The organism is Photobacterium lutimaris (assembly GCF_003025555.1).
Lineage (GTDB): Bacteria > Pseudomonadota > Gammaproteobacteria > Enterobacterales > Vibrionaceae > Photobacterium > Photobacterium lutimaris.
Window position 1 is genome coordinate 113510 of the sequence record NZ_PYMH01000007.1, and the last position, 110982, is coordinate 224491.

The following is a 110982-nucleotide window of genomic DNA, read 5'->3' on the forward strand; positions in this document are numbered from 1 at the left end:
TAGCCGTTGGCTTTCGGGATCGCGATATAGTCTTTCATGCGGCTCGGGCGGGGCTTATACAGGTTATGGACCTGCCCCAGTACGCGATAGCAGGTATCCAGATCTTTGATCAGTACGCGGAAGGCGTAGATGTCCATGATCGAGTGGAAGCGCTGCTCCTTGTTCTTCATCTTATTGTAGATGGAGTACAGGTTCTTTTCGCGGCCTTGCACCGTGCCATCAATCCCCGCGTCTTTGAGGCGACCTTCAATTTCGGCGTGGATCTTATTAATCATTTCTTTGCGGTTACCCCGTGCGGCAGCCACCACTTCCTTCAAAACACGGTAGCGGTTCGGATACAGGGCTTCGAAACCCAGTTCTTCCAGTTCGGTTTTGATGTTGTGGATACCCAGGCGGTGCGCCAGCGGAGAGAATATCTCCAGCGTTTCGCGGGCAATTCGGCGGCGTTTGTCCGGACGCAGGGCACCCAAGGTGCGCATATTGTGCGTACGGTCGGCCAGCTTGATGAGGATAACGCGAATATCATGGGCCATGGCCATGATCATCTTGCGGAAGTTCTCGGCTTGCGCTTCTTTGCGGTCGCGGAACTTCAGCTTGTCCAGCTTGGAGACGCCATCAACCAACTCGGCCACGGTAGAGCCAAAGCGACTGTCGAGATCGTCTTTGGTGACCTCGGTATCTTCGATGACATCGTGGAGGAGGGCTGCCATCAAAGTTTCGTAGTCGAGGCGCATTTCGGCCAAGATACGAGCAACAGCAATGGGATGGATGATGTAAGGTTCGCCACTGGAGCGGGTCTGCCCTTCATGGGCATCACGCGCAACTAAATACGCCTGCCTGAGCGCCTCTATTTGAGACTCAGGCAGGTATTCGATTGCGACTTCTTTCAGGCTATCAAAAAGATACAATTCGCCCGGTTCCCTGAATTAACGGTTGTCGCCGGCAATAGCGCTAACAGCTGCTAGCTCTGCCGCTTCTTGCTCTTGAAGTTCCTGACGCTCGCGAGCATCAAGGATATCTTTAGTGATTAGGCCTTCTTCGATTTCACGAAGTGCGATCACTGTGTACTTGTCGTTTTCTTCAGGTACCAGTGGATCCTTACCGCCAGTTTGCATCTGACGAGCGCGGCGTGAAGCAATTTGGATCAGATCGAAACGGTTGCCAATTTTATCAACAGCGTCTTGAACGGTTACGCGTGCCATGGAGGACTCCAGTGGTTATATAAGTAAAGAGGGAAAATTGTACAAAAATACTTACTGTTCTGCCAGTAGCGCATTCAGCATGCTGCTATATTTAGCAGCTTGTTTGTCTTGCTTCAATCGTTCAGCGCGGATGATGGCTTTAAAATCCAATAAAGCAGCATCGAAATCATCATTAACGATCACGTAATCGTATTCGTTGTAATGAGAGATTTCAGCGCGGGCTTCTTGCATGCGACGGGCAATAACAGTTTCGCTGTCTTGACCACGTGCATTCAGGCGACGCTCCAGCTCTTCTTTTGATGGCGGCAGAATAAACAGACTTTTCGCTTGTGGCATTTGCTTGCGAATTTGACGCGCACCTTGCCAGTCGATGTCAAGGAATACGTCGATCCCTTTGTTTAGCTGCTCTTCAATCCAAAGGCGAGAGGTGCCATAGAAGTTACCGAAGACTTCAGCGTGCTCTAAAAATGCACTTTTTTCTGTGAGTTCAGTAAATTCTTCTACGCTGACAAAATTGTAATGAACACCGTGCTGCTCACCCGGACGCATACCGCGCGTGGTGTGAGAGACGGATACTTTCATGTCATAGGTCGGGTTTGTTTCAAGAAGGGCGTTAATCAAACTTGATTTACCAGCACCGCTTGGGGCCGACACGATGTATAGAGTACCTTTGCTCATTGCCTATTTTCACTCAGTGATAGAAGGGCGCGCAGATTATCATGAACCGCGTGCAAAAGAAATTAGCTGGCTGCTTGAAAATTCAACTTTTTGTCTACGATCAGAGAGCCAATAAATTAAGCCTAGTTGAATTTAGTGTTGCCGAGATAGCCTTATTTCAGGTTATCTTGACCTTAATGGTGAAATATAATGTGACCCATGCCATTACTTTACTTGTTTTTTTCTGGTCGAGTAAAGCCGCCATAGAGATCGAGCCGACGGTGGCGCAAGTTTGTGACCGACCCCTCGGTATTGAGGTACTTGAGCTTATCGAGCTCGACATCGGCAAAGATGATCATCTCTGTGTTGGCGCTGGCCTCGGTAATGGTGGCGTCGTGGGGGAAATAGATGTCCGAGGGTGAAAAGACCGCGGACTGGGCATATTGGATATCGACATTATTGACTCGCGGTAGATTACCGACGCTGCCACCAAGTGCGACATAGCATTCATTTTCGATAGCCCTCGCCTGGGCACACAACCGAACGCGTAAATAACCATTTTTAGTATCAGTCCAAAAAGGTACGAACATGATTTGGACGCCTTGCTCTGCCAGCATCCGGCCCAGCTCGGGAAACTCGGCATCGTAGCAGATGAGGATGCCAACCCGTCCGGCATCGGTATCGAAAACTTTGACCTTGTCGCCACCATCAATGACCCAGTCTTTTTGCTCGTGCGGGGTGATATGGATTTTGTATTGCTCATCGATACAACCGTCACGGTGCAGTAGGTAAGAGACATTATAGAGGCGGTCATTCTCCAGCACCGGCATACTGCCTGAAATGATATTGATGTTGTAGGTGACCGCCATTTGGGAAAACCGCTGTTTGATGGCCTCGCTAAACTCGCTCAGAAAACGGATGGCCTCAACCGGGCTGAGATCGGCCTTGAGCCCCATCAGCGGAGCATTGAAAAACTCAGGGAATAGCGCGAAATCCGCCTGGTAGTTTGACAGTGAGGAGACAAAAAATTCGGCCTGATCGATCAGATCATCGAGTGAAACCATTTTGCGCATTTGCCATTGGACGATGCCAATACGGACCATTTTCTTTTCGGGTTCAATAGCGGACGGCATTTCCTCGTCATAAAACACATTGTCCCATTCCAGCAAAGTGGCATAGCCGCATGACTTGGCATCTTCCGGCAGGTAATTCTTCATTAGTCGCTTTACATCAAAATCATTGGCAAGCTGGAACGACAAGATAGGGTCGTGGCTTTCCTTGCGCTTGATCTTTTCGATGTATTCGATGACGGTGAATTGATCGGCCACTTTGTGGTAGCCGGGAATACGGCCTCCGGCCAAGATGGCCTTGAGGTTGGCGCTGCGGCAGAGCTCTTTGCGTGCATCGTAGAGTCGCCTTCCTAGGCGAAGCCCTCGGTAATCCGGATGGACAAACACATCCAACCCGTATAGCGCATCCCCCGTCGCTTGATGCTGGATCACATTTTTATCGCTGATGATGTCGGTGTAAGCGTGGTTGAGTGAAAAGCGGTTGTAGTTGACCTTGATGGTGAGGGCGGCCCCGACTATCTTGCCGCTGTCTTCAATACAGATTTGGCCGTCAGGAAATTGATGGATCAAATCCATGATAGTCATTCGCGGCCATGCCCCTCCGACATCGGCAAAGACCAAATCCATCAACGCTGCCAGCTCGTCATAATCACCGGGTTCAATTGCACGGAGGTTTAGCAAAGGGGTATTTGTATCCATTCTCACCATCTCTGTCTGTGTTTAGGCGCTGAGTACTGTCACTGGTTGTTGCTCAGGTGTTTATATTATGTATCACAGATGTGGGGTCGAAAATATTTAATTGCTCTCAATATTGTGCGATGAAGAGAAAAGACGCGGTGAAGCCGCTCGATGTACCAATCAACAAAAAGCCCTGCTTAACAGGGCTTTTGTTATTCGGTGGTGTCGCGGGGAGCGTTACTCAATATTTTGGATCTGCTCGCGCATCTGTTCGATAAGCACTTTCAGTTCAACGGCAGCTGCGGTGATTTCGGTATTGATCGATTTTGAGGCCAGGGTGTTCGATTCGCGATTGAATTCCTGCATCATGAAGTCGAGACGGCGGCCACAGGCACCACCTTTTTTCATGATCTTCTGGGTTTCTTTGACGTGCGAGTCAAGGCGATCTAGTTCTTCGGCTACGTCGCTCTTCTGCGCCAGCATGATCAGCTCTTGCTCGATGCGGTTAGCGTCAAGCTCGACCTTGGCTTCTTCCAGTCGGGTCATGATGCGTTCACGTTGCCACTTAATGACTTCTGGCATCATGCTGCGAACCTTGGTCGCTTCGACTGAAATTGCTTCAAGACGCTGGTCGATAAGTGCTTTCATGTTCTCGCCTTCGCTGGCGCGGGCGGCGATGAAGTCATCAACCGTGGTGTCGAATGCGGCGAGCAAATCTTTGTTGATCGCATCGAGATCTTGCTCCGGCGCTTCCATCACTCCCGGCCAGTTCAATACCTGGAACGGCCCCACATTACCTTCACCGGCAGTCTCTTTGACCCACTTGGCGGCATTGATCACCTGCTTGGCCAGACCTTCATTAATTTTTAGCTCGGTATTGGCGGCTGGGTTCACCTCGAAGCGCAGGTTGCATTCAACCTTGCCGCGGGCCAGACGCTTGCGGAAACGCTCACGCAGAACAGGCTCTAGGCTGCGGAACTGCTCTGGCATACGCAGGTAAGTTTCTAGGTAGCGTTGGTTTACCGAGCGGATTTCCCATACGGCAGTACCCCAGTCGGCTTTCACTTCGCGACGGGCGTAGGCGGTCATGCTATGAATCATTGGCTAGTGGCCTCTAATAGTGGTGGTTGATAACTGCTTTGGGTGGGGTGCCTGTGGCAAGCCACCGTCATAACGTGGAGGTGGTGCGCAGTTATCCGGATGTCCGAGATTATACTTAGCCTTAAGCATATACCCAAGTAACTTCAAGGTGCTTGGTTCTGCGAGAGTGACTTGGATATAACCGAAATGCGGCCGGTGGGTGGGGATATGACGATTCTGTCCGCACTCGATGCGGGAAATGCCAAGCTGGTTGGGTTTCGCGTGCACAACCGGTTGGTTGTGGCTATAATCGCCGGTTAATGTCATCCAGCCAGAGGGAAGCCACCGATGCGTCCAAGCGGAAGAAGCAACAACCAAGTTCGTCCTATTACTATTACCCGTAATTTTACTGCCCATGCCGAAGGGTCGGTGTTGGTTGAATTTGGTGATACCAAGGTGATTTGTACCGCAAGTGTGGAAGAGAATGTGCCACGCTGGTTAAAAGGTAAAGGCCAAGGTTGGGTGACGGCTGAATATGGCATGCTGCCGCGTGCAACCCACTCGCGCAACCGCCGTGAAGCGGCCGGTGGCAAACAAGGTGGCCGTACCATGGAAATCCAACGCCTGATCGCGCGTAGCTTGCGTGCTGCGGTTGATCTGGAAGCGTTAGGTGAGCAGATGATCACGGTCGACTGTGATGTTATCCAGGCTGATGGCGGTACGCGTACTGCGTCTATCACCGGTGCAATGGTGGCACTGGTTGATGCTATCAACTACATGCTGGAGAAGGGCACACTGAAAGCCAGCCCGCTTAAAGGCATGGTGGCTGCCGTTTCTGTCGGTATCTATAACGGCGAGGCAATTTGTGATCTGGAATACGTCGAAGACTCGGCGGCAGAAACAGACATGAATGTGGTCATGACCGAAGAAGGCAAGATGATCGAGATCCAGGGCACGGCAGAAGGTGAAGCCTTTAGCCACGAAGAGTTGCTGGCCATGCTGGCTCTGGCGAAAGACGGCATTGCCGACATTGTCAACGTTCAGAAGCAGGCGTTGGAAAGTTAATTTTTTGAAGCGGTTCCTATTGGAGCCGCTTTTTTTTGGCTTGGATTCTCGTTGGCCCGAAAAGCGAGGTCTGGGTCATTGATTTAAATTGTAATGACTAGTTGCATCTATTAAGGAGAAACCATGAAAGCATATCAGCGTCAGTTCATCGAATTTGCCTTGGAGAAAGGGGTATTGAAGTTTGGTGAGTTCACTCTGAAATCCGGCCGTAAGAGCCCGTACTTCTTCAATGCGGGTTTGTTCAATACGGGACGTGATCTTGCACGCCTTGGCCGTTTCTATGCTGAGGCTTTGGTGGATGCCGGTATCGAGTACGATGTGTTGTTCGGCCCTGCGTACAAGGGGATCCCAATCGCCACCACGACGGCAGTCGCACTGGCTGATCATCATGATGTTGATACCCCTTACTGTTTCAACCGTAAGGAAGCCAAAGCGCACGGTGAAGGCGGCAACCTGGTTGGTAGCGCGCTGGAAGGCCGCATCATGCTGGTGGACGATGTGATCACTGCCGGGACGGCAATCCGCGAGTCGATGGAAATCATCAAGGCCAACGGCGCTGACTTGGCCGGTGTGCTGGTTGCCATTGACCGTCAGGAAAAAGGCAAGGGTGAGCTGTCGGCGATCCAGGAAGTTGAACGTGACTTCGGTTGTGCGGTGATCTCTATCGTGTCGCTGGGCGATGTGGTGAGTTATCTGGCCGAGCAGGACGGTATGGAGCAGCACCTTGAAGCGGTGAAAGCTTACCGTGCGGAGTATGGGGTTTAATTCCGGCCCTAGGAAAGAGCGGCTATAGGCGCGAGGCAAAGAAATATTGGGTGAATGTGACTTTTTCAAACGATCATCCCATAGCCCATAGCCAGCTTTGCTGAAAACTAAAAAGCGAGCGGTTTTCACCTCTCGCTTTTTTAATTCTGGTTGTCTCGGCTCCCGCTTCTGCTCCTAACCGAGCTCTGCGCTTAACAGGTGCCAGTATTCATCGAAGTTCGCCGTCGGCTTGTACTTGAAGTTTGAGCGGACAAAACGGTTAAGGCTACCTTCTACCTGCCCCAGAAGTTGGGCGGCAAGGATAGATTCGTCCACGGGGAAGCCTTTGCCTTCGCGCAGTTTGCGTTCACGCAGGATTTGGCGCAGCTGGGTCTCGATACGCTCGAACAGCTGGTTGATACGGGCCTGGAGGCGGTCCTGCTCAAACATCAGGGCATGGCCGGTCATGATGCGGGTTAGGCCCGGATTGCGCTCGGCAAAGCCGAGGATCAGCTGCAGCACCATGCGCAGGCGTTGCAGGGTGTCTTTTTCATCATCGAGGATGCGGTTGATCCGGGTGGTGATGGCGTCTTCGATAAATTCGATCAACCCTTCGAACATTCTCGCCTTGCTTGGGAAGTGGCGGTAGAGGGCGGCTTCCGAGACACCAACCTGGGCTGCCAGCTTAGCAGTAGTAATACGTTGGCTGCCCTGGGCAGATTCCAGCATTTGTGCCAGCGCTTGCAAAATTTCTTCGCGGCGGTTGTTTTTCTTGTTGCCAGCCATGAATAACCGTTCCTTTTAAAATAAGACTGTCATTGGACAGGATGAAACTCGCATATCTTAGCGGCGTAATCCTGTTGTGAAAAGCATTGCCCGCCGATACTGATCTCTTTATCGACAAAAAAAGCCCAACCTGAAGGGCTGGGCTTTATATTTGATCTTATTCGGTTAATTCATCAGCATCGGTCGTGAGGATTAACCTTGTAGCCCGGACTTGAATAGCCCGACGATTTCGTCGATCAACTGCGCTCCCAGCTCTGCCTTGCTGGTGAGCGGCAAGGCTTTGTTGCCTTGCTGCCAGTACAGGTGCAGGGCATTTTGATCGCTGTTGAAGCCTTGCCCTTCGTTGGATACGTCGTTGGCACAGATCAGATCAAGCTGCTTGCGAGCCAGTTTACCGCGGGCGTATTGCTCGACATCCTGGGTTTCGGCGGCAAAGCCAACGGTAAATGGGCGGTCGGTTTCCAGCGCGGCAACACTGGCGATGATGTCCGGATTTTTCACCAAGCGGATCACCATGTCATCCTCACCGTCTTTCTTTTTCATTTTCTGCTCGGCAATCTCTGCCGGGCGGAAATCGGCGACGGCAGCACAGCCGATGAAAATATCGCTGGCGGGGGCATGCGCCAGTGCCGCTTGGTGCATTTGTTCGGCGCTGTTGATATCGATACGGGTAACGCCGTGCGGTGTCGCCAGGTTCGTCGGGCCGCTTATTAGGGTGACGGTGGCACCGCGTTTAGCGGCAGCTTCGGCAATGGCATAGCCCATTTTGCCGGAGCTGTGGTTGGTCAGGTAGCGTACGGGGTCAACGGCTTCACGGGTCGGGCCGGCGGTGATGGTTAGCGATATACCGCCGAGATCGGCCGGCTTGAAGAAATCTTCTGCCAAGTGGACCAGTTGCATCGGTTCTAGCATCCGGCCTGGGCCAACATCGCCACAGGCCTGCTCGCCGCTCGCGGGTCCCCAGATATGGCAGCCACGTCGTGCGAGGGTGGCAATGTTTTCCTGGGTGGCTACGTGACGGTACATCTGCTGGTTCATCGCCGGGGCGACTGCAATCGGTGAGTCAGTTGCCAAGCACAGGGTGGTGAGCAGGTCGTTCCCCATGCCTGCGGCCATACGCGCGATCAAATCGGCAGTTGCCGGTGCTAGTAATACCAAATCGGCCCACTTTGCCAACTCGATGTGGCCCATCGAGGCTTCTGCTGCCGGGTCCAGCAAACTGTCGGATACCGGCCTGCCAGATACTGCCTGCATGGTGAGCGGGGTTATGAACTCCTTGGCGGCCTTGGTCATCACTACTTGCACCTGTGCGCCGCGCTCAATAAGTCGGCGTGTGAGCTCTGCACATTTATAGGCCGCGATACCGCCGCTGATCCCAAGGAGAATTTTTTTTCCTGCCAAAGTTTGCATCTTATTGCCTGCTCTCGATATCCGGAATGTTAATGGGCCACACCTTACCACCAAAAATTGTTAGCCACCAAAAAAAGCCAGCTTCCTTGCTCGGGATCAAATTTGGTGTGGGACTGTCGGTATGGGCGGTACTGCGCCTGCCTGGTTGCGAGCCAGTTGGCAGCTCTACGTTGGGTGTTGCAACTCAGCCATGGTTTTTTGTGCGGGGGACAGGAGAGATACCGAGACACGCCTTGCTAAATACCGAGGGGGTCGTTTAGCTAGGGCATCAGGAGGTGGATATGACGCTCAAGCTACTACCGGTGCAGTCTCGGCCGAGGGAGAAATTATTGGAACGCGGTCCCGGTGCTTTATCGGATGCCGAGCTGCTGGCGATTTTTTTGCGTACCGGTATTACCGGGATGAATGCGATCGAGCTCGCGACAGAGCTGTTGGACTCGTTCGGTTCGCTGCGAGCATTGCTGGCAGCGGATAAAGCTACGTTTTGCCAATATAAAGGGTTGGGGCCCGCCAAGTATGCTCAGCTTCAGGCGGTGCTGGAAATGAATCAGCGTCATCTGGAAGAGACGTTAAAGAAGGAAGATGCGCTGACAAGCCCTGCTCATACAAGGCGCTATCTCACACATGTATTACGCGATCGCCACCGAGAAGCATTTTATATTTTATTTCTCGATAACCAGCACAGGGTGCTCAACGGAGAGGTACTTTTCGAAGGAACCATCGATTCTGCGAGCGTTTATCCGAGGGAAGTTGTAAAAAGATCACTAGAACTTAATGCAGCCGCGCTCATTTTAGCGCATAATCACCCGTCAGGCGTGGCAGAGCCAAGTCAGTCAGATCGCCGAATTACCCGTCGCATCAGTGATGCACTGGCGTTGGTGGATATTCGAGTTCTGGATCACTTTGTTGTCGGTGACGGAGAAATCACTTCTTTTGCAGAGCGAGGATGGCTATAAAATCGTCATTTTTTGCTTAAAAAGTTGAGAAAGGACTGCTCGGGACTTGAGCAACTGGTTTTGACTTAGTATAATGCGCGACCTTTGATAGCTGTGGTTATGTGTGAGAATTGCTTTTCACATTGAAATAGCCACGGTAGATATCGAGCTGAAACGATTTGGAGAAGACAGTAATGTCCCGAGTATGCCAAGTAACTGGTAAGCGTCCTGTAACGGGTAACAACCGTTCACACGCACGTAATGCCACCAAGCGTCGTTTTCTGCCGAACCTGCAAACTCATCGTTTCTGGGTAGAAAGCGAAAAACGCTTCGTTAAACTACGCCTTTCTGCGAAAGGTATGCGTATCATTGATAAGAAAGGCATCGATGCCGTTCTTACTGATATGCGTACTCGCGGCGAGAACGTTTAAGAGGATTTGAACAATGGCTAAAGGCATTCGTGAGAAGATCCGTCTAGTATCATCTGCTGGTACAGGCCACTTCTACACTACCGACAAAAACAAACGTAACATGCCAGGCAAATTCGAGATCAAGAAATTTGATCCTGTAGTTCGCAAGCACGTTATGTACAAAGAAGCGAAAATCAAGTAATTGATTGATAGCTTTTTTGATAAAAACCCAGTTTTCTAACTGGGTTTTTTTATACCTGAAATTCACCACGTCAAATCGATTCTCTCTTCCCCCTCTTCTTTATCGTGTCATTCCCCCTGCATAATGGGTACTCTAATACCAATCTGGATAAGTAGTTATCTTAAGTTAAGGAGTACCGTGATGAGGCTGTCCCGCCGTGGCTGGAACAATGTGATGATTATTGCTGTGATCTGCTTTATCGCCGTGGTACAGCTGCCGGAGATTGTTAAACAGCGGTTTGGCCACCAGGATTCATCCCCAGAGTTATCGGCGGAGGCGACGCTGCTGCCCTTTGAATCGACTATTGAGCAGCTGCATTTGCCCCATACCAGCCTCAACCGAGAGGATACTGGCTGGTTGGCTCGCCCGCGGGTGGGGCTGCCGGCCGAGCAATTGATCAGCCACTGGCAACTCTTGTCGGGGACGGCGGTTAGCCATGAGGTGGTTGGTAAGCTTAAGCCGACCCTGCCACTGCCAATCAGTGTCGAGATCTGGCTTGTGGATCAGGAAGAGCCAGTCAGGGTCACGGTCTACCAGCAGCCGCAATTCTGGTTATTGCAAAACTGGCAGGGCGAATGGCTGGCGGTGTCAGTGGAAGAAGCCTATTTGTTTCCGCCGGTGTTATAGTTGACGTCATAATAATATCGCCAAGATAGAGAACGTCATGCCTGAATTACCTGAAGTTGAAGTGAGCCGGATGGGGATTTCGCCCCATGTTACCAATCAGACCGTCACCAAAATTATTGTACGCAACCCCAAGTTGCGCTGGCCGGTGCCGGAAGAGATCTGTCAAATTGAAGGGCAGGTGATCCGCCGGGTAACCCGCCGTGCCAAGTACCTGATGCTCGAGACCGACGCCGGTTATGCCATTATCCACTTGGGGATGTCGGGCAGTTTGCGGGTTCTGCCGTCTGGGATACCACCGGAAAAACATGACCATGTCGACCTTTGCCTGTCGAGCGGTGAAGTCTTGCGCTATAACGACCCACGACGCTTTGGGGCTTGGTTGTGGCAGTCCGGAGAGGATGTGCATTCGGTCTTGGCTAAATTGGGCCCAGAGCCGTTGAGCGAGGCTTTTACGGTGGATTACCTGCAAGAAAAAGCCAAGGGCAAACGTACTGCGGTTAAGCAATTTATCATGGATAACCACGTTGTTGTTGGTGTCGGTAATATTTATGCCAATGAGTCGCTGTTTGCTGCGGGGATCCACCCCAAGCGTGAGGCCGGTAAAATTTCTGCCCAGCGACTAGGCTTGCTGGTCGATGAAATCAAATCGGTGTTGGCCTTTGCCATCAAACAGGGCGGTACCACCTTAAAAGATTTCAAGAATGCCGATGGCAAACCGGGTTACTTTGCCCAGGAGCTTCAGGTTTATGGCAAGGGTGGAGAGCCCTGCCCACGCTGTGATAAGCCCCTTAGCGAAGTGAAAATTGGCCAGCGGACCACGGTGTATTGCAGTGATTGCCAGAAATAGTGAGACGTTTAACTTGTTCCCCCCTCCGAGGTTGTTTCAATAGGGCTGAACATCAGTGTCAATAATATTGATCCGGCTTTAGCCTGGTGACTCTAGCCCTGTTAACACGCGGGTGCTATGATTTCGCCACACACTGTTATACTAAGTATGTATAACGAGTACAGTTTTGTAAGGTCTATGCAGATGACGAAGTATTTGGTTACCGGTGCCGCCGGCTTTATCGGAAGTGCCGTGGTAGAGCGGCTTTGTGCCATGGGACATGAGGTGGTCGGGATTGATAACCTCAATGACTATTATGAGGTGTCGCTCAAAGAAGCCCGGCTAGTCAGGGCTGCCCATCCGCACTTCACTTTCATTGCCTTGGATCTGGCTGACCGTGACGGTATGGCCAATCTGTTTGCCGAGCAGAAGTTTGATCGGGTGATCCACCTTGCGGCTCAGGCTGGTGTGCGTTACTCGATTGATAACCCGATGGCGTATGCTGATAGTAACCTGGTGGGGCATTTGGCGATCCTTGAAGGCTGCCGCCATCATAATATTGAGCATTTGGTGTATGCTTCTTCCAGCTCTGTCTACGGTCTTAACCAGAAAATGCCGTTCGATACTGCGGATAGTGTCGATCACCCAATTTCCCTGTATGCCGCCACCAAGAAATCGAATGAGCTGATGGCTCACACCTATTCGCATCTCTATGGCGTGCCGACGACAGGCCTGCGCTTTTTCACCGTTTATGGTCCTTGGGGCCGCCCTGATATGGCATTGTTCAAGTTTACCAATGCGATTATCGAAGGGCGTGAAATCGACGTGTACAACAACGGTGATATGCGCCGTGATTTCACCTACATCGATGATATCGTTGAAGGGATTATCCGAATTCAGGCTGTGATCCCTGACAAAACACCAGACTGGACGGTAGAAGCCGGTACACCGGCAACCAGCTCGGCACCATACCGTGTGTATAACATCGGCCATGGTAGTCCGGTAAAGCTGATGGACTACATCGAAGCACTGGAAGAGGCGCTGGGTATCGAAGCGAAGAAGAACTTCATGCCGATGCAGCCAGGCGATGTCTATGCTACCTATGCGGATACGAAAGATTTGTTCGACGCGACGGGCTACAAGCCGGAAGTAAAGGTCAAGGAAGGTGTAAAAGCCTTTGTTGATTGGTACCGTGATTACTACCAGCGTTGATGGTTCCCTTCACCTAGGGCGGTGAGGCAATCAACAAGACAAACAATGACAAAAAAGAAGGAGGCGATTGCCTCCTTCTTTTTTGTCGGCAAGATTATTTCTTGCTGAGTTTTTTTTGTAAAGCGTCGCAGATCACCGGGTCGACGAACTGGCTGACATCGCCTTGGTGCAGGGCGACTTCCTTGACGATGGTCGATGAGATGAAGGAGTTCTCTTCGGCCGGGGTCAGGAATACCGTTTCCAGCTCAGGCATCAGGCGGCGGTTCATGTTGGCCAGCTGGAACTCGAACTCGAAATCCGAAACAGCCCGCAAGCCACGCACTAAAATATTGGCTTGGTACTCTTTGGCAAAATCTACCAGTAAGCCGGAGAAGCCGACAATGTCTACGTTCGGTAGGTGTTGGGTGATCTGTTGGGCCAGCTCTACACGCTCCTTGAGATCAAACAGTGGCTTCTTGCTTGGGCTGAAGGCAATGCCGACCACAACATGGTCGAACATAGCGGCAGCACGCTCGATCAGATCGAGGTGACCGTTGGTGATCGGATCAAACGTGCCTGGGTAGATAACGCGGGTTGTCATAATGAATACCAGTCAGAAAATCAAAATTAAGAAATAAGTTGGTCTAGGATGGCGGTGACATCATCCAGCTGGATGTCTTGCATCAGGGTTTCGCCCTTGGCCCGTGCGCCCCATGGCAGTTCAGCCGCCGGCTTACCGTGTTGTTGCTCAGCATGTTGTTCGTAGGCGCTAGCGACATATTGTAGGCTGTTGTAAGGACCGGTTCGCTTCGGGTTACTGTGGGCATACAGGCCAATAACCGGGGTGCCCTGGGTCGTTGCCAAATGAGCCGGACCGGTATCCGGGGCGACGACGACATTGGCGGCACCCAGTAGGGCAGTCAGTTGTTTGAGGCTGGTTTTGCCGATCAGGTTTACCGGCGTATGCTGGCAGTGATGACTTATTGCCTCACCCAAGGCGACTTCGCGCGGGGCTGGCGAGCCACACAGCATGACCTGTATCCCTTTTTCTGCGGCGTAATCGGCAAGCTGAGCGTAGCGCTCGGTCAGCCAGTTACGCTCATCCTTGCTCGCGGCTGGCGAGATGATAAGAGTAGGCCTGCCGTTGATTTGCTGCTTGGCAAAGGCTTTGTCTTCCTCGCTCAGTGGAATGTTCCAGTGAGGGGCCTCGAAAGGGACGCCAAGGTAGCGGGCAAAGTCGGCAAAGTTATCCAGTACATGGAAACTTTCGGTATGCGGCAAGTGACGGTTGGTGAACAGCCACTGACCTTCTTTGGTACGGTTTTTGCCAAAGCCGATGCGGTATCTCGCCTTGATCCCGAGTGACAGGGCACTGGCGCGAAGGGCGGCCTGCATGTGCAGCAGGGCATCAAACTTTTGCCCCTTGAGCGCTTGCCATACCGCTTTCATACCGGCCCATCCGGCTTTCTTGTCAAATACCACAACCTTGATGCCGGGCAGATCGCCGATCAGCTGGGCTTCGATTTTCCCACTAACCCAAGTGATCTCGGTTGACGGCCAATGGGCCTGGATAGCCTGCACGACAGAAATAGCGTGGCAGACATCGCCGATGGCAGATAGCCTAAGAATACAAATTGAGCGTGGCGGGGTGGTAAATAACGCCATGACAAAGTCCTGTTAATCAATCAGAGATGAAATTATGCAGTTCAGGTAAGTGATTGTAAAATACTCTGTCCCTTAAGCTTGGAGATAAAGCGTGCAAGAAATAGCAAGCAGTAACCAGAGGATCTGGTTTGCCCCTGAATTATTGGCTGAAGATCCGCAGCAATGCTTTGAACCGGCTTTCTGGCAGCAGCACAACTTGGTCATTGGCTCGGCTCAGGGCCGCGGGACAACATGGTTTGTCAAAGGCCAGCACCTAGAGATGGCACTGCGCCATTATCGCCGCGGCGGCTTGTTCGGTAAATTGGTCGAGGATGCCTATTGGTTTACCGGATGGGAGAAAACCCGCAGTGCCGAGGAGTTTCTACTGCTTGATAAGTTAGCCCGTGGCGGGGTCAGGGTGCCGCGTCCGGTTGCCGCCCGTGCGATCAGACAAGGTTTGACCTACCGTGCCGATCTATTAGTAGAAAAAGTGCCTGACGCAAAAGACTTAGTCGCGCTGTTGGAGCATGCGGCCTTGCCGGAACAAAATTGGCGGGCGATCGGGGCGATGGTCAGAAAAATGCACGAGCTTCAGGTTTGCCATACCGATCTCAACAGCCACAATATCTTGCTGGATAGCCAGCAGCAGATTTGGCTGATTGATTTTGACAAGTGCTATGAAAAAGAGGGTGAGGGCTGGAAAGAAGATAACCTGTCCCGCCTGCACCGCTCTTTTGTCAAAGAGCAGGGCAAACGGGGGATCAAGTTTGAATCGCAATGCTGGCAATGGCTATTGAGCGGCTACCAGGCTGATTGATTTTTACCAATGACTCTAACTGTTGCTTGATAGTTGTTGCTCGATCACTGCCAGTGTTTTGGCCACCGCGCCTTGGTTTTGCCGCACCACCGCCACAGCAGCGTCGCCCATCCGGCGACATTGCGCTGGGTCGGATAATAGCGCGGTTAGGCGATTGCCAATCTGCTCTGCGTTATCGCAAACCTCCAATGCGCCAGCCGTTTTGAGTTGCTGGGTAATGTCGGTAAAGTTGTAGTAGCTCGGTCCGGTCAGTACGGGTTTGGCCAAGGCGGCGGGTTCAAGCATATTGTGGCCGCCGACTTTGTCGCCGATCAAACTGCCGCACATGACGGTAACATCGGCGGCTCCCATCAACAGCAACATCTCTCCCATGGTATCGGCCAGATACACATCGGTCGTGTCATCGACGTTTTGTGCTGAAGTGCGGCGAACACAGTTTAGCTGCTGTGACAGGCACAGCTGAGCAACGCTGTCGAAGCGCTCAGGATGGCGCGGTACCAGTATCAGTAGGCACTCCGGGTGGTGTTGTTTGACGGCCTTGAACGCCTCGAGGATTTGCTCGTCTTCCCCCTTGTGGGTGCTGGCGGCAATCCATACCGGTCGCATTTCCCCCAGTCGCTGGCGAAGTTGCTGGGACTGCTCAAGCAGGGCGGGCTCAATTTGGATGTCGAATTTGACCGAGCCAGTGACGCTCAGGCGGTTTGTTGGGATCCCCAAGCCAGCAAAGCGCTCGGCATCGTCTTGATGCAGGCACAGCAAGTGGCTGAGGTTGGGCGCTATCATATTGAATACCGGTTTGAATTTGGCGTACCGCTTGGCTGAGCGCGCCGATAGGCGGGCGTTCATCACAATCACTGGGATCCCTGCGTTGTGTACGGTGGTGAGGGTATTGGGCCATAATTCGGTTTCCATGATCAGCATGGCCGATGGGCGAACCGTTCGGATAAACCCTCTGACACACCATGCAAAATCAATCGGCATGTAGCGGTGCTCGACCAAATTACCTAGCTTAATGATTTGCTCAGCGCCGGTGCTGGTGGTCGTGGTGACGACGATAGTGTGTTCCGGACTCTGGGCTTTGATGGCCTTGATAACCGGAATAGCGGCAATCGACTCACCGACAGAGACCGTATGGATCCAAATGGGGCGGGTGCCTTTTGTCTCCGGCAGAGCTGGCGTAAAGCCGAAATGCTCTTTCCAGCGCGGGCCGAAGCTGGGCTTGTTGGGCCGGCGGCGGTAGAGGCCAAACAATAGCAATGGAGATGCCGTTGCCAGCAGCAAAGTGTACAGGGCTCGGATAAACATACAATAGGTTATGGCTTTGGGTTATCGGCTCATTATAACGCTATCTTGTGCCGATAACAGGCAGGGAAATTTCCCAATACCGCTTATGATTGCGATAGAATGCACAGTAATTTTTGTAAATTGACGCCGAGGGTGGAGCCGTGAGCCAGCCGTGCAAACGCTATTTGATGTATGTTGCCCAGAACTATTCCTATGCCATGCTGCGCCCGCTGCAAGCGGCGATCCGTGAGCAGGGCGGCGAAGTTTGCTGGTTTATAGAAGGGAATGAAGCAGATCCTAGCTATATCAAAGCAGACGAAGTGTTACTGACGTCGATTGAGGCGGTAAAAGCCTGGCGGCCAGATGCTGTTTTTGTACCTGGTAATGTGGTTCCTAGTTTTATTCCGGGTATCAAGGTCGGCGTTTTCCATGGCTTTAACTCTGGAAAAAGAGCTCGTAATGGCCACTTTCAGATTAGAGGGTGCTTTGATTTGTATTGTACTCAGGGGCCAAACACGACCGAGCGCTTCGAACAGTTGGCAGCAGAGCATGGCTACTTCCGGATTGCCCAAACAGGGTGGCCGGCGTTGGATCCGTTGTTTTCACCCATCATTGATAATCCTTATAAAGCTGCTGACGACGAACGGCCGACAATACTCATGTGCTCGACCTTTTCCCGTAATTTGACTTGTGCGCCTGTTCTTTACGATAAAATTAAGGCATTGGCGGCGACGGGGAAATGGCGCTGGTTAATTCAATTCCACCCGAAAATGGATCCAGCCACTGTTGAGCAATACAAGCAACTGCAAAACGAGAATTTGCAGTTTGTCGAGACAGATAATGTGCTCCCTTTGCTGCAAGCGGCGGATGTGATGCTGTGCGATACGTCTTCGATTTTGCTAATGTTTTTATTGCAGCGCAAACCGGTAGTAACATTTCGTAATCAGATCCCGAGTGGACATTTATTGAATGTCACCGATGTTGAGCAGGTTGAGTCCGCTTTGGAACAAGCCTTGCAACATCCTGCGGCACTGATGACTGAAATTGAACAATACTGCCAGGAGCTTCACCCTTATATGGATGGCAACTCTAGTTTGAGAGTGCTGGACGCGGCAAATCAAATATTGACTGATGGCAGGGCGGGGCTTAAATCCAAGCCGTTGAACTTGCTGCGTCAATTCAAGATGCGTAAAAAGTTGGGTTACTGGAAATTATAAGAGCGTTATTTTATTCAGTCGTTTGAGTGTGGTTTATGTGCCAGTGCATTCAGTATTGTATAGATATGGTAATTTGAGATGAGTCAGAAAATTAGAGTTCTAGCGGTGACACACCATGGAAGAAAAAACATCAACCCTATTCGACCAGAAGCGTCTCAGATAATAGGAATGCATAAATCTGGACAGGTTGACGTCACTGTGATGTGCAATCCAGGCTCGACCTTGATCCCTTTCCTCGAAGCCGAAGGGGTCAAGGTGGTGACTGATCCTTTAGACAAGAAAGTGAACATTGATACCATTAAGGCAATTCGCAAGTATATCACTGAAAACGACATTCAAATTCTGCACCTTTATAACAATATTGCTTGCTCGAATGGGTGTTTTGCTGCGATTGGCACAAAAGCAAAGGTCATTGCTTACCGTGGGCAGACCGGCAATATTAGTCGATTTGATCCGACGAGCTATTTAACCATGCTAAATCCTCGTTTAGATAAAATCATTTGTGTTGCCAAGGCGATTGAGGTCGACCTGCAAAACTATATCTGGGGGGATAAGAGTAAGGCTGTCACTGTTTATAAAGGTCATGATCAATCTTGGTACCAAAACCCGCCAGCTAACTTGGAACATCTCAACCTGACTGAAGATAGCTTTAAGTTATCTTTAGTGGCGAACTTAAGACCAAGAAAAGGTCTGCATGTATTGATGGATGCGATGAAGTTATTGCCGGATGATATCAATATTGATGTTCTGCTTGTTGGTGCCGATCCTAAGTCGGAGAAAATTCAGCAAATGATAGCCCGCAGTGGGAAGCCTGCCAGGGTTCATGCCTTGGGCTATCGTGAAGATGCTCCAGAAGTGGCTGCGTCATCAGATCTCACTATTCTTCCAACGACTAAACGAGAAGGGCTATGTCGTGCGGTGCTGGAAGCAAACTCTTACGGCGTTCCTTCTATTGTGTCTGATACTGGTGGTAATGCAGAGTTGGTTGCCGATGGCGTAACCGGGATTGTGGTTCCGCCTAGTGATGCTAAAGCTTTGGCCGATGCGATACTTAAGTTATATAACGATCGTCAGCTATGCAAGCAATACGGTATCGCTGCCAAGCAGCGGGTTATTGATAAGTTCAATGTAGAGCAGGGTGTTGAGGCAACACTGAATTGTTATAAGTCGCTATTGAGTTAATCGCAAGAAGACTCGCAGCTGCAAAATGGGGAGCGAGAGAGGCTCCCTATTTATATTGAGCTTAGTGTATATAGAGTATATTCGATCACATGTTGTATTTTGTTGTTTGCTTTTTGATGCTCTTTAGTAGTCTGTTGCGCACTTTGATGTAGACCTGGTCAACATTATTTATCATGAAAATAAACTTGTGCTTTTTGACGATGAGCTTACGTTTTAAAGTATTCTTCCCTGTTGGGTTTCTATCCATATAGCTGTAATAGCGAACAAGTTGACGTTTTTTTCGTTGGTGATAATAAAACTCTTTTCGATATGGTTCATTGTTGTAAAAGGCGAAAAAAAAGCCTTTTAAATAATCAATCTTAGCAATAGATTCAATGACTTGATGTCCGACACCATAAAAATGAAGATATTGAGTATGTGTAGGATAACGCAAAGCAATTGTTTTATCCTCGGCATTAAATGGGTCGTAAACAACAGTAAAATGAGTATTGTTAATATTGCTAAAATGTTGGCTAGGATCAGACTCCGGAGGGAGCAATGGTGAAAAAAGTAAAGCTCGGTCAAGGTTTAGCAGTGATGAAAAGCAAGACACCCCATATGCTCCCATGCTTACGCCGTAGCCTAATCTTTCTGGAAATTTTTGCAGCAGGGAAGTTATACCCTTAAGGTACTCCTTTAGCTCAGAACATGAAAACCAGTGATTGTCATTGACGGTATTAATGGCGACAACATTAATTTGTTGCTTGACCAAAAAGTTATAACACCAAGCATGCTTGCTGGCATTAATCTGCTTCTTGGTGAGCAGCATTCCCGCAGGGTTAAAGCACACTACGACAGGTTTGTTATAATCAAAGAAGGCGTACTCTATCAATGACTTATTAAGGACCACTCGTTCTGAATCTAGCATCTCTATATTCCCTGTCACTCAAACACTACTCTAAATTATCTATTTTCTTGTACCTTGGTTTTAAGCTTATGGCTTGACGTAGTAACCGCTGAGCCCATTTTTTGTTACTGCTACCAAAATTATGCGGTCCCTGTGGTCCTAGATAATGATAGAGTACTTTATCTATATAATGTGCCTTTTCCCCAGCCATTTCTAATAATGGTGAAGTTAGGTACTTATCACTGCATCGTCTCACATATTTATTATCTTCAGTGACTAAATCTTCATGCTTGATTTTTTTGCACTCTAACCAAGCTTTGATCCTGCCGGTGTACAAATAGAAATTAAGCGTTCGTTTTACTTCTTCTTTCGTCAGGGTTAGCGACGCTGGGTTTACCTGCTTCCATAATGAGTACTTGAACGTTTTTAAATGATTAGCTCGCCACTTAACGTACCGAAATAGATTCAGTTTTGGGATAATATACGGATATGAAGAGCAGTTGCCTCCTCGTTTACCGTTAACAGTATAAGAACCAAACGTCATCAAACACTGTTCTTGCTCATAGGTGTTTTTTAAGTATTCGAGTACCGTCGGATCGGCAAGCGCATCGTCGCCATCAATAAGGACAATTACATCATTGTCATCAGGTTGAGCGAGTTTGATGGTTTCAGCAATGTTGCCCATTGAAAACAGTTTCTGTTGATGGCGTATCAAGTGAAATCGTCCGTCATCAAGAATGTTTTCTTCAATAGTGTCACAGCTAGTATCTGTAGACAGGTCATCCCCAAAATACACCTCGAAGTTTTCGTAAGTCTGTTTTTTTAATATATCAATGTTAGCTTTAAGGTGATCTGACATATTATAGACAGCACTAATTACTATAAACTTCATTGCTACTTACACCCTTTTCTTTAATTGTTTTAGCTTCAATGGATTCACTTTTTCTCAGTAGCATATACATGCTAAATAGATAAAAAGCGAGTGGATGTGCTCTCTCGAGTGGGACATCCGTTAAACTTACCGTTAGGTAAACACTGATTAATATCCAGACTAGCGTCTTGGTCTCTGCGCCTTTTGATGAGTAGAGAGGGTATAAAATCAGCAGTAATATGGCGACAAGGCCAAAAACACCATAGTTTGCTAAATCATCCATCCACTGGTTGTGTAAATGGGCATATCTTGCGGCTTCATGTGAAATAAAATTCTCATTTGCCATTTGCTCTTTTATTTCTTGCTGTCCAGTATCACCTACACCCAGCAACCAGTGAGATTTGATGATCTCAATGCCGGCTTTCCACATTTGCAACCGCAAACCAATAGAGGTTTCCATATTGTCTGACTGGATCTGCTGCACTTCATATAAAGTGGCATCAATTCTATGTGCAATGGGTTGCCTTAGCATGACAGTCACAGACAACAGAATGAGTGCTGAGCCCAAAATGACCCTAAAGCTCAATACTTTCGTATTGAGCGTTCGGGCAAAAAGCATGAGCGCGCCCGCCCCAAATGCTAACCATGGGCCTCGAGAAGCCGATAGAATTAACGGAAATAGGGCGAAAATGGCAAGGCCTAATGCAATATATTTATACGTCTTTTCTTTTTCAGTGATCGCATAGTACAAGTTTGCATTGACCAAGAAGGCGCTGATGATTCCAATACGTATAGGGTTAATTGACCACTGGCCTCTATTAAATAGATTACTATCAAGGTGTTGGAGGATTAAAAATAGGACCAGGCTGGCAGATAATAGCCACACTAAGTTCCGAAATGAAATCCCCTTCAGGTAGCTGGGTGGAAGGATAGAGAGGTATAGAACACTTAAGCTAAGGATCCTGAAGCGGCTAGAGGAAACGCCGTAAGTGAAAAAAGCGACGATCGCAAACAGTAGGTTTGCTACCAAGAGCCATAGAAACTTGTTTTGTTTTATATTGCTTAAGATGTCTTTGTGTCCGAGAAAACAAAGACGGGCAATAACCACTAACGGGACGAGTACATTCAGTATTTTATCACCATTGGCAAAGGCAAAAACACCGCTAAAGCACCAAATAAGAGGTAACAGTATGATTGAGTGGATTAACACGTCTCTATCTAGTTTCATCTTCTTTTGCATATATAACATCAATATCGGTATGGATTTTCCCCGCCTTCCGGTCGGGTTTTCAATAAACGTAAAATCCACATGTACTGCTCAGGGCGTTCGGTGACGTACTGCTCGATACACTGGTTCATCAAACGGGCGTCTTGCTCCTCGGTATCCAGCGGAAACGGGGAGAGTGGTGGATAGATGTCTATCTCGTATTTGCCGGTCTCGCTGTTGTAAATCGAGTACAAGGGTACGATCTTGGCACGGCTCAGCTTCGCCAGGCGGCCCAGCCCGGCAATGGTGGCCTTGGTGGTGGCGAAAAAATCGACGAACACACTGTGCTCGGCCCCCAAGTCCTCATCCGGCAGGTAATAGCCCAAGTAGCCCTCGCGGATAGACTTGATGAAGGGTTTGATCCCGCCACTGCGCTCGTAAACACGGCCGCCGTATTGTACACGCTGTTTATGCATTAACCAGTCAGAGACAATGTTTTTCTGCTTTTTCGCCATTGCTGACACCGGTAGCCCGCGGGATGCCAGCAAAACCGCTGGAATATCAATGGCCCAGGTGTGGGGTACCAACAAGATGGCACTGTCGCCATTTTCTTTCAATGCTGTCAGGTGTTCTTCACCTCGGACAACGGTATTGTCTTCCAGCCATTGGCGGTTGCGGACGCTGAGCGCTGCGAAGCCCATCAGGAAACTGCCAGCGGTAATGTAGCTTTCGAGCAGCATCGCCTCGCGCTCGGCCTCGCTCTTGTCAGGGAAGCACATCTGCAGGTTGACTCGGGCGCGGCGGTTGGCTTTGCTGTTGAACGTCACCGCGCGTTTGGCAAATGTGCTCGCCATGGCACGACGGGTGCGGTGTGGCAGCAGGCACAGTAGCGCGGCAATGGCGACGGCCAGCCAGGTTCCCCAGTATTTGGGGTGCAGGAAGGCCCAGCTGAACTCTGGGTTGTAGGCTTTTTTATCGTAGTGATCTTTCATCTAGTGTTTTGGTGCTTGGTTGATGGTTGCCATGTAGTCGGCCACGCCCTCGGCGACAGACTTGAAGGTGTCGGTGTAGCCGGCGGCCCGTAATTGGGTCAAATCGGCTTCGGTAAAGGCTTGGTAGCGGCCTTTCAGGTGTTCGGGGAAAGGAACGTCTTCAACTTTCCCCTTGCCGTGGTGCTTGATCACTGCCTTGGCGACTTCACTGAACGGTTCGGCCTTGCCGGTACCGCAGTTGTAGATCCCTGATACGCTGTTTTGCCAGAACCACAGGTTGACCTTGCAGACATCGCCGACAAAGACAAAATCGCGTTTGAGGTTATCTGAACCCTCGAACAGTTTTGGGTTGTCACCCTGGTTGATCTGGTTGTTGAGGTGGAAGGCGACCGAGGCCATGCTGCCTTTGTGCTGCTCGCGTGGACCGTAGACATTGAAGTAACGGAAGCCAGTGATTTGCGACAGGGTCTCACCGTGTGCTTCGGCATCTTGCCACAGACGGCGGACATAGTTGTCGAACAACTGTTTGGAGTAACCGTAGACGTTGAGTGCGCCTTCGTACTGGCGCTCTTCGATAAAGTCGTGGTCACGGCCACCGTAGGTTGCAGCGGAGGACGCATACAGGAAGGGAATACTGCGCTCTAGGCAGTAATGCAGCAGCTCTTTGGAATACTCGTAGTTATTGAGCATCATGTACTTGCCGTCCCATTCGGTGGTGGACGAGCAGGCCCCCTGGTGGAATACCGCATCGATTGGACCGAAGTCGTCACCCGCCATGATCTGGGTAATGAAGTCTTCTTTGTCCATGTAATCGGCAATATCTAAATCAACCAGGTTGGCAAACTTGGTACCATCCTTGAGGTTATCGACCACCAGGATGTCACTGCGGCCTTGCTCATTGAGTGCTTTTACGAGATTGCTGCCGATCATACCGGCACCACCAGTTACTATAATCATGGCTCTTCCAGTCTGTAGGGTGGATAACAGGGTCAGACCCGCTGTTATAGATTATGTTTATGATAGTATGAGCAGATTGCCAAATGATCTGGGCAAAGAAGTGAGAAGCAAATGAAAACCCGTGACAAAATTATCCTGGCCGCACTGGAGCTTTTCAATGAAAGCGGTGAGCCGAATATTACCACTAACCATATTGCTGCCCATCTAGGGATTAGCCCCGGTAATCTGTATTATCATTTCCGTAATAAGGAAGAGATTATACACAGTATTTTCGATCAATACGCGCATGATCTCAGTGTTCACTTTCAACCCCTTGAAAATGCGCATATAACCGCAGATGACTTGCTGCTATATCTCGACTCGGTATTTATGCTGATGTGGCGCTACCGTTTTTTCTACGCCAACCTACCTGATATTTTGCAGCGTGATCCAGAGCTCCAGCATAAGTACCTTGCGGCACAGGACGGACTGCGCAAGGACATCATGGCAATGATGGCCAGTTTCCGTACCGGTGGTTTGCTGGATATCGAAGACGATGAGCTGGAAAATCTGGCGACAACGCTGAAGTTGGTGGCCTCGAGCTGGATTTTCTACCAGACGACCCAAGCTCCAGGTGCCAAGATCACCAAAGCGATACTCTACCAGGGGGTACTGCACATTCTGGGTATCGTGAGACCGTTGACCACCGCCGAAGGTAAGGCACAGGTGCTGCAGCTCAAAGCGCACTACCGTGAGCAGATAGAAAAAGACATCTAGCTTTTCAGCGAAGCGGCTTTTTTCTCTAGAGGCGGTTTAAAACGGTGGATTGAGGTCGGAAAGTCTGACCAGTTCGATCCCCTGTCCTTCCAGTAGCGGCAGGGCTCGGCTCAACACGTCCAGGGTCACCGGATAGGGATGGCCGATTGCAATCGCGTAGCCATTTTTCTTGGCTTGCTGGACCGCGCGCGCAAGTTGCTGCTTGACGAATTTCTCGTTACTGAGGTGGTCGAGGAATACATGGCGGCGCAGGGCAGGAACATGCTGTTGCTGGGCCTGTCTGAGTGCGACGGATCTGGCGGTGGTACGGCTATCTAAGAAAAACAATCCTTGCTCAGACAGTACTTCCATCACCCAGCCCATAGCTTGTGGGTTTTGGGTCAGCGCGCTGCCCATATGGTTGTTGATGGCGATGGCATTGGGAACCCGCTTGAGCGAGCCTCGCAGCGTTTGTTGTAGGGTAAACTGATCCATCTGCCGGGTGAGGGTAGTCATCTCCAGAGGCGCACGGTGTAGTGGCTCCATAGGCATATGGAGCAGAACATCGCGTTGTTGCCGCTGGGCCAATTCGCTGGTTGTCTTGTCATAAGGCGTATCCGGCAGAATTGAGATACTGATCTGTGGCGGCAATGCCGACAAGGCGGCGGGCATCGGCTGGTAGCCAAGATCGTCGATGACGATGGCAAGCTTGGCCGCATGGACCATATAGGGTGATCCTATACTGGTTAGGATTAGGACGAGGCCAAGGGCCCATTTCCCTAAGATATGATTCTTCGCCAAAAGCTATCCTTTGCTTGTTTGTTGCGATGAACGGTTTTTGTTCGTTATAGCGCCGTTTTATCTGGTTAGCCAACTGCTCGGGTTGGTCGGGGAGCCCTTGCGGCGGATCTCAAAATACAACGACGACTGATCTTGTCCGCCACTGTCACCAATCAGGGCAATATTTTCGTTGGCCTGTACCGTATCGCCGACTTTTTTCAGCAAGGTCTGGTTATAGCCATAGAAACTCATGTCCCCCTTGCCGTGGTCGACAGCCAGTACCAAGCCGTAGCCGCGCAACCAGTCGGCAAACACAACCTTACCGGGGTAGATTGCCTTTACCGGATTGCCGGTAGATTGGGCAATTACCATGCCCTTCCAGTGCAATTCGCCTTGTTGGCTAGTGCCATAGCGATGCAGGATCTTACCTTTGACCGGCCAGGGCAGTTTGCCTTTCTGCTTGGCCAAACCGTCCATCGGGACACGGCGTGCGGCTTCGGCAGCAGCTCTGGCTTTTTCGATTTCTTTGACCAAGCGTTGCTCGTTTTGCTTGAGCTCTGTTAGGTACTGGCTATCGCTCGTCAACTGGCCACGCAGGTTTCGCACGGTTTTCTGCCGTTGGCTGCGCTCGGATTCCAGTTTTCGCTTTTGCTCATTGAGCTTGGCGAGCAGTGCCTGTTGTTCGTTTTGTTGCTCACCCAACTGATGTTGCTTGAGCTGTAATTCGGTGGTGGTCGCTGCCAGTTCGTCGAGGGCTCGGCTGCGGGCCTGACTAAGACGCTCTGCATAGACGGTAAAGCGATCGAGTTGGCTGCTGTCTTCACCGCTGAGCATGAGGGCTAGTTGGCTTTGCTTGCCTTGCTTGTAATGGGCGTTGAGTAGCTCTTTGAGCAGTTCTTGTTGGCCAAGCTGCTGCTGGCGCAGTTGCTCGAGCTGTTGCCTTAGTGAGCGGATCGATGTGCTGAGTTCACCGGAACGCGCTTCGGCCTGATGGATAGCCTTGGCGGTTTCAGCGATGCCGACTTCCTGCTGGCGCAGGCTTTTTTGCAGTTGATCGACTTTTTTGCGGTTGGCTGCCACCTGATCTTGCTGGCGGGAGATTTCTTGCTTGACCCCTTTGAGTTGGCTGTCATTGGCCAGGGTGTGCGAGCTAAACAGCAGGCATAGCAAAGCGCCAGTGCAAAATGCACTGGCGCGAAGACGTTGGTGTAGGTGTTTGATAACTTCCCGCATAGGGGAGATTATTTCAGATCAAACAGCACCTGACCAGTCATCTCTTCAGGGATTTCCATATCTGTTAGGGCCAGCATTGTTGGTGCTAGATCAGACAGTTTACCGTTATCCTTCAGAGTAAGCTCTTTATTACCTAAGTACACTAGCGGTACAGGTAGGCTAGTGTGAGCAGTGTGAATGCCACCTGTTTCTGGGTTGACCATCATCTCTGCGTTACCGTGGTCGGCAGTGATCAGAAGCTGACCGTCCATTTCACGGATAGCTTCAACGACACGGCCGATACAGCCGTCAACCGCTTCGGTCGCTTGTACTGCAGCATCATAAACGCCAGTGTGGCCAACCATATCAAGGTTCGGGTAGTTACAGATGATGGTATCGAACTCACCGCTCTTGATTGCCGTAACCAGCTTGTCAGTCAGCTCAGGCGCGCTCATTTCAGGTTGAAGATCGTAAGTCGCTACTTTTGGTGAAGCCACTAGTCGGCGCTCTTCACCGTCGAACTCGTCTTCCACACCACCGTTGAAGAAGAAGGTCACGTGCGCGTATTTCTCTGTTTCAGAGATACGAAGCTGCTTCTTGCCTTTTTTCGATAGCCATTCACCTAGGGTGTTAACCAAATCCGCTGGTGGGTAAGCGATAGGTAGGTTGATGTCTGCCGCGTACTGGGTCAGCATCACAACATCAGCAAGGGCTGGGAACTGAGCACGCTCGAAACCGGCGAAATCCACTTCGAAAGCACGGGTGATCTGGCGGGCACGGTCAGCACGGTAGTTCATGAAGATAACGGCATCGCCATCTTCCATTGCCGCGACATCCTGGCCTTCAGCGCGGATTTCAGTGGCTTTAACAAATTCGTCGTTTTCGTCACGGGCATAAGCGGCTTCCAGACCTTCAACCGCTGAAGCGACACTGAATTCTGCTTTTGCTGCGGTTAGCAGGTTGTAAGCAACTTCAACGCGATCCCAGTTGTTGTCACGGTCCATGGCGTAGTAACGGCCAATCAGTGATGCAACGCGGCCTTTGCCTAGCTCAGCAAATAGGGCGTCGAAACGCTCTAGTGATGCCTGTGCGCTACGAGGTGGGGTGTCACGACCGTCTAGGAAGCAGTGTAGGTAGATTTTTTCAGCGCCGCGTTTTGCTGCCATTTCTACAGCTGCTGCGATGTGGTCTTCGTGGCTGTGAACACCGCCCGGAGACATCAGGCCCATGATGTGTACAGCTTTGCCTGCGTTAACGGCTTTGTCGATAGCGTCAGTCAGTGCTGGGTTTTCGAAGAAGTCACCGTCAGCAATTGATTTGGTGATACGGGTAAGATCTTGGTAAACGATGCGGCCGGCACCGATGTTGGTGTGACCTACTTCAGAGTTACCCATCTGGCCATCAGGTAGACCCACATCCATACCTGATGCTGAGATCAGAGTGTTTGCCTCGTTTGCCATCAGGCCATCGATAACTGGTGTGTTGGCGTTAGCAATAGCGTTGTTGGCGTTGTCTTGGCGGTAGCCCCAGCCATCTAGGATAACTAAAGCCAATGGCTTCTTAGCAGACATATGCTGTCCCTCGTATGTGAAAACCTGAAATGAAATATCGATCAATTACCTTAGCCCTCAATACACTAGGGCTAAGGTAATTGATCGTAGCGGACGTAATTTTACTACAGTTTATGGTGAAAACTGTAGGTCAAGATCAAACAATGCTGTAAATAGATTGTTATCTTCCTACGGAAATATATTCATTTCTGAGGATAAGTGTAAGTCCTGAAGCACAGTTTTTTTACTTTTTCTTATGCTGCAATAATGCTCAAGGTAGTTAAGGCTTATACTGAGTGCGCCAAGGGCCAGTGAGCCGCCGCGCGGATTTATTGCATCTTGCTGTACAACTAGGCTGTCGAGGGTATACTCGGGGTCTTTAAATTTTGTCGACTTGAGCCTGGGTTACAGCAGGCTGATATTAGGAAAATAGAGCGAAGATCATGCAACAATACATTGATTTTGTAACAAGTAACCCTATCTTGGCATTGGTATGGGTTGGCTTGGTTGTGGCTATCATTTCGTCTTACGTCAAGCAAAAGACGGCAGGCTATAAGATTGTCACTCCCAATGAAGCGACTGTAATGGTCAACCGTGAAGAAGGCGTGTTTGTCGATATCCGCAGTCGTGATGAATACCGCGGCGGCCATATTGCTGGCGCACTTCACATTTTGCCAAGTCAAATTAAAGAACAGAACTTGGCAGATCTTGAAAAATTCAAGCAAGCCCCAATCATCGTAGTATGCAAGACAGGACAAACGGCGCAAGAGAGTGCCAACCTGCTTAGCAAAGCCGGTTTCGAGAACGTAAACTTGCTTAAAGATGGTCTGATTTCATGGAATGAGGCAAACCTGCCATTGATCCGTAGCAAATCAGGCAAGGCGAAAAAGTAATCTCGCCGTCCCACTGCACGCGAGGTCGGGCAGTGGGGTAACACTGAATTTTGTGCAGTTGTGATAGTCATCATGGTTGCGGTATTGATTGGCTCACGTTCGTGAGCATGAGAGAAAAAAGGACTCTAACATGGCTGAAGCAGCAAACACTGAAGCACAGCAGAACTTTCAAATCCAGCGTATCTTCCTGAAAGATGTTTCTTTTGAAGCACCAAACTCACCACAGATGTTCCAGAAAGAGTGGAACCCTGATGTGAAACTGGATCTAGACACGCAGAGCCGTGAGCTGGGTGAAGGTGTTTTTGAAGTTATTCTTCGCCTGACTGTGACTGTTAAGAACGAAGAAGAGACTGCATTCCTGTGTGAAGTTCAGCAGGGCGGTATTTTCTCTGTTGCGGGTATGGAAGCGCCTCAGCTTGCGCATTGCCTAGGTGCATTCTGCCCGAACATCCTGTTCCCATACGCACGTGAAACGATTTCGAGCCTAGTGGTTAAGGGTACCTTCCCTCAACTGAACCTAGCGCCGGTTAACTTCGATGCATTGTTCATGAACTACCTTCAGAACCAATCTCAAGCTAACCCAGAAAACACTGAAGCCTAAGCTTTAGGGTGGACACAATGAATCCAGGCTCTGAACAAACAATTTCCATGGCGGTACTGGGTGCCGGTTCGTACGGTACATCCTTGGCGATTTCACTGGCCCGTAATGGCGCCAATGTGATCCTATGGGGCCACGAGCCGGAACATATGGCGCAGCTGGAAATCGACCGTGCCAACGAGGCTTTTTTGCCGGGTGTGGCTTTTCCTGAGTCTTTGATTGTCACTGCCGATTTGGAGCAGGCGGTCAAAGCCAGCCGTGATCTGCTGGTCGTGGTGCCGAGCCATGTCTTTGGTTTGGTATTAGGTAATGTCAAACCGCACCTGCGTGACGACTCCCGCATTTGCTGGGCAACCAAAGGGCTTGAGCCGGAAACGGGGCGCTTGTTAAAAGACGTGGCTGTTGAAGCGCTGGGTGAGTCGGTTCCGCTGGCGGTATTGTCAGGCCCGACGTTTGCCAAAGAGCTTGCTGCGGGTATGCCTACCGCTATTTCTGTGGCGTCGCCGGACGACGAGTTTGTTCGCGATCTGCAGGGGAAAATTCACTGTAGCAAAACCTTCCGTGTTTACAGCAACAGTGATTTTATCGGTATGCAGCTTGGCGGTGCAGTCAAGAACGTGATAGCCATTGGTGCGGGGATGTCTGATGGTATTGGCTTTGGTGCCAATGCCCGTACCGCATTGATCACCCGCGGCTTGGCAGAGATGTCACGTCTGGGTGCCGCGTTGGGGGCACAGCCGGAAACCTTTATGGGGATGGCAGGCCTTGGTGACTTGGTACTGACTTGTACCGATAATCAATCCCGTAATCGACGTTTTGGTTTGGCGCTGGGTCAAGGTAAAGACGTTGACCAGGCCCAAGATGATATCGGCCAGGTTGTCGAAGGATACCGTAATACCAAGGAAGTCTGGGTTCTTTCTCAGCGGTTGGGGGTCGAAATGCCGATCACCGAACAGATTTACCAGGTGCTTTACCAAGGCAAAGATGCCCGTGAAGCGGCCAAGGATCTGTTGGCCCGCGAGAAAAAAGACGAATAACAGTCTTGGAGCGATGTGCATCCATTCTGTTTACTAATAGTGCAACGCGGGCTGCTTAGGCCTGCGTTGTTTTTTTTTCAGGGCGCGTTAAAGTTAAAGCAAACCGATACCAACCGTAATGATACCGAGGGTAATGTGAGGGAATGTCAACAGTATGCCATTTGGCAGGCAATCAAGCAGGAAGCGAGGGAGCAGTCAGAGCAGGAGCCCATGCTCGCGAGCTTTTACCATGCCACCATTATCAAGCACGATAACCTGGCGGCAGCGCTGAGCTATATTTTGGCCAATAAATTGGCCACGCCATCGATGCCAGCGATGGCGGTACGTGAAGTGATAGAAGAGGCTTTTGCCGCCGATTGTTTGATCACCGAGTCAGCAGCCTGTGATATCCGGGCTGTTGTCGAGCGTGATCCGGCGGTAGAGATGTTTTCTATCCCTTTGCTCTACCTCAAAGGCTTCCATGCACTGCAAGGCTATCGGGTGGCCAACTGGCTGTGGAAGCAAAAGCGAGTGGCCTTGGCTGTTTACTTACAGAACCAAATTTCGGTCGCGTGTCAGGTGGATGTCCATCCTGCTGCGCGTATCGGCCAGGGGATCATGTTTGACCATGCCACCGGGATCGTGATTGGCGAGACGGCGGTGATCGAGAACGATGTGTCTATCCTGCAGGATGTCACCTTGGGTGGTACCGGTAAGGAAGGCGGCGATCGCCATCCGAAGATCCGCGAAGGGGTGATGATCGGGGCGGGAGCCAAGATCTTGGGCAATATCGAAGTGGGTGAGGGTGCCAAGATTGGCTCTTGTTCGGTGGTGCTCAATCAGGTGCCGCCGCACACCACGGTCGCAGGTGTTCCGGCCAAGATTGTCGGCCGACCAAGCAGTGATAAGCCATCGATGGATATGGATCAGCAGTTCAACGGCACCAGCCAGACGTTTACCGCGGGTGATGGGATATAGCTCAGACCAGAGGCGGTGGGCTAGAGGCGCGAGGAAGAGCAAGGATTTATTGTTTGATGATGTTCTTAAGCCAATAAGCCCACCTTCCAGAAACAGAAAAAGCGAGAGGAAGCCCTCTCGCTTTTTTTTGGGATAATAATTCTAAATAGCCTCTAGCCTCTTTATTACATCGCGCCCTTGAACCCTAATTGACGCCACGCTTCGTAGCCGATGATTGCAGCGGCATTGGACAGATTGAGGCTACGGCTGTCCGGGTGCATCGGAATGCGCAGGCGCTGCTCCAGCGGCAGGCTTGCGATAAGCTCTGCTGGCAGGCCACGGGTTTCTGGGCCGAACAGCAGCACATCGCCTTGTTGGAACTCGGCATTGGTATGGAAGTTAGTGGTCTTGGTGGTGCAGGCGAAGATACGGCGCTCGCCGATGTAGGCGAGGAACGCCTCAAAATTGGCATGGCGATGCACGTGAGCCAAGTCATGGTAATCCAAGCCGGCACGGCGCAGTTTCTTCTCTTCCAAATCAAAGCCCAGCGGTTCAATCAAGTGGAGATTGGCCCCACAGTTAGCGCAGAGGCGGATGATGTTACCGGTATTCGGGGCGATCTCCGGTTCGTAAAGAGCGATATCAAACATAGTAGACAATCCGTGGTGACAATGACGCTATTGTAGCGGAAAAGGCAGCCTAAAAGCACGACAGCAACAAAAGTGATGGTTGAAACGGGCAGCCCGGAAAGGGCTGCTCTTGACGTGCGGTTTTAGCGGAAGAGCGGCAGGGTGATGCTGACCTTGAGCCCGCCCATTGTGCTGCGTGACGCCTGGATGGTTCCGCTATGCTGGCGGATGGCGCTTTCGGTGATCGCCAGTCCGAGTCCCGTTCCACCACTGCTGCGGTCGCGTGCCGTCGAGACGCGGTAGAACGGCCGGAAAATATCGCCAAGCTCGCTGTCGGGAACGCCTTCACCGTTGTCTTCTACTGTGATGCACAGGCGCATTGCCTGCGTTGTGAAGCGGATCTGGATCGTATCGTCACCATATTTGATGGCGTTGCGGACCACATTCTCCAGTGCGCTGATCAGCAAGTTGGGGTTGCCATGCAGCGGCCATTCCTCTAACGGGGTATAGCTCAGCTGCTTGTTGCATTGCTCGGCTTCGAAGCGGGCGTCTTCCATCATGTCATACCATAGCGAGGCGGCGTCGGTTTGCTCCCGCTGCTCATGGCTGTTGACTTGCATCCGGGATAATTCCAGCAACTCACCGATCATGGTCTCCAGCCGTTCGGCTTCGGTATCGATACGGGAGAGTTCGTTGCTCTCGCCTTGTTTGCGCTTGGCCAGTGCCGTGGCCATCCGCAACCGGGTCAGCGGCGAGCGAAGCTCGTGGCTGATATCGGACAGCAGCCGCTGCTGGCCGCCGATCATCTGGTTGATGGCGTGGACCATCTGGTTGAAGCTGGCACCTGCCTGCTTGAATTCTTTCGAACCTGACTCCAGTTTGGGATCAGCCTCGAACTCCCCTTTAGCTACGCGCTCTGCGGCATTTTGCAAGCGGCGGGCTGGCAGGGAAATCGCCCATGCCAACCATAGCAGCAGAGGGGTACTGACCAGCATAGTCAGTAGCAAAAGCTGGAAAGGCTTGTCCAAGATCTGGATGAAAAACGGTGGTGGCTCCCTGACGATCCTACCGATATACATCAGTAAGGTATCACCTTTGTGCTTAACCTCGAACGGTCCAGCCATCATCCAGCGACCATACAGCTTCTGTTTGGGGGCGTCGGGACTGTCGGCCATGGTGATGAAATTACGCAGCGCCTTGCTGTTGCGGCGTGGGGATATAACATCGCCATCGGTGGTGGTGAAATAGAGCTGGAATCCCTTGTGGCGGTTGTGGTCGGTAAAGCGGCCGAGTTTTTTCTCCAGCGAACCGCCGTTACTGGAGATCTGGCTCGAAATGCTGGCGGCTGATTCTTTGAATCGTTCCTGCTGTGGCTGGGGGATAGTGTGCTGGGTACGGGGGTCCAAATTAGGCAGCAACAGCAGCACCAATACCACAATCAACAGGGTGAGCCAGAAGACCGCAAAGATGCGGCCGTAGAGGCTGGAAAAGCGCGGCAGTTTCATTAAACGTCCTCGACCAGCAGGTAGCCCTTGCCGCGCAGCGTCTTGATCCAAGGCTTGCCGTCATCGCGGGCAGGCAGTTTCTTACGCAGGTTAGACACATGCATATCGATGGCACGGTCAAACGGGGCAAGCCTCTTGCCTAGCACCTCAAGGCTGAGATCGTTTTTGGCGATGATCTTCCCCGGATGTTGGACAAAATAGCTCAGTAGTGCCAGCTCGGTACCTGTCATTTCGATAGGGATACCATGGCACAGGACTTCTTGGCGTCCTGGGTAGATTTCAATATCCTGATAGTTCAGGCACTCTGGGCCGGCTTTGGTTGAGGGGGGCTTGTTTTGGGTGCGGCGCAGAATAGCGCGGATGCGGGCCAGTAGTTCGCGATCGCTAAATGGCTTGGGCATATAGTCATCGGCCCCCAGTTCAAGCCCGAGTACCCTGTCAATCTCTTCGCCCTTTGCTGTCAGCATCAGTACCGGGGTTTCGTGTTTTTCGCGCAGTCGGCGCAGCATCTCGGTACCGTTCATTACCGGCATCATCACATCCAGCAAGATCAGATCGATGCTATCGTCCACCTTGGCTAACCCTTGCTCGCCGTTATTGGCCACGACAACCTCGAACCCTTCCATATCGAGAATATCGGAAAGCAATGAGGTCAGTTCAGTATCATCATCAACAAGCAGAATTTTGGCCATGGTGGCTACCTTTAATTGCAACAGCGATAGGGTAAGTATCCCTAATCGATGTAGGGCCGCCAAGTAAAATAGCTTGAGCTTTACGCAGTTTTACGTTTGTCAGACAGCCTTTTACCTTGCAGGGCGTAATCTATAACCGTACTTGAGAACACGGTGCTGCAACGGCAGCCTCTATTGGAGAAGAACAGAATGATGACTTTCAAAAAAACAATGGCTCTTGCAATTGCCCTTCCTCTAGCTCTTGGCTCTGCTTCAGCATTGGCGTACGGGGGAGGCAAACACCACAACGGCCAGGGTGGCAAAGGTGGGTGTGGCCAGGACGATAGCCGTATGTTTCGTCAGTTGGATCTGACCGATGCGCAGAAAGCGGAGCTAAAAGATCTGCGTCAGGCCAACAAAGAAAATATGCGTAGCAACATGGCTGGGCGTTATAGCGAAATGCAGGCGCAGCACCAAAAAATGCAGCAGCTAGTGCTGAGTGAAAACTTCGACGAAGCCCAAGTACGTGCTGTTGCTGAAGAAATGTCCCTGCAGCAAGTAGAGCGCCGTGTTGCCATGCTCAAGCAGCGTCACGAGATGATGCAAGTGCTGACCGCAGAGCAAAAGACGCAACTGCAGGAACTTCAAGCCGACCGCAGTGAAAAATGCCAGGCGAAAATCGAGCAGCGTATGGAACGCAAACAATCTAACTGATCAGTGTGGATTAAATAGAGAAAAGCCGCCAACGCACTTGGCGGCTTTTTTGTTATTTATGCTCAGGTAACAGCAAGTCAGCTAAGGATAGTGCTTTCTAAAACATCGATTTAAATTATTTTGTTATTAATTTTCGTCATAAAAAAGCTATACTGCGGGGTATTGCCCAGTCCAGTGCTGTATGTCAGGTGTGATTATCATGGATGAGTTCACAATCACCCACGGTCATCATCCTCACCCGGCATAACTGGAGGCTCTGGTGCCAGCCGTTATACTGAAAAGTAGGAATATAACGGGCGAGCGGTGCGCTGCTTGTGGTTCCAGCCAAGAGGCTAACCGTTTTGTCGATCCCGATAGTGTATGAGGTGGTGATAGTTTCCGCATCATGCTGTAGTCGCAGGCTATCGTGATATGAATCAACAAATTTTTTTATCAAAATTGTAATACTCCTACATTAGTAGGAAAGTTACAGTTTACATAAGTCAGGGCCTAGTGAAGGCCCGTGGTCGAGAGGGGAACCTCGACCGCTTGTGTCGGATTTGAATTTTCATTTCCCAAAGTCAGAGGGTAACCATGATTAAGAAGATTGGTGTATTGACCAGTGGTGGTGACGCACCTGGTATGAACGCGGCGGTTCGCGGTGTTGTTCGTGCAGCATTGTCTGAAGGTGTTGAAGTATACGGTGTGTATGATGGCTATCAGGGCCTGCACCAGAACCGTATTGAAAAGCTGACGCGCTCAAGCGTATCAGATGTCATCAACAGAGGTGGTACATTCCTGGGTTCTGCGCGTTTTCCTGAATTCAAGGAAGAAAAAGTACGTCAGCAGGCTATCGAAAACCTGAAGATCCACGGCATCGAAGCACTGGTTGTGATCGGCGGTGACGGCTCGTATATGGGCGCGAAGAAACTGACTGAAATGGGCTACCCATGTATCGGTCTGCCGGGTACGATTGATAACGACGTTGCAGGTACTGACTACACGATCGGTTACCTGACCGCACTGAACACGGTGATTGATGCGATTGACCGCCTGCGTGATACGTCTTCTTCTCACCAGCGTATCTCTATTGTTGAGGTAATGGGCCGTCACTGCGGTGACCTGACGCTGATGTCTGCGATTGCTGGTGGCTGTGAGTACATCATCACACCAGAAACCGGCTTGAACAAAGAAGAGCTGCTGGCGAAGATCAAAGAAGGGATCTACAAAGGCAAGAAACACGCGATCATTGCACTGACCGAATTGATGACCGATGCCAACGAGCTGGCTAAGTACATCGAGGACGAAACCGGTCGTGAAACGCGTGCCACCGTACTTGGCCACATCCAGCGTGGCGGTCAGCCAACAGCATTTGACCGTATCTTGGCATCTCGTATGGGTGCATACGCGGTTGAGCTACTGATGGAAGGCCACGGCGGTCGCTGTGTGGGTATCCAGAACGAGAAGATGGTTCACCACGATATCATCGACGCGATTGAGAACATGAAGCGCCCAGTACGTAAAGATCTTTACGCATTGGCTGACAAGTTGTTCTAAAGGGAATTCCCTGAATAAAAAAACCGGCTGCCAGCCGGTTTTTTTGTGCCGCAATCTCTTGAATCGCCAAGCGGCAGGCAACAAAAAAGCTACCCTTGGGTAGCTTTTTAATCATCCTGTCTTCTTAAAAGAAGAAGGGATTACTTCTTCGCTTCAGCTGCTGCTTTCGCGATAGCGGCGAAGCTTTCAGCGTTCAGTGCAGCACCGCCAACTAGCGCGCCGTCGATGTCTGGCTGTGCAAAGTAAGCTTGTGCGTTTTCTGGCTTAACAGAACCGCCGTACTGGATCACAACTTTCTTAGCAACGTCTTCGCTCTTCTCAGCAATGTGAGCACGGATAGCGGCGTGGATACGCTGTGCATCATCAGCCGTCGCTGCTTTACCTGTACCGATAGCCCAGATTGGTTCGTAAGCGATGATTGCGCCTTCTAGGGCTTCAACGCCTTGGGTGTTGATCACAGCATCGATTTGACGAGCACAAACCGCGACAGTTTCGCCAGCTTCGTTCTGTGCTTCAGACTCACCGATACATAGTACTGGTGTTAGGCCGTGCTCTTTTAGGAAAGCGAATTTCTTAGCAACGAACTCGTCTGACTCGTTGTGGTATTCACGACGCTCAGAGTGACCGATGATGATGTGGCTTGCACCGAAGTCTTTCAGCATCTCTGGAGAGGTATCGCCAGTGAATGCACCGCTAGCGTTAACGTCAACGTTCTGTGCACCTAGGATGATTTTGCTCTCACCTTTGCTGATTAGTTGCTCAGCCAGGTCAAGGTACATAGCTGGTGGCGCAACAGCAACGTCTACACCTTCAACGCCTTTAAGTTCAGCATCAAGGCCCTTAAGAAGGTTAGATACCATTTCTTTGCTACCGTTAAGCTTCCAGTTACCCATAACCACAGGATGGCGCATAGCTTTTCTCCATATCAAATTGACTTAAAAAATATTCAATAGCTTAATACACAGCCCCGGGGGTCACCCCTGATCGGTGGCGCTGAATACTAGGCTATAGAGTATCATCCGACAGACTCGCAGGCGGTCTTATCTGTGAACACCGCAAACATTACCACAGCTTAGGAAATCAATTTCCTGTCCGAAATCATATCTGTGCTTGGTTGTACCCTTTTCCCCGGCAAAAGTGAACCGCTGCGGGGGAATTTTTTTCACCTTGGTGCAATTCCCGTCATGGCGGAGAGAAAAAAGACAGTGATCCGTGATTGAAATATAGCCTGTATCTTTGGCGTCGTGGGATAAGATCCGCTAAGGTTGATGGCTATTTTAGGATAAATCCATGCCAAACATGGATTTTCCCAACAAAAATAAGATAAGTGTCAAGCGCAAGGAGGAGCGGATGCCTAACTTAGTGATGGAGTACGCGGAACCCGTTGTTGAGCGGGTCAATATTTCGGGGTTACTCGATGATCTACACACTATTTTGCTCGAGTGCGGGATTTTCGAGCCGGATTCGGTCAAGTCGCGAAGCTACCGATGCCATAACTGGCTGGTGGGTGAGAATCGCGATCTCGACACCTTTATCCATATCGAATTGTCGATGCTGTCAGGCCGCAGTGCCGAGATGAAACGCGAATTATCCCGGGCCCTGATGACCGTACTTGAGCAGCATGCCAGCACCATTAATAGCCTGACCATCGATATTCGTGACATGGACAGCGATTGCTTCCTCAAGGTCAGCAGCTAGGCTGACTCCGACTTATCCTGTGAACCCGGACGGCGGAAAGGTTTAATGTCAGCCTGATGTTCAGTCAGGGTTTCCGGGGCATTGAGTGCCTGGGCAAACCGTTTGAGCTGCTGTTGCAGCTCGGTCATCAATAGGATGTTGGTATGGTTGGGGTTTTTCCCCTGGTCGATCACCTGATTGATATGGCTCATCTGCGCTCGCAATCGCGGCTGCATCTCTGCACTGGCATTGCTGATGATCTCCTCACTCATTGTCAAACGCAGTGCCTCGAGCTTCTCCGGCTCGTTTTCGGCCATGGTTTTCAATTCGTCAAACGGTGGCAGTGTCTGCATCTTACTCCCCTTATCCATAACGCGTTAGCCAGCCCCTGCAGGATTGCTATGCAATAAAGTTAGTTGTCAATAAGGCTAAACAATGGCTCAGGAGTGAGACAAATGAGAGGATTACGGAGAAAGGATAAAAGAAAGCCCGGTCGTCCGGGCTTTTCTGCGGAAGCGGTGTTTGCGTTCCGAATTACCAGTAGTGCTCCATGGTGATTTGGCCGGGCTTGCGGCGCAGGTTCTTGGTGAAGCCTTTTTGCTCCAATACCGCTTTGGTTTCCCGGACCATCTCCGGATTGCCGCACAGCATAATTTGGCTTCTCTCTGGTGTCAGGAGCAGCCCGACATGGCGTTCGAGCATTCCGTCTTCGAGCGCTTGGGGGATCCGGCCTGGCAGGGCCGGTGGTGCCGGTTCACGACTAACGAATGGCTGGACAATCAACTGTTCGGGGTATTGATCTTTGAGGGCGTTGATTTCGGCCTGGTAACTGAGATCCGCCGAAAAACGCACCGCATGAACCAAGACAATTTTACGAAAGCGCTTCCAGGCCGTCGCTTCGCGCAAAATAGAAAGGTATGGCCCGATGGCGGTACCGGTCGCCAAGAGCCAAAGCTGCTCGGCATCGGGGACTTCGTCCAAAGTGAAATAGCCGTTGGCACGGGCAGAAATGAAGACTTCCTGACCCGGCTCAAGGGCGTGGAGCCTCGGTGACAGCAAGCCATCAGCCACCCGGGTTGCATAGACTTCGATTTGATCGGTCGACGGGGGATTAACGAAAGAGTAGGCGCGCTGGATCATTTTTCCATCAATCTCCAGTCCCAGCTTGGTAAACTGGCCGGCTTTGAATGGCTCGATATTGGCTTGCAGCACAAGGCTGAACAAGTCATTGTTCCAATGTCGGTTTTTGATGACTTTCGCAGGGATCCAGTCAGCCATAATGTTCTCCTCGTTATGATTTTATTATTCGATACGCGCAGCGCCTCTCTCCGGCAATGATGTGTTCCTGTCTGTTAACCTGGTATTCGTTGCCTAGTAAGCGTTGGAAAACGGCCAGTTCGGACTGGCAAAGTGATGGACAACGTTGAGCTGCGTGGCAGATAGGGCAATGGTTTTCGATCAGCACGAAATCTTCGCCGTCCTGGTGAAGTTCGGCCATATAACCCTCCCGCTCCCTGAGTGTAGTAAGGATCTGCAGTTTTTCTGCGATATTTTCTACCCCGGCCAGTTGGGCTTGGTATTGTTCAAAGGTTTGATCCTCCCGCCGAACGACCACCTTGCTCAGACCATCTTGGCCAAACAACTCCTCAACAGAATCAAGCATTTGAATAATAAGATCGCTATGACGGTCGGCAAAACGCCGGTGTCCTTTCTGGGTCAGATGCCAGTGGCGAGTCGGCCTGCCGACTTTGGCCTTGATGTCTTCGAAGTCGACCAAGCCTTCCTCTTCCAGTCCTTGCAGGTGCTGGCGGACTCCCATGGTGGTGAGCTGGAAATCCTCGGCAAGGATCTTGGCGGTGACCGGGCCGTCGCGTTTCATCCGGTAGAGTATTTTATCTATGGTTTTCATCGTCACCGTTGGCAGCAAATTGACATAGTTAATTATGTAGCCAGCTTTCTAAATAAAGCAACAACTTTACAAAGTCTAAGGTACAGGGGAGCGGAAAGGAGGGACGATTGTGGAGGAGAAGCTGAAGAGCGGCGATAAAAAAGCGCGCCGGATGGCGCGCTAGAGAATCGGTCAGATATGCCTGCTCTTACAGGATGTGACCCTTGATGGCGTCGTCTTTACGATCCAAGTAGTGAGTCGACTTGATACGGCGGATGGTACGGCACTTACCGCGGATCAACAGGGTTTCGGTGGTGGCAATGTTGCCCTGACGGCTGATCCCTTCCAGCAGATCACCCTTGGTGATACCGGTGCCGGCAAAGATGACGTTATCGCTACGTGCCATGTCTTCCATGCGCAAAACGGTATTGGTCTCAATACCCATTTCATGGCATCGTTCGATTTCCATTTGGCCATATTTGCGGTTTTCTTCGGTGTCGCCTTTTACCTCGTGACGAGGAAGCAGACGACCGTGCATGTCACCGCCAAGTGCGCGAATGGCAGCGGCAGAAACAACGCCTTCAGGTGCGCCGCCGATACAGTACATAACATCGACTTCGCTATCCGGCATACAAGTCAGGATAGAGGCGGCAACATCACCATCAGGGAAGGCAAACACACGTACACCCATCGCTTGCATTTCAGCAATAATGCCGTCGTGGCGAGGTTTCGCCAGCGTGGTTACGACCAGCGTATCAAGGGTTTTACCCAGCGCCGCTGCAATGTTCTCTAAGTTTTCAGTCAGTGGTTTAGCCAGATCAATGACGCCTTTAGCGGCAGGGCCGACAACCAGCTTTTCCATGTACATATCGGGTGCTTTAAGGAATGAGCCTTTCTCGCCAGCAGCCAATACCGCCAATGCGTTGTTCTGGCCCATTGCGGTCATGCGGGTCCCTTCGATTGGGTCTACCGCAATATCGACAGCATCACCACCAGTACCGACTTTCTCACCGATGTAAAGCATAGGCGCTTCATCGATTTCACCTTCACCGATAACAATTTCGCCTTCGATTTCTGTTTGGTTTAACAGGGTACGCATAACCTCAACGGCAGCGTTATCTGCTGCAATTTTATCGCCACGGCCTAGCCATTTATAGCCTGCAAGTGCTGCACCTTCAGTGACACGGGAAAATGCCATCGCCAAATCGCGTTTCATGGTAACTCCAGAAATAGAAATCAGTGGGCTAGGGCCTGTAGGCTACAGGCCCAGAATAAATCTGGCGGCGATTTTAACACAGCTTGCAAGGAAACGTTTGCGTTAGCGCAAAAATGTTTATTTCTTGCTATATCGCCACCAATGGACGAAAAAAGGCCTGCTTTCGCAGGCCTAGTTGAGGAACAGGGGGTAACGCGAGGGTTGGGCTTTCGCCATGTTAGATGTCGTCTTCCTCGACCGCCCAGCCCTTGGCACATTCGACAGCACGCTTCCAACCGTTGTAACGGCGGCTACGTTTGCCTTCGTCGCTGCAGGCGATGAACTTACGGTCCAATACCGCTTTGTTCTTCAGTTCATCAATGCTGCCCCAGAAGCCAACAGCTAGACCTGCTAGGTAGGCTGAGCCTAGTGCCGTCACCTCGGTCACCACAGGGCGGTGTACCTCGGTATCCAGAATGTCTGATTGGAACTGCATCAAGAAGTTGTTGGCAACGGCACCGCCATCGACGCGCAGGGTCGCTAGCTTGATGCCAGAGTCAGCCTGCATCGCATCCAGTACGTCACGGGTCTGGTAGGCCACACTTTCCAGTGTTGCACGAATAATGTGGTTGCTGTTAACACCACGGGTCAAGCCGACGATAGCACCACGGGCATAGGGGTCCCAGTATGGCGCGCCAAGGCCGGTGAAGGCCGGTACCACATAGACACCATTGGCACTGCCGACTTTCTCGGCAAAGTATTCGGAATCCCCGGCATCGCCAATCAATTTCACTTCGTCACGTAGCCACTGGATGGATGCGCCGCCCATAAAGACAGCCCCTTCCAAGGCATAGGCCACTTCCCCTTTCGGGCCACAAGCCAGGGTGGTCAATAGGCCGTTATGTGAGGTGACTTTTTCCTTGCCGGTATTCATCAGCAGGAAGCACCCTGTGCCGTAAGTGTTTTTCGCCTGGCCTGGTTCGACACACATCTGGCCGAACAGTGCGGCTTGCTGGTCACCAGCGATACCAGCGATTGGGATACGGGTACCGCCCTTACCACCAATGTTGGTCTTACCGTACACTTCAGAGGACGACTTCACTTCCGGCATCATCGATAGCGGGATATCCAGTGCTTTAAGCAGTTTTTCATCCCACTGAAGGGTATTGATGTTGAACACCATGGTACGGGAGGCATTGGTGAAGTCGGTAACGTGAACGCGTCCTTGGGTCATCTTCCAGATCAGCCATGTATCAACGGTACCAAACAATAGGTTACCGGCTTCGGCTTCTTCGCGGGCACCTTCGACATTGTCGAGGATCCACTTGATTTTGGTGCCTGAGAAGTATGGGTCGACAACTAAACCGGTGTTTTCACGGATGTATTCTTCAAGACCGGCTTTTTTCAGTTCTTCACACGTATCTGCTGTACGGCGGCATTGCCAGACAATCGCGTTGTAAACAGGTTTACCTGTGTTCTTGTCCCAGACAATGGTGGTTTCGCGCTGGTTGGTGATACCGATACCAGCAACTTGATCGGAGCGGATCCCTGCCTTGGCCAACGCCTCAACCAGCGTCGAGCTTTGGGTGGCATAGATTTCTAGAGGATCGTGCTCGACCCATCCGGCCTTTGGATAAATTTGGGTGAATTCACGCTGTGACGAGCACACAATGTTGGCGTTGTGATCAAGCACCACGGCACGGGAGCTGGTCGTACCCTGATCCAGCGCAACAATGTACTTTTGCTCAGTAGTCATAACGATTTCCTCTCATTGTCATTATATAAGGGTAGTAGAGTGTGGTGTTCTGATCGGCCTGCGCGGTGCAGGCCGATGATGTTCTAAGGCTCAGTGTTCAAAGCGCCTTTTTTTAGGCGTTCGCCGCTTCTTCGCCAGTGTCTTCGCACTGGTTCGGCAAGGTGCAGCGATTGCCCGGTAAGTAGATGCCGATAGCTTTAGGGTATAGCCAGCCACCGAATGCGGCACCCATGATTGGTGCCAGGATCGGCACAATCATGTATGGGATATCTTTACCACCGGTCAGGGCCATATCGCCCCAGCCAGCCAAGAAGGCGAAGAATTTAGGGCCGAAGTCACGTGCTGGGTTCATGGCAAAGCCAGTCAGTGGACCCAGTGAGCCACCAATCACAGCAATTAAAATACCGATAAGCAGTGGGCCCATCGCGCCGCGAGGGGCACCATTTTTCTCATCACCAATGGCTAGGATGGCGAACATCAATACCGCCGTGATCACAAATTCCACCGCAAATGCGCCAACAAATGACAGTGCGGCATGTGGGTAGGTTGAGAAAATACCGGCAGTCGCCAAGCTCGCTTCGCTGCCGCGGACAATACCGTTGGCGGTTTCGAATTCAACAAACAGGTTGCTGTACAGGCCGTAGATCAATGCCGCGGTACAGAAAGCACCGAGCATCTGTGCGGCGATGTAAGGCAAGACTTTGCGCTTGTCGAAGCCGTGAAAAAGGGCAAGGGCAATGGTTACAGCGGGATTGATATGGGCACCGGAAACGCCGGCGGTACAATAGATAGCGATGGCAACGCCAAGGCCCCACATGATACTAACCTCCCACTGGCCAAATTCGGCCCCGGTCAGTACCAGTGCGGCAACACAACCGACGCCAAAGAAGATCAGCAGCCCAGTACCAATGAACTCGGCCAGGCATTCGCCGAGCAGGGTATGTTGTTTTTGGGTAGTCATTGTTCAGTCCTTTTGTCTAATGTCGTAGGGGTATAGCTATTTTTGTATTTATGTGTGGCTAATGTACTCGAATCTACCAAGAATAAAATTGGACCGAACGAAAAGTGTGCGTTCGAGCATAAAATGAATTTACTTTTTGCGCGTTCGCGCAAACGGTTGCCATTTTGCGGGGAATTTTCCCATTGCTACAAGTTGCGTAATGGTTGGCAAGGGGGTAATCGAAGGTTTTAATGTATGTGTTTGTTTATGAAATAAAAAATCCGACCTAAAAAGGTCGGATGTGCCAGAGGGGCAAATTCTTGGATTTTTCCAAGAGAGATACGATCAAGTTAAAAATTAGCACGCTGTCGGTGCATTAAAATAGAGTTTGATCGCAATTCTACGCATTTGGCTGCGAGGCCGAAGGAATTTTGCACGGCTTGCTCATTTCTTTTGCCAATCTTCTGGGTATTACTCTTGGGCGGTATAGCAAGCGCATGGAAAGCAAGGATTTGATGAATTTCGTGCAAAATTTCCCCATTTGCAAAAAAGCATGGTATTTGTAGATGTCAGAAGGCGGTAGCCTCGTTAGAATAGGCGAAAATCAATCGTAAATGTGCCTGTGGAACGTTGCCTTAACCGTTAGGGCAAATAGATAGGCTGAATACAGGTGGACAATATGTCATTAGAAATGTTCGAAAAGCTGGAAGCCAAAGTACAAATGGCTGTTGATACAATTTCCCTGCTACAGATGGAAATTGAAGAACTAAAAGAAACAAATAATGGTTTGGCGGGCGAAGCGCAAGCATTGCGTTCTAGCCGTGAAGAGCTTGAGCAAGAGAACAGCAAATTGCGTCATGACCATGAGGCATGGCAAGAGCGTGTACGTGCGCTATTGGGTAAAATGGAACACGTTGAATAAACGTATTGTTGCCGGGCAGTCAATGAACCTGCCGTGCAAGAAAAAACAGAGCCTGTCGGCTCTGTTTTTTTATGGGTGTTACTGGCTGCGATGGGCTAGTCGATATCGAGCGGCTCGGGGGAGAGGATCACTCCGGTATTGTCGGCATAGATATGATCTTCCGGCAGAAAGGTGACTCCGCCAAAATTGACCGCAACATCCATCTCGCCAATACTGTTTTCATCGGCACCGACAGGTATCGAGGCCATGGCCTGAATACCGATATCCAGCTCGTCGAGATCATCGACGTGGCGGACACAGCCATAAATGATCAACCCTTCCCACTCGTTATCGACGGCTAACTGGGCCAGCTCGGCATCGATCAACGCCCGGCGCAGCGAGCCGCCGCCATCAACCAGCAAAACCCGGCCAGCGCCAGTTTCTAGCAAGGCGGAGCGGATCAGCCCGCAATCTTCGAAGCACTTGACCGTGGTAACTTGGCCGCCGAAGGAGCTACGACCGCCATAGGAGCTGAACATGGGTTCGACGACGTCAACTTTGTCGAGATAGATATCGCATAACTCGGACGTATTGTATTCCATAAGCGCGTTTCTTCTGTGGCAATAGAAAGGGTTGCTTGGCCGCTTGCTGTTGCGGCCAATCTTAACTTGTTGAAAGTATAACCAGTTATTTAGCCTTCGCACAAGGGGATATCCCTATGCGCGATAAGGTTAATCAGGCTGCAGCCAGCACTACCCCAGCGGCGAACAGCAAGTTGGTAAGCAATGCACATTTGACCATGGTGGCCATCATCGGGCGCAGCGCGGCACCGTCGGTCGACTGCAGCACCTGCTTACCGTGCTTGAACAGTAGCGGGGCACTGAGGATAAACAGCCAGCCAAATGGAGAGTGCAGCTCCAGCAGGGCAAACAGGGCCAGGCAAAGCACGCTGCCAAAGAGCAAGAACAGGTGGTATTTACGGCCCCATTCCGGTCCCATACGCACGGCCAGTGTCAGTTTGCCACATTCGCGATCGTTGTCGATATCGCGCAGGTTGTTGATATTGAGTACGCCAACGGCAAGCAGGCCGCAGGCGGTTGCCGGTAGCATGATGATTGAATCAATCTGCCCGGCTTGCAGGTAATAGGTACCGGCCACGCCGAGCCAGCCGAAGAACATCAAGACCGACAGATCGCCCAAACCCCGGTAGCCATAGGGTTTGTTGCCGACGGTATAGGCAATCGAGGCGGCAATAGCCATCAGGCCGAGCAGCATGAAACCGACCATATCCTGTAGGTTGTTGGTGGCGATAAAGATCAGGCTCAGGCCGCTGGCGGCGGTTAGGATGATGTTGAGGATCATCGCCTTGCGCATCGCTGACTGCGTGACCAGGCCGGACTGGATCGCGCGCTGAGGCCCCAGTCGCTGGTCGTTATCTGTGCCTTTGACGGCATCACCGTAGTCATTGGCGAGGTTGGAGAGAATTTGCAATAACAGTGCGGTCAGCAGGGCCAGACCTGCAATGACTGCGGAGAAACTTCCTTGCCATCCTGCTACTGCACTGCCACAAATAATTGAGGCGATGGCCAGAGGCAGGGTTTTCGGCCTTGCCGCATCAAGCCAAATTGCGAGAGAAGATGATTTCATAATGTGATCTTAAACCGGTAACCAAGTAGGTGCTTATTATGGCGTAACTGTAGCAGGGGGCAACTTTATCGCCACTTTGTTTGTTTGAGAACAAAAAAACGGCACCCCGTAGGGTACCGTTTGAAAGGTTAAGCGAGGGCCGGATTACAGGATAAAGCGGCTCAGGTCTTCGTCTTCAACCAATTCGCCGAGGCGTGACGTCACATAGGTGCCGTCGATGACAATCTTGTCACCGGATTTGTCCGACGCATCGTAAGACAGCTCTTCCATCAGGCGTTCTATCACGGTGTGCAGGCGGCGGGCACCGATATTTTCGGTACGCTCGTTCACCTGCCATGCAGCCTCGGCCAGTTTGTCGATACCGCTCTCGTCAAACTCGATGTTCACCGACTCGGTCGCCATCAAGGCTTTGTACTGCTCGGTCAATGAAGCATTCGGCTCGGTCAAGATGCGCTTGAAGTCGTTGCTGGTCAGCGCTTCAAGCTCAACACGGATCGGCAGGCGGCCTTGCAGCTCAGGGATCAGATCCGATGGCTTGGCGACCTGGAATGCACCAGAGGCGACAAATAGGATGTGGTCGGTACGGACCATACCGTGCTTGGTTGATACCGTGCTGCCTTCTACCAATGGCAACAGGTCACGCTGTACCCCTTCGCGAGACACATCTGGGCCAGAGGTATCGCCACGCTTACAGATTTTGTCGATTTCATCGAGGAACACGATACCGTTGTTCTCGACCGCGAAAATCGCCTGCTCTTTGAGCTCTTCCTGGTTAACCAGTTTTGCGGCTTCTTCCTCGGTCGCGGCTTTCATCGCGTCCTTGATTTTCATCTTGCGCTTATTGGTGGTGTTGCCCGCCAGGTTCTGGAACATGCCCTGCAGCTGGTTGGTCATCTCTTCCATACCGGGAGGGGCCATGATCTCGACCCCCATCTGAGGGGCGGCGACATCAATTTCGATTTCTTTGTCGTCCAGCTTGCCTTCACGCAATTTTTTGCGGAATGATTGGCGTGCCGATGAACTGTTGTCGGCTTCTTCGTTTTTGCCCCACGCATCGCGTGCCGGTGGCAGCAGGATGTCGAGGATACGGTCTTCGGCCAGCTCTTCAGCACGGAAGCGGACTTTTTCGGTGGCCTGCTGGTGGGTCATCTTCATCGCCACATCCGTCAAATCGCGGATAATGGTTTCGACTTCCTTACCCACGTAGCCGACTTCGGTGAACTTGGTCGCTTCGACCTTGATGAACGGCGCATTGGCCAGTTTGGCCAGGCGACGGGCGATTTCTGTTTTACCCACACCGGTCGGGCCGATCATCAGGATGTTTTTCGGGGTGACTTCAACACGCAGCTCTTCAGGTAGCTGCATGCGGCGCCAGCGGTTACGCAGGGCAATGGCCACTGCACGCTTGGCTTTGTCCTGACCGATGATATGGCGGTCAAGCTCGTGGACGATTTCGCGAGGAGTCATTTCAGACATAGCCCTTCCTTATTATTCTTCAAGCTCTTCAATAGTGTGGAACTGGTTGGTGAAGACGCAAATATCACCAGCAATGGTCAGTGATTTTTCGGCGATTTCACGGGCGCTGAGGTCGGTGTTCTCCAGCAGTGCGGTTGCCGCTGCTTGAGCGAAGTTACCGCCTGAGCCAATGGCAATCAGGTCGTTCTCCGGTTGAACCACATCACCGTTACCCGTGATGATCAGCGAGCCGGTTTCGTCTGCGACGGCCAGTAGGGCTTCCAGTTTGCGTAGCATACGGTCGGTACGCCAGTCTTTTGCCAGTTCCACCGCTGCTTTTAGCAGGTGGCCTTGGTGCATTTCCAGCTTGCGCTCGAAACGTTCGAATAGGGTGAAGGCGTCCGCTGTGCCGCCAGCAAAGCCAGCCAGAACTTTGTTGTTGTATAAACGGCGTACTTTGCGGGCGTTACCTTTCATGACGGTGTTGCCTAGGGAAACCTGGCCATCACCTGCGATAACGACTTTACCGTTTCGACGAACAGATACGATAGTTGTCACGGTTTTACCTCTTTTGGTCTGCTCCGGCCATCATGCCGGTTTCGATATAATGGAGATCTGGGGACGAGGAGGAAAAGTTTCAAGGGGGAGAGCAATGGATACGGCGATGAGTGTGAGTCATCGCATAGCGGGATGGATGTTATCCCGCTATCAGATGGGTTATTGACGCTAGGCTGAGGTTATTCCCAGAACCAAATCGCACATGGCTCGATACCGGCCCGGCGAAGCTGGTTGCGATCACTTTCAGCTTTGCGTTTTTGCGGGTAAGGGCCGAGCACGACCCGGTACCAGTTGCCTTTTTCGCCTTGGCTGACCTTGATTTGGCTGGTCAACCCCTGAAAAGCGATCATCGCCTTGCGTTCTTCGGCCTGGCTTTGGCTGCGGTAGGCACCGCACTGCATCAAGTATGGCTTGGTAGGAGCTTGCTCTTTTTTGGCTTCGACTTGTACTTCTTTGTTTTCGAGCTCTTCAATGTAGCGCCATTTCTCTTCCGGTTTCGGCGGAAGCGGTTTCGTTGCTTTGGGCGGCGTCACCGATTCCGTCTTCGGCTTTATCGGCTTGACCTGTATCGGCGGACTGGTCTGTTGCTGGGATTGTGGTGCCGGGTTGGCTGACAGGTAATACAGCCCATAACCCAAAGTTCCAACCAAACATAGTGCGATAGCTGCCCATTTGAACGGGAAGCCATTGCTTGGAGCTTGATTGCGGTTGCCTCGGGGTTTCTTGGCGGCGGCTCTGCCGCGTTTGACGTAATCTTTGGTTGCCACAGTGTCAATCAGTAAAAGGTGAGTTGAATAAACCTATGGTACAAATTTGCGTCAGCTCTGACCAGACCTTGCGATGCATCCTGACTTTTAGGTTGCACCGGAAGGCATAGGTTTTGTGAGCTTGTACCCAAAAAAATGGCAGTGAGCCGGTTTAGTTGACGGGAGGTGCAGCACTTTCGCGGATCACCAACTTGGCATCAAGCAGGCGTGAGCCAGACGCAATGTCTTTACCTTTGAGGATATCGAGCAGCATCATCATCGATTGGCGGCCGATCTCGTAGCGAGGCTGGGATACGGTGGTCAGCGGGGGATCGCAGTATTCAGCAAACTGGATATCATCGAATCCGACAATAGACAGATCCTGCGGTACGCGGAATCCCAGGCGTTTGGCTTGCTGCATGGCACCGATTGCCATCACGTCATTGTGGCACAACAGGGCCGTTGGTGGCTCAGGCAGCGATAAGAGGGCGGTGACGGCACGGGCGCCGCCGGCAAAACTGAAGTCGCTCTTGACCGTATACGCAGGATTGAGTTCAACCCCGGCCCGGCGCAGCGCCTGCTGGTAACCTTGGGAGCGGAACTGGCATAGGGCGGCATTGTCAGGCCCAGTGACTTGGGCAATGCGTTTGTGCCCCATCTGGGTTAGATAGTTGACGGCCTCGAAAGCGGCAGTCAGGTTGTCGATATGGACTGTTGGCAGTTCGAGTTCCGGGGCAAATTCACATGCCATGACCATCGGCGGCAGGTTCTTTTGCTCGGGTTTACTGACATCAAAGGGGAGATCGGTGCCGAGTAACAGCATTCCGTCGGCTTGTTTGGTGAACACTAGGTTTACAAACGAATTTTCACGGGTTTTTTGTTGCCCACTATCGCCCAGCAGGACCAAATAGCCATGCTCCATTGCCGCTTCTTCGATACCCCTGATGATCTCGGTGAAATAGGGATCACAGATATCGGGTACGATAGTGACGATGGTTTTTGATTCGTTGCGACGAAGATTCCTAGCCAGTGAATTGGGTGAATAGCCAGCATCCATGACAGCCTGTTCGACCTTTTTCCGGGTCGAGGCTGACACTTTTTCCGGGTTCATCAGGGCACGGGAGACCGTGGCCGTCGAGACACCGGCGAGCTGGGCAACATCCTTCATTGTCGCCATAATTAAGGTTCCTCTCTATTATTTTTCTCTCTTTTGCCGCTGGGGGATCATGGCCAAAACGGCCGATACCTGAGCCAGCGAGCTTGTTATTGTAGGCTGTCTGCCGGGGATTAAACATGCTTTAAACAGCATAAATTACATCCAATACGTGACTTAGGTCGCATTGTTCATTTTAAGTTAAATCCTGCGGTTCGACATCAATAGACCAACGGATTTTCTTGGCAAGAGGCAGCAAAGCGATGGCTGGCTTGGCAACAGACAGCCACTGTTGCAATGCCCTGCGGCTAGGTGCTTGTAGCAGCAATTGCCAACGGTAGCGGCCCGCCCTGCGCGACAGCGGAGCGGGGTTAGGGCCCATCACCATCGTCTCTTGGCTGGCGACAGGGCTGGTTTCGAAAATGCCTCTCACCTGCTGGAGGAACTGCTCAACCAGTTCGCTTTGGTTGGCCTCGGCCCGAAGCAGGGCCAAGTAGGTGAACGGTGGCAGCCATGCCTGCTTGCGCTCGCTCAGGGCGCCCGAGGCGAAGTGATCGTAGCCCTTGTAGAGTAGAGCCTGGAGCAAGGTGTGTTCGGGGTGATGGGTTTGTAATACCACTTCACCGGGTTTGCTGGCCCGTCCCGCACGGCCTGCGACCTGGATAAATAGCTGAGCCAGGCGTTCGCTGGCCCGGAAATCGTTGCTGAATAGCGCGCTGTCGACATCAAGCAGGGCGACCAGGGTGACATCGGGGAAATGGTGACCCTTAGCCAACATCTGGGTGCCGATCAATATCTGGTATTCGTTGTTGCGAATCGCCTCGAGGTAGTGCTCAAGGCTGCCCTTGCGACGGGTGCTGTCACGGTCGATACGCACGGTCCTGTAATCCGGGAACAACATCTCGAGCTGCTGCTCGAGCTGTTCGGTGCCGACACCGACCGCATTAAGCTGGGTCGAGCCGCACTGGCCGCACTGGTGCATCATTGGGCGCTGGGTGGCGCAGTGGTGGCAGCGCAGCTCGCCGCTTTGCTGGTGGAACGTATAATAGGCGTCACAACGTTTGCACTCGGCCAGCCAGCCACAGTCATGGCAGATCACCGCTGGGGCGAACCCGCGACGGTTGAGAAACAGCATGACCTGATTACCGTCTTCAAGGTGCTGGCGCATTCTGGCGATCAGTGGTGCGGATAATCCTGCCTCCAGATATTGTCCTTTGACGTCCAGTACGCCATGGCGGGCCGCTTGGGCGGTACCAGCCCGGCGTGACAAGATCAGGTGGTGATACTTGCCACTTTTGGCGTTCTGCAGGGTTTCCAGCGCAGGGGTCGCCGATCCGAGAACGATTGGAATATTGGCTTGGCTGGCACGCATCACGGCCAGATCCCGGGCATGGTAGCGCAGGCTGTCCTGTTGTTTGTAGGATGCGTCATGCTCCTCGTCGACAATAATAATGCCGAGGTTGGTAAATGGCGTGAACAGGGCTGAACGGGTACCGATGATGATCCCTGCCTGGTTATCCCGTCCGGCAAGCCAGGCCGACAGCCGCTCGGTGTCGTTGAGCCCGGAGTGGATCGTCTCCAGTGGCACATTGAAGCGGCGGCGGAAGCGGTTGATGGTTTGCGGTGTCAGGCCAATTTCTGGCACCAGAATCAACGCCTGCTTTCCGGCAGCCAACACAGGCTCAAGCAAGTTAAGGTAGACCTCGGTCTTGCCCGAGCCGGTGACACCTTCTAGCAGGTAGCAGCCAAATTCCGGGTTGGCGTTGACACTGGCAATCGCCAAGGCTTGTTCCTCGTTGAGACGGGGTTTATCCTCGGTAACTGCGAACTGCGATTGCCAGTGACGTAGGGCGGGTGTTTGCTCAATCGCTTCAATCCAGCCTTTTTCGGCCAAGGCTTTCAAAGTGGCATTGCTGACCTCTTCAGCCAGCAGGGCTTCATGGCTCAAGGCCCTCTGGCGCAGCATAGTCAGGACTTGGACCTGGCGCGGTGCCCGCTTGAGAGCTGTTAATGGCTGGTTGTGGCCGGCGTCGGTCAGTTGCCACATTTTCAAGGCTGACGGTGCGGCTTCCCGGCCTTTTCGCAGTAACGCAGGCATCGCATTAGCCAAGCAGTCACCGAGCGGATATTGGTAATACTGGCTGGCCCATGTGAGTAGCTTGAATAGGTTCGGCTCCCACAGTGGCACTTCATCCAGCACGCTGTTGATGGGCTTGAGTTGGTTGATCGGAAAATCGGACGTATCCGTCAGTGCCATCACGATCCCAACGAGCTGCTGCCGCCCAAACGGCACTTTGACCCGCCCGCCGATAGCAGGCTGCTGGCCTGGCTTGACCAAGTAATCAAATTGCTTGTCCAGAGGGACAGGGAGGGCCACTCGGGCAATGTTGGGCGTCATATTTAACCGCTAAATCCGCATGTACTAAGATAGAGAAGTGTACCTTGCCCAGCCTCGGGCGGCAAAGCGGCGAAAAAAGGCGCATATTGGTTGATCTGAGCTACGCGATTGATTACTATACGCCGCCTAATTTGGCGTATTGGCAGTTCAGCCGTTACGTGTATTTATTAACGACGTGTGGTGCCCGGCTTTGGATCGGGAGAGCGACACGGCCTTACTTTTGAGGTTATCCCATGAAACAAGGTATTCACCCAGAGTACACTGCAGTAAACGCTCGTTGTTCTTGCGGCAACACTTTCGTATTTAACTCTACTATGGGTAAAGACATCAACCTAGATGTATGCGACAAGTGTCACCCTTTCTACACTGGTAAGCAGCGTCAGGTTAGCTCTGGTGGCCGTATCGACAAATTCAACAAGCGTTTCGGTGCGCTTTCTAGCAAGTAATTGCCAGTTGAATGTCGAAGAAGGGGATGCTTGCGCATCCCTTTTTTTATCCCCATTTTTTCTACCGTAGTTTTGTCCGCGCTATTCCCTATCTGTATCCAGTTGCCTTTAATGTTGGCGATTCCATCCGCTAGCCATCACTTCAGGCGCTATATTCCCCATCAATCTCAGCTATGCAGTCTGGGAATCATTGGATCGACCAGATGTTCGGTGCTAGGATTTTGTGCTGCCATAGAATATGATCTATGTCCAAATTCTAAAATAAAGTCACCCAAGTCAGGATTTCGAACACTATGTCTGAAGATTTTCGCCAGCAGGCCCTTCACTACCATGCTTACCCCGTACCCGGAAAAATTGCCGTTGAACTCACCAAGCCGGCTAACACCGTAGAGGATCTGGCCCTAGCCTACAGCCCAGGTGTGGCTGAGCCTGTGCGTGAAATCGCGCAAAATGCAGAGAACGTCTACAAGTACACCGGTAAAGGCAATATGGTGGCGGTGATCACCAATGGTACCGCTATCCTTGGCTTGGGTAACTTGGGCCCATTGGCATCAAAACCTGTCATGGAAGGTAAAGCACTGTTGTTCAAGCGTTTTGCTGGCCTGGACTCGATTGATATCGAAGTGAAGCACCGTACCATCGATGAGTTTGTCGATACGGTGGCGAACATTGCCGATACGTTTGGCGGGATCAACCTGGAAGATATCAAGGCCCCGGACTGTTTTGAAATCGAAAAACGTCTAATTGAACGCTGTCATGTACCGGTGTTCCATGATGATCAGCATGGTACGGCGATTGTCACTGCAGCGGGTATGCTCAATGCGCTTGAGTTGCAAGGCAAGAACATCAACGAAGCGGTGATTGTCTGTTTGGGTGCTGGTGCTGCGGCTGTAGCGTGTATGGAACTGCTGATTAAGTGTGGTGCCCAGCGCGAGAAGATCTACATGCTTGACCGCAAGGGGGTGATCCACACCCGTCGTGACGATATTAACGAATACAAGCAGCTGTTTGCCAACAACACTGACAAGCGTACGCTGGAAGATGTGATTGAAGGTGCGGATATCTTTGTCGGCGTATCGGGTCCCGATCTGTTGGCACCGGAAGCGCTGAAACTGATGGCCGACAAGCCAGTAGTCTTTGCGTGTTCTAACCCGGATCCTGAAATCAAGCCTGAGCTGGCTCATGCCGTTCGCGATGATTTGATCATGGGTACTGGCCGCTCGGACTACCCGAACCAGGTAAACAACGTTATCTGCTTCCCGTTTATCTTCCGTGGGGCACTGGATGTTCGCGCGAGCGAAATCAATGACGAGATGAAGCTCGCGGCCGTTGACGCTATCCGCGCACTGGCAAAAGAGCCGGTACCGGCAGAAGTGGTTGCGGCGGCAGGTGCCGACAAGCTTGAATTTGGTACAGAATACATTATCCCTAAACCGATGGACCCACGCCTGTTGCCACGTGTTGCCAAGGCTGTAGCCCAAGCGGCGGTAGACTCGGGCGTTGCGCGAATTGATATGCCTGTCGGTTACATGGAAGCGAAGTAATTCCTTCAAGTTGTATCGCATACAAAAAAACCAGCCATATGGCTGGTTTTTTTTATCGTCATAAACTGCAGGCATTATACGTAGCAGTCTACTTGGATGTTGGATGCTTATTCGTTGATATCTTCGTAGGTGATGCCCATTTCTTCCATCAGCGCTTTGGCCTCAGCAGGAAGATCGTCCGGACGGTCTTTACGGATATCATCGTCGGTCGGGAGTGGCTGGCCAGTATAGGCATGCAGGAAGGCCTCGCACAGTAGTTCACTGTTGGTGGCGTGGCGCAAGTTATTGACCTGGCGACGAGTACGTTCATCTGTCAGGATTTTCAGAACCTTCAATGGAATCGAAACTGTAATTTTTTTGACTTGCTCGTTTTTCTTACCGTGTTCCGCGTAAGGGCTGATGTATTCGCCATTCCACTCTGCCATTTGTTACCTTCTCAGCGATATAAAAGTGATGAAATATAGTATGCCTGAATTTTAGCGGGATTTACTGCCATAAGCAAAGACATATAGACGTCTAGAAGTGTTGACGTCTTCGTCGATTGTCGCTATGTTGTTGCATAAAAGTTATTCGACAGGGCCGCCCTGACAAGGAAAGTAATAATGAGTGACAAGAAGCTAGCCACCGTCGCTGTTCGCACCGGCATCGAATCCGATACCCAGTATAATGCTGTGGTTCCTCCTCTCTATTTAACCTCGACCTATAGCTTCTCGCAACTGGGAGAGGTGCCGCAATATGATTATTCTCGTTCTGGCAACCCCACTCGCAATACGCTGGCTGATGCGCTAGCTGAGCTTGAGGGGGGCGCAGGCGCGGTCGTGACCAACTGTGGTACGGCGGCCATCAACTTGCTTGCCTCTGCATTGATTGGGCCGGAAGATTTGATTATTGCTCCGCATGATTGTTATGGCGGCACCTATCGCTTGTTCAATACCCGTGCGGCAAAGGGCGACTTCAAGGTTCGATTCATTGACCAAACGGATCCGGCTGCTGTCGCTGAAGCGTTGGCACTGCAGCCCAAGCTGATCTGGGTAGAAACCCCGTCAAACCCATTGTTACGCATTGTGGATGTGGCGGAGCTCTGTGCTACAGCGAAGCAGACTGGGGCATTGGTGGCTGTCGACAATACTTTCCTCTCTCCGATCCTCCAGCAGCCTATCGCGTTGGGTGCCGATTTTGTTGTTCATTCAACGACCAAATATATTAATGGCCATTCGGATGTGGTCGGTGGTGTTTTGATTTCCAAGACCGAAGAGCATGCAGAAGAGATTGCCTGGTGGGCAAACTGTATCGGTGCGACCGGGGCGCCATTCGATGCCTATATGACATTGCGGGGACTGCGGACCTTGGCACCAAGAATGCGGATGCATGAAGAAAATAGCCGACAGATCTTGGCATACCTGCAGCAACAGCCGCTGGTTGGCAACATTTACCACCCGAGCCAGCCTGAGCACCCGGGCCATGCCATTGCGCTCAAGCAGCAAAAGGGCTTCGGGGCGATGCTGAGCTTTGAAATGGCTGGCGGCATGGCGCAGCTGGAAGTGTTTGTAAAAGAGCTAAACTGTTTCTCATTGGCGGAATCATTAGGCGGGACCGAGAGTTTGATTTGTCACCCTGCCAGCATGACACACCGTGCGATGTCGGATGAAGCTCAGGCCGAAGCGGGTTTGAAGCCGTCGCTGTTAAGACTGTCGGTTGGCCTAGAGGATCCTGAAGATTTGATTGCTGATCTTGAGCAGGCTTTCAATAAAGCCTCGGAGGTGGCCTAAATGAGCGTTTCTTTTGCACGTCAACTGCATAAGTTCGGGGGCAGCAGCCTGGCTGATCCCGAGTGCTACCTACGGGTGGCAGACATTTTGCGGGAATACTCGAACGATAACGATTTAGTGGTGGTGTCGGCGGCTGGCAAGACGACTAACGGTTTGATTGAGTGGCTTGAACTGTTGGATAAAGACGGCCGTCAGGCCCATGAAGCCCTGCAGTCATTGCGCAGTTTTCAGCAGACACTGATTGAGTCGTTGTTGGATGGGGAGGCGGCCGATGAGCTGTTGACCCAGCTGCACCTAGAGCTGGGCGAGTTATCAAGCCTGGCGGAAAAGCCCCGGGATGAAGCCGAGCAAGCCAAGGTGTTGGGTCACGGTGAGCAATGGTCAGCCCGTTTGTTGGCCGCCTTGCTGAGCAAACAGCAATTGCCGGCGGTGAGCTTAGACTCTCGTTGCTTCCTGCGTGCTGAGCGCTCTGCACAGCCGGAAGTGGACCGCGCCCTGTCACGACCGCTGCTCAAGGAGCAGTTGGCCCAATATAGCCAGCAGCGGGTGGTGATCACCGGCTTCATGGCTCAGAACAGTGCAGGTGAGACCGTACTGCTCGGGCGTAATGGCTCTGATTATTCGGCGACGGTGATCGGTGCGTTGGCCGATGTTGATCGTGTCACCATCTGGAGTGATGTTGCGGGGGTCTACAGTGCCGATCCTCGCAAGGTTGCCGATGCCTGCCTGTTGCCACTGTTACGCCTTGATGAAGCCAGTGAACTGGCGCGCTTGGCGGCGCCGGTATTGCATAGCCGTACGTTGCAGCCGGTCGCTCAAAGTGCCATTGATTTGACCCTTCGCTGCAGCCATCTGCCGGAGCAGGGTTCGACCCGGGTCGAGCGGGTTCTGGCCTCTGGGCGCGGTGCCAAAATCATCACCTCGCTGGACGAGGTCTGCCTGATTGAGCTGTCGGTGACTCGAGCTCATGATTTTGCGCCTATCGCTACTGATATCGAGCGTTTCCTGCAGCGTACTCAATTGCAGCCTCTCGCCCGCTGTTTTGAACCGGATAAAGGTCGGGTGCAGCTGGCTTATACCGCCGAGGTTGTAAATAGCGTATTGGCCCAGCTGCAGGACAGCGGCATTGCCGCGGAGTTGCGCTTGCGTGAGGGCTTCTCGTTGGTGGCGGCAGTGGGCGCCGGGGTGGTGAACAATGCCGTCCATTGCTATGGGTTCTATCAGCAGCTCAAAGGCCAGGCGTTGGAGTTTATTGCCGAGTCTGAATCGGGCTTGAGCCTCGTTGCTGTGCTGCGCAAGGCCGATACTGACAGCTTGATCCAGGGGATCCACCAGAGTTTGTTCCAGGCCCAGAAACGTATTGGTCTCGTTCTCTGTGGCAAGGGCAATATCGGCAGTCGCTGGCTGGAGTTGTTCGAGCGCGAGAAGGCGACGCTGGAGAAGCGTCATGGCATGAGCTTTACCTTGATCGGGGTGGTCGATAGCCGTCGCCACTGGATTGATTTTGACGGTATTGATGCCGGCCGGGCTCATAATGCGTTTGATGATGAGTCGGTTGGATATGACCGAACCGATGGCGATTGGCTCTCGGTGCTGGCCCACCATACCTATGATGATGTGATGGTGCTGGATGTGACAGCTAGCAGCGAACTGGCTGCGCGTTACCCGCAGGTAGCAGAGTCAGGGCTACACCTGATTTCAGCCAACAAAGTCGCTGGCTCGGCGTCTGGCAAGGATTACCACCAAGTGATTGATGCCTTTGCCAAGAGTAGCCGTTTCTGGCTCTACAACGCCACCGTTGGTGCTGGGCTACCGGTCAATCATACGGTACGTGATTTACGTGAGAGTGGCGATGAAATCATTGCCTTGTCGGGGATTTTCTCTGGTACCTTGTCTTGGCTGTTCCAGCAGTATGATGGCTCGGTACCGTTCTCGCAGCTGGTTGAGCTGGCGTGGCAGCAAGGCCTGACCGAGCCGGATCCTCGCCATGACTTGGATGGCAGCGATGTGATGCGTAAGCTGGTTATTTTGGCGCGCGAATCGGGTTTGTCACTGGAGCCTGAGCAGGTCAAGGTCGAAACCTTGGTACCGGATTCGCTGGCGGCGCTTGGCGTGGATGACTTCTTCGAGCAGGCTGCAGAGTTGGATGAATTGCTGCATGAACGTCTGCTCAAGGCCCAGAGAGAAGAGAAGGTACTGCGCTACATCGCTCGCTTGGATCGCCATGGTAAGGCGGCGGTGGGAATAGAGGCGCTGCCTCGCGAGCATGCTCTGGCCAACTTGCTGCCATGCGATAATATTTTTGCTATCGAAAGCCACTGGTACCGCGATAACCCATTGGTGATCCGTGGTCCGGGGGCCGGCCGAGACGTGACGGCAGGTGCCCTGCTATCGGATATCAACCGCCTGGCTTCGATGTTGTAAAGGCGTTTAGCTGGGGAGGTAATGGATGGGGTGGTGAGTGGTATATGCTAAAAGGCTGCCGCTCCTGTGGCGCATTGCACTAATATTCATTATTCAGCCAGATTAAGTCTCTGCCGGAATCCGTCATGACCTTAAAGCCCGCTATTGGCGGGCTTTGTGCTATCTGTGTATGTTGAAGTTATTGCAATTTGAAGTTGAAAATTATTCATGATCATGATGTTGACAATAAATTGGTTACAAGACATTCTGTAGACATATAGACGTCTAAACGGTTATTTGGATGTCTCCGTTTAGGGAGTGGCCGCGAGCCAATACGAGTAAGGAAAGGATTATGGGATATTCACACGCAAGTAACCTGGATTCACTGAACCAGAATATTGCTGACATTGACGGTAACATCAATGTGTCATTCGAGTTCTTTCCGCCGAGCAGTGAGCAGATGGAGCAGACGCTGTGGAATTCCATTCACCGCCTGAAAACGCTGCAACCGAAATTTGTCTCGGTGACCTACGGGGCCAACTCGGGCGAGCGTGACCGTACCCACTCAATCATCAAAGATATCAAAGATCAGACGGGCCTTGTCGCGGCCCCGCACCTGACTTGTATCGATGCAACCCGTGATGAGTTGCGTACCATTGCCCGTGACTATTGGAATAATGGTATTCGCGATATTGTGGCCCTTCGTGGCGACTTGCCCGAGCAAGGTACCAAGCCCGATATGTATGCGGCAGACTTGGTTGAGTTGCTGCGCTCGGAAGCCGACTTTGATATCTCGGTTGCTGCCTATCCGGAAGTCCACCCGGAAGCCAAGAGCGCACAGGCGGATCTTATTAATCTCAAACGCAAAGTCGATGCCGGTGCCAGCCGTGCCATTACCCAGTTTTTCTTTGATGTCGAAAGCTATCTGCGCTTTCGCGACCGTTGTGTGGCGGCGGGTATCGATGTCGAAATCGTACCGGGGATCTTGCCTGTCTCCAATATGAATCAGGCCAAGCGTTTTGCGAATGCTAACAACGTGAGGATCCCTGGTTGGCTTGAGAAGCAGTATGAGGGGTTGGATGATGATCTGCTCAGCCGCCAGATGGTCGGTGCCAGCAATGCCATCGACATGGTGCGGGTACTCAGTCGTGAAGGGGTGAAAGATTTCCACTTTTATACCCTAAATCGTGCCGAGCTGACCTATGCGATTTGCCATACACTAGGGGTGCGTGCCAAAGCCTAATTTTGCCTCTTCGGGGTCGAGATAAAAGAAAAGCCGCATTGAGCGGCTTTTTTATGTTTGGTAGTCAGTGCTTAAAGTGCAACCGGGCTACCCGCTGAGTCCATGTCCTTCAGTTCGGTCAACACTTCCTCGGCCCAGTCAATCCATGCCTGACGGTTGTGGATCGCACGGCGAAGGGTTAGACGGTCAAGACGGGATTGGCGATCGAGGTTTTTGTGGTCAGCAAAATGGATCTTTTCCATTTCGTTGTAGTGGTTGATAAGGGTATGCGACTCTTCAATCAGGCCTTCGAGCTGCTGTTGCATTGGCTCTGAATTGTGCACACCGCAAACGACCAGCTTAGCTGAAAACTCATCGCGGATGGTTGGGTTGCGGGCAGGTTCTTGGAACCATTCAAACAGGGCCTGACGGCCCAGATCGGTAATGGAATACACCTTACGATCGGGTTTGCCTTCTTGTGGTTCAAGTTGACAGGTTACCTGGTTGTTGCCGGCCATTTTGTTCAACTCGCGATACACTTGCTGGTGGCTGGCTTTCCAGAAATAACCAATACTATGGGAAAACTCTTTGGTGATATCGTAACCGGTGGCATCGCGGTTACTCAACACAGTTAAAATAACGTGTGGTAGTGACATCTCTTCTATCCGTTAAAATACTACATAAAAAAATAACTCGAATGGCCTGGCCGGAGGTGGCCGCAACGTACCCATCGCTCATTGGCGTTTTTATAATCGTATTGTTGCAGTGCCTGATCGAGATCACATAGCATACACATCAACGGACTATTTTTCGACATCAGAGCGAGATATCGACGAAAACGGGTGCAACCAATTGCCCGTCTTGTGATGCTGGTCTATATATTGCGAGATAATTTGTATTTGTTCTTTGATGCAAGTGGTTTTCTATCAAGCAGTTTCACTGCGTTAGGTTTTATTTTAGCTGACATAATATCTGTGGGGCTGTCTCAATAATGAGGCGATAAAAAAATAGCGGAATAAAAAAAGGCTACCGCGATAGCGGTAGCCTTTTGTTGGTGATGTTTGTCGCACTTAACCGGTGTTACGCATGCCCGTTGCAATACCGGCAATGGTCACCATCAAGGCTTCTTCCAGCATCGGAGAAGGTGTTTCTTGGCGGCGGGTACGGTAGAGCAGTTCGGCCTGAAGCATATTCAATGGTTCGACGTAGATATTACGCAGGCGGATGGACTCGGCACCCCATGGGTTTTGCTCCATTAGGTGGGCGCTGTTTTCCACGGTGAGAACGGCCTTGATATCTTTCTGCAGCTGATCACGAAGTTTTTGGCCTGTAGGCCATAGTGACTTTTCGGTCAGGCGTTGGTCATAGTATTCGGCAATCCCGATATTGGTCTTGGTAAAGACCATTTCCAGCATCCCTAGGCGGGTTGAGAAGAATGGCCACTCACGGCACATCTCTTCCAGCTGTGGGGCATGGCCCTTGTCAATCGAAAATTGGATCGCTTCACCGGCACCCAACCAAGCTGGCAGGATCAAACGGTTCTGGCTCCAGGCGAAAATCCACGGGATAGCTCGCAGACTCTCTACGCCGCCTTTCGGATTACGTTTGGCAGGACGTGAGCCCAGTGGTAGTTTGCCCAGCTCCAGCTCAGGGGTTGCGGCACGGAAGTACGGAACAAACTTTTCGTTGCCACGTACCACATCGCGGTAGGCGTCGCAGGAGACTTCAGACAAGACATCCATCAGTTCGCGCCATTCTTGTTTCGGCTGCGGTGGCGGCATCAGGTTAGCTTCAAGGATCGCACTGGCATACAGGCTCAGGCTGTTAACCGCGACTTCCGGCAGACCCAGCTTGAAGCGGATCATCTCGCCTTGTTCGGTAACGCGTAGACCGCCTTTCAGGCTGCGCGGTGGCTGTGATAACAGTGCGGCGTGAGCAGGGGCACCGCCACGACCGATAGAGCCGCCACGACCGTGGAATAGGGTCAGCTCAACAGCAGCCTCTTCACAGACGTTAACCAGAGATTCCATTGCATGGTACTGGGCCCAGCCTGCCGCCATGACGCCGGCATCTTTTGCTGAGTCGGAATAGCCAATCATTACCATCTGGTGGTTCTGGATGTAGCCGCGGTACCAGTCGATGTTCATTAACTGCTTGATCACGCTCTCGGCATTGTTGAGATCTTCCAGGGTCTCGAACAGCGGGCAGACATCCATGCGGAATTTGCAACCGGCTTCTTGTAGCAGCAGGTGAACAGCCAGTACATCGGAGGCGGTACGGGCCATGGAAATCACGTAGGCACCCAGTGCCTCTCGAGGTTGATCGGCAATCGCCTTGCAAGTGTCGATGACTTCTTTGACTTCCGCTGACGGTTCCCAGTCGCGCGGGAGTAGCGGACGCTTGGATGACAGCTCACGGACAAGGAATGCCACTTTGTCCTGCTCGCTCCACTGATCGTAGTCACCGAGACCGAGGTAGCGGGTCAGCTCTGAAATAACGTTGGAGTGGCGGGTGCTTTCCTGGCGAATATCAAGGCGTACCAGATGCACACCGAAACACTTGATTCGGCGCAGTACGTCAAGCAGCAGGCCGTCGGCGATGATCCCCATGTCGCAGTCATGGAGAGAGCGGTAACATGCGTACAGCGGGTCCCATAGCTGTTCGATATCGTCGATGATCCCGAAGCTAGGGGCATCGAGGCCTTTGATCTTGGCATCAAGCACGTCACGGGTATTGGTTAGCTTGGCGCGGAGATCCTTGAGGATGGCACGGTACGGTTCATGTTCGTCACCAGCCAATTCACGTAGCTCGTCGTTACACTTGACCATCGACAGCTCGCTGACCAGCTCCTTGACATCCTGCAGGTAGAGATCAGCGGCTTTCCAGCGTGACAGCAACAATACTTCGCGGGTCACCTCGGAGGTCACAAACGGGTTACCGTCGCGGTCACCGCCCATCCATGACGAGAAGGTCACCGGTGCTGCATCAATCGGCAGCCTTTCGCCCAGGTGGGCTGTCAATTTCTCATCAAACTGACGCAGGAATTCCGGCACGGCGTGCCACAGCGAGTTTTCAACCACCGCAAAGCCCCATTTGGCTTCATCGAGTGGGGTTGGGCGCTGTTTACGGATCACGTCGGAATGCCATGCCTGGGCTATCAGCTGCTCTAGGCGGCGTTCGACACGCTGGCGCTCGCTGGCCGACAGCTCGCTAAGCTCCAGTTTGGAAAGGCATTTGTTGATCTGTACCAGCTTGTGGATCATGGTGCGGCGGGCAATTTCCGTCGGGTGGGCTGTCAGTACCAGATCAATATTAAGTTCGCGAACCGCCTGAATAGAATCGAATTGGCTGATGTCCTGCTCATCCAGTTTGGCAAACAGGGCATCGATAGAGTCTGGGCTGCAGATATGTTCTTCACTATGGCGAGACACCGTATGATACTGCTCGGCAATGTTGGTTAGGTTCAAGAACTGGCTGAAGGCCCTAGCAACAGGCAGTAACTGATCGTCTGGCAGGTTCTGCAGTTCGTCGATCAGCTTGGCACGATCATCCTGGTTACCTGACCGGGCAGATTTGGACAGTTTGCGGATGGTCTCTACTTTACCCAGTAGCGCTTCACCATGCGCATCCTTGATTGTCGTGCCCAGCATGTGGCCGAGCATACTGACGTTGCTTCTAAGCGCGCTGTACTTTTCGTTCATATCGCATCCATCTCGTAAATTTATTACATCCAATTAACTCAATAGACAACAATCTAGCCGTGTTCAGGCTTTGAGGTCAACATTGATCGTCATAACTGGTAAGAAAACGACAGTGCATTGATTTTTATCATGTTATGAAACCAGCGTTGTAACAAAGTGTCACGAAGAGGGCGTGATAAAGCACAAAAAGTGCGTGCTTGTTGTGCAATGTGTCGCAAAAGGCGGCATGCAGCGGTCAATTCAGTGCTTTGTTCTGCTCTATATAGACAGATCGTGGATGCAGAGGTGGGGAGGCTGACGGAAATACTATTTTTTATCCATGAAGAGTTGACAGCGATAGTAAATATCGGTAAAAACATATTAATTCAAAAGATATGAATAAAAATATCAATGTTGAGTGATGGTTAACAAGCAAGGACAGTTAACCGAACGGTATCAAGAATTGTAACGGAAATAGGTACGAAATCCCATGAACCAAGCGACTAGCCAATCACAACATCCCCTCCGACGACGCTGAGTTTCGCTTGGTGCCTCTGCGCACCCCATCTCGAGGCAGCCCTGCTGTCAGCAATACCTCCAACACCCATAAATCAAACAAACGGACTTATTATGTTGAACACCCATATTATCGGTGCCAGCGGCTACACCGGCGCAGAGCTGGCTAAAATGGTACACCTGCATCCGCACCTTAACTTGGCGGGTTTGTATGTCTCAGCCAACAGTCTCGATGCCAACAAGCCTATCAGTGATCTCCACGGCCAGCTCAAGGGCATTGTCGATATGCCGCTGCAACCATTGCTAGCACCAGCGGGTGTTGCGAAGGCTGGGGAGATTGTATTGCTGGCAACGGCCCATGAAGTGAGCCATGACCTGGCGCCGGTGTTTTTGGCTGCAGGTTGCCAGGTGTTTGATTTATCTGGTGCCTTTCGGGTTCAGGGGGATGCGTTCTATACCCAGTATTATGGCTTCGAACACCAGTTCCCAGCGTGGTTAGAGCAAGCGGTTTACGGTCTTGCTGAATGGAACCACGATGCTATCGCCACCGCCCAGCTCATTGCTGTTCCGGGCTGTTACCCTACCGCCTCGCAACTGGCGCTGAAGCCGCTGTTGCAAAGTCAGCTGCTGGATACCCAGCAGTGGCCGGTGATCAATGCGGTAAGCGGCGTGTCAGGCGCTGGTCGCAAGGCGTCAATGACCAATAGCTTCTGCGAAGTCAGCCTGCAGGCTTACGGCATTTTTACCCACCGCCACCAGCCTGAAATCGCGACCCACTTAGATCAGGATGTGATTTTCACCCCTCACCTTGGCAATTTCAAACGCGGTATTTTGGCCACCATCACGGCTAAATTGGCCGATGGCGTAACCAGTAAGCAGGTCGAAGTAGCTATGGCTGCGGCCTATGGGGCGAAAGGGGATAAGCACGCAGTCCGTTTACTGGGTCAGCAAGCAGCGAAACTGCAGAGTGTGGTCAACACGTGCTTTTGTGATATCGGCTGGCAGGTACAGGGAAGACACATTATTTTAACGTCTGCGATCGATAATCTGCTCAAGGGAGCATCTTCGCAAGCGATGCAGTGCATAAATATTCGAAATGGTTTCCCTCAGCTTACAGCGTTGGTATAAAGGTTAGGAGAGTCACGATGAATCAGGTTCCTTTGGTAATAAAACTTGGCGGTGCCGTATTGTCTTGCGGTGAAACCCTTGGAAAATTGTTTGGCGCTATCAGTGCCTACCAGCAGCAGGCGCAGCGCCCGCTGGTTCTGGTGCATGGTGGCGGCTACTTGGTCGATGACTTGATGGCCAAGCTCCAATTGGAAACGGTGAAGAAAGAGGGGCTTCGGGTTACACCGCCTGAGCAAATTCCCTATATCGCCGGTGCGTTGGCGGGCACTGCCAATAAGTTGCTGCAAGGGCAGGCGCAAAAAGCGGGGGTTGCAGCTGTCGGTCTCAGCCTTGCAGACGGCGGGCTGTGTAAAGTAACCATGCTGGATCCCGAACTGGGTGCTGTTGGCAAAGCGGCACCGGGTGACTGTAGCTTGGTTAGCCAAATCATGCAGGCGGGGTACTTGCCAATTGTCAGCTCCATTGGTCTTGATAGCCAAGGGCAGCTAATGAATGTGAATGCCGATCAGGCGGCGGTGGCGGTAGCGGCTGCGCTTGATGGGGAGCTGGTGTTGCTGTCGGATGTCAGTGGCGTCTTGGACGGTAAAGGACACCTGATCTGTGATCTGACTGAGCCCGAAGCCGAAGCGTTGATTGCCCAAGCGGTGATCACCGACGGCATGGTGGTGAAAGTCCGCGCCGCGTTTGAAGCCGCCAATGCGCTGGGGCGTTCCATCGAAGTCGCGACCTGGCGTTACCCGGATAAGTTGGCAGCGTTGTTTGACGGCCACAGTATCGGTACCAAATTTTCACCTCAGGCTTGAAGCCTGTGGTCATTGAATACATACAGTTCTAGTACACACGGATTGATATAGCGCCTGAGCGGGAAGACCGTCGAACAGGCAATCAGGAGAGAATTATGAGCAAAGTAAATAAAGTGGTATTGGCTTATTCCGGCGGTCTGGACACCTCGGCGATTATTCCTTGGCTAAAGGAAAACTATGACTGCGATGTCGTCGCGTTCGTGGCCGATGTCGGCCAGGGCGAGGAAGAGCTGGAAGGCATTGAAGAAAAGGCGCTCGCCTCGGGTGCATCGGCCTGCTACATCGCCGATCTGAAAGAAGAAATGGTCAAGGACTATATCTACCCAAGCTTGAAGACCGGGGCAATTTACGAAGGCAAGTACCTGTTGGGTACCTCAATGGCCCGTCCGATTATCGCCAAGGCGCAGGTTGAGTGTGCGTTGGAAGTCGGGGCCGATGCGTTATGCCACGGCTGTACCGGTAAAGGGAATGATCAGGTGCGTTTCGAAAGTGCTTATGCGGCATTGGCACCACAGCTGGAAGTGATTGCGCCATGGCGTGAGTGGGATCTGCGTAGCCGTGAGGCCCTGCTTGATTACTTGGCAGAGCGTGATATTCCGTGCTCGGCTTCGTTGGAAAAGATCTACTCGCGTGATGCCAATGCGTGGCATATCTCCACCGAAGGTGGTGTGCTGGAAGAGACGTGGAATCAACCGAACGAACTGTGCTGGGTCTGGACCAAGGATCCTGAAGATGCACCGGAAAAACCTGAGCAGGTTTCTATCTTGGTTGAGAAAGGTGAAATTGTTGCGGTCGATGGTGAAGCGATGTCGCCATACAACGCCTTGGTTTACCTTAACGAGAAAGGTGCCGAGCACGGTGTTGGCCGTATTGATATCGTCGAGAACCGTCTGGTTGGGATCAAATCCCGTGGCTGTTACGAAACGCCGGGGGGCACCATCATGAATGAAGCCCTGCGTGCCGTGGAGCAGCTGGTACTGGATAAAGACGCGTTTGAGTTCCGTGAAAGTGTTGGTCTAAAAGCGTCGCACCTGATCTACGATGGCCGTTGGTTTACCCCGTTGTGCAAGTCTTTGCTGGCTGCGGCAGAAGAGCTGTCACAAGATGTGAGCGGTGAGGTTGTCGTGAAACTGTATAAAGGCCAAGCTACGGTAGTACAGAAGCGCTCGGTAAACAGCCTGTATTCCGAAGAGTTCGCAACCTTTGGTGAGGACGAGGTATACGATCATAGCCATGCAGGTGGCTTTATCCGCCTGTACTCGCTGGCAAGCCGTATCCGTGCGCTGAACGAACAACAAAAATAATCCAGAACACGACATTAAAAATCACCAGCAAGTCGAGCAAGATACATAGGAGATAGGCCATGGCACTATGGGGCGGACGGTTCAGTCAGGCGGCTGACACACGGTTTAAGCAGTTCAACGACTCATTGCGTTTTGATTACCGTTTGGCGGAGCAGGACATTGTCGGCTCGATCGCCTGGTCGAAGGCGCTGCGTCAGGTCAACGTGTTGTCGGATGAAGAGCAACAACGGCTGGAGCTGGCGCTCAATGAGCTGAAGCTGGCAGTAATGGAAGATCCGGAGCAGATTTTGCGTTCTGATGCCGAGGATATCCATAGTTGGGTTGAGCAACAGCTGATTGGTAAAGTTGGTGATTTGGGTAAAAAGCTCCACACGGGTCGTTCGCGTAACGACCAGGTGGCAACGGATCTCAAGTTGTGGTGCCGTCAGCAAGGTCAGCAGTTATTGCTGATGTTGGATCAACTACAGAATCAGCTTGTCACCGTGGCCCGTGAGCACCAAGCGACGGTATTGCCGGGCTACACTCACTTGCAGCGTGCGCAGCCGGTGACTTTCGCCCATTGGTGTTTGGCCTATGTCGAGATGTTCGAGCGTGATCATTCGCGCTTATCCGACGCGCTAGAGCGGTTGGATACCTGTCCGTTGGGATCCGGTGCGCTGGCTGGTACGGCCTATCCGATTGACCGTGAAGTATTGGCCCATAGCCTAGGTTTTCAGCGCGCGACGCGTAACAGTCTCGATTCGGTATCGGACCGTGACCATGTGATGGAGCTGCTATCGACCGCATCGATTTCGATGCTGCACCTCTCACGGATGGCGGAAGATTTGATCTTCTATAACTCTGGCGAGTCAAACTTTATCGAACTGGCCGATACCGTGACCTCCGGCTCGTCCTTGATGCCTCAAAAGAAAAACCCGGATGCGCTGGAGCTGATCCGGGGTAAGTGTGGCCGGGTCTACGGCGCGATGACCGGTATGATGATGACGGTTAAGGCGCTGCCATTGGCCTACAACAAGGACATGCAGGAAGACAAGGAAGGCTTGTTCGATGCGCTGGACAGCTGGTACGAGTGCATGGAAATGGCGGCATTGTGCTTTGAAGGCATCAAGGTCAACAAGGAAAGAACGCTGGAAGCGGCCATGCAGGGCTATTCCAATGCGACTGAACTGGCCGATTATCTGGTGGCTAAAGGGATCCCGTTCCGTGAGGCCCACCATATCGTCGGTGTCGCGGTGGTGGCAGCCATTGCCAAGGGCTGTGCGCTCGAAGAGTTATCACTGGACGAGATGAAAGCGTTCTCCGAGGTGATTGATAACGATGTCTATCCGATCCTCACCATTGAATCCTGTCTCGAAAAACGCTGCGCCTTGGGTGGCGTGGCACCGAATCAGGTCGATTACGCCATTGGCCAAGTCGAGAAGCGTCTTGAGAAGCGTTACTCACCGGGTGTGAAAGTGCGTGGCGCCCGCCTGACCGATCTCGATGCTATCGAGGGAATGGTGGTGTACTGGGCTGGCCTGGGCGAAAACTTACCTCGGATGCGTAATGAATTGGTACGGGATATCGGCTCGTTTGCCGTGGCCGAGCACCACGGAACGGTGACCGGCTGTGCATCCCTTTATGTCTATGATTCCGGCTTGGCCGAAATTCGCTCCCTCGGGGTGGAAGCCGGTTGGCAGCATCAGGGGCAGGGTAAGGCTATTGTTGATCACCTGATTGAAAAAGCCGGCCAGATGGCAATTAAAAAAGTCTTTGTACTGACCCGGGTACCGGAGTTCTTCATGAAGCAGGGCTTTGTGCCGACATCGAAATCCCTGTTGCCCGAAAAGGTAATGAAAGACTGTGACCGTTGTCCGCGCCAGCATGCCTGTGATGAGGTAGCACTGGAAGTGCGGATGGATCAAGAGCAGGCTATCCCGACAGTGAATGTGGCATAGGTTGCTTCAGGGCTGAGCCCAACAATGAATTCTCTTAATCTATTTGCCCGGCTTGAAGCCGGGCTTTTTTTTATGGCCTTTTTCGTATGGGCGCTCGGGGATTGCTTGCTTAGGGGCCGCTATTTGGGATCTGCTTTTAGGAATTGGTTGTCTGGGAGCGGAGCTGCAAGGCTCGAAGGCCATGAGCGAGCAGCAGTAATGTCATGCTGCTGGCGACGACCAAGGCTGTGATCGCATCGAGGGTTGTTGGCTGATGGCGGTAGAAAATGGCCCACACTATCCAGCTCAGCGGGCTCAATACTGAGAGCTGGTGGATACAGCGCTGGCAGCGGCCTAGCTTTTGCCAGAACACAGAGCGAGTGCAAGCTTGGCATCTCATATGGTTATTCCCCCTTTTTGATCCGAACACAGTTTATCTCTGTAACGCGTTGGCGGAAACAAAAAAAGCCCTCACAAGGAGGGCTGGTGCAAGGAGAGTGCTCATATCAATAGGACTTAGCAACCCGGTCCGCAGTCAAGGCAGTGCTTGACCATTTCAGGGCCTAGGTGCAACTTGGCATTCAGATCACGCAGGGCGGTACGGACACCTTCTTCGATTACCGGGTGGTAGAATGGCATATCGAGCATGTCGGCAATGGTCATTTTGTTCTGGTGCGCCCAGGCCAGCAGGTGAGCCAGGTGTTCGGCATTCGGGCCCATCATCTCTGCGCCCAGGAAGCGACCGGTACCTTGTTCACCGTAAACGTGCAGCATCCCTTTGTTGCGCAGCATGACACGGGAGCGACCTTGGTTTTCGAACGAGACGACACCGGTTTCGAAACAGCCACACTGGCCCAGCCGGGTCGTGATGTCTTTGTAAGTTTCACCCACCATGGCAATTTGCGGATCAGAGAACACGGCTGAGATCTTTGAGCGACGATGGCCGGCACGGATATCAGGGAAGCGTCCGGCATTGTCACCGGCAATACGGCCCTGATCGGCAGCCTCATGCAGCAAAGGAAGCTGGTTACTGGCATCACCGGCAACGAAAATCGACTCGACAGACGTTTGCATGGTGTAGTAATCGGCGGTCGGTACCCCGCGAGCATCAAGCGCCATTGTGGTATTATCGATGCCTAGCTTATCGACATTCGGGCGGCGGCCAGTGGCGGCCAGCACATAGTCGACATTGATCACCTGTAGGGCACCAGCCTTGTCGAGGTACTGGATCTCAACCTCGTCACCGATACGTTTCATGCTTTCGACACGTACGTCAGCATCAAGGTAAAATTCTTCGTTGAAGGCTTTATCAGCGTAGGCCATGACTGCCGGATCGGTCAGAGGGCCGACTTGACCACCAAGGCCGAACATCACCACTTCCACACCGAGGCGCTTGAGTGACTGGCCAAGTTCAAGGCCAATAACGCCCGGGCCGAATACTGCAACCGCTTTTGGCAAATCAACCCAATCGAATACGTCATCATTGATGATCAGGCGATCCCCCAGCTCGTTCCATATTGCCGGGTAGGCAGGGCGAGAGCCGGTCGCGATCACAATGCGCTTGGCGTGAACGGTTGTATGATTGTCAACAACCAGCGTGTTGTTATCGATGAATTTGGCATAGCCGGCAATTTTGTCCTCGGCTGGAATGTCCTCAACACCTTCCAGTACAAAGCCAACGAAACGGTCACGCTCGCGCTTCACGCGGTCCATGACTTCACGGCCGTTAATCACGATGTCACCTTGTGGGTGAACACCGAAGGCCGGGGCTTTTTCGATCTGGTGAACGCTTTCTGCCGCTGCAATCAGCAATTTTGATGGCATACAGCCTACGCGGGCACAGGTGGTGCCGTATGGGCCGCCTTCGATCATCACTACGCTGTCGGTATGGGCTTTGGCTGCACGGTACGAGCCAAGGCCAGCGGTACCACCGCCGATCACAGCAACATCAACATTCAGGGTTTTCATAGGGTCTCTCCAATCAAGCTTTGCCAGCCCGTTCTTGCAATATAGTGTTTGCCGGTTTGGGCCCGTCATGCGGGCCCTTTGTCGTTATAGGTAGGGGGTTAGCCTAGGTATGTTTCTAGCTCTTCGCTGCCACCGATGTGCTTACCACCGATGAAGACTTGAGGCACTGTGCTGCGGCCAGAAATCGCACGTAGGCTAACCGTCGTTGCATCTTTGCCTAGGACAACTTCTTCGTAGTTCAAGCCCTTGTCGATCAAGTTCTGCTTTGCCTTGGCACAGAATGGACAGCCTGGCTTGCTGAAGACAGTGATGGACTCTTGCAGTTTGTGCTCAGGTGCGATGTAACCCAGCATAGTGTCTGCATCAGACACCTTGAACGGGTCGCCCGGTTCATCGTTTTCGATGAACATTTTTTCTACCATACCGTTCTTCACCAGCATGCTGTAACGCCATGAGCGAGCACCGAAGCCAAGGTCATCTTTACCCACCAGCATGCCCATACCTTTCGAGAATTCACCGTTACCGTCTGGGATAAAGGTAATGTTTTCTGCTTCCTGGTCATCTTTCCAGGCGTTCATGACGAAAGTGTCGTTAACAGACACACACAGGATGTCGTCAACACCGTTCTCTGCAAAGACCGAAGCCAGTTCGTTGTAGCGAGGTAGGTGGCTAGAAGAACAGGTCGGTGTGAATGCGCCCGGCAAGCTGAACACAATGACGGTCTTGTCTGCAAATAGCTCTTGAGTGGTTACGTCAACCCACTGGTCACCTTGGCGGGTGTGGAAAGTAACCTGAGGAATTGCTTGGCCTTCTTTTGATTCAAACATAATTTTTCCTTAAGATTTAAGTAAGTTGTCTAGTGCAACTGGAGCGTCATCATTATTGCTCCTTGTTGATGTGATGATTATGCAATTTTGACATTGATAGCTCTAATCGTTTGATGCTATGGTTTTGATAGTTATTTTCTATCAATTTGGTGAGTGATGAATATCCGGGACCTCGAGTATTTGGTGGCGCTATCTGAGCACAAGCATTTCCGCAAGGCGGCAGAAGCCTGCTTTGTCAGCCAGCCGACCCTGAGCGGGCAGATCCGTAAACTGGAAGAAGAGCTGGGTGTGGCACTGCTGGAGCGGACCAGCCGTAAAGTGTTGTTCACCGATGCCGGACTGACACTGGTAGCCCAGGCACAAAAAGTGCTGCTGGAGGTCAAGGTACTGACCGAGCTTGCCAGCGAGCAAGGGGGAAGTATGTCCGGGCCGCTGCATATCGGATTCATTCCGACGGTTGGACCTTACTTGTTGCCACATATTATCCCCCAGATAAAGGCGAACTTTCCCGAGCTGGAGCTGTTTCTCCATGAGGCGCAAACCCACCAATTGGTGCAGCAATTGGAAGATGGAAAGCTTGACTGCATTATTCTGGCGGCGGTGAAAGAGAGTGAGCCGTTTATTGAGCTGCCGCTGTACCATGAGCCGATGGTGCTGGCGGTGCCGGAAGATCACCCTTGGGCAGATCGCCAATCGCTGCCAATGGCTGAATTGCATGGCCACACACTGTTAATGCTGGGCGATGGCCATTGCTTGCGTGATCAGGCGATGGGGTTCTGTTTTGCGGCAGGGGCGCAGGAAGATGGCAGTTTCAAGGCCACTAGCCTGGAAACGTTGCGTAATATGGTGGCCGCCGGGAGCGGGATTACGCTGATGCCGAAACTGGCGACGCCGAAGGATCAGCGCCGGGATGGGGTCTGTTATATCTCGGCTGAAGACCCCGCACCAAGCCGGTTGATCACCCTGGCCTATCGACCTGGCTCACCGCTCAAGGGGCGCTACGAGAAGCTGGCTGAATTGATCCAGTGCCACCTTGAAGGGCAGTTGCCAGCTTGATCTTGAACCATAAAAAAAGAGCGCCGAGGCGCTCTTTTTTATTAGGACTTAGCGTTGACTTACGATGGTTAGAATAGCTCGTCAGAGCTATCGGATTCGAAAATCCCTTCAGACGCCGATTCACTCACAGACTCAGTCGGTTCGGTGCCTTCTTCGAAGTACTCGAACATCGACGTGTAATCGTTCTGGTTGCTGAGCTTACCGCTATCGCGGTCGATGCGAACCTGAATAATATCTTCCGGCAGTTGCTTGCGCTGGACCGGAACACCGTCCAAGGCATTCTTCATAAACTCAATCCAGGCCGGTTGGGCCGTTTTGGCACCGGCTTCAGCACCGGAGATCTGGTTCTTGTCCTGATTATTGTTCCATGATGTGCGGCCAAGGTTACGGCTGTGGTCATCGAAGCCAACCCATGCCGTTGCGACGATGCCCGGTCCGAAACCTGAGTACCAGGCATCTTTCGAGTCATTGGTGGTGCCGGTCTTGCCACCGATATCTCGGCGCTTGAGGACCTGGCCACGCCAGCCAGTACCGTTCCAACCTGTACCGTGGCGCCAGTCACCGCCGCCCCAGATGTTACTCTCGAGCATTTCACGTACCAAGAAGGCATTCTGCTCGGAGATCACCTGCTGGGCAAATTGAGGTTGTACCTGCGGCTCATCACCCAGTACCTCTTCGCTGATAGCAATGTCGTTGAGGATCGAATTAGCGTTACCCGATTGTCCTGACAGTCCTTGCTCCTGCTGGCACTCGGTGCTGCAGACGACACTTGGGCTGGCTTGGAAAACTACGTTGCCGTATGGGTCTTCAACACGCTCAATAAAGTAAGGGTCGACGTAGTAGCCACCATTGGTAAACACGGCAAAGCCTTGTGCCACTTCCAGCGGGGTTAAGCTACCGGCACCCAGTGCCAATGGCTCTGCACGCGGTAGATCTTTCTTCTTGAAGCCGAAACGGGTCAGGAAGTCGATAGTCTCATCAAGGCCGACATTCTGCAGTACACGCACTGCCATCACGTTCTTGGACTGTGCCAAACCGATCCGCAGGCGGGTCGGGCCGTTGTAAGTGGGCGGTGAATTTTTCGGACGCCATGCGGTCCCCATGCTTTGGTCCCATCGGTTAACGGGGGCGTCGTTGACCAAACTGGCCAGGGTCATACCGTTATCCAAAGCTGCCGAGTAGATAAAAGGTTTGATCGCCGAGCCAACCTGACGGACTGACTGGGTGGCACGGTTGAACTTGCTGTGGACGAAATTGAAACCGCCCACCATGGCTTTTACCGCACCGTCCTGCGGAGAAACCGCGACGAAAGCCGTATTTGCATCCGGCACCTGGCTCAGTACCCAGTTATCGCCACGCTGCTGAACCCAGACTTGTTGGCCGGCGGTCAAGATATCGCTGGCCGTTTTCGGTGCCGGCCCCTGGCGGTTATCGGTAATGAACTTGCGGGCCCATTTCATGCCATCCCACTCCAAGGTGTGCTGGCTGCCACTTTTGGCTTGTACCGATGCCGTTTTGCCTTCTATTGAGGTAACGACAGCAGGCTGAAGCTGGCCGTAAGTTGGTTGCTTAGCAAGGTGGTCATTGATTTGCTCGCTCGACCATGCTGTCTGTTCGGGCTTCCACAGGGTCGCAACGGCACCGCGGAAACCGTGGCGCTGGTCGTAGCCTAGCAGGTTATCGATAGCGGCTTGCTGGGCGGCATTCTGTAGTTTTGGATCTACCGTGGTGTAGATGCGCATTCCCGAGGTGTAGGCATCTTCGCCGTAACGGTTGACCATCCAGGCACGGGCCTGCTCGGCAAAATACGGGGCGCTTAGCTCGATTTCAGCAGAGTGGTAACGGGCAACAACGGGTTCGGCGCGGGCTTGGTCAAACTCAGCTTGGGTGATGTAGTTTTCTGCCAGCATCCGGCCCAGCACCACATTACGGCGGGTTGTTGCACGACGGGTCGAGTAGATTGGATTCATGGTCGATGGGGCTTTCGGCAAGCCGGCAATGACTGCAATTTCACTCAGGGTCAGCTGGTTGGCTTCTTTGCCGTAGTAGACCTGTGCGGCAGCACCCACACCGTAGGAGCGGTAGCCCAGGTAGATCTTGTTCAGATACAGCTCGAGAATTTCATCTTTGCTGAGCAGTTGCTCGATGTGGATAGCGATGAAAATCTCTTTGACCTTACGCATGATCTTCTTCTCGTTGGAGAGGAAGAAATTACGAGCAAGCTGCTGAGTGATGGTACTTGCCCCTTGCTTGGCCGAACCGGAGGTCGCGACGACGAATGCGGCACGGGCAATACCGATCGGGTCGATGCCCGGGTGGTCGTAGTAGCGGCTATCTTCGGTGGCAATGATCGCATTGATCAATTGCGGTGGGATTTCATCAAGGGTTAGCGGGATTCGACGCTTCTCGCCAAACTGGGAGATCAACTTCCCGTCTGCACTGAACACCTGCATAGGTGTCTGTAATTCAACATTTTTCAGAGTGGCGACATCAGGCAGCTCTGGCTTTACATAGAGGTAAAAGCCAAAAATTGTAGTGACTCCAAGAATAATGCAAATCAATGCAAAAGTTAGTAATCGCTTTATGAACTTCACTTGAGATTTCCCGTTACACCAGCATTCATGCGTTTCTTCGGTTTCCGCGAGTAGTATAAAGGTAACTTAAGGAAAATTAACGCTAAAAAGCTGGTGTTTGTTTTAAATAAGTAATTTGCTTTTCTGTCTAAAGGGAGCATAGCACGGTATGTTTCGTAACCCACTAACAATTGGGGTTGATATTGGTCATCACAGCATTAAAGCCGTGGTATTACGACAGAAGAAGTCAGAGCTCGAGCTTGTTGCTTTTGCCGAAGTTGTCTTATCAGCCCCTGTATTGAATAAGCAGCATAGCGTAAATGCCCCCGCTTTGTTGTCAGCGATGCGTAAATTAAAGAAAGCCCTGCCAATGGGGGCTAGGACGACCTCACTGGCGTTGCCTGACAGCGCGGTGATCAGCAAGGTTGTCCAACTTGATAGCCATCTAACGGAAGAAGAATCGGTATTTGCCGTCGAACAGGCTATCAGTGCCTCATCTCCCTTTCCCGTTGAAGAGCTACGGCTGGATTTTTTCCCGATGATGGGGGACACATTCGGCGAGCAATCACACACCCACCCGGTGCAGGTGTATGCCACGCGCAAAGAAACGGTTGATAGCCGGGTCGCGGTAATGCGCCAGGCCCGACTGGAGCCGACAGTGATGGAACTGCAGACCCATGCGCTGGTATGGCTCGAGCAATATCTCGGCGAGCAGCAAGGCGTCGAGGGGAACTGGGGGATTGTTGATATTGGCCAGACCACAACAGCCATCGGGATCAGGGGGCCTGCCGGTAGCGTATACCGGCGTGAAGTATCATTTGGCTGTGAAGCCATGGCGCAGGTCGACGATGCATTTTCCGGCAGCGGGGACGGTACCGCCCGGGCGGAACAGTTCACCAAGCAATTGGCTGACAACCTAAAGCGGCAGATCCAGCTTTACAGCACGACCTATCCTCGCTCGGCCCTGCAGGGGATTTGGTTATCTGGTGGCGGACAAAATCTGATCATAGAAGAAATGTTGGCGAGGATGTTGTCGATATCGGTACGTAAGCTTCATCCTCTGTCTGGCTTCCAGCGCTCGGCCAAACTAGACCTTACTTTGGAAGAGGGGGGGAGCGGTCAGTATGCGGTTGCGGCGGGATTGGCGATTCGAGGGAGTAGCGCATGATAGCCAAAGTTAATTTACTGCCGTGGCGGGAGGAAGGGCGAAAACGCTACAGGCAACGTTTTGGTTTCATGCTCGGTGGTGCTGCGGCCATGGTCGTTGTGCTGGTCGGCTCCGTTGGCTGGTTGCTGGATTGGCAGCAGGACATTCAATCGGCACGCAATGCCCAGATAAGGCAAGAAGTGACGTTGCTTGAAGAAAAATTGGCCCTGCTGCCAAAAATGGATACCCAGCGAGAAGCGCTGCTCAAGCGCTTATCTGTCATCTCCGATATTCAAAAAGGCCGCAACCATATTACCCAGTTGCTGAGTTTGCTACCCGGCCTGGTGCCTCAAGGGGTCTATCTCGACGACATTTCGTTGACCGGAAGCCACGTCAAGCTCAGTGGCAAAGGTGAATCAAACGGGCATTTGGCCACTTTGTTGGCCAACGCCGAAGAATCGGCATGGATTGAGGGAATCACGATGCATTCGATAGTGCGTGCCGAGGAAGATAAGGCGCTTATCAACTTCAAGGCTTCATTTGTGATGAACCCGGCTCAGCAGGACCACCGTCATGAAGGGGAGGTCCAATGATTGATTGGCGCGAGCTGGAACTCGATGAAATGGCGGACTGGCCGTTGGCTGCCCAGACGGTCATGGCTATCGTGCTGGCGGGGTTGCTGGCATTGGCGGGATCTTGGTATTGGGTATCCCCAAAGCTGGATGCTCTCGACAGGCTCAAGTTACAAGAGCAGGAGCTGAGAGTGCTCTTTTCCCGCAGGGCCAATCAGGTAGCGGCGCTGCCGAAAGTGAGGGAGCAGGTCAACATCTTGCAGGACCGTTACGAGCAAGTCGTGGAGCAGCTCCCTGAAGAGGAGGAGCTTTCTCGCTTGCTGGCCAGCGTGAATGATAGCGGGGTCCGCAATGGCTTGTTGTTCGAGCGGATTGAATGGGCAGCTCGAATAGAGCACCCGCTGTATTTTGAGTTGCCTATCCATATCAATGTCGTTGGTGAGTATGAAGATATCGGCCGCTTTGCAGCCGATATTGCGCACCTGCCCCGGATCGTCCTACTGAAAGATATTGATTTGCGCAGGAGCGAACCGGATCAGGAGGCGTTGCAGCTCAAGGTCTCAGCGACAACGTTTCGTTTTAAAACGCCACCCATGGAGGGAGGATGATGAATATCAGACCCTTGGTCTGGCTGGGGCTTTGGTTGGGACTCATGGGGTGCCAGGCCAATGATGACTCTGTCGATCAGTTTATCAACCAGACCCACCGGCATGCGGTGGCACAGGTTGAGCCGTTGGATGAGCAAGAGGTGTTCAGGGCTGAAGCGTTTGTTATGAGCCGTGATCGGGTTCCGTTTCAGCGCCCCCAGCCCGAGCCGGATGTGGCGATGAAAGATGAGGGCCGGGCGTGCTGGCAACCGACTGCCCGGAAACGGTCTTCGTCCCTGGAGAGCTATTCACTTGAACAGCTCAGCATGCGCGGGGTCATCGGAGGTACGAACAAGGAGTGGGCGTTGATTTATACCCCTGAGGGTAGCTTGGTCCGGGTTCGCGCAGGAAGTTATATCGGCCGTAACCATGGCCGGGTGCTAGAGGTCACGGCGAATAAAGTGGCTATCGAACAAATCATGCCGGACGGTGACGGGTGCTGGCTAAAAATACCCGCGACACTGACGTTGGCGTCGCAATAAGTACCAGAATAGAGATGGAACGAATGACAAGGAATCTGTTGCAAGTCCTGCGGTTGATGTGCGGGAAGACGTTGAGGTGGGCGAGCATAGCATGGTTCGGGTTGCTATATAGCTATGGAGCAGCCGCTGCGCCTGTGCCCCAAGTAAGCAATATTGACTTCTCCCGTGGTGAACAGGGGGCGGGTGTACTGGAGGTGGTACTGGCTAGCGGAACGGTCGACGTCGGTGCCCGGCGGCTTGATAACCAGCTGGTACTTGAGATCCCCCAGGTTGAATTGCCGCAAGAGCTAGTTTATGTGCTTGATGTAAAAGATTTTGCTACGCCGGTGTTAGCGGTTGAGACCTTTCAGAGTGAAGGCGGAGCCCGACTGGTTATGTCGGTCGAAGGCAATTACAGCTATGACTATGCGGTGAAAGGTTCTGTGCTATTGGTGACGGTTCAACCCACGCAGCTGAGCAAGGGGGATTCCGTGGCGAACCCGGCGATAGCCTATGACAGCAAGCCGATATCAATCAACTTCCAAGATGTGCCAGTGCGTAATGTGCTCCAGCTGGTTGCCGAATATAACGACTTCAACCTGGTGGTGTCGGACTCGGTTCAGGGCAACCTCACCCTGCGGTTGGATAATGTGCCTTGGGAGCAGGTACTGGATATTATCCTTAGGGCCAAGGGACTGGATAAACGCGAGCAGGGTTCAGTCCTGTTGGTGGCACCGAAAGAGGAGCTAGCACGCAGCGAGCAGCAGGTGATGGAGTCGAAGCGAAAAGCGGAAGAGTTGGCTTCCCTGCGCTCGGAAATCTTCAAGATAAACTATGCCAATGCCCTTGATCTCGGTGAGTTGCTGCAGGGGGCTGATGATGGGGTCAGCATGCTGTCCGCCCGTGGCTCGTTGCATATCGATGATCGAACTAATTCATTGATTGTGAATGATATACCTGATGGCTTGGCGAATATTCGCGATATTATCGCCGCGCTGGATGTGGCAGTCCAACAGGTCGAGATTGAAGCGCGGATAGTCATGGTCAGCGAGGGGGATGTGGATGAACTCGGGGTGCGTTGGGGGATCCTCAATACTAACGGCAGTTCGACCGTGGGGGGATCGATAGAAGGTAACCTCGGCTCGGCTGGGCTGTTGAATATTGATGAATCTAATGCGGTGGAGAACTTCCTCAACGTCAATTTGGCGGCAACCCAACCTGGCGCGTCGAGCATTGCGTTTCAGGTGGCCAAAGTCGGTGACATCTTGTTGGATTTGGAGCTGTCGGCACTGCAATCGGAACAGAAAGCGGAAATTATCTCCAGCCCGAGATTGATGACCACCAATAAAAAGACCGCGTATATCGAGCAGGGCACCGAGATCCCGTATCTCGAGGCATCATCCAGTGGCGCAGTTACCGTGAGCTTCAAAAAAGCGGTCTTGAGCCTGATGGTAACCCCGCAGATCACCTCTGACGGTAACTTGGTGCTGGATTTGGTGGTGACTCAGGATAAGCGAGGTAAAACAGTCCCCACAGGAACCGGAGAGGCTGTGGCTATCGATACCCAGCGGATTGGCACCCAGGTGCTGGTGGCCAATGGCGAAACGGTCGTACTGGGGGGGATTTACCAGCATGCGATCAATAATGCCGTGCGCAAGGTACCGCTCCTGGGCGATCTTCCGGTGTTAGGGGCCTTGTTCCGCCACAAACTCGAAGAGCTGGAGAAAAAAGAGCTACTGATTTTTGTGACACCAAAAATTGTCTATCAGTGAGTCATTTGGCGCAATACTGGGGCAATAATCGTCCCAGCATTGCGCCATAAATGAATAAATCCCCACCTAGCTATTGCCAACAGCGGCCCTGTCCTGAGATAATTTTCGATCTTATCACGAAATAAATGTGAGGAAGTTGGCGCCTCGGGCTTGATTTATCGAAGCCTGCGGGCGGTGTCGTTTTATTAACCGCGCGTAAATATTGCTAAAAATGGCTGAAAAACGAAATATTTTCCTGGTCGGCCCAATGGGTGCCGGCAAAAGTACCATCGGTAGACACCTTGCACAGCAGCTGCATATGGAGTTTTTTGATTCAGATACTGTGATTGAAGAACGTACCGGTGCTGATATTAGCTGGGTATTCGATGTTGAAGGTGAAGACGGTTTCCGTATTCGTGAAGAAAACGTGATTGACGATCTGACCCAGGAGCAAGGCATTGTTCTGGCAACGGGTGGTGGCTCAGTGATGAGCAAAGAAAGCCGTAACCGTCTTTCTGCCCGTGGCATTGTCGTATACCTTGAAACGACAATTGAGAAGCAGCTGGCACGTACTCAGCGCGATAAAAAGCGTCCGCTACTGCAAACAGATACGCCTCGCGAAGTGTTGGAATCACTTGCTGGCGAGCGTAATCCATTGTATGAAGAAGTTGCTGACTATGTGGTGCGCACTGATGATCAGAGCGCCAAGGTAGTGGCAAACCAAATCATTAAAATGCTAGAAGAGCGCTAATCGAAAAGAGAGCTGGCCATGGAACGGATCAACGTCAATCTTGGTGACAGAAGTTACCCAATATCAATCGGCGCCGAGTTATTTGATAACCCGGCGCTATTCTCCCCTGCCATCCCGGCAGGCCGACGTGTTGTTGTGGTCAGTAACGAAACGGTAGCCCCGCTGTATGCTAAGCAGATCATCGGGACTATCCGCTCGCTGCCAAGCGAGGTCGCGCTACTTTCATTACCTGACGGCGAGCAGTACAAGACCCTCGATACCTTTAACCAAATCATGTCCTTTTTGCTTGAGGGCAACTATGGCCGCGATGTGGTGCTGGTTGCGCTGGGTGGCGGTGTGATTGGTGATGTGGTCGGTTTTGCTGCGGCTTGTTTCCAGCGCGGAGTGGACTTTATCCAGGTTCCAACCACGCTGCTGGCGCAGGTCGACTCGTCGGTGGGCGGCAAGACGGCGGTGAACCATCCGCTGGGTAAAAATATGGTTGGGGCGTTTTACCAGCCGAAAGCGGTAGTGATTGACAACCATTGCTTAAAAACACTGCCAGAGCGTGAGTTTGCTGCCGGTATGGCCGAGGTGATCAAGTACGGCATCATTGCCGATGGTGATTTCTTTGCCTGGCTCGAGCAGAATATAGATAAACTTCAGGCGCTGGATGGTGACGCCCTGAACTATGCGATTGGCCGTTGTTGTCAGATCAAGGCCGATGTCGTGGCTGCTGACGAAAAAGAGTCAGGGGTTCGTGCTTTGCTCAACCTTGGCCATACGTTTGGTCACGCTATTGAAGCCGAAATGGGCTACGGTAACTGGTTACACGGCGAAGCCGTTGCAGCCGGTACGGTCCAAGCTGCCCGCACCGCACAGCTGCAGGGGCTTATCAACCCGGCTGATGTTGACCGTATCATTCGCTTGCTGGAAAAAGCCAACCTGCCGGTGCACGGCCCGGAAGGCATGGGCTTTGATGCCTACATCAGGCACATGATGCGTGATAAAAAAGTGCTGTCTGGCCAGCTACGTTTGATCTTACCTACCGGTATCGGCAGTGCTGAGGTTGTGGCTGATATCCCGGAAGATGTACTGCGCCAAGCGGTACAAGCCTGATCCCGTCGGTTGCCTATGAGTCGCGGCCTACACCTTACCCCGCTGGATTTGGACTCCCAAATCCAGCTCCTTTCTCGACTGCAGTTTCTGACCCGCTTCAGCTCGAATCTTATTCAGATAACGGGCTCCGAGGGGGCCGGTAAAACCTGGCTGTCCCAACGTTACCTTGAACGCTGGGCAGGCGACTCCCGTCAGTCTTTATTGCTTTGTCACCCGAACCAGAAAGACGCTCAACATCGCTCTATCATCTTGCAGCAGCTTGCTCCCCGAGCCGTATTCAACGAACAAGACCCGCTAGGTCAAAGCCTTGAACGTTTGTTCGATCAGCAGCCGGTCAATGCCCTTATTGTGGTTGATGACGCACACTTGCTGAGCTCTGATCTGCTCGCCGAGTTGTGGGGGGTAGTACAGCAGGCTCGCTTGTACCCGGATTGGCAGGTCAATGTGTTGCTGTTTAGCCATAGCGGCAGGCTGGATAAATACTTGGGCCAGTTGGTCCAAGGGCAGGGCAATGCGCCATTAGAAGTCGAAATAAGTCCGTTGTCGGAACAAGAAGCCCTGTTGATGGTCGAAATGATGTTTGAGGGCGATCACCTTGACGCACAAGGAAGGCGCAGGATCCGCGAGCATGCTTCAACCTGTGCCCCGGCTCCGGGGGAGCTGCTCAAGCTTGATTTAGCAGAGGATAAGGATATGTCTGAAAAAAATTCTCGTTTGCTTTCACCGCTGGCATTGCTGGTCGGGTTGGCGGTGGTGGCGGTTGCTGTGATTGGCTGGTGGTTCGTGCCCACGGCTGAGGAGACACCACTGCCGAGTGGCGGGATCCCGCAAGCACAGTTGGACACACTGCCCGAAGTGCCTGCGAATGTTGTCACCGCGAAAAGTGATACGACCGATGACAAGAGGCAAGAGCCGGCACTCGCATTTGAAGATGACAGTGATGCCCTGCCGCCCGATGTGTCGGTTGAAGGCCTGACCGTTGGCCGCCGTGATACCAACCCTCGAGTGGTGGTGCCCTCCGATGTTGTCGATGCGATGCTTGATGAGCAGAAGCTCGGCGGTACCGGCGAGAAGGCCGTGGAAGAAGGCAAAGAGAGCCTGCAACCGATATTGCCCGAAGGGAGCCCGGTACAACGGCAGGGAACAGAAACACCCCACGGCAGTGATAGTCTGCAACAAGCGGCAATGACGGATGAGCAAGATCCTGCTGCCTTGAGCGATAATCAGGCTGGGCCAGTGTCGGTGGATGCCGCCGAGGCCAGGGTTGCACAAGAGGTGGAGAGCGCTAGCCCCTCGGGAGCAGGAGAGCTGGGTAGCAAGCTGCGAGAGGTTTCGTCCGAGCACTATGCCTTGCAACTGGCGGCAATGCGTTCATTGCCGACGGCTGTTCAGTTTATCGCCGATTATGATATCGAAGCGCTGGCCGAAGTATACGAAACCCGCCGTAATGGTGTGGCATGGTTCATTATCGTGACCGGCGATTACCCGAATGTGCAAGCGGCCCGCATCGCCGAAACCCGTCTGCCAGCCCAACTCCAGTCTGTTGATCCATGGGTGAAATCCTACCGCCAGATCCATACCGAAATGGATCGGGCCAAATAACCCGTTTCTTTGCCAGATATTTCCCTCAAGCGGTACAGACACAGGTTGAAATGGTGTACAATCCGCCACCTTTCGTTACAAAGTCGGTATTGGTGGTCAGCTGAATGAAAAAGCATCGTGCATTCCTGAAATGGGCTGGAGGAAAATATTCCCTGGTCGAGGAGATCGAGCGTCGCTTGCCGCCAGCACGAAAGCTGGTAGAACCTTTCGTTGGTGCCGGGTCGGTATTTCTCAATACGGACTTTGAGCAGTACCTGCTTGCCGATATCAACCCCGACTTGATCAATCTCTATAATATCCTCAAGAATGATCCCGAGCAGTATGTTCGCGACAGCAAGGCGATGTTTACCCCGGAATACAACCAGAAGGGGGCATACCTTGAAATTCGTGAGGCGTTCAATAAAACCGATGACCCGTATGTGCGATCCCTGTACTTCCTGTACATGAACCGGCATGGCTTCAACGGTTTGTGCCGCTACAACAAGAAAGGCGGGTTCAACGTGCCGTTCGGTTCTTACAAGAAGCCGTATTTCCCGGAAGATGAATTGTATTTCTTTTCCGAGAAAGCCAAGCGGGCGACGTTTGTCTGCGAAGGGTACCAGCAGACTTTTTCGCGTGCTCGCAAGGGCTGTGTGGTGTATTGCGATCCGCCTTATGCCCCGCTATCGACCACAGCAAACTTTACCTCTTATGCGGGTAATGGCTTCAGCCTTGATGATCAGGCTGCGTTGGCCGATGCTGCCGAAAAAGCGGCAACAGAGCGTGATATCCCGGTGTTGATTTCCAATCATGACACCACGTTGACCCGTCGCTTATACCATGGCGCCGATCTGTCGGTGGTCAAGGTAAAACGAACGATCAGCCGTAACGGCGGTGGCCGTAACAAGGTGGATGAGCTTCTGGCTCTGTTCAAGTCCTCCCAAGACTAGGCTTTCCTCGCAATTACCTATGGGCTACCCGTTTGCTATCAAGTGACTTAACGCGATCAGCAGCCCGACAAATAGCGCGATAGCAGCGATACCGGCCAGAATAAACGGCAGCGGACGCTGCTGGCTGAAATCAATCTCCCTGTTTTTATCCGATTGCACCCCGAACAATGCCCCGGCAATACTTTTGACCAAATTGGGCCGCGGCTGATTGTTCTCTGCCATGGTTCGCCTCCTTGTTACCCAAGCCATCTAAACAGTCGTCCCTCCCGCTCGATTGGGAGGCTTGAGCCTAAGTGTAGCTGGCCTGTGGCACATCCACCTCGAAATCCGGTAAGACATCATCTTGATGATCGGGTAGAATTGCGCCGACTTCCGATAACGTTTTCGTTTGTACCGTATAGAGGCTGAACATGAAGGACTTTTTGATCGCTCCATCTATCCTGTCTGCAGATTTTGCTCGTCTTGGCGAGGATGTAGAGAAAGTATTGGCCGCTGGTGCCGATGTTGTGCATTTTGACGTGATGGATAACCACTACGTACCGAACCTGACGTTTGGTGCCCCAGTGTGTAAGGCCCTGCGTGACTACGGTATTACTGCGCCGATCGACGTACACCTGATGGTGAAACCTGTGGATCGCATTATCCCTGACTTTGCCAATGCTGGCGCAACCATGATCACCATCCATGCTGAAGCGACCGAACACCTTGACCGCTCGCTGCAGCTGATCAAAGAGCACGGTTGCCAGGCCGGTGTGGTCTTCAACCCGGCGACACCACTGCACTACCTTGATTACATCATGGACAAGGTCGATATGATCCTGCTGATGTCGGTTAACCCGGGCTTTGGTGGCCAGTCATTTATCCCTGCGACGCTGGACAAATTGCGCGAAGTGCGCCAGCGTATTGATGAGTCTGGCCGTCAGATCCGCCTTGAGATCGACGGTGGTGTGAAGGTGGATAACATCCGTGAAATCGCCGAAGCCGGTGCGGACATGTTTGTTGCGGGCTCGGCAATTTTCAGCCAGCCAGACTACAAAGCGGTGATTGACGAAATGCGTGCAGAGCTGGCCAAGGTTGAGCGCTGATGAACCCACTGAGCGGTATTGATTTTATTGCCTTTGACCTTGATGGCACGCTGCTCGATAGTGTGCCTGACTTGGCTGATGCGGCGGATAAAACCATGCGGGCCCTTGGACGCACAGGGGTGAGCGTTGAGCAGGTGACAACCTGGATTGGTAACGGGGCGGATATTTTAATCGGCCGTGCGCTGAGCCAGAGTGTCGACGTTGACCCTGAGCTCGACCCGGCGCTGCACCGCGAGGCTCGCCAGTTGTTCGACCGCTTCTACGAAGAGGGCGGTCACGAGAAAAGTGCGCTGTACCCAGGGGTGAAAGCGACACTGGCGGCATTTCATGATGCTGGCCTGCCGATGGCCATCGTGACCAACAAGCCGGCCCAGTTCGTGCCTCATTTGCTTGAGGAGCACGGCATCGCTGATTATTTTGTTGATGTGATTGGCGGTGATACCTTCCCGCTGAAAAAGCCGGATCCGTATGCCTTGAACTGGTTGCTCGATAAACACCAGCTAAAAGCTGAGCAGATGCTGATGGTCGGCGACTCCCGCAACGATATCTTGGCGGCGAAAGCGGCGTCATGTTATGTTGTTGGGCTCACTTACGGCTACAACTATGGCCAGCCTATCAGTGAAAGTAACCCAGATATTGTACTGGATCACTTTAGTCACTTGGCAGAAGTGGTTAAACTAGGCAGCTAGTACGCTTGGCGTTGTGCCGGGCTTTGATTGATATTATGCCGGCGGCTGGTGGCCGCGGCTTTTTTGTGACATAGGAAAATCTCATCATGACCAAACCCATTGTATTGAGTGGCGTACAGCCTTCAGGTGAATTAAGTATCGGTAATTATCTGGGTGCGCTGCGTCAGTGGGAACAGATGCAGGATGATTATGATTGTCAGTACTGTGTCGTAGACCTGCATGCCATCACCGTACGCCAAGACCCAAAAGCGCTGCATGAAGCAACGCTCGATGCGTTGGCTATTTGTCTGGCTGTGGGGGTCGATCCGAAGAAAAGCACCCTGTTTGTTCAGTCTCACGTTCCGGAGCATGCCCAGCTCGGCTGGTTACTGAACTGCTACACCCAGATGGGTGAGCTTAGCCGCATGACCCAGTTCAAGGACAAGTCACAGCGCCACGCGAACGATGTTAACGTTGGCCTGTTTGGCTATCCGGTACTGATGGCGGCCGATATCTTGCTATACGGTGCCCACCAGGTACCAGTAGGATCAGATCAGAAGCAACATCTTGAGCTGGCACGTGATATCGCAACCCGTTTCAACAACATCTACGGCGATGGCGAGGCGATTTTCCAGGTTCCTGAGCCTTACATCCCAACGGTAAACGCCCGCGTGATGAGCCTTCAGGATGCAACCAAGAAGATGTCGAAGTCGGATGATAACCGTAAGAATGTGATCACCCTGCTGGAAGAGCCGAAGTCGATCATCAAGAAGATTAACAAGGCGCAGACGGATACCGAAACACCACCGCGTATCGCGCACGATATCGAGAACAAAGGCGGTATCTCTAACCTGATGGGTTTGTACTCGGCAGCAACAGGTAAGACATTTGCTGAAATTGAAGCGCAATACCAGGGCGTTGAGATGTATGGCCCGTTCAAGAAAGACGTGGGCGAAGCCATTGTCTCGATGCTGGAGCCTATCCAGGCTGAATACCACCGTGTCCGTACTGACCGCGCTTACCTTGATCAAGTGATGAAGGCGGGTGCCGAGAAGGCGTCTGCACGTGCGGCTGAGACTTTGAAGCAAGCGTTCGCTGCTGTCGGCTTTGTTGCACGTCCGTAGTGCTGCAACTAGAGCAATAATGTAAAGACAGGAAACCGGCCTCAGGCCGGTTTTTTTTCGTCTACGCTTGCCTTTCTGCTGTCCTGCTGCAAAATAGGCCGCTGTAATTTTCAGGGAGCAGCAGTACCCATGCTATTGATGATCGATAACTACGACTCGTTTACCTATAACCTGTATCAGTATTTCTGTGAGCTGGGAGCCGAGGTGAAGGTGGTGCGTAATGATGAAATCGACATTGCCGGTATCGAGGCGTTGGCTCCTTCCCACTTGGTCATTTCACCAGGGCCCTGCACCCCGGATGATGCGGGGATCTCGCTCGAGGCGATCCGCCATTTTGCCGGGAAGCTACCGATTTTGGGGGTTTGCCTTGGCCACCAATCAATCGCCCAAGTGTTTGGTGGCGACGTTGTCCGTGCCCGCCAAGTGATGCACGGCAAGACCTCCCCGATAGTCCATACCGACAGTAGCGTATTTTCTGGACTGAACAACCCGCTTACCGTCACCCGTTATCACTCGCTGGTGGTGAAGGCCGACACGCTACCCGATTGCTTTGAGATCACCGCGTGGACAGAGAAAGACGGCGAGCGTGATGAAATTATGGGCATTGCCCACAAAACCCTGCCGCTTGAAGGGGTGCAGTTCCACCCCGAAAGTATCCTGACCGAGCAGGGCCACCAATTGCTGGCGAATTTCCTCAATCGATAGCTGGTATGGCTGTGTGAAATCCCCACATTGAAGAGCAATGCGGGGGGTGAGGAAGAATTAATAGCGGGTTATCACTTTGCCTTTCCAGCTCTTACATTGTGAATTAGATACATTATTTTGTGAAACATAATACCCATCAGGTACCGGGGAGTTGTTACAGACATGCATAGAACGGCCAGATTTGTATCTTATTCTATCTGAGGTATAGCTAGATTGTGTTGGGTTCCTCTTGCACTGGTAGTTGCTAGTGTCGTTGTTTGTTACGACCCAATCCTGAGGTATGTCATTGTTGCAGATGTTGTATGTGCTTGATGTAGAGACCTTTGTTATGATGCTTGCATTAGTGAAATCACTGCCAGAACATTCCCAGCTTTTGGTATACCCAATGACAACATACCCAGTCGGAGGGGTGGTATAAGTTCCACAAATGACTATATTTCGTAATGGTTCAATAAGCTCTTCACTATAGCCTTCATTTTCTAGTGCTTGGATACTTTCCTGATGTTGGTCAATAAAGGAATGAAAACCGTCGCTTTCGGTATTGGCAGAGGTCGTTGCGGATAAACAGGTGAGGGCTGAGAGAATTAGCCAGCTGTATTTCATGTCGATATCCTTATTTATAAAATCCAGCCACAAATTACGTTCGAAGAGATGCGAAGGCAACGGTATTGGCCTTGTGGTTGATTTAATTGCGACTAGCTTTTTGGTTTATCTGTATTAATTGGTCAGTGTCTTAGGGTGAACATGGAACCATGTCACCTCTAGCGTTGACAAACTAGCAGGAAATCCTGCCTTGCTCTGTAAAGGCATCACTTTGCGCCAGTCTGACTTCTTCCGAATACCCTCTAAAGGGCCTTTTTAAGCAGCGATGCTGTCTTAATGGCGCGATCCTCGTCACCTTTCTTAACATTCCCTTATCTTTTGTGTTTTGTTTGGCACGGAAATATTATGCACAATGCCGATGCGTTTTGTTTTTATTTCCTTGTAGGAAAAACACCTTGTAGTGAATTGGGCTTAATAAGTTTTCCCCAACCCCGCATAAATATGTACTTTGTGGGTGATTAACCGTTAACCGAGAAAGAATAAAAAAATATTCTGCTATTGGAATTGGTTAATAAAATGTAAATACTATGCTTAGGGCAAAAACATTAGAAGGAAACGATAATGGCAAAGGAGTATAAAGTCGATCGTCAGGTATTTGATGATGTGATGGTGCCGTGTTACGCACCGATGCAGATGATCCCTGTAAAGGGGAAAGGCGCGCGGGTGTGGGATCAGGAAGGGCGAGAGTATGTCGACTTTGCTGGTGGTATTGCGGTGAGCTGCTTGGGCCACTGCCATCCGGTCATGGTCGATGCCCTCAAGGCACAGGCCGAGCAGATCTGGCACCTCAGCAATGTGATGACTAATGAGCCGGCATTGCGGTTGGCGACGCTGTTGACTGAGCACAGTTTTGCCGACAAAGTCTTTTTTGCCAACTCCGGTGCGGAGGCCAATGAAGCGGCGCTGAAGCTAGCCCGTCGTTATGCAGCCGATACATTTGGTCCTGAAAAGTCTGAAATTATCTCTTTCAAACAGGGTTTTCATGGCCGTACCTTCTTCACCGTGACTGTCGGTGGCCAAGAAGCGTACTCCGATGGTTTCGGGCCGAAGCCGGGCGCGGTGACCCACCTTGCCTATAACGATTTGGCCAGTTTGGCCGAGCACATGTCGGCGCGTACTTGTGCGGTGATGATGGAGCCACTGCAGGGCGAGGGCGGTATTGTGTCGTCGACACCTGAATTTATCCAAGGCGTGCGCGAGCTGTGTGACAAGCACAACGCCTTGCTGATCTTCGATGAAGTGCAAACCGGCAATGGCCGGACCGGTGATTTCTATGCTTACCAAGGGATGGGCGTTACACCGGATATCCTCAGTACCGCCAAATCCCTTGGCGGTGGTTTTCCTATCGGTGCCATGCTGACCACCAGTGAGCTGGCGGTCCACCTGAAAGTCGGCACCCATGGTTCAACCTATGGCGGCAACCCATTGGCTTGTGCCGTGGCGGAGGCTGTAGTCCGTGAAGTCGCCAAGCCGGAAGTGCTGGCGGGCGTCAAGCAGCGTGAGCAATGGTTCCGCGAAGCACTTGAAGCGATCAATGCCAAGTATCCGGTATTTGCCGAAATTCGTGGTAAGGGCTTGCTGCTGGGAGCTGCGCTCAATGATGAGTGGCAGGGCCGGGCAAGAGACATCTTGGTCGCCGCCGGTGAAGAGGGGCTGATGGTGCTGATTGCTGGTGCTAATGTGGTTCGCTTCACTCCGTCATTGGTGATCGATAAAGCCGATATTGACGAGGGGATGGCTCGCCTTGAGCGCGCTATCGCCAACATTTACTCATAGTTTGATCCAACGGGATGCGGCTGGCAGGAGCTAGGCCGCAACCTCCGGCCCTGTGCCGGCCTTATCATTAGTTGGCAGCCATGCTGCAGCTTGCATCAGGAGGGAGTTCGATGCTGGTTATACGTCCTATTACTGCCACGGATCTACCGGCACTGCTACAGTGCGCGGAAGAGTCGGGCCATGGTTTCACCTCGCTGCCGGTTAACGAGGAAATCCTCGCCAACCGCATTCAGCATTCCGAGGAGAGCTTTGCCAAAATGGTTACCGAGCCTGGCTCGGAAGGTTACCTGATGGTGGCGGAAGATACCGAGACCGGGGAAATTGCAGGGACGACGGCGATCGAAGCCGCAATTGGGTTGGATAACCCGTTCTATACCTACCACCTCAGTACAGTGGTGCATTCATCACGTCGTCTCAATGTTCACAATGTGGTGAAAGTGCTGACTTTCGGTAACGACTACACGGGGGTGAGCGAGCTTTGTACCTTGTTTTTGCGCCCGGAGTGGCGTGAGGGGCTCAACGGCCGCCTGCTGTCGAAGTGCCGCTTCCTGATGATGGCCGAGCACCCCGAGCGTTTTGACAGCACGGTGATTGCCGAGATGCGCGGGGTATCCGATGAAGAGGGTAACTCCCCGTTCTGGGTATGGCTCAAAGAGCATTTCTTCTCGATTGACTTTACGCTGGCCGATTACCTGACCGGTATTGGTAAGAAAGGTTTTATTGCCGATCTGATGCCCAAGTTGCCGATCTATGTCAACTTGCTCAGTCCGGAAGCCCAGGCGGTGATCGGGCAGGTGCATGATAAAACCCGCCCGGCACTTCGTCTGTTGGAAAAGGAAGGTTTCACCTGCCGCGGCTATGTCGATATTTTCGATGCTGGCCCGACGGTCGAGTGCGATGTGAAAAATATCGAGTCGGTACGCCACTCGCAAGTGTGCCGGGTGGAGATTGGCCAACCAACTGCCCAGACAGATTGTATTGTCAGTAACTCTTCGTTTACCCACTTCCGCGCTGTTGTCGATAAGGTCGACGTACTGAATGGCACGGCGTTGATGAGTGCAGCAGCGGCCAAGGCCCTGGATGTTAAACAAGGGGATCAGGTTCGCCTGATCGCTCAATAAAGGAGTAGAACATGACCCAATGGATTGCAGGTCGCTGGCTAGACGGCGAAGGGCAGGCGATGCAGTCGCTCAACCCGTACACCAGTGACGTGGTATGGCAGGGCCTGTCGGCGACAGCTGAGCAGGTTGAGCAGGCTGTCGCTGCCGCCAGAGCGGCATTGGCAAGTTGGCGCAACACCCCTTTTTCTGAGCGTCAGGCCATTGTCGAGCGCTTTGCCGAGCTGGTCAAAGCCAGCAGTGAAGCTATCGCTGTAGTGATTGCTGAGGAAACGGGCAAGCCATTGTGGGAAACCCGCACCGAAGCGGGTGCCATGGTGGGCAAGATAGCCATATCGCTGCGCGCCTACCACGAGCGCACCGGCGAGAAACACAAAGATGCTGCCGGCACCCAGGCAGTGCTGCGGCACCGACCACTGGGCGTGATGGCCGTGTTCGGGCCCTATAATTTCCCGGGGCACCTGCCCAATGGCCATATCGTCCCGGCCTTGCTGGCAGGGAATACCGTGGTGTTCAAGCCGTCGGATTTAACGCCCAAGGTGGCTGAAGAATGCATGAAATTATGGCAGCAGGCAGGGTTGCCGGACGGCGTGATGAACTTGGTTCAGGGCGCGCGGGCAACCGGTGAAGCACTGGCTGGGGCCAGGGGGATTGATGGGTTGCTGTTTACCGGTAGTGCCAACACCGGTCACTTGTTGCACCGTCAGTTTGCCGGCCAGCCGGGCAAGATGCTGGCACTGGAAATGGGCGGCAATAACCCGATGGTGATCTCCCGTCACTATGGCGAGTTGGATGCAACTGTCTACACTATTATTCAGTCTGCCTTTATCAGTGCTGGCCAGCGCTGTACCTGTGCCCGCCGGCTTTATCTGCCGCATGGCGAGGAAGGTGACCGTATCCTCGCGCGTTTGCTGGAGCTAACCCGCCAGATCCGTGTCGGCGGTCAATTCGATGAGCCAGCACCGTTTATGGGGGCGCAAGTATCGCTCCAGGCGGCTGACAACATTCTTCAAGCCCAGTCGCAATTGGTTGAGCTGGGCGGCGAGTTGTTGCTACCCGCGACCCGTGGCCAAGGGGCGATTGTGACCCCGGGGATCATCGAGGTCAGCCAGATTGCCGAGTTACCGGATGAAGAATACTTTGGCCCGCTTTTGCAGGTCGCCCGTTACCACGCGTTGGATGAGGCGGTGGAGAAGGCCAATGATACCCGCTATGGTTTATCGGCCGGGCTAGTTTCGACCGATGACAGTGAGTGGCAGTATTTTATCGAACATATCCGGGCCGGGATTGTTAACCGCAATCGCCAGTTAACAGGAGCGAGCGGCGATGCGCCATTCGGTGGGCCGGGGGCATCAGGGAACCTGCGGCCAAGTGCGTATTACGCGGCAGACTACTGTGCATACCCGATGGCATCGATGGAAGGTGAACAGCCGGAGCTACCGGCCCAGCTTTCACCGGGCATTACGATCTGATAGCCGTCAATCATTCACCAGTCAAAGAGGATAGCGAGCACATGGAAAGGGTAGAGCAATTATTTGCCGGGTTATGGCAGGATTACATCCAACGCCTATGCCCATCAGCCGCTCAGGTTCATGATCTGCTGACCGAGGAAGAGCCGCTGCTCAATGATCATATTGCGCTGCGGACATTTAACCTGCCGAAGGTTGGGCTTGATCGACTGGCGGCACCGTTTATCGCCATTGGCTATAAGCCTTGTGGCCGCTATCACTTCGAAGCCAAGAAGTTATATGCCGAACATTTCGAGCATCCCAATCCATTGGCACCCAAAGTGTTTATCAGTGAGTTGATGGTTGGTCAGTTTAGCTCGCTACTGCAGCAGACGGTCAGGGATCTGATCGATCAGGTGCCAGAGCAGGCCATGCATGATCCGGCCTTCCTCTATGGTGGGCGGTTATGGGACTTGGATTACGCGACCTATGAGTTGCTGGCGGCAGAAAGCGAATATGCCGGCTGGCTGGCCGCCCACGGTTTCGGTGCCAACCACTTTACCGTTAGCCTCAATCAGCTTGAGCAGTTTACCGAAGTCGCAGAGGTCAACCATTTGCTGCGCCACAACGGGTTTGAAATCAACACTGCAGGCGGTGAGGTCAAAGGGAGTCCCGAGGTGATGCTCGAGCAGTCATCCACCATGGCGGACAGAGTTGGTGTTGGCTTTACCGATGGTGTGCATACGATACCGGGTGGCTTCTATGAGTTTGCCAAGCGCTATCCGAAAGAGGATGGCGAGCTGTATACCGGTTTTGTTGAGGCGTCGGCAGATAAGATCTTCGAAAGCACGGATGTCAGCTAAATCTGTGTAACCCGCCGTTGAACGGGTTATCTGAGCCTGCCTATTCCAAGCGCCTGTGGCTGATGATGTCACAGGCTTTTTTATGCGCCGGACTTAATGCTTGAAGCTGTCGAGCGGATAACCTAAGTGGGACTCTGGTGTATGGCGCTTCACTTTCTCGTGCTGCTCAAGATAGTGGCGGCTGTCGCTGAAGCCTGTCATCTCAATCGTATCGGGAAGCGGCGAAATCACTCCGCGCTGCTGGTGATAGGGGTGATGTGGTGAAAAGCGTTCGATGTCCATACCGGTATTCCATTACAGGTGATGAGATTTGATATGCACAATGTAGCACCAAGTTGCGCAGATACAAGCACAAATAGAGTGATGCGGTAGACAGTAATGCCCTGTAAGCATGAAAAGCGATATTTCAGGCAATAAAAAAGCCGCAGAATGCGGCTTTTAGAGGGTCGGTGTGTAAACCGGGTTGTTTAGCGTGTGCCGTAAACAACGATGGTTTTACCATGGGCAGAGATTAGGTTCTGCTCTTCTAGCATCTTCAAGATACGACCAACAGTCTCACGGGAACAGCCAACGATTTGGCCGATTTCCTGACGGGTGATCTTGATTTGCATACCGTCTGGGTGAGTCATTGCATCTGGCTGTTTAGCCAGGTTCAATAGCGTCTGTGCGATACGGCCTGTTACGTCCAGGAACGCCAAGTCACCGACTTTCTGGCTTGTTACCTGTAGGCGGCTTGCCATTTGTGCAGAAAGGCGCATCAGGATATCTGGGTTAACTTGGATAAGCTGACGGAATTTCTTGAACGAAATTTCTGCGACTTCACAAGGGGTCTTAGCTCGAACCCATGCCGTACGCTCTTGGCCTTCTTCGAATAGGCCTAATTCACCGATGAAGTCACCTTGGTTTAGGTAAGATAGGATCATTTCCTTACCTTCTTCATCCTTGATCAGGACCGCAACAGAACCTTTAACGATGTAGTAGAGCGTCTCTGCTTTTTCACCCGCGTGGATCAAAGTACTCTTTGAAGGGTATTTATGAATGTGGCAATGGGAAAGAAACCACTCTAGAGTTGGATCTGTTTGAGGTTTACCTGGAACCATATTACTAACTTCCTCTGCGTTTGTTGCCCAACAACGACGTCCATTAAAAATGTGGCTGGGCCTATCCATAATGAGTTCGTCGTTTAGGATATTCAGTCAACCGCTGGGCTGCAAGCTCACGTGAATAATTAGTTCAGATTTTATCTTTTTTCGGCGCGCTTTTCTTGATATTGATCTATGTGAAAAGGGCATTTTGTAGTCATAAGTGTGCACATGATCACACAGTTGCTAGATTGTGCCAAAACCCCCTGAAAGTTGTAAGGAGAAAGCAATGCAATCACGAGTGAAATGGGTCGAAAATATGACCTTCCTTGGGCAATCAAATTCCGGCCATAGTGTGATTATGGACGGCAATGGTGGCGAAAAAGCACCGAGCCCGATGGAACTGGTATTGATGGCCGCTGGTGGGTGTAGCTCTGTGGATGTGGTGGATGGTCTCAAGGCAGCAGGACAGAAAATTACCGGTTGTGAAGCGCAAATCAATTCGGTTCGTCGCGAGCAGGCACCGCGTATTTTTACCACCGCCAATTTGCATTTTGTGGTGACAGGGGAAAACCTGGATGAAGCCGTTGTGGCCAAGACCGTGGCCGACTCGTTGGAAAAATACTGCTCGGTGTGCCTGATGTTGGGCGAAGGGGTGGAGATGACCCACTCGTACGAGGTGGTGGAAGCGTAATAGCGGAGTAAGAGATGGCGATGGGGTAGAGGAAAATCATGCCTATCGCCTATCGCCTATCGCCTATCGCCTATCGCCTATCGCCGGTCTTAACCAATCTTCCCGGTATCAATCAGCTGCTGGATCAGCGGCCGCATGATCAGCTCCATCGCAAAGCTCATCTTACCGCCGGGCACCACCAAGGTGTTATGGCGCGACATAAACGACCCTTGGATCATCGATAGCAGGTAGGGGAAATCGACTTTTTTGATCCCACGGAACCGGATCACCACAAAGCTTTCGTCTAGGCTTGGAATGGCCTTGGCACTGAACGGGTTGGAGGTATCGACCGTCGGTACCCGCTGGAAGTTGATGTGGGTGCGGGAGAACTGCGGGGTGATGTAATTGAGGTAGTCATCCATCGAGCGGACAATCGACTCCATCACCGCCTCACGGGAATGACCACGATCACGGGTATCCCTGACGATTTTCTGGATCCATTCCAAGTTGACGATCGGCACCATGCCGATCAGCAAATCAACGTGCTGGGCGGCATTGACCTCACCATCGACCACACCGCCGTGCAGACCTTCATAGAACAGCAGGTCAGTATTTTCAGGTAGAGTTTGCCAAGGTGTGAAAGTACCGGGCATTAAGTTATATGGCACGGCTTCGTCGAAGGTGTGCAGGTAGCGACGGAACTGGCCGCTACCGTCTTCACCGTACTGGCGAAAAAACGTTTCCAACAACGGGAAGTCGTTAGCTTGGGGGCCGAAATAACTGATATGACGGCCTTGCTCTTTGGCTTTGCGGATCTCGGCGTCCATTTCCGGTCGGGAAAATCGATGGAAACTGTCACCTTCAAGCCAAGCAGCATTGATGTTCATCATATTGAACATCTTACGGAATGCTTCGGAGGTGGTAGATGTACCGGCCCCCGAGGACCCTGTTACTGCAATGATCGGATGTTTTGCAGACATGACAAACCCTGTCGTTAACATTAACGGAAAGAGTTATTAACAGGGCTGGGCGTTAAGGTCAAGCCGGGATGTCAAAAATGCAGGGTCTACAAAGCTTATACCGGGCCAGTTTACCCCAGCTGGCGCTTGGCTTTGATGTCGATGGTCTCATGCAGCTCGGAGTAAACAATCACCGCCTCGCCTTTTTCCAACTGTTGGCGTACCCGGCTAACCTTGTCGGCCATCGATAGCTCGCGCTCGCCGTAGTCGGTGCCTTCGCGGAGCACGAAATGTTCTATCAGGTTAGTCAGGGTATCGGGATCTATGTCTTGCCAAGGGATATTCATGGTTACAGCTTTTTGGTGGCGGATGGTTAGGACAATTATATTGGCAAAAGCATCAGTTGTAGAGAGGGAAGAGCCTAGTTCCTGGTTCCTAGATCCTAGGCAGAGAAAGAGCGAGAGATTTAAGCCCGAGACAATTAGGAGCCAGAAAAGCAGGGTTTCTTCTCTAGGAACGAGGATCTCGAATCTAGGATCTTGTCAAACCACTCCGGTACCGTTTTCTCCAACCAGAAGTCCGGTTGGCGCCATGAGCCAGTGACAAACCCGACATGGCCACCGTTTGGGTATAGGTCGTATTGAATGTGCGGTGGCAGTGATGTGGTAGGAATGACCGCATCCGTCATGAAGGGATCATCCTTAGCATGGATCACGCGCAGTGGAATCGTCACCTCACCAAGGCGAGGCAGCCCGCTGCAGCGCTGGTAGTAATCGGTGGCATTTTTGAAACCGTGCAGGGGGGCGGTGACGAACTCGTCGAATTGCCACAGTGTTTCGAGTTGCTCGACATCTTCATGGGTAATGGGCATCGCATCGGGCAAGGCGGTGATTTTCCTGCTGAGATTACGCTTCATCGAGCCGAGCAGGTATTGCTGGTAGACTTTTGAAAACCCTTGTTGGATCCGCTCCGAGCAGGCGGCCAAATCCAGTGGAGGGGAGATCACTTGCGCAGCGGTGAGCTCCGAATGTTCACCACTTTCAGCCAGGTAGTTAACCAGCATGTTGCCCCCGAGTGACACACCAACGGCAAATAAAGGCTGGTTGGGTAACTGTTGGCGCAGCCACTGGATGAAAAAGCGTGCGTCACTGGTTTCGCCCGAGTGGTAACTACGGGGCTTGCGGTTCATTTCGCCGCTACACCCGCGAAAGTGCATCATGACCCCGAGCCAACCTTGTTGTTTAGCGGCATAAAGCAACCCGTTAGCATAGGGGCTGTGAAAGCTGCCTTCTAAGCCGTGAAACAAGATCATAACGGGCTGATCCGACGAGGCCTGTGCCAGAGGAGCCGTCCAGGCCAAGTCGAGGAAATCACCGTCCGGGGTCTCTATGCGTTGGGTCAGTGGCGTAAACAATGGCTTGCGGCGCAAAAAACGCGGCAGCAGGGTCTGCAGGTGGGGATTTGCTAGCCCTTTAGCTGGATGAAACGCCATCTTCATAACGACTCCTTATGTGTCCTCTATTGCGCCAACAGCTTATCCACCAGGGCCATTGCCCCTAGACCGTGGCAATAGCGGGCCAGGTTTGCGTGGTTGGATGAATGTGCGGTGGCTTCTTGTTCTGCTACGGAGCAAAGCGGCATCTGGTTCAGCGTTGCAATCAAATCGTGCTGTTGCTGGCGCTCCATCTGTAATTCGAAGTCTTTGAGCTGCTGGTAGCCGCAGTCATCTAGCTGAGGCTTCAGAGAGCGACGCATATGGCGGTAGCGCTCCAGCAGATCACCCGTCGGCTGGAGGCATTGTTCCAGTTGCAGCATCTGTTTGCCCGTAAGAGCAATGGCTTGGGTGTCAAGCCAGATCATCAGCAGTGCCAGGTTCACGCTTCCCTTGTGAAAGGTTTGCAGCGCGAGGCAGGCGGCCTCGACGTCCGCCTTGAAATAGTGACTATAGCTAAATTGCCAGAAGGCATCATGGCTTAGGGCATGGTGGCGCTGTTCATTAGCTCGGGGCATGCTGCTGCTCCATGGCTTCCAGCTCTTCCTGCAGCTCCATCCACTCCATCTCGACCTCTTCCAATGTCGACTTGGCATCTGCCTGACGCTGCAATTGCTCATTCAGGCGTGCCTTGTTTTCCGCTTCGTAGATGCTGGCGTCACTGAGCTGGGTCTCGGCGTCACTGATTGTGGTATTGAGTTTGTCCATCTTGGTTTCAAGCTGGGTGATTTTCTTGCGGATAGGCGCAGTCAGCTTGCGCAGCTCCGCTTCAAGGCGCTTTTGCTCCTTGCGCGAGGCCGCACTGTTGTCTTTGCTGACATCCGGTTTGCTGGCTTGCTGTTCGCGGCGCTCGTTACGCTGCTGTTCGGTCAGCCACTTGTGGTAGTCATTCAAGTCGCCATTAAACGGTACAACTTGGCGGTCATGGACCAGATACAGGTCATCGGTGGTGGCACGCAGCAGGTAGCGGTCGTGGCTGACGATAACCATCGCCCCTTCATAGGATTGCAGGGCGAAGGTCAGTGCCTGACGCATGTCGAGATCGAGGTGGTTGGTTGGTTCATCAAGTAACAACAGGTTAGGGCGCTGCCACACAATCAATGCCAAGACCAGGCGGGCTTTCTCGCCGCCAGAGAACGGGCCGACTTTTTCCAGCGCTTTGTCACCGAGGAAGCCGAAGCTGCCAAGATAATCGCGTAGCTGCTGCTCGGTCGCCTGCGGGGCGATACGGGCCATGTGCTGGACCGGGGTATCGTCCAAATACAGGGTCTCGAGCTGGTGCTGGGCGAAGTAACCTATCTTCACCCCTTGAGAATAGGTGAGATCGCCCGCTTTGGCCGGCAGATCACCAGACAGCATTTTGATCAGGGTTGATTTGCCGGCACCGTTGCGGCCGAGTAAACCGATACGGCTGCCCGGTACCAAGTTCAATCGGATCTTCTCGAGGATGAGGTTGTCGTCATACCCCGCTGCGACCTGATCCATCATCAAAATGGGATTTGGCAGGGCGCTAGGCTCGCGGAATTCGAAACTGAATGGGTTATCGAACTGGGCTGGCAGCACTTTTTCCATTCGCTCCAGTGCTTTGATCCGGCTCTGGGCCTGACGCGCTTTGCTGGCTTTGTAGCGAAAGCGGTCTATGTATGACTGCATATGCGACATTTGCTTTTGCTGCTTCTGGTACATCGCCTGCTGCAAAATCAATTTCTCTGCCCGTTGGGTTTCAAACGACGAATAGTTACCGGTGTAGCTATTCATGGTTTGGTTTTCAACATGGATGATCCGGTTGACTACTGGGTCTAGGAAGTCGCGGTCATGGGAGATAAGTACCAGCGTGCCACGGTAGTTTTGCAGCCACTTCTCCAGCCACATCACCGCATCGAGATCCAAGTGGTTGGTCGGTTCATCGAGCAATAGCAGATCGGAGCGGCACAGCAGGGCCTGCGCAAGGTTGAGGCGCATACGCCAACCACCCGAGAATTGAGTCAGGTGCCATTGCATCTGTTCTTGCGAAAAGCCAAGGCCGTCCAATAACTCGGCAGCACGGGCGCGGATGCTGTAGCCGCCAATGGCTTCCAGTTTGCCATGGAGTTCAGCCACCTTGTTGCCGTTGTCTGCTTGCTCTGCGGCAACAAGATCAGCTTCCAGCTGGCGGTATTCACGGTCACCGTCAATTACATACTCCAGCGCTTCACGCTCGAGGGCCGGGGTTTCCTGTGCGACCCAGGCGAGCTCCCAGTTGGCCGGATACTGGCAGTTGCCGGCATCGACGCTGAGCTCATGCTTGAGCAGGGCAAACAGGGTGGATTTACCACAGCCATTTTTGCCGACCAGACCGACTTTGTCGCCCGGGTGGATAGTCGCCGTGGCTTGATCGAGCAAGACCTTGCCACCGCGTAGAAGTTGGATATCGGAAAAAGTGATCATTGACTGTGTCGGGAATGGCCCCGCTCCGCAAAAACTAAATGCAAGAATAAGTGCGGAGTCTACCGCAAAGCGGCGGTGACCGCTAATACCGCCATGCAAGGATAAATAACCAGGAAGCGGATGGATAAAGGTGATTAATCGAACTACTTTGCCTGCAATTATGTATTATGTGGATATAGGTTAATGAAACGTTATAACTTACGGCGCTATAGGCATATTTTGCCGTATAACAAGGAATGCTATGACAGCAAACGGACTTCCTCGCATACTCGTACTCTATGCCCATCCAGATCCGGAGGCCTCGGTCGCTAACAGCGCCATGCTGGCTGCGATCAGCCAGCTTTCCCATGTCACGGTCCATGATCTCTATGCGGCCTATCCCGATTTCTTTATTGATGCCACCTTCGAGCGAGAGCTGGTGAGGGATCACGACATCATTGTTTTCCAGCATCCTCTTTATATGTATTCCTGCCCATCATTGCTCAAGGAGTGGATTGATGTGGTCCTCAGTAAGGGGTTTGCTCATGGCGAGGGCAACCAGACTCAAGGCAAATACTGGCGCTCGGTGATCACCACCGGAGGGGCTGCTGAAGCGTATACCCCGGATGGTTATAACCGGTGCAGTATGGATGAAATCCTGCGCCCGTTTGAGCTCAGTGCCATGTTGTGCCGGATGACGTGGCTGCCGCCTTTGGTATTGCACTGGGCGCGACGGGTACCGGTTGCGGAGCGCAACCAGCATGGCGAAAACTACCGTCAATGGCTGCAAGCGCCCGGCGCACTGATGGAGGAGGCAAAAGATGGCGAGTGATGTATTGTCGGTCAGTGTGGTGTTCCTTGCCGCAGCGGTGGTTGCCGTGCCGATTGCCCAGCGCTTGGGTCTAGGGTCGGTGCTGGGATACCTGCTGGCAGGTATTGCCATTGGTCCGTGGGGGCTGAGGCTGATCTCCGATGTCGACGCGATCCTCCATTTTTCCGAGTTTGGCGTGGTGTTGTTGTTGTTTCTCATCGGGCTAGAGCTGAATCCCAAGAAACTGTGGCAGATGCGAAAGCCAATTTTGGGGCTCGGCGGTAGCCAGGTGGTGGTGACTACGTTGGTGATTGCCGCCTTGGTGTTGCTGCTGGCTGGGCTGTCATTTCTGCCTGCAGTTTCATGGCGGGATGCCTTGGTGGTCGGGATGGGGTTAGCCTTGTCATCGACAGCCATTGCCCTGCGGGTGATTGAAGAGCAGAGCCTCGGAGGCAGTGAAACCGGCCAGTCAGGATTCGCAGTACTGTTGTTCCAGGACATCGCGGTGATCCCGATGCTGGCGATACTGCCAGTATTGGCGGGCGGTGGTGGCGGTAGCTGGCTTGATTTTTCCTGGATGATAGGCGGTATCTTGGCGTTGTTGGTCGGCGGTCATTTCTTATTACGTCCGTTGTTTCGCTGGGTGGTACTCAGTGGGGTACGCGAGTTGTTCAATGTCGCGGCGTTGCTGCTGGTCATTGGTATTGCCTTGGGGATGCAGTCGCTCGGGCTGTCGATGGCCCTGGGGACTTTCCTTGCCGGGGTGTTGTTGGCCGAGAGTGAATACCGCCATGAGCTGGAAATTGCCATCGAGCCTTTTAAAGGATTATTGCTGGGATTGTTTTTTATCTCGGTCGGCATGGCCGTCAATCTTGGATTGTTACTGCAGTACCCGCTGCAGATCTTGCTGGCTGTTTTTGCGCTGATCAGTATCAAGGGCTTTATCTTATATGGCTTGGCAAGGATCTTCGGTACCCGAGCCAAGTCACGCAGCCAGATGGCGGCGATTTTGAGCCAGGGCGGGGAATTTGCCTTTGTTCTGTTTACGGCAGCTATGGGAGAGGGACTGCTGGGCGGCGAGTTATCGTCTTTCTTGCTGGTGGTGGTGAGTTTGTCGATGATGACTACGCCACTGATTTTGTTGTTACAAGACAAGTGGTTCATCCACACCTTCAAAGCGGAAGCCGAGGCTGAGCTGGAGTCAGATGTAATAGACCGAGAACCACGGGTGATCATCACCGGGTTCGGCCGCTTCGGGCAGGTGGTGGGACGTTTGTTGTTTGCCAATAAGATTCGGGTAACCGTTCTGGAACGCGATCCTAGCCAAATCCAGTTCTTGCGTAAATTTGGTTACAAGGTCTACTACGGTGATGCAACCCAGTTGGATTTACTGCGGGCTGCCGGCGCCGACAAAGCGGAAGCCATTATTATCTGTACTGATGAACCGGATGAAGTGATGGAAGTTGTCGATTTGTGCCAGCAGTATTTTCCTAAGCTTAAAGTACTGGCAAGGGCCAGAAGTCGGGTCGAGGCGCACCAGTTGCTCAGTCATGGGGTCGAGAATTTTTCCCGGGAAACTTTTGCTGGTGCCCTTGATTTGGGCCGTCAGGCCCTCATATCTCTAGGCATGCACCCTTATCAGGCCAAGCGGGCCGAGGCACATTTTCGCCGCTTGGATACCACCGCCTTGAGAGATCTACTTCCGCAGCACTCTGAGGATGTCCATCTGGCAACCCGGGCCCGTGAAGCGCGCAAGGAGCTGGAAGAGATTTTTGACCGAGAGATGCGGGGGGAGCGGGAACGCCATGATGGCTGGGACTGACAAGTCTCCCTAATTAACACAGAGGCAAGGAGCGAAAGCATGGCCAAGAAGCGATTTATCGCCGGTGCAGTCTGTCCAAGCTGTCGTCAGCACGATACGCTGCGCTGGTGGCAAGAGAACGATGTGGAGCGGGTAGAATGCGTGTCCTGCGGTCATTCCGATGTGAGGGCACCGCAATCGGTCGAGCAGAGCAATCAACTCTCAACAGAAACTAAACAACACGTTATCGGCATTTTTAAGCCTGAAGACTGATTTAGCTGCACAGCCTTTAAACAGAATATTGGCATCTAGCTGCCATTATCCGGTATCATGCGGGCGAAATCCTTTGATACCCAGTTCGAAATTGGAGTAAACATGAAAGTCGCTAAAGACATCGTAGTAAGCCTGGCTTACCAAGTGAAGACCGAAGAAGGCGTTGTTGTTGATCAGTCGACAACCGAAGCACCTCTTGATTACCTACACGGCCACAACAACCTGATCGTAGGTTTGGAGACGGCGCTTGAAGGCCGCGAAGCTGGCGACAAGTTTGAAGTGACAGTTGCTCCAGAAGAAGCGTACGGTGAGCACGTTGACGAGATGGTTCAGCGTGTACCGGCTGACGTATTCCAGGGCGTAGACGAAATTACTGTCGGCATGCGTTTCCTTGCTGATACAGATCAGGGGCCAATCCCAGTAGAAGTGACTGAAGTTGACGGCGACCACGTTGTTGTTGACGGTAACCACATGCTAGCAGGTCAGACTTTGACTTTCGGCGTAGAAGTAGTTGCTGTCCGTGCTGCGACTGAAGAAGAAATCGCTCATGGCCATATCCACCAGGGCGGCGGTTGCTGCGGTGGCGGTAGCTGTGGCGACCACGACCACGGTGAGCAGGAAGAAGGCTGCTGTGGCGGTGAAGACAAAGGCGGCTGCGGCTGCTCTCACTAATCGTTAGTGGTTAGTATTAAAAAAGGAAGCCATTGGCTTCCTTTTTTTGTACCCAACACCGGCTAGTAATGCGGTGGCGGTGTCTCTTCCGACTCGCTGGCCATATTCGATGGCTCTATGCCCTTGACCTTGCCAACCATGAATTTCAACTGGGTCTGCATTTTATCAATCAGGAACTGCTGCTCAGTAAGGGCCTGGTTTAGCTCCTCGATAGTCTGCTCCTGAAAAGCCTGCTTCATTTCAAGCTCGTCGATACGGGCCTGTAGCTGTTCGATTTCTTTCATTGCGTTATTCCGTCGTCCATTGCTGGGCGATACCTGCCGAAGTTCCCGAGACCACATGACCGTCGGGAGTAATGGCCACATCATACACCACCGCAGCTGGCGGTCGAGTATCTTGTTTGGCTGCGGTTTCCCAGCGGCCGAGGTTATCCCCGGTTTGGGTATCCCATAACTCTACTCGACGGGCAGGGGTACCGGTCGCAAGCCGTTTGCCGTCATCGGAGAACCGAGCGCTTGATAGTATCTGCTGGCGCAGGCGCACGGCCAGTGACGAAATCTGCTCACCGCTTGATAAATCCCAAATGATGATCTCGTTGCTGCCGTCGGCGGTCATTGCCAGCTTGCCATCGCGCTGTAGGGCCACTCGGCTGATCCGGCTCTGGTGCTCGAACTGCTGGAGGATCTGGCCACTTTGGGTATCCCACAGATAGGCCGAGTGGTCATTTCCCCCAGATAAGGCATAGCGACCATTGGCGGAAATCGCCACTGAATTCACTTTTTCACGGTGGGCGAGGAACTCTAGCCGTCTTCCGCTGCCCAAGTCGACATACAGGGCTTTGCTGTTGGACAGGGCAAGTAGGACATGTTGGCCGTTGTTGGCAACGGACACATCGCGGATCAAACCGTCGGAAATGGACCACAATCCCTCGGATTGGCCCCAGGCCAGATCCCAGACGGCAAAGTTTTGCGCCGTGGCGGTAATGGCGTAGCGGCCGTTGTCGGATATCTGGCTGCTGAGCACCGTATTGTGATGTGGATCTTGAGAACCAAAATCAGCTAACTTTTTGTTTTGCTGTAAATCCCACAGCACGATACCTTGTTGGGCTGAGTGGTAGAGGGCAAACCGTCCGTCCCGGCTCAGGCTGAAACTGGTGGTGCCTTCTGGTGCAAGATCCCAGCGTTGTAACTCTGTACCGGAAAAAAAGCAGCCAGTGAGAATGAAAAGTGCCAAAATGAAGCAGGGCACGTATCTTTTTGTTTGCATTAAGGTCTTGTTCCGCTTTGTTAACACATAGTGTCATTTCCTTATGAATATACTGCTGGGCAGTGAATTCATAAGGTGCATATTAGTATATTGATCTACAGTGCTTTTCATACCGCTTGTTGAAAAGGCTGGTGAATGATTTTTGAGGTTTTACCTCAGTTTAAAATGGAGAAATACATGAAACCTGTTCTAAAGATGTCTGTTTTGGCTGCAACAATCCTGCTAGCTGTAGGCTGCCAAGATGAGAAAGCAGCGGAAACAAAACCGGCAGAGCCTGCAAAAGTAGAGCAGGTCGCAGCGGAAGCCGCACCGGCGACATTTGCTACTGAAGATGACAAAGCAGCTTATGCGATCGGTGCTTCATTGGCCCAATACCTAGCGGCTAACCTAGACCAGCAGAAAGAGCTAGGTTTGGAACTGAGCCGTGAGCAAGTACTTGCCGGTGTGACTGACGTCTTTGCTGGCAATAGCCGCATGACAACGGAAGAGACACAGCAGGCGCTTCAGTCGCTGGATCAACGAGTGTCTGAAATGGCGCAGCAGCAAGCACAGGCAGAGGCAGAAAAGAACATTAAGGCAGGTGAAGATTACCGTGCTGAGTTCGAGCAGAAAGACGGTGTAGTTAAGACTGACTCAGGCCTGCTGTATCAAGTAGAGACGGCAGGTGAAGGTGATAAACCAGCAGCAACAGATACCGTTAAAGTACACTACAAAGGTATGCTAACGGACGGCACTGAATTCGATAGCTCTTACGCTCGTAACCAGCCTGCGACATTCCCGCTAAACCAAGTGATTTCTGGTTGGACTGAAGGCGTACAACTAATGCCTGTTGGTTCGAAGTTCACGTTCGTTATCCCGCCAGAGTTGGCTTACGGCTCTCAGGCAAACCCAAGCATTCCGGCTAACTCAACCCTAGTGTTTGAAGTCGAGCTACTGGATATCGTGAAAGCTGAACAGCCAATGGCTGAAGAAACGCAGTAAGTTTCTTCGTATTACGGCTATATCGGTCATTATTGAAAAAACCCAGCGAAAGCTGGGTTTTTTATCATTAGAGTTGTATATGACGTGAAAATGTTCAGGCTCTTGTCTGAAATCTGATAAACTTGCAAGCAAGATTTGAATATTTATCAATCACCGTGAAAGGTCCTTTCTCGGTGAGGCATAGCCCATTCTATTAATTTTTCCCATTTCTGTGGTAAAGAAGTTAAATAGAATGGGTAACAGCAAGGAAGATAATCGCGTGGTATCTACTGAAAACTATGGCTCAGATGTGATGGTCGAGAGTGACTTGATTGAGCCGCGTGCTTTTAGCGAGCACGATTACATTATCCTACGTTCTTACGAGGCGGTCGTCGATGGTTTAGCGGCACTGATTGGCCCGTTCTGTGAAATCGTGCTGCACTCGCTGGCCGATCTCAATACCTCAGCCATCAAGATCGCCAATGGTGAGAATACCGGTCGTAAAGTCGGTTCGCCGATCACCGATCTTGCCCTGCGCATGCTGCGTGACATCGAAGGCTCAGAACGTAATTTCTCTCGGGCTTACTTCACTCGCGCCAAGGGTGGGGATTTGATGAAGTCGATCACCATCGCTATTCGCAATGGAGACAATGACATCATTGGCCTGCTGTGTATTAACGTCAATTTGGATGCGCCTTTCTCGCAGATCCTACAATCCTTTATGCCGACCGATGAAGCTAAGCAGGCAGCATCGAGCGTTAACTTCGCCAGTGATGTTGATGAACTGGTGGATCAGACCGTTGAGCGCACCATTGAAGAAATTAATGCCGACAAGAATGTCTCGAACAATGCCAAGAATCGTCAGATCGTGATGGAGCTGTACGACAAGGGGATTTTCGATATCAAAGATGCGATCAATCGGGTTGCCGATCGTCTCAATATCTCCAAGCACACGGTATACCTCTACATCCGCCAGCGTAAAACCGAGGATGGCGAAAAATGAGCCTGAACTATGTGCTGGTAGTGGAAGGACCGGCTTACGGGACCCAATCGGCACGTTCGGCTTATCAGTTTGCTCTGGCGCTGTTGGCGGAAGGGCACGGTTTGTCGCGGGTGTTTTTCTATCAAGACGGGGTCCATAACGGCTCCGCCTTAACCGCCCCGGCGTCCGACGAGTTTGATTTGGTGGCTGCTTGGCAGCAGTTGGCACAGGATCATGGCACAGAGCTGCAAACCTGCGTGGCTGCCGCCCTGCGTCGGGGGATCATCAGCCCTCAGGAAGCAGAGCAGAATCAGTTGACGGGCAGCAACCTTGCCGCCGGCTTTGAGCAAGCGGGCCTCGGCAGTCTGGCCGAAGCCATGTTGACCGCTGATCGCGTCATTCAATTTTAACGGGATAGTCATGACAACGTTAGGTTTTGTATTTCGCCACGCACCACATGGGATTGCTTCGGGTCGCGAGGGATTGGATGCCGTGTTGGCCACTTCGGCCTATAGTGAAGATATCTCGCTTTTCTTTCATGGTGATGGTGTTTACCAGTTGCTTGACGGGCAGCAGCCGCAGGGGATCCTGTCACGTGATTATATTGTGACGTTCAAGATGTTAGAACTCTATGATATCGAGCAGATTTATGTATGCCGCCAGTCACTGCAGACGCGCGGGCTAACTGTAGATGACTTGCTTATCGATGTGATTGAGTGCGAGCCGGCTGTATTCTCCGAACACCTCCATGCCTGCCAGCGCGTTTTGACATTCTAGGTTTTTCCATCTTAAGCACAATTAACAAAACCATATTCACACAGGCATAGTTTCGAGGCACAGTATGCTGCATATTTTTACTCGCTCTCCATTCCAGTCTCAAGCCTTCAGCGACGCCGCTGCGATAATCAGCAAAAATGACTCGATTTTACTGATCCAAGACGCAGTAATCGCTGCCACGGTAGAAAAAAGCCCAATTTTTCAGTTTCACGACGCTGGCGTAAAAATTTATTTACTGGCTGAGGATATCGTTGCCAGAGGGCTGCAGGGCAAGCTCAGGGTTGATGTAAATGTTGTTGATTATAAAGGATTTGTTGGCTTGACTGTGGATAATGAAGCCCAGATGAAGTGGGCTTAATAAGGGCTCTCAAACCTTGGAAAACCAGTGGATATTTGGTTGATTAAGAAATAATCATTTAATTGATCGCTGGTTACATCTTGACACCCTTGGGTGCGATGCCTAAAATTTCGCGTCCTCCTGTTGTTGGGAGGCAGATTTTTCATCTTTACGAAAGTAATATTTCAGGAGCTATTTAATGGCAACTATTAACCAGTTGGTACGTAAGCCACGTGCTAAGCAAGTTGTAAAAAGCAACGTGCCTGCACTAGAAGCGTGCCCACAGAAGCGTGGTGTATGTACTCGTGTATACACTACTACTCCTAAGAAACCTAACTCAGCATTACGTAAAGTATGTCGTGTTCGTCTAACAAACGGTTTCGAAGTAACATCATACATCGGCGGTGAAGGTCACAACCTTCAGGAGCACTCAGTTGTTCTTATCCGTGGTGGTCGTGTTAAAGATTTGCCAGGTGTGCGTTACCACACCGTTCGTGGTGCACTTGACTGTGCAGGCGTTAACGACCGTAAGAAAGGTCGTTCTAAGTACGGTGTGAAGCGTCCTAAGTCTTAATGGATTCCGTTAAGTAAGGCCAAACACTAAAATTATTTAATTTTGAAGAAACTGTAAAGTTTTGGATAACCTGAAGACACAACGGAGATTTCCATGCCACGTCGTCGCGTAATTGGTCAGCGTAAGATCCTTCCAGATCCAAAGTTCAAATCTGAGCTGCTGGCAAAATTCGTCAATATCCTAATGGTTGACGGTAAAAAATCTACTGCAGAAAAAATTGTTTACTCTGCACTAGAAACTATGGCTGAGCGTTCTGGTGAAGAACACCTAGCTGTATTCGAAAAAGCTCTTGAAAATGTACGTCCAGCGGTAGAAGTTAAATCTCGCCGTGTGGGTGGTTCAACTTACCAGGTGCCTGTAGAAGTACGTCCAGTACGTCGTAACGCACTAGCTATGCGTTGGTTGGTTGAAGCTGCGCGTAAGCGTGGTGAAAAATCTATGGCTCAGCGTCTAGCAGGCGAAATGCTTGATGCGGCTGACAACAAAGGTTCTGCTGTTAAGAAACGTGAAGACGTTCACCGTATGGCAGACGCGAACAAAGCGTTCGCACATTACCGCTGGTAATCTAGCCGGTAATACAAATAGGGCGCGGCAAGCTTGGCTTGTCGCGCCTAAACCATACTCTAAGGACCCCCTTAGTAAGAGGATACTGCCGTGGCTCGTAAAACGCCTATCGAGCGCTACCGTAACATCGGTATTTGTGCTCACGTTGACGCCGGTAAAACAACAACTACCGAGCGTATCCTGTTTTATACAGGCTTATCTCACAAAATTGGTGAGGTTCACGACGGCGCAGCTACCATGGATTGGATGGAGCAGGAGCAGGAGCGTGGTATCACCATCACATCTGCTGCGACTACAACCTTCTGGCGTGGTATGGAAGCTCAGTTCCCAGAACACCGCGTAAACATCATTGATACCCCTGGACACGTTGACTTTACTATCGAAGTAGAGCGTTCATTGCGTGTACTAGACGGTGCTGTTGTTGTTTTCTGTGGATCTTCGGGTGTTGAGCCTCAGTCTGAAACCGTTTGGCGTCAGGCTGATAAGTACGAAGTACCGCGTATGGTTTTCGTCAACAAGATGGATCGTGCTGGTGCTGACTTCCTTCGTGTTGTTGACCAGATCAAAAACCGTCTTGGTGCGAATCCAGTGCCTATTCAATTGAATATTGGTGCTGAAGAAGAATTTAAAGGCGTTGTTGACCTTATCAAGATGAAGGCTATCAACTGGAGTGAATCTGATCAGGGTATGTCATTTACCTATGAAGAGATTCCAGCTGACATGGTTGAACTTGCTGAGGAATGGCGTCAGAACCTGGTTGA

The 110982-nt window shown here is 52.1% G+C and carries 116 protein-coding genes (2 of these 116 only partly in view); 61 read left to right on the forward strand and 55 right to left on the reverse strand.

The window, feature by feature from the left end; translation table 11 throughout:
• The 5 genes from spoT to C9I99_RS15270 all read right to left on the reverse strand — a co-directional run.
• Window positions 1-908: the beginning of a bifunctional GTP diphosphokinase/guanosine-3',5'-bis pyrophosphate 3'-pyrophosphohydrolase gene (spoT, locus tag C9I99_RS15250; protein ID WP_107349750.1), read on the reverse strand. It extends 1195 nt beyond the left edge of the window; only the first 908 of its 2103 coding nucleotides appear in the window; its start codon is at window positions 906-908; its stop codon lies off the left edge, out of view.
• 18 nt (window positions 909-926) lie between these two features.
• Window positions 927-1202 carry a DNA-directed RNA polymerase subunit omega gene (gene rpoZ, locus C9I99_RS15255; protein ID WP_107349751.1) on the reverse strand — a complete coding sequence of 92 codons (276 nt, stop codon included), beginning with the start codon at window positions 1200-1202 and terminating at the stop codon, window positions 927-929.
• A 51-nt stretch (window positions 1203-1253) separates the two neighbouring features.
• A complete protein-coding gene (gene gmk, locus C9I99_RS15260; RefSeq protein WP_107349752.1) occupies window positions 1254-1880 on the reverse strand; it encodes a guanylate kinase in 627 nt (208 codons plus the stop codon).
• A gap of 209 nt (window positions 1881-2089) precedes the next feature.
• Window positions 2090-3628, reverse strand: a complete 1539-nt coding sequence (locus tag C9I99_RS15265) for a bifunctional GNAT family N-acetyltransferase/carbon-nitrogen hydrolase family protein (RefSeq protein ID WP_107349753.1) — start codon at window positions 3626-3628, stop codon at window positions 2090-2092.
• Window positions 3629-3844: 216 nt separating this feature from the next.
• Window positions 3845-4708: a YicC/YloC family endoribonuclease gene (locus tag C9I99_RS15270; RefSeq protein ID WP_107349754.1), complete on the reverse strand. Its 864-nt coding sequence runs from the start codon at window positions 4706-4708 to the stop codon at window positions 3845-3847.
• A gap of 327 nt (window positions 4709-5035) precedes the next feature.
• Here C9I99_RS15270 and rph point away from each other — a divergent pair, with 327 nt between their 5' ends.
• The gene (gene rph, locus C9I99_RS15275; RefSeq protein ID WP_107349755.1) at window positions 5036-5752 is read left to right on the forward strand and encodes a ribonuclease PH; all 717 of its coding nucleotides are present in this window, start codon (window positions 5036-5038) and stop codon (window positions 5750-5752) included.
• A gap of 123 nt (window positions 5753-5875) precedes the next feature.
• Complete coding sequence (pyrE, locus tag C9I99_RS15280; protein ID WP_107349756.1) at window positions 5876-6517, forward strand: orotate phosphoribosyltransferase; 642 nt, start codon at window positions 5876-5878, stop codon at window positions 6515-6517.
• A gap of 174 nt (window positions 6518-6691) precedes the next feature.
• On the opposite strand, the gene slmA is transcribed toward pyrE, so the two are convergent.
• Window positions 6692-7282, reverse strand: coding sequence for a nucleoid occlusion factor SlmA (gene slmA / locus C9I99_RS15285; protein ID WP_107349757.1), 591 nt, complete (start codon window positions 7280-7282; stop codon window positions 6692-6694).
• 192 nt (window positions 7283-7474) lie between these two features.
• Entirely contained in the window at window positions 7475-8692 is a 1218-nt protein-coding gene (gene coaBC, locus C9I99_RS15290) for a bifunctional phosphopantothenoylcysteine decarboxylase/phosphopantothenate--cysteine ligase CoaBC (protein WP_107349758.1), read from the reverse strand.
• A 32-nt stretch (window positions 8693-8724) separates the two neighbouring features.
• Between coaBC and C9I99_RS15295 the strand changes: the two genes are divergently transcribed.
• The 7 genes from C9I99_RS15295 (at window position 8725) to C9I99_RS15325 (ending at window position 12943) form a co-directional block, all read left to right on the forward strand.
• Complete coding sequence (locus tag C9I99_RS15295) at window positions 8725-8952, forward strand: hypothetical protein (RefSeq protein WP_107349759.1); 228 nt, start codon at window positions 8725-8727, stop codon at window positions 8950-8952.
• Between the two features lie 21 nt (window positions 8953-8973).
• The gene (gene radC, locus C9I99_RS15300; RefSeq protein WP_107349760.1) at window positions 8974-9648 is read left to right on the forward strand and encodes a RadC family protein; all 675 of its coding nucleotides are present in this window, start codon (window positions 8974-8976) and stop codon (window positions 9646-9648) included.
• Between the two features lie 173 nt (window positions 9649-9821).
• The gene (gene rpmB / locus C9I99_RS15305; RefSeq protein WP_107349761.1) at window positions 9822-10058 is read left to right on the forward strand and encodes a 50S ribosomal protein L28; all 237 of its coding nucleotides are present in this window, start codon (window positions 9822-9824) and stop codon (window positions 10056-10058) included.
• Window positions 10059-10071: 13 nt separating this feature from the next.
• Window positions 10072-10239, forward strand: coding sequence for a 50S ribosomal protein L33 (rpmG, locus tag C9I99_RS15310; RefSeq protein ID WP_004405486.1), 168 nt, complete (start codon window positions 10072-10074; stop codon window positions 10237-10239).
• A gap of 180 nt (window positions 10240-10419) precedes the next feature.
• Complete coding sequence (locus C9I99_RS15315) at window positions 10420-10905, forward strand: hypothetical protein (RefSeq protein WP_107349762.1); 486 nt, start codon at window positions 10420-10422, stop codon at window positions 10903-10905.
• Window positions 10906-10942: 37 nt separating this feature from the next.
• Window positions 10943-11752 carry a bifunctional DNA-formamidopyrimidine glycosylase/DNA-(apurinic or apyrimidinic site) lyase gene (mutM, locus tag C9I99_RS15320; protein WP_107349763.1) on the forward strand — a complete coding sequence of 270 codons (810 nt, stop codon included), beginning with the start codon at window positions 10943-10945 and terminating at the stop codon, window positions 11750-11752.
• Window positions 11753-11935: 183 nt separating this feature from the next.
• Window positions 11936-12943: an NAD-dependent epimerase gene (locus C9I99_RS15325; RefSeq protein WP_107349764.1), complete on the forward strand. Its 1008-nt coding sequence runs from the start codon at window positions 11936-11938 to the stop codon at window positions 12941-12943.
• Window positions 12944-13037: 94 nt separating this feature from the next.
• On the opposite strand, the gene coaD is transcribed toward C9I99_RS15325, so the two are convergent.
• Window positions 13038-13523 carry a pantetheine-phosphate adenylyltransferase gene (gene coaD, locus C9I99_RS15330; protein ID WP_107349765.1) on the reverse strand — a complete coding sequence of 162 codons (486 nt, stop codon included), beginning with the start codon at window positions 13521-13523 and terminating at the stop codon, window positions 13038-13040.
• Window positions 13524-13549: 26 nt separating this feature from the next.
• A complete protein-coding gene (locus C9I99_RS15335) occupies window positions 13550-14587 on the reverse strand; it encodes a glycosyltransferase family 9 protein (RefSeq protein WP_107349766.1) in 1038 nt (345 codons plus the stop codon).
• A 91-nt stretch (window positions 14588-14678) separates the two neighbouring features.
• Here C9I99_RS15335 and C9I99_RS15340 point away from each other — a divergent pair, with 91 nt between their 5' ends.
• Window positions 14679-15383 carry a 3-deoxy-D-manno-octulosonic acid kinase gene (locus C9I99_RS15340; protein WP_107349767.1) on the forward strand — a complete coding sequence of 235 codons (705 nt, stop codon included), beginning with the start codon at window positions 14679-14681 and terminating at the stop codon, window positions 15381-15383.
• Window positions 15384-15398: 15 nt separating this feature from the next.
• Here C9I99_RS15340 and waaA read toward each other — a convergent pair whose 3' ends face one another.
• Entirely contained in the window at window positions 15399-16688 is a 1290-nt protein-coding gene (gene waaA / locus C9I99_RS15345; protein ID WP_107349768.1) for a lipid IV(A) 3-deoxy-D-manno-octulosonic acid transferase, read from the reverse strand.
• Between the two features lie 140 nt (window positions 16689-16828).
• Here waaA and C9I99_RS15350 point away from each other — a divergent pair, with 140 nt between their 5' ends.
• Both C9I99_RS15350 and C9I99_RS15355 read left to right on the forward strand, forming a co-directional pair.
• Window positions 16829-17884, forward strand: a complete 1056-nt coding sequence (locus tag C9I99_RS15350; protein WP_243734646.1) for a CDP-glycerol--glycerophosphate glycerophosphotransferase — start codon at window positions 16829-16831, stop codon at window positions 17882-17884.
• A 78-nt stretch (window positions 17885-17962) separates the two neighbouring features.
• The gene (locus tag C9I99_RS15355; RefSeq protein ID WP_107349770.1) at window positions 17963-19066 is read left to right on the forward strand and encodes a glycosyltransferase; all 1104 of its coding nucleotides are present in this window, start codon (window positions 17963-17965) and stop codon (window positions 19064-19066) included.
• 85 nt (window positions 19067-19151) lie between these two features.
• Here C9I99_RS15355 and C9I99_RS15360 read toward each other — a convergent pair whose 3' ends face one another.
• From C9I99_RS15360 to rfaD, 5 genes are read right to left on the reverse strand one after another with little or no spacing between them, the layout of a single operon-like run.
• Window positions 19152-19973, reverse strand: coding sequence for a hypothetical protein (locus tag C9I99_RS15360; RefSeq protein WP_107349771.1), 822 nt, complete (start codon window positions 19971-19973; stop codon window positions 19152-19154).
• A gap of 25 nt (window positions 19974-19998) precedes the next feature.
• Window positions 19999-20844, reverse strand: a complete 846-nt coding sequence (locus tag C9I99_RS15365; RefSeq protein WP_107349772.1) for a glycosyltransferase family 2 protein — start codon at window positions 20842-20844, stop codon at window positions 19999-20001.
• Window positions 20825-22063 (reverse strand): O-antigen ligase family protein, encoded by a 1239-nt coding sequence (locus C9I99_RS15370; RefSeq protein ID WP_166645476.1) that lies wholly within the window; start codon window positions 22061-22063, stop codon window positions 20825-20827. The genes C9I99_RS15365 and C9I99_RS15370 overlap by 20 nt, the downstream gene beginning before the upstream one ends.
• Before the next feature lie 8 nt (window positions 22064-22071).
• The gene (lpxM, locus tag C9I99_RS15375) at window positions 22072-23022 is read right to left on the reverse strand and encodes a lauroyl-Kdo(2)-lipid IV(A) myristoyltransferase (protein WP_107349774.1); all 951 of its coding nucleotides are present in this window, start codon (window positions 23020-23022) and stop codon (window positions 22072-22074) included.
• A complete protein-coding gene (gene rfaD, locus C9I99_RS15380; protein ID WP_107349775.1) occupies window positions 23023-23979 on the reverse strand; it encodes an ADP-glyceromanno-heptose 6-epimerase in 957 nt (318 codons plus the stop codon).
• 111 nt (window positions 23980-24090) lie between these two features.
• On the opposite strand from rfaD, the gene C9I99_RS15385 reads away from it, so the two are divergent.
• On the forward strand, window positions 24091-24735 hold the full coding sequence (locus tag C9I99_RS15385; RefSeq protein ID WP_107349776.1) for a TetR/AcrR family transcriptional regulator: 645 nt from the start codon (window positions 24091-24093) through the stop codon (window positions 24733-24735).
• 36 nt (window positions 24736-24771) lie between these two features.
• On the opposite strand, the gene C9I99_RS15390 is transcribed toward C9I99_RS15385, so the two are convergent.
• From C9I99_RS15390 to gpmM, 3 genes are read right to left on the reverse strand one after another with little or no spacing between them, the layout of a single operon-like run.
• Window positions 24772-25515, reverse strand: a complete 744-nt coding sequence (locus C9I99_RS15390) for a divergent polysaccharide deacetylase family protein (protein WP_243734645.1) — start codon at window positions 25513-25515, stop codon at window positions 24772-24774.
• Between the two features lie 57 nt (window positions 25516-25572).
• Entirely contained in the window at window positions 25573-26727 is a 1155-nt protein-coding gene (locus C9I99_RS15395; RefSeq protein WP_107349778.1) for a peptidoglycan DD-metalloendopeptidase family protein, read from the reverse strand.
• An 8-nt stretch (window positions 26728-26735) separates the two neighbouring features.
• A complete protein-coding gene (gene gpmM / locus C9I99_RS15400) occupies window positions 26736-28277 on the reverse strand; it encodes a 2,3-bisphosphoglycerate-independent phosphoglycerate mutase (protein WP_107349779.1) in 1542 nt (513 codons plus the stop codon).
• A 422-nt stretch (window positions 28278-28699) separates the two neighbouring features.
• Here gpmM and C9I99_RS15405 point away from each other — a divergent pair, with 422 nt between their 5' ends.
• The 4 genes from C9I99_RS15405 to cysE all read left to right on the forward strand — a co-directional run bounded on the left by C9I99_RS15405 (window position 28700) and on the right by cysE (window position 31741).
• Window positions 28700-29149 (forward strand): rhodanese-like domain-containing protein, encoded by a 450-nt coding sequence (locus C9I99_RS15405; protein WP_107349780.1) that lies wholly within the window; start codon window positions 28700-28702, stop codon window positions 29147-29149.
• 130 nt (window positions 29150-29279) lie between these two features.
• Complete coding sequence (gene secB / locus C9I99_RS15410; RefSeq protein ID WP_107349781.1) at window positions 29280-29750, forward strand: protein-export chaperone SecB; 471 nt, start codon at window positions 29280-29282, stop codon at window positions 29748-29750.
• A gap of 17 nt (window positions 29751-29767) precedes the next feature.
• Window positions 29768-30784: an NAD(P)H-dependent glycerol-3-phosphate dehydrogenase gene (gene gpsA, locus C9I99_RS15415; RefSeq protein ID WP_107349782.1), complete on the forward strand. Its 1017-nt coding sequence runs from the start codon at window positions 29768-29770 to the stop codon at window positions 30782-30784.
• 135 nt (window positions 30785-30919) lie between these two features.
• Complete coding sequence (cysE, locus tag C9I99_RS15420) at window positions 30920-31741, forward strand: serine O-acetyltransferase (RefSeq protein WP_107349896.1); 822 nt, start codon at window positions 30920-30922, stop codon at window positions 31739-31741.
• A 164-nt stretch (window positions 31742-31905) separates the two neighbouring features.
• Here cysE and trmL read toward each other — a convergent pair whose 3' ends face one another.
• From trmL to C9I99_RS15435, 3 genes are all read right to left on the reverse strand, one after another.
• Window positions 31906-32370 (reverse strand): tRNA (uridine(34)/cytosine(34)/5-carboxymethylaminomethyluridine(34)-2'-O)-methyltransferase TrmL, encoded by a 465-nt coding sequence (gene trmL, locus C9I99_RS15425; protein WP_107349783.1) that lies wholly within the window; start codon window positions 32368-32370, stop codon window positions 31906-31908.
• Window positions 32371-32492: 122 nt separating this feature from the next.
• Window positions 32493-33854 carry an envelope stress sensor histidine kinase CpxA gene (gene cpxA, locus C9I99_RS15430; protein WP_107349784.1) on the reverse strand — a complete coding sequence of 454 codons (1362 nt, stop codon included), beginning with the start codon at window positions 33852-33854 and terminating at the stop codon, window positions 32493-32495.
• The gene (locus C9I99_RS15435) at window positions 33854-34546 is read right to left on the reverse strand and encodes a response regulator (RefSeq protein WP_107349785.1); all 693 of its coding nucleotides are present in this window, start codon (window positions 34544-34546) and stop codon (window positions 33854-33856) included. The genes cpxA and C9I99_RS15435 overlap by 1 nt, the downstream gene beginning before the upstream one ends.
• A gap of 189 nt (window positions 34547-34735) precedes the next feature.
• On the opposite strand from C9I99_RS15435, the gene C9I99_RS15440 reads away from it, so the two are divergent.
• Window positions 34736-35239: a CpxP family protein gene (locus C9I99_RS15440; RefSeq protein ID WP_107349786.1), complete on the forward strand. Its 504-nt coding sequence runs from the start codon at window positions 34736-34738 to the stop codon at window positions 35237-35239.
• Window positions 35240-35423: 184 nt separating this feature from the next.
• Here C9I99_RS15440 and C9I99_RS15445 read toward each other — a convergent pair whose 3' ends face one another.
• Entirely contained in the window at window positions 35424-35675 is a 252-nt protein-coding gene (locus tag C9I99_RS15445) for a hypothetical protein (RefSeq protein WP_107349787.1), read from the reverse strand.
• Window positions 35676-35812: 137 nt separating this feature from the next.
• Between C9I99_RS15445 and pfkA the strand changes: the two genes are divergently transcribed.
• Window positions 35813-36775 carry a 6-phosphofructokinase gene (gene pfkA / locus C9I99_RS15450; RefSeq protein WP_107349788.1) on the forward strand — a complete coding sequence of 321 codons (963 nt, stop codon included), beginning with the start codon at window positions 35813-35815 and terminating at the stop codon, window positions 36773-36775.
• A 140-nt stretch (window positions 36776-36915) separates the two neighbouring features.
• On the opposite strand, the gene tpiA is transcribed toward pfkA, so the two are convergent.
• Complete coding sequence (tpiA, locus tag C9I99_RS15455) at window positions 36916-37686, reverse strand: triose-phosphate isomerase (protein WP_107349789.1); 771 nt, start codon at window positions 37684-37686, stop codon at window positions 36916-36918.
• Between the two features lie 439 nt (window positions 37687-38125).
• Here tpiA and C9I99_RS15460 point away from each other — a divergent pair, with 439 nt between their 5' ends.
• Entirely contained in the window at window positions 38126-38473 is a 348-nt protein-coding gene (locus C9I99_RS15460) for a 5-carboxymethyl-2-hydroxymuconate Delta-isomerase (protein ID WP_107349790.1), read from the forward strand.
• Here the strand turns inward: C9I99_RS15460 and C9I99_RS15465 are convergent.
• The 6 genes from C9I99_RS15465 to C9I99_RS15490 form a co-directional block, all read right to left on the reverse strand.
• Window positions 38470-38805: a DUF3135 domain-containing protein gene (locus C9I99_RS15465; protein WP_107349791.1), complete on the reverse strand. Its 336-nt coding sequence runs from the start codon at window positions 38803-38805 to the stop codon at window positions 38470-38472. The genes C9I99_RS15460 and C9I99_RS15465 overlap by 4 nt on opposite strands.
• 181 nt (window positions 38806-38986) lie before the next feature.
• Window positions 38987-39730, reverse strand: coding sequence for a ferredoxin--NADP reductase (locus tag C9I99_RS15470; protein WP_107349792.1), 744 nt, complete (start codon window positions 39728-39730; stop codon window positions 38987-38989).
• Window positions 39731-39743: 13 nt separating this feature from the next.
• Window positions 39744-40361, reverse strand: coding sequence for a helix-turn-helix transcriptional regulator (locus C9I99_RS15475; RefSeq protein WP_107349793.1), 618 nt, complete (start codon window positions 40359-40361; stop codon window positions 39744-39746).
• Between the two features lie 187 nt (window positions 40362-40548).
• Window positions 40549-41556 carry a class II fructose-bisphosphatase gene (glpX, locus tag C9I99_RS15480; protein WP_107349794.1) on the reverse strand — a complete coding sequence of 336 codons (1008 nt, stop codon included), beginning with the start codon at window positions 41554-41556 and terminating at the stop codon, window positions 40549-40551.
• Window positions 41557-41773: 217 nt separating this feature from the next.
• Window positions 41774-43291: a glycerol kinase GlpK gene (gene glpK / locus C9I99_RS15485; RefSeq protein ID WP_107349795.1), complete on the reverse strand. Its 1518-nt coding sequence runs from the start codon at window positions 43289-43291 to the stop codon at window positions 41774-41776.
• A 112-nt stretch (window positions 43292-43403) separates the two neighbouring features.
• A complete protein-coding gene (locus C9I99_RS15490; RefSeq protein ID WP_107349796.1) occupies window positions 43404-44252 on the reverse strand; it encodes an MIP/aquaporin family protein in 849 nt (282 codons plus the stop codon).
• Between the two features lie 658 nt (window positions 44253-44910).
• Between C9I99_RS15490 and zapB the strand changes: the two genes are divergently transcribed.
• The gene (gene zapB / locus C9I99_RS15495) at window positions 44911-45153 is read left to right on the forward strand and encodes a cell division protein ZapB (protein ID WP_107349797.1); all 243 of its coding nucleotides are present in this window, start codon (window positions 44911-44913) and stop codon (window positions 45151-45153) included.
• Between the two features lie 95 nt (window positions 45154-45248).
• Here zapB and rraA read toward each other — a convergent pair whose 3' ends face one another.
• The 7 genes from rraA to priA form a co-directional block, all read right to left on the reverse strand.
• Entirely contained in the window at window positions 45249-45734 is a 486-nt protein-coding gene (gene rraA / locus C9I99_RS15500) for a ribonuclease E activity regulator RraA (protein ID WP_107349798.1), read from the reverse strand.
• Between the two features lie 133 nt (window positions 45735-45867).
• A complete protein-coding gene (locus C9I99_RS15505) occupies window positions 45868-46779 on the reverse strand; it encodes a 1,4-dihydroxy-2-naphthoate polyprenyltransferase (RefSeq protein WP_107349799.1) in 912 nt (303 codons plus the stop codon).
• 144 nt (window positions 46780-46923) lie between these two features.
• A complete protein-coding gene (gene hslU, locus C9I99_RS15510; protein ID WP_107349800.1) occupies window positions 46924-48255 on the reverse strand; it encodes an ATP-dependent protease ATPase subunit HslU in 1332 nt (443 codons plus the stop codon).
• Between the two features lie 12 nt (window positions 48256-48267).
• Entirely contained in the window at window positions 48268-48792 is a 525-nt protein-coding gene (gene hslV, locus C9I99_RS15515) for an ATP-dependent protease subunit HslV (RefSeq protein WP_107299002.1), read from the reverse strand.
• 179 nt (window positions 48793-48971) lie between these two features.
• Entirely contained in the window at window positions 48972-49559 is a 588-nt protein-coding gene (locus C9I99_RS15520) for an SPOR domain-containing protein (RefSeq protein ID WP_107349801.1), read from the reverse strand.
• A gap of 151 nt (window positions 49560-49710) precedes the next feature.
• Complete coding sequence (gene cytR, locus C9I99_RS15525) at window positions 49711-50715, reverse strand: DNA-binding transcriptional regulator CytR (RefSeq protein WP_107349802.1); 1005 nt, start codon at window positions 50713-50715, stop codon at window positions 49711-49713.
• A gap of 172 nt (window positions 50716-50887) precedes the next feature.
• Window positions 50888-53089: a primosomal protein N' gene (gene priA, locus C9I99_RS15530; RefSeq protein WP_107349803.1), complete on the reverse strand. Its 2202-nt coding sequence runs from the start codon at window positions 53087-53089 to the stop codon at window positions 50888-50890.
• 233 nt (window positions 53090-53322) lie between these two features.
• Here priA and rpmE point away from each other — a divergent pair, with 233 nt between their 5' ends.
• Window positions 53323-53535, forward strand: coding sequence for a 50S ribosomal protein L31 (gene rpmE / locus C9I99_RS15535; RefSeq protein WP_008988141.1), 213 nt, complete (start codon window positions 53323-53325; stop codon window positions 53533-53535).
• Between the two features lie 293 nt (window positions 53536-53828).
• Complete coding sequence (locus C9I99_RS15540; RefSeq protein ID WP_107349804.1) at window positions 53829-55079, forward strand: malic enzyme-like NAD(P)-binding protein; 1251 nt, start codon at window positions 53829-53831, stop codon at window positions 55077-55079.
• A gap of 107 nt (window positions 55080-55186) precedes the next feature.
• Here the strand turns inward: C9I99_RS15540 and metJ are convergent, their stop codons facing one another.
• On the reverse strand, window positions 55187-55504 hold the full coding sequence (gene metJ / locus C9I99_RS15545) for a met regulon transcriptional regulator MetJ (protein ID WP_068330548.1): 318 nt from the start codon (window positions 55502-55504) through the stop codon (window positions 55187-55189).
• 177 nt (window positions 55505-55681) lie between these two features.
• Here metJ and C9I99_RS15550 point away from each other — a divergent pair, with 177 nt between their 5' ends.
• From C9I99_RS15550 to metF, 3 genes are all read left to right on the forward strand, one after another.
• On the forward strand, window positions 55682-56848 hold the full coding sequence (locus tag C9I99_RS15550; protein WP_107349805.1) for an O-succinylhomoserine (thiol)-lyase: 1167 nt from the start codon (window positions 55682-55684) through the stop codon (window positions 56846-56848).
• Window positions 56849-59272 (forward strand): bifunctional aspartate kinase/homoserine dehydrogenase II, encoded by a 2424-nt coding sequence (locus C9I99_RS15555; protein WP_107349806.1) that lies wholly within the window; start codon window positions 56849-56851, stop codon window positions 59270-59272.
• A gap of 331 nt (window positions 59273-59603) precedes the next feature.
• On the forward strand, window positions 59604-60494 hold the full coding sequence (gene metF / locus C9I99_RS15560) for a methylenetetrahydrofolate reductase (protein ID WP_107349807.1): 891 nt from the start codon (window positions 59604-59606) through the stop codon (window positions 60492-60494).
• A 71-nt stretch (window positions 60495-60565) separates the two neighbouring features.
• On the opposite strand, the gene C9I99_RS15565 is transcribed toward metF, so the two are convergent.
• Window positions 60566-61129, reverse strand: coding sequence for a PadR family transcriptional regulator (locus tag C9I99_RS15565; protein ID WP_107349808.1), 564 nt, complete (start codon window positions 61127-61129; stop codon window positions 60566-60568).
• A gap of 414 nt (window positions 61130-61543) precedes the next feature.
• The gene (gene ppc, locus C9I99_RS15570; protein WP_107349809.1) at window positions 61544-64174 is read right to left on the reverse strand and encodes a phosphoenolpyruvate carboxylase; all 2631 of its coding nucleotides are present in this window, start codon (window positions 64172-64174) and stop codon (window positions 61544-61546) included.
• Between the two features lie 609 nt (window positions 64175-64783).
• Here ppc and argC point away from each other — a divergent pair.
• The 4 genes from argC (at window position 64784) to argH (ending at window position 69841) form a co-directional block, all read left to right on the forward strand.
• A complete protein-coding gene (gene argC, locus C9I99_RS15575) occupies window positions 64784-65797 on the forward strand; it encodes an N-acetyl-gamma-glutamyl-phosphate reductase (RefSeq protein WP_107349810.1) in 1014 nt (337 codons plus the stop codon).
• Between the two features lie 17 nt (window positions 65798-65814).
• Window positions 65815-66600: an acetylglutamate kinase gene (gene argB, locus C9I99_RS15580; RefSeq protein WP_107349811.1), complete on the forward strand. Its 786-nt coding sequence runs from the start codon at window positions 65815-65817 to the stop codon at window positions 66598-66600.
• A gap of 95 nt (window positions 66601-66695) precedes the next feature.
• On the forward strand, window positions 66696-67904 hold the full coding sequence (locus C9I99_RS15585) for an argininosuccinate synthase (protein WP_107349812.1): 1209 nt from the start codon (window positions 66696-66698) through the stop codon (window positions 67902-67904).
• 59 nt (window positions 67905-67963) lie between these two features.
• A complete protein-coding gene (argH, locus tag C9I99_RS15590) occupies window positions 67964-69841 on the forward strand; it encodes an argininosuccinate lyase (RefSeq protein WP_107349813.1) in 1878 nt (625 codons plus the stop codon).
• 136 nt (window positions 69842-69977) lie between these two features.
• On the opposite strand, the gene C9I99_RS15595 is transcribed toward argH, so the two are convergent.
• From C9I99_RS15595 to C9I99_RS15605, 3 genes are all read right to left on the reverse strand, one after another.
• Entirely contained in the window at window positions 69978-70220 is a 243-nt protein-coding gene (locus tag C9I99_RS15595; RefSeq protein WP_107349814.1) for a DUF3624 domain-containing protein, read from the reverse strand.
• Window positions 70221-70336: 116 nt separating this feature from the next.
• A complete protein-coding gene (locus tag C9I99_RS15600) occupies window positions 70337-71788 on the reverse strand; it encodes a dihydrolipoyl dehydrogenase (protein ID WP_107349815.1) in 1452 nt (483 codons plus the stop codon).
• Window positions 71789-71886: 98 nt separating this feature from the next.
• On the reverse strand, window positions 71887-72615 hold the full coding sequence (locus tag C9I99_RS15605) for a glutathione peroxidase (protein WP_107349816.1): 729 nt from the start codon (window positions 72613-72615) through the stop codon (window positions 71887-71889).
• A 156-nt stretch (window positions 72616-72771) separates the two neighbouring features.
• Here C9I99_RS15605 and oxyR point away from each other — a divergent pair, with 156 nt between their 5' ends.
• The gene (gene oxyR, locus C9I99_RS15610; RefSeq protein ID WP_107349817.1) at window positions 72772-73671 is read left to right on the forward strand and encodes a DNA-binding transcriptional regulator OxyR; all 900 of its coding nucleotides are present in this window, start codon (window positions 72772-72774) and stop codon (window positions 73669-73671) included.
• A 68-nt stretch (window positions 73672-73739) separates the two neighbouring features.
• On the opposite strand, the gene C9I99_RS15615 is transcribed toward oxyR, so the two are convergent.
• A complete protein-coding gene (locus C9I99_RS15615; protein WP_107349818.1) occupies window positions 73740-76265 on the reverse strand; it encodes a penicillin-binding protein 1A in 2526 nt (841 codons plus the stop codon).
• A gap of 148 nt (window positions 76266-76413) precedes the next feature.
• Here C9I99_RS15615 and pilM point away from each other — a divergent pair, with 148 nt between their 5' ends.
• The 9 genes from pilM (at window position 76414) to C9I99_RS15660 (ending at window position 85202) form a co-directional block, all read left to right on the forward strand.
• The gene (gene pilM / locus C9I99_RS15620; protein ID WP_107349819.1) at window positions 76414-77412 is read left to right on the forward strand and encodes a type IV pilus biogenesis protein PilM; all 999 of its coding nucleotides are present in this window, start codon (window positions 76414-76416) and stop codon (window positions 77410-77412) included.
• Window positions 77409-77984, forward strand: a complete 576-nt coding sequence (locus tag C9I99_RS15625; protein ID WP_107349820.1) for a PilN domain-containing protein — start codon at window positions 77409-77411, stop codon at window positions 77982-77984. The genes pilM and C9I99_RS15625 overlap by 4 nt, the downstream gene beginning before the upstream one ends.
• 29 nt (window positions 77985-78013) lie before the next feature.
• Window positions 78014-78571 carry a type IV pilus inner membrane component PilO gene (locus C9I99_RS15630; protein ID WP_243734644.1) on the forward strand — a complete coding sequence of 186 codons (558 nt, stop codon included), beginning with the start codon at window positions 78014-78016 and terminating at the stop codon, window positions 78569-78571.
• Complete coding sequence (locus tag C9I99_RS15635) at window positions 78568-79092, forward strand: pilus assembly protein PilP (RefSeq protein WP_243734643.1); 525 nt, start codon at window positions 78568-78570, stop codon at window positions 79090-79092. The genes C9I99_RS15630 and C9I99_RS15635 overlap by 4 nt, the downstream gene beginning before the upstream one ends.
• A 23-nt stretch (window positions 79093-79115) precedes the next feature.
• Window positions 79116-80843, forward strand: coding sequence for a type IV pilus secretin PilQ (locus C9I99_RS15640; RefSeq protein ID WP_243734642.1), 1728 nt, complete (start codon window positions 79116-79118; stop codon window positions 80841-80843).
• Between the two features lie 211 nt (window positions 80844-81054).
• Window positions 81055-81573, forward strand: coding sequence for a shikimate kinase AroK (aroK, locus tag C9I99_RS15645; RefSeq protein ID WP_107349823.1), 519 nt, complete (start codon window positions 81055-81057; stop codon window positions 81571-81573).
• A gap of 18 nt (window positions 81574-81591) precedes the next feature.
• Window positions 81592-82671, forward strand: a complete 1080-nt coding sequence (aroB, locus tag C9I99_RS15650; protein WP_107349824.1) for a 3-dehydroquinate synthase — start codon at window positions 81592-81594, stop codon at window positions 82669-82671.
• Window positions 82672-82686: 15 nt separating this feature from the next.
• Entirely contained in the window at window positions 82687-84273 is a 1587-nt protein-coding gene (locus tag C9I99_RS15655) for an SPOR domain-containing protein (protein ID WP_107349825.1), read from the forward strand.
• Window positions 84274-84377: 104 nt separating this feature from the next.
• Complete coding sequence (locus C9I99_RS15660; RefSeq protein WP_107349826.1) at window positions 84378-85202, forward strand: Dam family site-specific DNA-(adenine-N6)-methyltransferase; 825 nt, start codon at window positions 84378-84380, stop codon at window positions 85200-85202.
• A gap of 24 nt (window positions 85203-85226) precedes the next feature.
• Here the strand turns inward: C9I99_RS15660 and C9I99_RS15665 are convergent, their stop codons facing one another.
• Both C9I99_RS15665 and C9I99_RS27565 read right to left on the reverse strand, forming a co-directional pair.
• Window positions 85227-85424, reverse strand: coding sequence for a DUF2970 domain-containing protein (locus C9I99_RS15665; protein WP_107349827.1), 198 nt, complete (start codon window positions 85422-85424; stop codon window positions 85227-85229).
• Between the two features lie 67 nt (window positions 85425-85491).
• Window positions 85492-85614, reverse strand: coding sequence for a hypothetical protein (locus C9I99_RS27565; RefSeq protein ID WP_275937930.1), 123 nt, complete (start codon window positions 85612-85614; stop codon window positions 85492-85494).
• Between C9I99_RS27565 and rpe the strand changes: the two genes are divergently transcribed.
• The 4 genes from rpe (at window position 85613) to C9I99_RS15685 (ending at window position 88784) form a co-directional block, all read left to right on the forward strand.
• Window positions 85613-86287 (forward strand): ribulose-phosphate 3-epimerase, encoded by a 675-nt coding sequence (gene rpe / locus C9I99_RS15670; protein WP_107349828.1) that lies wholly within the window; start codon window positions 85613-85615, stop codon window positions 86285-86287. The two genes, C9I99_RS27565 and rpe, sit on opposite strands and share 2 nt — an antisense overlap.
• A complete protein-coding gene (locus tag C9I99_RS15675) occupies window positions 86287-86976 on the forward strand; it encodes a phosphoglycolate phosphatase (protein ID WP_107349829.1) in 690 nt (229 codons plus the stop codon). The genes rpe and C9I99_RS15675 overlap by 1 nt, the downstream gene beginning before the upstream one ends.
• 86 nt (window positions 86977-87062) lie before the next feature.
• The gene (gene trpS / locus C9I99_RS15680; protein ID WP_107349830.1) at window positions 87063-88079 is read left to right on the forward strand and encodes a tryptophan--tRNA ligase; all 1017 of its coding nucleotides are present in this window, start codon (window positions 87063-87065) and stop codon (window positions 88077-88079) included.
• Between the two features lie 129 nt (window positions 88080-88208).
• Window positions 88209-88784 (forward strand): aminodeoxychorismate/anthranilate synthase component II, encoded by a 576-nt coding sequence (locus tag C9I99_RS15685; protein ID WP_107349831.1) that lies wholly within the window; start codon window positions 88209-88211, stop codon window positions 88782-88784.
• Window positions 88785-88841: 57 nt separating this feature from the next.
• Here the strand turns inward: C9I99_RS15685 and C9I99_RS27025 are convergent, their stop codons facing one another.
• Window positions 88842-89387: a hypothetical protein gene (locus tag C9I99_RS27025; protein ID WP_133638258.1), complete on the reverse strand. Its 546-nt coding sequence runs from the start codon at window positions 89385-89387 to the stop codon at window positions 88842-88844.
• 561 nt (window positions 89388-89948) lie between these two features.
• Here C9I99_RS27025 and C9I99_RS15690 point away from each other — a divergent pair.
• The 4 genes from C9I99_RS15690 (at window position 89949) to C9I99_RS15705 (ending at window position 94592) form a co-directional block, all read left to right on the forward strand.
• Window positions 89949-91163 carry an aspartate aminotransferase family protein gene (locus C9I99_RS15690; RefSeq protein ID WP_107349832.1) on the forward strand — a complete coding sequence of 405 codons (1215 nt, stop codon included), beginning with the start codon at window positions 89949-89951 and terminating at the stop codon, window positions 91161-91163.
• Window positions 91164-91273: 110 nt separating this feature from the next.
• On the forward strand, window positions 91274-92284 hold the full coding sequence (gene astA / locus C9I99_RS15695) for an arginine N-succinyltransferase (RefSeq protein ID WP_107349833.1): 1011 nt from the start codon (window positions 91274-91276) through the stop codon (window positions 92282-92284).
• A gap of 11 nt (window positions 92285-92295) precedes the next feature.
• On the forward strand, window positions 92296-93753 hold the full coding sequence (astD, locus tag C9I99_RS15700; RefSeq protein ID WP_107349834.1) for a succinylglutamate-semialdehyde dehydrogenase: 1458 nt from the start codon (window positions 92296-92298) through the stop codon (window positions 93751-93753).
• A 41-nt stretch (window positions 93754-93794) separates the two neighbouring features.
• Entirely contained in the window at window positions 93795-94592 is a 798-nt protein-coding gene (locus C9I99_RS15705; protein ID WP_107349835.1) for a DUF1338 domain-containing protein, read from the forward strand.
• 93 nt (window positions 94593-94685) lie between these two features.
• On the opposite strand, the gene C9I99_RS15710 is transcribed toward C9I99_RS15705, so the two are convergent.
• Both C9I99_RS15710 and crp read right to left on the reverse strand, forming a co-directional pair.
• Window positions 94686-94874, reverse strand: coding sequence for a hypothetical protein (locus C9I99_RS15710; protein WP_107349836.1), 189 nt, complete (start codon window positions 94872-94874; stop codon window positions 94686-94688).
• Window positions 94875-95059: 185 nt separating this feature from the next.
• Window positions 95060-95692 (reverse strand): cAMP-activated global transcriptional regulator CRP, encoded by a 633-nt coding sequence (gene crp / locus C9I99_RS15715; RefSeq protein ID WP_036801200.1) that lies wholly within the window; start codon window positions 95690-95692, stop codon window positions 95060-95062.
• Between the two features lie 271 nt (window positions 95693-95963).
• Between crp and C9I99_RS15720 the strand changes: the two genes are divergently transcribed.
• A complete protein-coding gene (locus C9I99_RS15720; protein ID WP_107349837.1) occupies window positions 95964-96368 on the forward strand; it encodes an OsmC family protein in 405 nt (134 codons plus the stop codon).
• 89 nt (window positions 96369-96457) lie between these two features.
• Here C9I99_RS15720 and C9I99_RS15725 read toward each other — a convergent pair whose 3' ends face one another.
• The 5 genes from C9I99_RS15725 to C9I99_RS15745 form a co-directional block, all read right to left on the reverse strand.
• A complete protein-coding gene (locus C9I99_RS15725; protein ID WP_107349838.1) occupies window positions 96458-97327 on the reverse strand; it encodes a phosphoribulokinase in 870 nt (289 codons plus the stop codon).
• Between the two features lie 110 nt (window positions 97328-97437).
• Entirely contained in the window at window positions 97438-97653 is a 216-nt protein-coding gene (locus C9I99_RS15730; RefSeq protein WP_107349839.1) for a YheU family protein, read from the reverse strand.
• Between the two features lie 134 nt (window positions 97654-97787).
• Window positions 97788-98798: a hydrolase gene (locus tag C9I99_RS15735; RefSeq protein ID WP_107349898.1), complete on the reverse strand. Its 1011-nt coding sequence runs from the start codon at window positions 98796-98798 to the stop codon at window positions 97788-97790.
• Between the two features lie 26 nt (window positions 98799-98824).
• Window positions 98825-99316, reverse strand: coding sequence for a TIGR02444 family protein (locus tag C9I99_RS15740; protein WP_166645475.1), 492 nt, complete (start codon window positions 99314-99316; stop codon window positions 98825-98827).
• Window positions 99303-101225, reverse strand: a complete 1923-nt coding sequence (locus C9I99_RS15745) for an ABC transporter ATP-binding protein (protein ID WP_107349841.1) — start codon at window positions 101223-101225, stop codon at window positions 99303-99305. The genes C9I99_RS15740 and C9I99_RS15745 overlap by 14 nt, the downstream gene beginning before the upstream one ends.
• Window positions 101226-101466: 241 nt before the next feature.
• On the opposite strand from C9I99_RS15745, the gene kefG reads away from it, so the two are divergent.
• The 4 genes from kefG (at window position 101467) to slyD (ending at window position 104761) form a co-directional block, all read left to right on the forward strand.
• Window positions 101467-102036, forward strand: coding sequence for a glutathione-regulated potassium-efflux system ancillary protein KefG (kefG, locus tag C9I99_RS15750; RefSeq protein ID WP_107349842.1), 570 nt, complete (start codon window positions 101467-101469; stop codon window positions 102034-102036).
• A complete protein-coding gene (kefB, locus tag C9I99_RS15755; protein ID WP_107349843.1) occupies window positions 102026-103837 on the forward strand; it encodes a glutathione-regulated potassium-efflux system protein KefB in 1812 nt (603 codons plus the stop codon). Before kefG ends, kefB begins: the two co-directional genes overlap by 11 nt.
• A 39-nt stretch (window positions 103838-103876) precedes the next feature.
• The gene (locus C9I99_RS15760; RefSeq protein WP_107349844.1) at window positions 103877-104089 is read left to right on the forward strand and encodes a YheV family putative zinc ribbon protein; all 213 of its coding nucleotides are present in this window, start codon (window positions 103877-103879) and stop codon (window positions 104087-104089) included.
• A 102-nt stretch (window positions 104090-104191) separates the two neighbouring features.
• Window positions 104192-104761: a peptidylprolyl isomerase gene (gene slyD / locus C9I99_RS15765; RefSeq protein WP_107349845.1), complete on the forward strand. Its 570-nt coding sequence runs from the start codon at window positions 104192-104194 to the stop codon at window positions 104759-104761.
• Between the two features lie 62 nt (window positions 104762-104823).
• Here the strand turns inward: slyD and C9I99_RS15770 are convergent, their stop codons facing one another.
• Window positions 104824-105045: a SlyX family protein gene (locus C9I99_RS15770; RefSeq protein ID WP_107349846.1), complete on the reverse strand. Its 222-nt coding sequence runs from the start codon at window positions 105043-105045 to the stop codon at window positions 104824-104826.
• 4 nt (window positions 105046-105049) lie between these two features.
• Window positions 105050-106027 carry a WD40 repeat domain-containing protein gene (locus C9I99_RS15775; RefSeq protein WP_107349899.1) on the reverse strand — a complete coding sequence of 326 codons (978 nt, stop codon included), beginning with the start codon at window positions 106025-106027 and terminating at the stop codon, window positions 105050-105052.
• Between the two features lie 177 nt (window positions 106028-106204).
• Here C9I99_RS15775 and fkpA point away from each other — a divergent pair, with 177 nt between their 5' ends.
• The 8 genes from fkpA to fusA all read left to right on the forward strand — a co-directional run.
• On the forward strand, window positions 106205-107008 hold the full coding sequence (gene fkpA / locus C9I99_RS15780) for an FKBP-type peptidyl-prolyl cis-trans isomerase (RefSeq protein WP_107349847.1): 804 nt from the start codon (window positions 106205-106207) through the stop codon (window positions 107006-107008).
• A 292-nt stretch (window positions 107009-107300) separates the two neighbouring features.
• A complete protein-coding gene (locus C9I99_RS15785) occupies window positions 107301-107990 on the forward strand; it encodes a helix-turn-helix transcriptional regulator (protein ID WP_420849251.1) in 690 nt (229 codons plus the stop codon).
• Entirely contained in the window at window positions 107987-108379 is a 393-nt protein-coding gene (gene tusD, locus C9I99_RS15790; RefSeq protein WP_107349848.1) for a sulfurtransferase complex subunit TusD, read from the forward strand. Before C9I99_RS15785 ends, tusD begins: the two co-directional genes overlap by 4 nt.
• A 10-nt stretch (window positions 108380-108389) precedes the next feature.
• Window positions 108390-108746 (forward strand): sulfurtransferase complex subunit TusC, encoded by a 357-nt coding sequence (tusC, locus tag C9I99_RS15795; protein WP_107349849.1) that lies wholly within the window; start codon window positions 108390-108392, stop codon window positions 108744-108746.
• A gap of 64 nt (window positions 108747-108810) precedes the next feature.
• Window positions 108811-109104, forward strand: coding sequence for a sulfurtransferase complex subunit TusB (gene tusB, locus C9I99_RS15800; protein WP_107349850.1), 294 nt, complete (start codon window positions 108811-108813; stop codon window positions 109102-109104).
• Between the two features lie 178 nt (window positions 109105-109282).
• Window positions 109283-109657: a 30S ribosomal protein S12 gene (rpsL, locus tag C9I99_RS15805; protein ID WP_005417208.1), complete on the forward strand. Its 375-nt coding sequence runs from the start codon at window positions 109283-109285 to the stop codon at window positions 109655-109657.
• A 93-nt stretch (window positions 109658-109750) separates the two neighbouring features.
• Window positions 109751-110221, forward strand: coding sequence for a 30S ribosomal protein S7 (rpsG, locus tag C9I99_RS15810; protein ID WP_005371760.1), 471 nt, complete (start codon window positions 109751-109753; stop codon window positions 110219-110221).
• Window positions 110222-110311: 90 nt separating this feature from the next.
• Window positions 110312-110982: the start of an elongation factor G gene (gene fusA / locus C9I99_RS15815; protein WP_107349851.1), read on the forward strand. The gene runs 1426 nt beyond the window's last position; 671 of the gene's 2097 nt are visible here — the first part of the coding sequence; its start codon is at window positions 110312-110314; its stop codon lies off the right edge, out of view.

What these genes read in the sequence shown, in the direction of transcription:
- rpoZ (WP_107349751.1), bottom strand. Translation starts at nt 1,202, where the DNA reads ATGGCACGCGTAACCGTTCAAGACGCTGTTGATAAAATTGGCAACCGT.
- gmk (WP_107349752.1), bottom strand. Translation starts at nt 1,880, where the DNA reads ATGAGCAAAGGTACTCTATACATCGTGTCGGCCCCAAGCGGTGCTGGT.
- C9I99_RS15265 (WP_107349753.1), bottom strand. Translation starts at nt 3,628, where the DNA reads ATGGATACAAATACCCCTTTGCTAAACCTCCGTGCAATTGAACCCGGT.
- C9I99_RS15270 (WP_107349754.1), bottom strand. Translation starts at nt 4,708, where the DNA reads ATGATTCATAGCATGACCGCCTACGCCCGTCGCGAAGTGAAAGCCGAC.
- rph (WP_107349755.1), top strand. Translation starts at nt 5,036, where the DNA reads ATGCGTCCAAGCGGAAGAAGCAACAACCAAGTTCGTCCTATTACTATT.
- pyrE (WP_107349756.1), top strand. Translation starts at nt 5,876, where the DNA reads ATGAAAGCATATCAGCGTCAGTTCATCGAATTTGCCTTGGAGAAAGGG.
- slmA (WP_107349757.1), bottom strand. Translation starts at nt 7,282, where the DNA reads ATGGCTGGCAACAAGAAAAACAACCGCCGCGAAGAAATTTTGCAAGCG.
- coaBC (WP_107349758.1), bottom strand. Translation starts at nt 8,692, where the DNA reads ATGCAAACTTTGGCAGGAAAAAAAATTCTCCTTGGGATCAGCGGCGGT.
- C9I99_RS15295 (WP_107349759.1), top strand. Translation starts at nt 8,725, where the DNA reads ATGGGCCACACCTTACCACCAAAAATTGTTAGCCACCAAAAAAAGCCA.
- radC (WP_107349760.1), top strand. Translation starts at nt 8,974, where the DNA reads ATGACGCTCAAGCTACTACCGGTGCAGTCTCGGCCGAGGGAGAAATTA.
- rpmB (WP_107349761.1), top strand. Translation starts at nt 9,822, where the DNA reads ATGTCCCGAGTATGCCAAGTAACTGGTAAGCGTCCTGTAACGGGTAAC.
- rpmG (WP_004405486.1), top strand. Translation starts at nt 10,072, where the DNA reads ATGGCTAAAGGCATTCGTGAGAAGATCCGTCTAGTATCATCTGCTGGT.
- C9I99_RS15315 (WP_107349762.1), top strand. Translation starts at nt 10,420, where the DNA reads ATGAGGCTGTCCCGCCGTGGCTGGAACAATGTGATGATTATTGCTGTG.
- mutM (WP_107349763.1), top strand. Translation starts at nt 10,943, where the DNA reads ATGCCTGAATTACCTGAAGTTGAAGTGAGCCGGATGGGGATTTCGCCC.
- C9I99_RS15325 (WP_107349764.1), top strand. Translation starts at nt 11,936, where the DNA reads ATGACGAAGTATTTGGTTACCGGTGCCGCCGGCTTTATCGGAAGTGCC.
- coaD (WP_107349765.1), bottom strand. Translation starts at nt 13,523, where the DNA reads ATGACAACCCGCGTTATCTACCCAGGCACGTTTGATCCGATCACCAAC.
- C9I99_RS15335 (WP_107349766.1), bottom strand. Translation starts at nt 14,587, where the DNA reads ATGGCGTTATTTACCACCCCGCCACGCTCAATTTGTATTCTTAGGCTA.
- waaA (WP_107349768.1), bottom strand. Translation starts at nt 16,688, where the DNA reads ATGTTTATCCGAGCCCTGTACACTTTGCTGCTGGCAACGGCATCTCCA.
- C9I99_RS15355 (WP_107349770.1), top strand. Translation starts at nt 17,963, where the DNA reads ATGAGTCAGAAAATTAGAGTTCTAGCGGTGACACACCATGGAAGAAAA.
- C9I99_RS15360 (WP_107349771.1), bottom strand. Translation starts at nt 19,973, where the DNA reads ATGCTAGATTCAGAACGAGTGGTCCTTAATAAGTCATTGATAGAGTAC.
- C9I99_RS15365 (WP_107349772.1), bottom strand. Translation starts at nt 20,844, where the DNA reads ATGAAGTTTATAGTAATTAGTGCTGTCTATAATATGTCAGATCACCTT.
- C9I99_RS15370 (WP_166645476.1), bottom strand. Translation starts at nt 22,063, where the DNA reads ATGCAAAAGAAGATGAAACTAGATAGAGACGTGTTAATCCACTCAATC.
- lpxM (WP_107349774.1), bottom strand. Translation starts at nt 23,022, where the DNA reads ATGAAAGATCACTACGATAAAAAAGCCTACAACCCAGAGTTCAGCTGG.
- rfaD (WP_107349775.1), bottom strand. Translation starts at nt 23,979, where the DNA reads ATGATTATAGTAACTGGTGGTGCCGGTATGATCGGCAGCAATCTCGTA.
- C9I99_RS15385 (WP_107349776.1), top strand. Translation starts at nt 24,091, where the DNA reads ATGAAAACCCGTGACAAAATTATCCTGGCCGCACTGGAGCTTTTCAAT.
- C9I99_RS15395 (WP_107349778.1), bottom strand. Translation starts at nt 26,727, where the DNA reads ATGCGGGAAGTTATCAAACACCTACACCAACGTCTTCGCGCCAGTGCA.
- gpmM (WP_107349779.1), bottom strand. Translation starts at nt 28,277, where the DNA reads ATGTCTGCTAAGAAGCCATTGGCTTTAGTTATCCTAGATGGCTGGGGC.
- C9I99_RS15405 (WP_107349780.1), top strand. Translation starts at nt 28,700, where the DNA reads ATGCAACAATACATTGATTTTGTAACAAGTAACCCTATCTTGGCATTG.
- secB (WP_107349781.1), top strand. Translation starts at nt 29,280, where the DNA reads ATGGCTGAAGCAGCAAACACTGAAGCACAGCAGAACTTTCAAATCCAG.
- gpsA (WP_107349782.1), top strand. Translation starts at nt 29,768, where the DNA reads ATGAATCCAGGCTCTGAACAAACAATTTCCATGGCGGTACTGGGTGCC.
- trmL (WP_107349783.1), bottom strand. Translation starts at nt 32,370, where the DNA reads ATGTTTGATATCGCTCTTTACGAACCGGAGATCGCCCCGAATACCGGT.
- cpxA (WP_107349784.1), bottom strand. Translation starts at nt 33,854, where the DNA reads ATGAAACTGCCGCGCTTTTCCAGCCTCTACGGCCGCATCTTTGCGGTC.
- C9I99_RS15435 (WP_107349785.1), bottom strand. Translation starts at nt 34,546, where the DNA reads ATGGCCAAAATTCTGCTTGTTGATGATGATACTGAACTGACCTCATTG.
- C9I99_RS15440 (WP_107349786.1), top strand. Translation starts at nt 34,736, where the DNA reads ATGATGACTTTCAAAAAAACAATGGCTCTTGCAATTGCCCTTCCTCTA.
- pfkA (WP_107349788.1), top strand. Translation starts at nt 35,813, where the DNA reads ATGATTAAGAAGATTGGTGTATTGACCAGTGGTGGTGACGCACCTGGT.
- tpiA (WP_107349789.1), bottom strand. Translation starts at nt 37,686, where the DNA reads ATGCGCCATCCTGTGGTTATGGGTAACTGGAAGCTTAACGGTAGCAAA.
- C9I99_RS15460 (WP_107349790.1), top strand. Translation starts at nt 38,126, where the DNA reads ATGCCTAACTTAGTGATGGAGTACGCGGAACCCGTTGTTGAGCGGGTC.
- C9I99_RS15465 (WP_107349791.1), bottom strand. Translation starts at nt 38,805, where the DNA reads ATGCAGACACTGCCACCGTTTGACGAATTGAAAACCATGGCCGAAAAC.
- C9I99_RS15470 (WP_107349792.1), bottom strand. Translation starts at nt 39,730, where the DNA reads ATGGCTGACTGGATCCCTGCGAAAGTCATCAAAAACCGACATTGGAAC.
- C9I99_RS15475 (WP_107349793.1), bottom strand. Translation starts at nt 40,361, where the DNA reads ATGAAAACCATAGATAAAATACTCTACCGGATGAAACGCGACGGCCCG.
- glpX (WP_107349794.1), bottom strand. Translation starts at nt 41,556, where the DNA reads ATGAAACGCGATTTGGCGATGGCATTTTCCCGTGTCACTGAAGGTGCA.
- glpK (WP_107349795.1), bottom strand. Translation starts at nt 43,291, where the DNA reads ATGACTACTGAGCAAAAGTACATTGTTGCGCTGGATCAGGGTACGACC.
- C9I99_RS15490 (WP_107349796.1), bottom strand. Translation starts at nt 44,252, where the DNA reads ATGACTACCCAAAAACAACATACCCTGCTCGGCGAATGCCTGGCCGAG.
- zapB (WP_107349797.1), top strand. Translation starts at nt 44,911, where the DNA reads ATGTCATTAGAAATGTTCGAAAAGCTGGAAGCCAAAGTACAAATGGCT.
- rraA (WP_107349798.1), bottom strand. Translation starts at nt 45,734, where the DNA reads ATGGAATACAATACGTCCGAGTTATGCGATATCTATCTCGACAAAGTT.
- C9I99_RS15505 (WP_107349799.1), bottom strand. Translation starts at nt 46,779, where the DNA reads ATGAAATCATCTTCTCTCGCAATTTGGCTTGATGCGGCAAGGCCGAAA.
- hslU (WP_107349800.1), bottom strand. Translation starts at nt 48,255, where the DNA reads ATGTCTGAAATGACTCCTCGCGAAATCGTCCACGAGCTTGACCGCCAT.
- cytR (WP_107349802.1), bottom strand. Translation starts at nt 50,715, where the DNA reads ATGGCGACAATGAAGGATGTTGCCCAGCTCGCCGGTGTCTCGACGGCC.
- priA (WP_107349803.1), bottom strand. Translation starts at nt 53,089, where the DNA reads ATGACGCCCAACATTGCCCGAGTGGCCCTCCCTGTCCCTCTGGACAAG.
- rpmE (WP_008988141.1), top strand. Translation starts at nt 53,323, where the DNA reads ATGAAACAAGGTATTCACCCAGAGTACACTGCAGTAAACGCTCGTTGT.
- C9I99_RS15540 (WP_107349804.1), top strand. Translation starts at nt 53,829, where the DNA reads ATGTCTGAAGATTTTCGCCAGCAGGCCCTTCACTACCATGCTTACCCC.
- metJ (WP_068330548.1), bottom strand. Translation starts at nt 55,504, where the DNA reads ATGGCAGAGTGGAATGGCGAATACATCAGCCCTTACGCGGAACACGGT.
- C9I99_RS15550 (WP_107349805.1), top strand. Translation starts at nt 55,682, where the DNA reads ATGAGTGACAAGAAGCTAGCCACCGTCGCTGTTCGCACCGGCATCGAA.
- C9I99_RS15555 (WP_107349806.1), top strand. Translation starts at nt 56,849, where the DNA reads ATGAGCGTTTCTTTTGCACGTCAACTGCATAAGTTCGGGGGCAGCAGC.
- metF (WP_107349807.1), top strand. Translation starts at nt 59,604, where the DNA reads ATGGGATATTCACACGCAAGTAACCTGGATTCACTGAACCAGAATATT.
- C9I99_RS15565 (WP_107349808.1), bottom strand. Translation starts at nt 61,129, where the DNA reads ATGTCACTACCACACGTTATTTTAACTGTGTTGAGTAACCGCGATGCC.
- ppc (WP_107349809.1), bottom strand. Translation starts at nt 64,174, where the DNA reads ATGAACGAAAAGTACAGCGCGCTTAGAAGCAACGTCAGTATGCTCGGC.
- argC (WP_107349810.1), top strand. Translation starts at nt 64,784, where the DNA reads ATGTTGAACACCCATATTATCGGTGCCAGCGGCTACACCGGCGCAGAG.
- argB (WP_107349811.1), top strand. Translation starts at nt 65,815, where the DNA reads ATGAATCAGGTTCCTTTGGTAATAAAACTTGGCGGTGCCGTATTGTCT.
- C9I99_RS15585 (WP_107349812.1), top strand. Translation starts at nt 66,696, where the DNA reads ATGAGCAAAGTAAATAAAGTGGTATTGGCTTATTCCGGCGGTCTGGAC.
- argH (WP_107349813.1), top strand. Translation starts at nt 67,964, where the DNA reads ATGGCACTATGGGGCGGACGGTTCAGTCAGGCGGCTGACACACGGTTT.
- C9I99_RS15595 (WP_107349814.1), bottom strand. Translation starts at nt 70,220, where the DNA reads ATGAGATGCCAAGCTTGCACTCGCTCTGTGTTCTGGCAAAAGCTAGGC.
- C9I99_RS15600 (WP_107349815.1), bottom strand. Translation starts at nt 71,788, where the DNA reads ATGAAAACCCTGAATGTTGATGTTGCTGTGATCGGCGGTGGTACCGCT.
- C9I99_RS15605 (WP_107349816.1), bottom strand. Translation starts at nt 72,615, where the DNA reads ATGTTTGAATCAAAAGAAGGCCAAGCAATTCCTCAGGTTACTTTCCAC.
- oxyR (WP_107349817.1), top strand. Translation starts at nt 72,772, where the DNA reads ATGAATATCCGGGACCTCGAGTATTTGGTGGCGCTATCTGAGCACAAG.
- pilM (WP_107349819.1), top strand. Translation starts at nt 76,414, where the DNA reads ATGTTTCGTAACCCACTAACAATTGGGGTTGATATTGGTCATCACAGC.
- C9I99_RS15625 (WP_107349820.1), top strand. Translation starts at nt 77,409, where the DNA reads ATGATAGCCAAAGTTAATTTACTGCCGTGGCGGGAGGAAGGGCGAAAA.
- C9I99_RS15630 (WP_243734644.1), top strand. Translation starts at nt 78,014, where the DNA reads ATGGCGGACTGGCCGTTGGCTGCCCAGACGGTCATGGCTATCGTGCTG.
- C9I99_RS15635 (WP_243734643.1), top strand. Translation starts at nt 78,568, where the DNA reads ATGATGAATATCAGACCCTTGGTCTGGCTGGGGCTTTGGTTGGGACTC.
- C9I99_RS15640 (WP_243734642.1), top strand. Translation starts at nt 79,116, where the DNA reads ATGACAAGGAATCTGTTGCAAGTCCTGCGGTTGATGTGCGGGAAGACG.
- aroK (WP_107349823.1), top strand. Translation starts at nt 81,055, where the DNA reads ATGGCTGAAAAACGAAATATTTTCCTGGTCGGCCCAATGGGTGCCGGC.
- aroB (WP_107349824.1), top strand. Translation starts at nt 81,592, where the DNA reads ATGGAACGGATCAACGTCAATCTTGGTGACAGAAGTTACCCAATATCA.
- C9I99_RS15655 (WP_107349825.1), top strand. Translation starts at nt 82,687, where the DNA reads ATGAGTCGCGGCCTACACCTTACCCCGCTGGATTTGGACTCCCAAATC.
- C9I99_RS15660 (WP_107349826.1), top strand. Translation starts at nt 84,378, where the DNA reads ATGAAAAAGCATCGTGCATTCCTGAAATGGGCTGGAGGAAAATATTCC.
- C9I99_RS15665 (WP_107349827.1), bottom strand. Translation starts at nt 85,424, where the DNA reads ATGGCAGAGAACAATCAGCCGCGGCCCAATTTGGTCAAAAGTATTGCC.
- rpe (WP_107349828.1), top strand. Translation starts at nt 85,613, where the DNA reads ATGAAGGACTTTTTGATCGCTCCATCTATCCTGTCTGCAGATTTTGCT.
- C9I99_RS27565 (WP_275937930.1), bottom strand. Translation starts at nt 85,614, where the DNA reads ATGTTCAGCCTCTATACGGTACAAACGAAAACGTTATCGGAAGTCGGC.
- C9I99_RS15675 (WP_107349829.1), top strand. Translation starts at nt 86,287, where the DNA reads ATGAACCCACTGAGCGGTATTGATTTTATTGCCTTTGACCTTGATGGC.
- trpS (WP_107349830.1), top strand. Translation starts at nt 87,063, where the DNA reads ATGACCAAACCCATTGTATTGAGTGGCGTACAGCCTTCAGGTGAATTA.
- C9I99_RS15685 (WP_107349831.1), top strand. Translation starts at nt 88,209, where the DNA reads ATGCTATTGATGATCGATAACTACGACTCGTTTACCTATAACCTGTAT.
- C9I99_RS27025 (WP_133638258.1), bottom strand. Translation starts at nt 89,387, where the DNA reads ATGAAATACAGCTGGCTAATTCTCTCAGCCCTCACCTGTTTATCCGCA.
- C9I99_RS15690 (WP_107349832.1), top strand. Translation starts at nt 89,949, where the DNA reads ATGGCAAAGGAGTATAAAGTCGATCGTCAGGTATTTGATGATGTGATG.
- astA (WP_107349833.1), top strand. Translation starts at nt 91,274, where the DNA reads ATGCTGGTTATACGTCCTATTACTGCCACGGATCTACCGGCACTGCTA.
- astD (WP_107349834.1), top strand. Translation starts at nt 92,296, where the DNA reads ATGACCCAATGGATTGCAGGTCGCTGGCTAGACGGCGAAGGGCAGGCG.
- C9I99_RS15705 (WP_107349835.1), top strand. Translation starts at nt 93,795, where the DNA reads ATGGAAAGGGTAGAGCAATTATTTGCCGGGTTATGGCAGGATTACATC.
- C9I99_RS15710 (WP_107349836.1), bottom strand. Translation starts at nt 94,874, where the DNA reads ATGGACATCGAACGCTTTTCACCACATCACCCCTATCACCAGCAGCGC.
- crp (WP_036801200.1), bottom strand. Translation starts at nt 95,692, where the DNA reads ATGGTTCCAGGTAAACCTCAAACAGATCCAACTCTAGAGTGGTTTCTT.
- C9I99_RS15720 (WP_107349837.1), top strand. Translation starts at nt 95,964, where the DNA reads ATGCAATCACGAGTGAAATGGGTCGAAAATATGACCTTCCTTGGGCAA.
- C9I99_RS15725 (WP_107349838.1), bottom strand. Translation starts at nt 97,327, where the DNA reads ATGTCTGCAAAACATCCGATCATTGCAGTAACAGGGTCCTCGGGGGCC.
- C9I99_RS15730 (WP_107349839.1), bottom strand. Translation starts at nt 97,653, where the DNA reads ATGAATATCCCTTGGCAAGACATAGATCCCGATACCCTGACTAACCTG.
- C9I99_RS15735 (WP_107349898.1), bottom strand. Translation starts at nt 98,798, where the DNA reads ATGGCGTTTCATCCAGCTAAAGGGCTAGCAAATCCCCACCTGCAGACC.
- C9I99_RS15740 (WP_166645475.1), bottom strand. Translation starts at nt 99,316, where the DNA reads ATGCCCCGAGCTAATGAACAGCGCCACCATGCCCTAAGCCATGATGCC.
- C9I99_RS15745 (WP_107349841.1), bottom strand. Translation starts at nt 101,225, where the DNA reads ATGATCACTTTTTCCGATATCCAACTTCTACGCGGTGGCAAGGTCTTG.
- kefG (WP_107349842.1), top strand. Translation starts at nt 101,467, where the DNA reads ATGACAGCAAACGGACTTCCTCGCATACTCGTACTCTATGCCCATCCA.
- kefB (WP_107349843.1), top strand. Translation starts at nt 102,026, where the DNA reads ATGGCGAGTGATGTATTGTCGGTCAGTGTGGTGTTCCTTGCCGCAGCG.
- C9I99_RS15760 (WP_107349844.1), top strand. Translation starts at nt 103,877, where the DNA reads ATGGCCAAGAAGCGATTTATCGCCGGTGCAGTCTGTCCAAGCTGTCGT.
- slyD (WP_107349845.1), top strand. Translation starts at nt 104,192, where the DNA reads ATGAAAGTCGCTAAAGACATCGTAGTAAGCCTGGCTTACCAAGTGAAG.
- C9I99_RS15770 (WP_107349846.1), bottom strand. Translation starts at nt 105,045, where the DNA reads ATGAAAGAAATCGAACAGCTACAGGCCCGTATCGACGAGCTTGAAATG.
- C9I99_RS15775 (WP_107349899.1), bottom strand. Translation starts at nt 106,027, where the DNA reads ATGCAAACAAAAAGATACGTGCCCTGCTTCATTTTGGCACTTTTCATT.
- fkpA (WP_107349847.1), top strand. Translation starts at nt 106,205, where the DNA reads ATGAAACCTGTTCTAAAGATGTCTGTTTTGGCTGCAACAATCCTGCTA.
- C9I99_RS15785 (WP_420849251.1), top strand. Translation starts at nt 107,301, where the DNA reads ATGGTCGAGAGTGACTTGATTGAGCCGCGTGCTTTTAGCGAGCACGAT.
- tusD (WP_107349848.1), top strand. Translation starts at nt 107,987, where the DNA reads ATGAGCCTGAACTATGTGCTGGTAGTGGAAGGACCGGCTTACGGGACC.
- tusC (WP_107349849.1), top strand. Translation starts at nt 108,390, where the DNA reads ATGACAACGTTAGGTTTTGTATTTCGCCACGCACCACATGGGATTGCT.
- tusB (WP_107349850.1), top strand. Translation starts at nt 108,811, where the DNA reads ATGCTGCATATTTTTACTCGCTCTCCATTCCAGTCTCAAGCCTTCAGC.
- rpsL (WP_005417208.1), top strand. Translation starts at nt 109,283, where the DNA reads ATGGCAACTATTAACCAGTTGGTACGTAAGCCACGTGCTAAGCAAGTT.
- rpsG (WP_005371760.1), top strand. Translation starts at nt 109,751, where the DNA reads ATGCCACGTCGTCGCGTAATTGGTCAGCGTAAGATCCTTCCAGATCCA.